At 54.1% G+C, this 95,640-nt stretch carries 93 protein-coding genes, 1 tRNA gene, 1 other RNA gene and 3 pseudogenes; 57 read left to right on the top strand and 41 right to left on the bottom strand.

Annotated elements, in window-relative coordinates:
- From E5C26_RS20160 to E5C26_RS20145, 4 genes are all read left to right on the top strand, one after another.
- Positions 1 to 665: hypothetical protein (locus tag E5C26_RS20160; protein ID WP_135317874.1), on the top strand; the 665-nt coding region annotated here is incomplete at its 5' end.
- Positions 655 to 909 (top strand): phosphopantetheine-binding protein, encoded by a 255-nt coding sequence (locus E5C26_RS20155; RefSeq protein WP_135317873.1) that lies wholly within the window; start codon positions 655 to 657, stop codon positions 907 to 909. The genes E5C26_RS20160 and E5C26_RS20155, both read left to right, overlap by 11 nt.
- A gap of 383 nt (positions 910 to 1,292) precedes the next feature.
- The gene (locus E5C26_RS20150; RefSeq protein WP_167796682.1) at positions 1,293 to 1,985 is read left to right on the top strand and encodes a response regulator transcription factor; all 693 of its coding nucleotides are present in this window, start codon (positions 1,293 to 1,295) and stop codon (positions 1,983 to 1,985) included.
- Between the two features lie 218 nt (positions 1,986 to 2,203).
- On the top strand, positions 2,204 to 2,944 hold the full coding sequence (locus E5C26_RS20145) for a carbonic anhydrase (RefSeq protein ID WP_135317871.1): 741 nt from the start codon (positions 2,204 to 2,206) through the stop codon (positions 2,942 to 2,944).
- Positions 2,945 to 3,101: 157 nt separating this feature from the next.
- On the opposite strand, the pseudogene E5C26_RS20140 reads toward E5C26_RS20145, so the two are convergent.
- Positions 3,102 to 3,272, bottom strand: a pseudogene (locus E5C26_RS20140) (IS110 family transposase); the annotation flags it as partial.
- A gap of 233 nt (positions 3,273 to 3,505) precedes the next feature.
- Positions 3,506 to 3,736: a DDE-type integrase/transposase/recombinase gene (locus tag E5C26_RS25000; protein ID WP_409513913.1), complete on the bottom strand. Its 231-nt coding sequence runs from the start codon at positions 3,734 to 3,736 to the stop codon at positions 3,506 to 3,508.
- Between the two features lie 537 nt (positions 3,737 to 4,273).
- Here E5C26_RS25000 and E5C26_RS24845 point away from each other — a divergent pair.
- From E5C26_RS24845 to E5C26_RS20105, 4 genes and pseudogenes are all read left to right on the top strand, one after another.
- Positions 4,274 to 4,618 carry a hypothetical protein gene (locus tag E5C26_RS24845; protein WP_240776127.1) on the top strand — a complete coding sequence of 115 codons (345 nt, stop codon included), beginning with the start codon at positions 4,274 to 4,276 and terminating at the stop codon, positions 4,616 to 4,618.
- 76 nt (positions 4,619 to 4,694) lie between these two features.
- The gene (locus E5C26_RS20120; protein WP_135317870.1) at positions 4,695 to 5,093 is read left to right on the top strand and encodes a type III secretion apparatus InvB; all 399 of its coding nucleotides are present in this window, start codon (positions 4,695 to 4,697) and stop codon (positions 5,091 to 5,093) included.
- 222 nt (positions 5,094 to 5,315) lie between these two features.
- Positions 5,316 to 6,560 carry a hypothetical protein gene (locus E5C26_RS20115; RefSeq protein ID WP_135317869.1) on the top strand — a complete coding sequence of 415 codons (1,245 nt, stop codon included), beginning with the start codon at positions 5,316 to 5,318 and terminating at the stop codon, positions 6,558 to 6,560.
- A 318-nt stretch (positions 6,561 to 6,878) separates the two neighbouring features.
- Positions 6,879 to 7,218 (top strand): annotated as a pseudogene (locus E5C26_RS20105) (transposase); the annotation flags it as partial.
- 174 nt (positions 7,219 to 7,392) lie between these two features.
- Here E5C26_RS20105 and E5C26_RS20100 read toward each other — a convergent pair.
- Positions 7,393 to 9,228, bottom strand: coding sequence for a patatin-like phospholipase family protein (locus E5C26_RS20100; RefSeq protein WP_135317868.1), 1,836 nt, complete (start codon positions 9,226 to 9,228; stop codon positions 7,393 to 7,395).
- A gap of 415 nt (positions 9,229 to 9,643) precedes the next feature.
- Here E5C26_RS20100 and E5C26_RS24840 point away from each other — a divergent pair.
- The 4 genes and pseudogenes from E5C26_RS24840 to fbaA form a co-directional block, all read left to right on the top strand.
- Positions 9,644 to 9,754 (top strand): annotated as a pseudogene (locus tag E5C26_RS24840) (LysR family transcriptional regulator); the annotation flags it as partial.
- Positions 9,755 to 10,080: 326 nt separating this feature from the next.
- Positions 10,081 to 11,097, top strand: a complete 1,017-nt coding sequence (gene epd / locus E5C26_RS20090; protein WP_135317867.1) for an erythrose-4-phosphate dehydrogenase — start codon at positions 10,081 to 10,083, stop codon at positions 11,095 to 11,097.
- A 78-nt stretch (positions 11,098 to 11,175) separates the two neighbouring features.
- The gene (pgk, locus tag E5C26_RS20085) at positions 11,176 to 12,336 is read left to right on the top strand and encodes a phosphoglycerate kinase (protein WP_135317866.1); all 1,161 of its coding nucleotides are present in this window, start codon (positions 11,176 to 11,178) and stop codon (positions 12,334 to 12,336) included.
- Positions 12,337 to 12,451: 115 nt separating this feature from the next.
- Positions 12,452 to 13,531, top strand: coding sequence for a class II fructose-bisphosphate aldolase (gene fbaA / locus E5C26_RS20080; protein WP_099065300.1), 1,080 nt, complete (start codon positions 12,452 to 12,454; stop codon positions 13,529 to 13,531).
- 56 nt (positions 13,532 to 13,587) lie between these two features.
- Here fbaA and E5C26_RS20075 read toward each other — a convergent pair whose 3' ends face one another.
- Entirely contained in the window at positions 13,588 to 14,256 is a 669-nt protein-coding gene (locus E5C26_RS20075) for a DUF1345 domain-containing protein (protein WP_135317865.1), read from the bottom strand.
- Between the two features lie 193 nt (positions 14,257 to 14,449).
- Here E5C26_RS20075 and mscS point away from each other — a divergent pair, with 193 nt between their 5' ends.
- The gene (gene mscS / locus E5C26_RS20070) at positions 14,450 to 15,316 is read left to right on the top strand and encodes a small-conductance mechanosensitive channel MscS (RefSeq protein ID WP_135317864.1); all 867 of its coding nucleotides are present in this window, start codon (positions 14,450 to 14,452) and stop codon (positions 15,314 to 15,316) included.
- 159 nt (positions 15,317 to 15,475) lie between these two features.
- Here the strand turns inward: mscS and E5C26_RS20065 are convergent, their stop codons facing one another.
- Positions 15,476 to 16,168 (bottom strand): B3/B4 domain-containing protein, encoded by a 693-nt coding sequence (locus E5C26_RS20065; RefSeq protein WP_135317863.1) that lies wholly within the window; start codon positions 16,166 to 16,168, stop codon positions 15,476 to 15,478.
- Positions 16,169 to 16,211: 43 nt separating this feature from the next.
- Between E5C26_RS20065 and E5C26_RS20060 the strand changes: the two genes are divergently transcribed.
- The gene (locus E5C26_RS20060; protein WP_135317862.1) at positions 16,212 to 16,814 is read left to right on the top strand and encodes a helix-turn-helix domain-containing protein; all 603 of its coding nucleotides are present in this window, start codon (positions 16,212 to 16,214) and stop codon (positions 16,812 to 16,814) included.
- Positions 16,815 to 16,846: 32 nt separating this feature from the next.
- On the opposite strand, the gene E5C26_RS20055 is transcribed toward E5C26_RS20060, so the two are convergent.
- Positions 16,847 to 17,545 carry an RluA family pseudouridine synthase gene (locus E5C26_RS20055; RefSeq protein ID WP_135317861.1) on the bottom strand — a complete coding sequence of 233 codons (699 nt, stop codon included), beginning with the start codon at positions 17,543 to 17,545 and terminating at the stop codon, positions 16,847 to 16,849.
- A gap of 318 nt (positions 17,546 to 17,863) precedes the next feature.
- Between E5C26_RS20055 and E5C26_RS20050 the strand changes: the two genes are divergently transcribed.
- Complete coding sequence (locus tag E5C26_RS20050; protein ID WP_135317860.1) at positions 17,864 to 18,484, top strand: LysE family translocator; 621 nt, start codon at positions 17,864 to 17,866, stop codon at positions 18,482 to 18,484.
- Between the two features lie 171 nt (positions 18,485 to 18,655).
- Here the strand turns inward: E5C26_RS20050 and araD are convergent, their stop codons facing one another.
- From araD to E5C26_RS19995, 11 genes are all read right to left on the bottom strand, one after another.
- Positions 18,656 to 19,357 carry an L-ribulose-5-phosphate 4-epimerase gene (araD, locus tag E5C26_RS20045; RefSeq protein ID WP_135317859.1) on the bottom strand — a complete coding sequence of 234 codons (702 nt, stop codon included), beginning with the start codon at positions 19,355 to 19,357 and terminating at the stop codon, positions 18,656 to 18,658.
- Positions 19,351 to 20,211: an L-ribulose-5-phosphate 3-epimerase gene (locus tag E5C26_RS20040; RefSeq protein WP_135317858.1), complete on the bottom strand. Its 861-nt coding sequence runs from the start codon at positions 20,209 to 20,211 to the stop codon at positions 19,351 to 19,353. The genes araD and E5C26_RS20040 overlap by 7 nt, the downstream gene beginning before the upstream one ends.
- A 1-nt stretch (position 20,212) precedes the next feature.
- Positions 20,213 to 20,869, bottom strand: a complete 657-nt coding sequence (gene ulaD, locus E5C26_RS20035) for a 3-keto-L-gulonate-6-phosphate decarboxylase UlaD (RefSeq protein ID WP_135317857.1) — start codon at positions 20,867 to 20,869, stop codon at positions 20,213 to 20,215.
- Positions 20,866 to 22,356 (bottom strand): FGGY-family carbohydrate kinase, encoded by a 1,491-nt coding sequence (locus tag E5C26_RS20030; RefSeq protein WP_135317856.1) that lies wholly within the window; start codon positions 22,354 to 22,356, stop codon positions 20,866 to 20,868. Before E5C26_RS20030 ends, ulaD begins: the two co-directional genes overlap by 4 nt.
- The gene (locus E5C26_RS20025; RefSeq protein ID WP_135317855.1) at positions 22,356 to 23,651 is read right to left on the bottom strand and encodes an MFS transporter; all 1,296 of its coding nucleotides are present in this window, start codon (positions 23,649 to 23,651) and stop codon (positions 22,356 to 22,358) included. Before E5C26_RS20025 ends, E5C26_RS20030 begins: the two co-directional genes overlap by 1 nt.
- Positions 23,652 to 23,760: 109 nt before the next feature.
- Positions 23,761 to 24,231 (bottom strand): YhcH/YjgK/YiaL family protein, encoded by a 471-nt coding sequence (locus E5C26_RS20020; protein ID WP_135317854.1) that lies wholly within the window; start codon positions 24,229 to 24,231, stop codon positions 23,761 to 23,763.
- A gap of 13 nt (positions 24,232 to 24,244) precedes the next feature.
- Positions 24,245 to 25,243, bottom strand: coding sequence for a 3-dehydro-L-gulonate 2-dehydrogenase (gene yiaK, locus E5C26_RS20015; RefSeq protein WP_135317853.1), 999 nt, complete (start codon positions 25,241 to 25,243; stop codon positions 24,245 to 24,247).
- A gap of 256 nt (positions 25,244 to 25,499) precedes the next feature.
- Positions 25,500 to 26,360, bottom strand: a complete 861-nt coding sequence (locus tag E5C26_RS20010) for an SMP-30/gluconolactonase/LRE family protein (RefSeq protein WP_135317852.1) — start codon at positions 26,358 to 26,360, stop codon at positions 25,500 to 25,502.
- 11 nt (positions 26,361 to 26,371) lie between these two features.
- Complete coding sequence (locus E5C26_RS20005) at positions 26,372 to 27,472, bottom strand: ABC transporter substrate-binding protein (RefSeq protein WP_135317851.1); 1,101 nt, start codon at positions 27,470 to 27,472, stop codon at positions 26,372 to 26,374.
- Between the two features lie 15 nt (positions 27,473 to 27,487).
- Positions 27,488 to 28,570, bottom strand: coding sequence for an ABC transporter permease (locus E5C26_RS20000; protein ID WP_135317850.1), 1,083 nt, complete (start codon positions 28,568 to 28,570; stop codon positions 27,488 to 27,490).
- On the bottom strand, positions 28,563 to 30,116 hold the full coding sequence (locus E5C26_RS19995) for a sugar ABC transporter ATP-binding protein (protein WP_135317849.1): 1,554 nt from the start codon (positions 30,114 to 30,116) through the stop codon (positions 28,563 to 28,565). The genes E5C26_RS20000 and E5C26_RS19995 overlap by 8 nt, the downstream gene beginning before the upstream one ends.
- Before the next feature lie 362 nt (positions 30,117 to 30,478).
- Here E5C26_RS19995 and E5C26_RS19990 point away from each other — a divergent pair, with 362 nt between their 5' ends.
- The 3 genes from E5C26_RS19990 (at position 30,479) to E5C26_RS19980 (ending at position 32,880) form a co-directional block, all read left to right on the top strand.
- A complete protein-coding gene (locus E5C26_RS19990; RefSeq protein WP_135317848.1) occupies positions 30,479 to 31,297 on the top strand; it encodes an IclR family transcriptional regulator in 819 nt (272 codons plus the stop codon).
- A gap of 123 nt (positions 31,298 to 31,420) precedes the next feature.
- Positions 31,421 to 32,038 carry an arginine exporter ArgO gene (gene argO / locus E5C26_RS19985; RefSeq protein WP_012146629.1) on the top strand — a complete coding sequence of 206 codons (618 nt, stop codon included), beginning with the start codon at positions 31,421 to 31,423 and terminating at the stop codon, positions 32,036 to 32,038.
- Between the two features lie 110 nt (positions 32,039 to 32,148).
- A complete protein-coding gene (locus E5C26_RS19980) occupies positions 32,149 to 32,880 on the top strand; it encodes an oxidative stress defense protein (RefSeq protein ID WP_012146628.1) in 732 nt (243 codons plus the stop codon).
- A 150-nt stretch (positions 32,881 to 33,030) separates the two neighbouring features.
- On the opposite strand, the gene E5C26_RS19975 is transcribed toward E5C26_RS19980, so the two are convergent.
- Positions 33,031 to 33,924, bottom strand: a complete 894-nt coding sequence (locus E5C26_RS19975) for a LysR family transcriptional regulator ArgP (protein ID WP_012146627.1) — start codon at positions 33,922 to 33,924, stop codon at positions 33,031 to 33,033.
- Positions 33,925 to 34,127: 203 nt separating this feature from the next.
- Between E5C26_RS19975 and rpiA the strand changes: the two genes are divergently transcribed.
- On the top strand, positions 34,128 to 34,784 hold the full coding sequence (gene rpiA, locus E5C26_RS19970; protein ID WP_135317847.1) for a ribose-5-phosphate isomerase RpiA: 657 nt from the start codon (positions 34,128 to 34,130) through the stop codon (positions 34,782 to 34,784).
- 302 nt (positions 34,785 to 35,086) lie between these two features.
- Positions 35,087 to 36,325, top strand: coding sequence for a phosphoglycerate dehydrogenase (gene serA, locus E5C26_RS19965; RefSeq protein WP_135317846.1), 1,239 nt, complete (start codon positions 35,087 to 35,089; stop codon positions 36,323 to 36,325).
- 49 nt (positions 36,326 to 36,374) lie between these two features.
- Here serA and E5C26_RS19960 read toward each other — a convergent pair whose 3' ends face one another.
- The 3 genes from E5C26_RS19960 to zapA all read right to left on the bottom strand — a co-directional run bounded on the left by E5C26_RS19960 (position 36,375) and on the right by zapA (position 37,564).
- On the bottom strand, positions 36,375 to 36,983 hold the full coding sequence (locus tag E5C26_RS19960; protein ID WP_135317845.1) for a 5-formyltetrahydrofolate cyclo-ligase: 609 nt from the start codon (positions 36,981 to 36,983) through the stop codon (positions 36,375 to 36,377).
- A 27-nt stretch (positions 36,984 to 37,010) separates the two neighbouring features.
- Positions 37,011 to 37,193: non-coding RNA, 6S RNA (ssrS, locus tag E5C26_RS19955), on the bottom strand.
- 41 nt (positions 37,194 to 37,234) lie between these two features.
- Complete coding sequence (gene zapA, locus E5C26_RS19950) at positions 37,235 to 37,564, bottom strand: cell division protein ZapA (protein ID WP_012146623.1); 330 nt, start codon at positions 37,562 to 37,564, stop codon at positions 37,235 to 37,237.
- Positions 37,565 to 37,885: 321 nt separating this feature from the next.
- Here zapA and E5C26_RS19945 point away from each other — a divergent pair, with 321 nt between their 5' ends.
- From E5C26_RS19945 to E5C26_RS19900, 9 genes are all read left to right on the top strand, one after another.
- Positions 37,886 to 38,464, top strand: a complete 579-nt coding sequence (locus tag E5C26_RS19945) for a YecA/YgfB family protein (protein WP_135317844.1) — start codon at positions 37,886 to 37,888, stop codon at positions 38,462 to 38,464.
- Between the two features lie 60 nt (positions 38,465 to 38,524).
- A complete protein-coding gene (gene pepP / locus E5C26_RS19940; protein WP_135317843.1) occupies positions 38,525 to 39,838 on the top strand; it encodes a Xaa-Pro aminopeptidase in 1,314 nt (437 codons plus the stop codon).
- A 4-nt stretch (positions 39,839 to 39,842) separates the two neighbouring features.
- Positions 39,843 to 41,021: a 2-octaprenyl-6-methoxyphenyl hydroxylase gene (gene ubiH / locus E5C26_RS19935; RefSeq protein WP_135317842.1), complete on the top strand. Its 1,179-nt coding sequence runs from the start codon at positions 39,843 to 39,845 to the stop codon at positions 41,019 to 41,021.
- Between the two features lie 83 nt (positions 41,022 to 41,104).
- Entirely contained in the window at positions 41,105 to 42,307 is a 1,203-nt protein-coding gene (gene ubiI / locus E5C26_RS19930; protein WP_135317841.1) for an FAD-dependent 2-octaprenylphenol hydroxylase, read from the top strand.
- Between the two features lie 544 nt (positions 42,308 to 42,851).
- On the top strand, positions 42,852 to 43,949 hold the full coding sequence (gcvT, locus tag E5C26_RS19920) for a glycine cleavage system aminomethyltransferase GcvT (RefSeq protein WP_135317839.1): 1,098 nt from the start codon (positions 42,852 to 42,854) through the stop codon (positions 43,947 to 43,949).
- A 45-nt stretch (positions 43,950 to 43,994) separates the two neighbouring features.
- Positions 43,995 to 44,381, top strand: coding sequence for a glycine cleavage system protein GcvH (gene gcvH / locus E5C26_RS19915; RefSeq protein WP_135317838.1), 387 nt, complete (start codon positions 43,995 to 43,997; stop codon positions 44,379 to 44,381).
- Between the two features lie 92 nt (positions 44,382 to 44,473).
- The gene (gcvP, locus tag E5C26_RS19910; protein ID WP_135317837.1) at positions 44,474 to 47,353 is read left to right on the top strand and encodes an aminomethyl-transferring glycine dehydrogenase; all 2,880 of its coding nucleotides are present in this window, start codon (positions 44,474 to 44,476) and stop codon (positions 47,351 to 47,353) included.
- 248 nt (positions 47,354 to 47,601) lie between these two features.
- Positions 47,602 to 50,874, top strand: coding sequence for an autotransporter outer membrane beta-barrel domain-containing protein (locus E5C26_RS19905; RefSeq protein WP_135317836.1), 3,273 nt, complete (start codon positions 47,602 to 47,604; stop codon positions 50,872 to 50,874).
- Positions 50,875 to 51,008: 134 nt separating this feature from the next.
- Positions 51,009 to 51,974: a quinone oxidoreductase family protein gene (locus E5C26_RS19900; protein ID WP_135317835.1), complete on the top strand. Its 966-nt coding sequence runs from the start codon at positions 51,009 to 51,011 to the stop codon at positions 51,972 to 51,974.
- 93 nt (positions 51,975 to 52,067) lie between these two features.
- Here the strand turns inward: E5C26_RS19900 and E5C26_RS19895 are convergent, their stop codons facing one another.
- Entirely contained in the window at positions 52,068 to 53,474 is a 1,407-nt protein-coding gene (locus tag E5C26_RS19895; protein WP_135317834.1) for a sensor histidine kinase, read from the bottom strand.
- Positions 53,471 to 54,139, bottom strand: coding sequence for a response regulator (locus E5C26_RS19890; protein WP_135317833.1), 669 nt, complete (start codon positions 54,137 to 54,139; stop codon positions 53,471 to 53,473). Before E5C26_RS19890 ends, E5C26_RS19895 begins: the two co-directional genes overlap by 4 nt.
- Before the next feature lie 188 nt (positions 54,140 to 54,327).
- Here E5C26_RS19890 and E5C26_RS19885 point away from each other — a divergent pair, with 188 nt between their 5' ends.
- The 4 genes from E5C26_RS19885 to E5C26_RS19870 all read left to right on the top strand — a co-directional run bounded on the left by E5C26_RS19885 (position 54,328) and on the right by E5C26_RS19870 (position 56,127).
- Positions 54,328 to 54,546: a hypothetical protein gene (locus E5C26_RS19885; protein ID WP_135317832.1), complete on the top strand. Its 219-nt coding sequence runs from the start codon at positions 54,328 to 54,330 to the stop codon at positions 54,544 to 54,546.
- Positions 54,547 to 54,679: 133 nt separating this feature from the next.
- The gene (locus tag E5C26_RS19880) at positions 54,680 to 55,426 is read left to right on the top strand and encodes an SDR family oxidoreductase (RefSeq protein WP_135317831.1); all 747 of its coding nucleotides are present in this window, start codon (positions 54,680 to 54,682) and stop codon (positions 55,424 to 55,426) included.
- Between the two features lie 97 nt (positions 55,427 to 55,523).
- Complete coding sequence (locus tag E5C26_RS19875) at positions 55,524 to 55,832, top strand: BrnT family toxin (RefSeq protein ID WP_135317884.1); 309 nt, start codon at positions 55,524 to 55,526, stop codon at positions 55,830 to 55,832.
- Positions 55,810 to 56,127: a BrnA antitoxin family protein gene (locus E5C26_RS19870; RefSeq protein ID WP_135317830.1), complete on the top strand. Its 318-nt coding sequence runs from the start codon at positions 55,810 to 55,812 to the stop codon at positions 56,125 to 56,127. Before E5C26_RS19875 ends, E5C26_RS19870 begins: the two co-directional genes overlap by 23 nt.
- 90 nt (positions 56,128 to 56,217) lie before the next feature.
- Here E5C26_RS19870 and E5C26_RS19865 read toward each other — a convergent pair whose 3' ends face one another.
- On the bottom strand, positions 56,218 to 56,895 hold the full coding sequence (locus tag E5C26_RS19865; protein WP_135317883.1) for a GntR family transcriptional regulator: 678 nt from the start codon (positions 56,893 to 56,895) through the stop codon (positions 56,218 to 56,220).
- A gap of 129 nt (positions 56,896 to 57,024) precedes the next feature.
- Between E5C26_RS19865 and E5C26_RS19860 the strand changes: the two genes are divergently transcribed.
- Genes E5C26_RS19860 through E5C26_RS19845 form a run of 4 tightly spaced genes read left to right on the top strand, consistent with a single transcriptional unit; the run spans position 57,025 to position 61,115 of the window.
- Positions 57,025 to 57,738 carry a DUF2848 domain-containing protein gene (locus E5C26_RS19860; protein WP_135317829.1) on the top strand — a complete coding sequence of 238 codons (714 nt, stop codon included), beginning with the start codon at positions 57,025 to 57,027 and terminating at the stop codon, positions 57,736 to 57,738.
- Positions 57,738 to 59,087, top strand: a complete 1,350-nt coding sequence (locus tag E5C26_RS19855) for an amidase (protein ID WP_135317828.1) — start codon at positions 57,738 to 57,740, stop codon at positions 59,085 to 59,087. Before E5C26_RS19860 ends, E5C26_RS19855 begins: the two co-directional genes overlap by 1 nt.
- 52 nt (positions 59,088 to 59,139) lie before the next feature.
- Positions 59,140 to 59,793: an antibiotic biosynthesis monooxygenase family protein gene (locus tag E5C26_RS19850; RefSeq protein ID WP_135317827.1), complete on the top strand. Its 654-nt coding sequence runs from the start codon at positions 59,140 to 59,142 to the stop codon at positions 59,791 to 59,793.
- Positions 59,790 to 61,115 carry an MFS transporter gene (locus E5C26_RS19845; RefSeq protein WP_135317826.1) on the top strand — a complete coding sequence of 442 codons (1,326 nt, stop codon included), beginning with the start codon at positions 59,790 to 59,792 and terminating at the stop codon, positions 61,113 to 61,115. The genes E5C26_RS19850 and E5C26_RS19845 overlap by 4 nt, the downstream gene beginning before the upstream one ends.
- A gap of 50 nt (positions 61,116 to 61,165) precedes the next feature.
- On the opposite strand, the gene E5C26_RS19840 is transcribed toward E5C26_RS19845, so the two are convergent.
- Positions 61,166 to 61,774 (bottom strand): HD domain-containing protein, encoded by a 609-nt coding sequence (locus E5C26_RS19840; protein WP_135317825.1) that lies wholly within the window; start codon positions 61,772 to 61,774, stop codon positions 61,166 to 61,168.
- A 183-nt stretch (positions 61,775 to 61,957) separates the two neighbouring features.
- Between E5C26_RS19840 and trhA the strand changes: the two genes are divergently transcribed.
- Both trhA and E5C26_RS19830 read left to right on the top strand, forming a co-directional pair.
- A complete protein-coding gene (gene trhA / locus E5C26_RS19835; protein WP_135317824.1) occupies positions 61,958 to 62,632 on the top strand; it encodes a PAQR family membrane homeostasis protein TrhA in 675 nt (224 codons plus the stop codon).
- 162 nt (positions 62,633 to 62,794) lie between these two features.
- Positions 62,795 to 63,292 (top strand): DUF2165 family protein, encoded by a 498-nt coding sequence (locus E5C26_RS19830; RefSeq protein WP_135317823.1) that lies wholly within the window; start codon positions 62,795 to 62,797, stop codon positions 63,290 to 63,292.
- 37 nt (positions 63,293 to 63,329) lie between these two features.
- Here E5C26_RS19830 and ygfZ read toward each other — a convergent pair whose 3' ends face one another.
- On the bottom strand, positions 63,330 to 64,322 hold the full coding sequence (gene ygfZ, locus E5C26_RS19825; protein ID WP_135317822.1) for a tRNA-modifying protein YgfZ: 993 nt from the start codon (positions 64,320 to 64,322) through the stop codon (positions 63,330 to 63,332).
- 322 nt (positions 64,323 to 64,644) lie between these two features.
- Between ygfZ and sdhE the strand changes: the two genes are divergently transcribed.
- From sdhE to creD, 5 genes are all read left to right on the top strand, one after another.
- Positions 64,645 to 64,911, top strand: a complete 267-nt coding sequence (gene sdhE / locus E5C26_RS19820; protein WP_037418284.1) for an FAD assembly factor SdhE — start codon at positions 64,645 to 64,647, stop codon at positions 64,909 to 64,911.
- A complete protein-coding gene (locus E5C26_RS19815) occupies positions 64,892 to 65,314 on the top strand; it encodes a protein YgfX (protein WP_135317821.1) in 423 nt (140 codons plus the stop codon). The genes sdhE and E5C26_RS19815 overlap by 20 nt, the downstream gene beginning before the upstream one ends.
- Positions 65,314 to 66,009, top strand: a complete 696-nt coding sequence (creB, locus tag E5C26_RS19810; protein WP_135317820.1) for a two-component system response regulator CreB — start codon at positions 65,314 to 65,316, stop codon at positions 66,007 to 66,009. The genes E5C26_RS19815 and creB overlap by 1 nt, the downstream gene beginning before the upstream one ends.
- Positions 66,006 to 67,424, top strand: a complete 1,419-nt coding sequence (gene creC, locus E5C26_RS19805; protein ID WP_135317819.1) for a two-component system sensor histidine kinase CreC — start codon at positions 66,006 to 66,008, stop codon at positions 67,422 to 67,424. The genes creB and creC overlap by 4 nt, the downstream gene beginning before the upstream one ends.
- An 81-nt stretch (positions 67,425 to 67,505) precedes the next feature.
- Entirely contained in the window at positions 67,506 to 68,870 is a 1,365-nt protein-coding gene (gene creD / locus E5C26_RS19800) for a cell envelope integrity protein CreD (protein ID WP_135317818.1), read from the top strand.
- Positions 68,871 to 68,906: 36 nt separating this feature from the next.
- Here the strand turns inward: creD and fldB are convergent, their stop codons facing one another.
- Positions 68,907 to 69,425 (bottom strand): flavodoxin FldB, encoded by a 519-nt coding sequence (gene fldB, locus E5C26_RS19795; protein WP_017893855.1) that lies wholly within the window; start codon positions 69,423 to 69,425, stop codon positions 68,907 to 68,909.
- A gap of 107 nt (positions 69,426 to 69,532) precedes the next feature.
- Between fldB and xerD the strand changes: the two genes are divergently transcribed.
- The 3 genes from xerD to recJ are packed head-to-tail and all read left to right on the top strand — an operon-like array spanning position 69,533 to position 72,916.
- On the top strand, positions 69,533 to 70,432 hold the full coding sequence (gene xerD, locus E5C26_RS19790; RefSeq protein WP_135317817.1) for a site-specific tyrosine recombinase XerD: 900 nt from the start codon (positions 69,533 to 69,535) through the stop codon (positions 70,430 to 70,432).
- A 27-nt stretch (positions 70,433 to 70,459) separates the two neighbouring features.
- On the top strand, positions 70,460 to 71,176 hold the full coding sequence (gene dsbC / locus E5C26_RS19785) for a bifunctional protein-disulfide isomerase/oxidoreductase DsbC (protein ID WP_135317816.1): 717 nt from the start codon (positions 70,460 to 70,462) through the stop codon (positions 71,174 to 71,176).
- Positions 71,177 to 71,182: 6 nt separating this feature from the next.
- Positions 71,183 to 72,916 (top strand): single-stranded-DNA-specific exonuclease RecJ, encoded by a 1,734-nt coding sequence (recJ, locus tag E5C26_RS19780; RefSeq protein WP_135317815.1) that lies wholly within the window; start codon positions 71,183 to 71,185, stop codon positions 72,914 to 72,916.
- A 45-nt stretch (positions 72,917 to 72,961) separates the two neighbouring features.
- Here the strand turns inward: recJ and E5C26_RS19775 are convergent, their stop codons facing one another.
- Both E5C26_RS19775 and E5C26_RS19770 read right to left on the bottom strand, forming a co-directional pair.
- Positions 72,962 to 73,309 carry a helix-turn-helix domain-containing protein gene (locus E5C26_RS19775; RefSeq protein ID WP_135317814.1) on the bottom strand — a complete coding sequence of 116 codons (348 nt, stop codon included), beginning with the start codon at positions 73,307 to 73,309 and terminating at the stop codon, positions 72,962 to 72,964.
- Positions 73,302 to 73,688, bottom strand: coding sequence for a type II toxin-antitoxin system RelE/ParE family toxin (locus E5C26_RS19770; RefSeq protein WP_135317882.1), 387 nt, complete (start codon positions 73,686 to 73,688; stop codon positions 73,302 to 73,304). Before E5C26_RS19770 ends, E5C26_RS19775 begins: the two co-directional genes overlap by 8 nt.
- Positions 73,689 to 73,943: 255 nt before the next feature.
- Here E5C26_RS19770 and prfB point away from each other — a divergent pair.
- From prfB to E5C26_RS19745, 5 genes are all read left to right on the top strand, one after another.
- Positions 73,944 to 75,042, top strand: a protein-coding gene (prfB, locus tag E5C26_RS19765; RefSeq protein WP_112363199.1) for a peptide chain release factor 2 whose coding sequence is annotated in 2 segments (ribosomal slippage) — positions 73,944 to 74,018 and positions 74,020 to 75,042 — 1,098 coding nt in all. Because the reading frame shifts where the segments join, the coding sequence is not laid out codon by codon here.
- A gap of 9 nt (positions 75,043 to 75,051) precedes the next feature.
- Positions 75,052 to 76,569: a lysine--tRNA ligase gene (gene lysS, locus E5C26_RS19760; protein WP_012146591.1), complete on the top strand. Its 1,518-nt coding sequence runs from the start codon at positions 75,052 to 75,054 to the stop codon at positions 76,567 to 76,569.
- A 168-nt stretch (positions 76,570 to 76,737) separates the two neighbouring features.
- A tRNA-Gly gene (locus E5C26_RS19755) sits at positions 76,738 to 76,811 on the top strand.
- A 365-nt stretch (positions 76,812 to 77,176) separates the two neighbouring features.
- Complete coding sequence (locus tag E5C26_RS19750) at positions 77,177 to 77,719, top strand: type IV secretion protein Rhs (RefSeq protein ID WP_135317813.1); 543 nt, start codon at positions 77,177 to 77,179, stop codon at positions 77,717 to 77,719.
- Positions 77,720 to 77,721: 2 nt separating this feature from the next.
- Complete coding sequence (locus tag E5C26_RS19745; protein WP_135317812.1) at positions 77,722 to 78,078, top strand: putative T6SS immunity periplasmic lipoprotein; 357 nt, start codon at positions 77,722 to 77,724, stop codon at positions 78,076 to 78,078.
- Between the two features lie 84 nt (positions 78,079 to 78,162).
- Here the strand turns inward: E5C26_RS19745 and E5C26_RS19740 are convergent, their stop codons facing one another.
- From E5C26_RS19740 to E5C26_RS19730, 3 genes are all read right to left on the bottom strand, one after another.
- Positions 78,163 to 79,404 (bottom strand): cysteine desulfurase-like protein, encoded by a 1,242-nt coding sequence (locus E5C26_RS19740; protein WP_135317811.1) that lies wholly within the window; start codon positions 79,402 to 79,404, stop codon positions 78,163 to 78,165.
- On the bottom strand, positions 79,401 to 80,015 hold the full coding sequence (locus E5C26_RS19735) for a 2OG-Fe dioxygenase family protein (protein WP_240776124.1): 615 nt from the start codon (positions 80,013 to 80,015) through the stop codon (positions 79,401 to 79,403). Before E5C26_RS19735 ends, E5C26_RS19740 begins: the two co-directional genes overlap by 4 nt.
- A gap of 178 nt (positions 80,016 to 80,193) precedes the next feature.
- Entirely contained in the window at positions 80,194 to 81,027 is an 834-nt protein-coding gene (locus tag E5C26_RS19730) for an oxidoreductase (RefSeq protein ID WP_135317810.1), read from the bottom strand.
- A 161-nt stretch (positions 81,028 to 81,188) separates the two neighbouring features.
- Between E5C26_RS19730 and E5C26_RS19725 the strand changes: the two genes are divergently transcribed.
- Complete coding sequence (locus tag E5C26_RS19725; RefSeq protein WP_135317809.1) at positions 81,189 to 82,130, top strand: AraC family transcriptional regulator; 942 nt, start codon at positions 81,189 to 81,191, stop codon at positions 82,128 to 82,130.
- A gap of 15 nt (positions 82,131 to 82,145) precedes the next feature.
- On the opposite strand, the gene E5C26_RS24915 is transcribed toward E5C26_RS19725, so the two are convergent.
- A complete protein-coding gene (locus E5C26_RS24915; protein WP_260516247.1) occupies positions 82,146 to 82,274 on the bottom strand; it encodes a hypothetical protein in 129 nt (42 codons plus the stop codon).
- 122 nt (positions 82,275 to 82,396) lie between these two features.
- Positions 82,397 to 82,813: a winged helix-turn-helix transcriptional regulator gene (locus E5C26_RS19720; RefSeq protein WP_135317808.1), complete on the bottom strand. Its 417-nt coding sequence runs from the start codon at positions 82,811 to 82,813 to the stop codon at positions 82,397 to 82,399.
- 87 nt (positions 82,814 to 82,900) lie between these two features.
- On the opposite strand from E5C26_RS19720, the gene E5C26_RS19715 reads away from it, so the two are divergent.
- Together E5C26_RS19715 and E5C26_RS19710 are read left to right on the top strand one after the other, a co-directional pair.
- A complete protein-coding gene (locus E5C26_RS19715; RefSeq protein WP_135317807.1) occupies positions 82,901 to 83,842 on the top strand; it encodes an aromatic alcohol reductase in 942 nt (313 codons plus the stop codon).
- A 254-nt stretch (positions 83,843 to 84,096) separates the two neighbouring features.
- Positions 84,097 to 85,437, top strand: coding sequence for an anaerobic C4-dicarboxylate transporter (locus tag E5C26_RS19710; RefSeq protein ID WP_135317806.1), 1,341 nt, complete (start codon positions 84,097 to 84,099; stop codon positions 85,435 to 85,437).
- A gap of 846 nt (positions 85,438 to 86,283) precedes the next feature.
- Here E5C26_RS19710 and cbpM read toward each other — a convergent pair.
- The 3 genes from cbpM to E5C26_RS19695 all read right to left on the bottom strand — a co-directional run bounded on the left by cbpM (position 86,284) and on the right by E5C26_RS19695 (position 88,236).
- The gene (gene cbpM / locus E5C26_RS19705; RefSeq protein WP_135317805.1) at positions 86,284 to 86,589 is read right to left on the bottom strand and encodes a chaperone modulator CbpM; all 306 of its coding nucleotides are present in this window, start codon (positions 86,587 to 86,589) and stop codon (positions 86,284 to 86,286) included.
- On the bottom strand, positions 86,582 to 87,511 hold the full coding sequence (gene cbpA, locus E5C26_RS19700) for a curved DNA-binding protein (protein WP_135317804.1): 930 nt from the start codon (positions 87,509 to 87,511) through the stop codon (positions 86,582 to 86,584). Before cbpA ends, cbpM begins: the two co-directional genes overlap by 8 nt.
- A 155-nt stretch (positions 87,512 to 87,666) precedes the next feature.
- Positions 87,667 to 88,236: an HdeD family acid-resistance protein gene (locus E5C26_RS19695; RefSeq protein WP_135317803.1), complete on the bottom strand. Its 570-nt coding sequence runs from the start codon at positions 88,234 to 88,236 to the stop codon at positions 87,667 to 87,669.
- Positions 88,237 to 88,448: 212 nt separating this feature from the next.
- Between E5C26_RS19695 and E5C26_RS19690 the strand changes: the two genes are divergently transcribed.
- The gene (locus tag E5C26_RS19690) at positions 88,449 to 90,215 is read left to right on the top strand and encodes an ABCB family ABC transporter ATP-binding protein/permease (protein ID WP_135317880.1); all 1,767 of its coding nucleotides are present in this window, start codon (positions 88,449 to 88,451) and stop codon (positions 90,213 to 90,215) included.
- 45 nt (positions 90,216 to 90,260) lie between these two features.
- On the opposite strand, the gene E5C26_RS19685 is transcribed toward E5C26_RS19690, so the two are convergent.
- Positions 90,261 to 90,650, bottom strand: coding sequence for a tautomerase family protein (locus tag E5C26_RS19685; RefSeq protein ID WP_135317802.1), 390 nt, complete (start codon positions 90,648 to 90,650; stop codon positions 90,261 to 90,263).
- A gap of 140 nt (positions 90,651 to 90,790) precedes the next feature.
- On the opposite strand from E5C26_RS19685, the gene E5C26_RS19680 reads away from it, so the two are divergent.
- The gene (locus E5C26_RS19680) at positions 90,791 to 91,741 is read left to right on the top strand and encodes a LysR family transcriptional regulator (protein ID WP_135317801.1); all 951 of its coding nucleotides are present in this window, start codon (positions 90,791 to 90,793) and stop codon (positions 91,739 to 91,741) included.
- 65 nt (positions 91,742 to 91,806) lie between these two features.
- Here E5C26_RS19680 and E5C26_RS19675 read toward each other — a convergent pair whose 3' ends face one another.
- The 3 genes from E5C26_RS19675 to E5C26_RS19665 form a co-directional block, all read right to left on the bottom strand.
- On the bottom strand, positions 91,807 to 92,727 hold the full coding sequence (locus tag E5C26_RS19675) for a TIGR03571 family LLM class oxidoreductase (protein WP_135317800.1): 921 nt from the start codon (positions 92,725 to 92,727) through the stop codon (positions 91,807 to 91,809).
- A gap of 131 nt (positions 92,728 to 92,858) precedes the next feature.
- A complete protein-coding gene (lldD, locus tag E5C26_RS19670) occupies positions 92,859 to 94,001 on the bottom strand; it encodes an FMN-dependent L-lactate dehydrogenase LldD (RefSeq protein WP_135317799.1) in 1,143 nt (380 codons plus the stop codon).
- A gap of 23 nt (positions 94,002 to 94,024) precedes the next feature.
- A complete protein-coding gene (locus E5C26_RS19665) occupies positions 94,025 to 95,605 on the bottom strand; it encodes an L-lactate permease (RefSeq protein WP_135317798.1) in 1,581 nt (526 codons plus the stop codon).
- Between the last annotated feature and the right edge of the window lie 35 nt (positions 95,606 to 95,640).

Raw genomic sequence — 95,640 nt, 5'->3', positions numbered from 1 at the left:
CGGTGGAGCGTTTTGAATCCAGGGACGACTCGGGGCCACGAAATTTAATTCGTTTCGATCATATGAAGTTTAAGGCCCCCTCAGTGGAGAGGTTTGTATCAGTAATTGCTGACTCTACGGTAATGAAGGTGGAGAATCCTTTAGGATATTATGCCGATCTAAAATTCCAGAATAAAAATATGCCTTTACTAACTGAGTCGTATCTGAAGGGCCTTCGCAATTTCCCAGGTGATAAGCCCGCAGAGCTACTGCTGTATGGCATTCGCCAGGCGTTGGCACCTGAACTTAATCAGCAAACAATGAATTATTATAGTGTTTTTAACAATTTTCGTGAAAGGCTTTTACCGAGCAATGAGAGTCGTCGAATGCAGGTATTGGCTGATGCCACCGCTGCGGAAAAGTATCCGGAATTATTGCAGGATATGAATATGCTGCGAGATGTTCTTGCCCGGCATCCTGGCCTGGAAACCAATCGTGGAAATATTCTCAGCTTCGTCAACAAACTGATTCGTGAGGCGAATCTTCTGCGGTCGGGTAAAACCAACCCACTGGTGGCGGCGATACTGGATGGTGTGTTAGGTATGGGGAGCTGGTATCAAAATCCATTTGTACGCCGCCCGATTGAAAGCCGTCTGAAAAACTCCGGAGTTGATAATGTCAAATAATCTTGAACAACATGTGAAAACAGTAATATCCAGTTGCCTAGTGGGGCGTGAACATGCTTTAGACAATGAGGCTCTGCTTGTGGATCAATTGTTTATCGATTCGCTTGAACTGGTGGATATCATCATTAGCCTCAACGATGTGTTTGGTATAGAGATTAGTGGAGATGAAATCATTGGTCTCAATACAGTAGGGGATCTTTGCCTGGCTGTGGAAAGGCAATTGGCTGCGAATGGCGTGATTTAACGATTCAGAAGCTGTTAATATTTCTGCGGTAACTGCATATGCATCCACAATAACTTAGGTTATATATAAAAATCCCGCATATTTTCGGCATGCGGGATTTTAGGTGCGACAAAAGTGAATTTAATGGTGGTTGTTTGTTGTTTTTAAATTAATGGTTATTTTTCTGATCTATAATGGAAGGTTTTTTATAACGGATAGTGCAATTATTTAGCCGATGCCAGAGTTTTTATATAAATAAAAAATTAATTATTTTTTAAAGAAAAGAGTGATGTTATGGATGCTAAATACAATACAGGATGCTTGTTGGTGATTTTGGGTTGTGGTTTTTTCTGGAGTATCGCCGCCTCTCTGGCCTTATACATATTCTAAGTAGGGGGTGTAATTTGGTAAATATTTTTCCTTATGAATATGTACTCATTCTGGAACGAAATGCGCTATTCGCTCATGCCATTGCCACTGTCGTGACCGAGAGTACTTGCCTGCCAGCGTCGGATATTCAACATGTGTCATCGATAATGCATTTACGTTCAAAGATAATGAGCAAAAAGTTTACCGGGAAAACAGTTCTCATTATTGCTGAGTTGGTGACGGACGTAGATGGGCTCCGTAATGGGTTTGAGTTGATTAAATTTTTGACAGCTCAGGAAAAAAATGGAAATCGACAGTATGGTGTCGTAGTTTACACCGGGCTTCGTGAGGCTATTTTGATAAAAGGATTAGTGGTATCTGGTCCAGATGCCATTGTTCTGCGTGATGAGCCTTTTGCTGAGTTCGAAAAAATCATAGCAGGTTTATGTCTTCCCGGTATGGATATTAAATTAAGCTCAGGAACAAGAAAAAAACTATCTGGAACTGAGGAAACGTTAACCGCAGCAGAACAGGCTTGGCTTATTGCTGAAATCGATAGTGGGGATCCGACTGCAGCAGCAATTAAATTACATTGTAGCAGAAAAACCGTTTCAACACATAGAATTTCTGTGGCTAAAAAATTAGGCTTGAGGAAACGAACAGATTTTTGCCATTGGTTGGGTGAGATTCAATGCTCGTTGGGGTATTTTAATGGGCGAATTGTATAGTGCGTGATTTTATTAATTCTTGGTTAAAATTCGTTGAGTGATCAATAAATATAATTCTTAGTGCGGTTAATTCGTAGTGCAGTTATTCGCCACGATTGGCGGTAGCTGTGGAGATATCAATCTATAAGCCCGTGTTGTTATTAATGAGGTTGGTGTCGACATAATCTATATATAAAATCGAGATAATATTTTTTCACTAACCTAGATTGAGGCATATTATGAAAAATAACCAACCGGCTCAACCTTCACGCCGGAAAATCTTGAAACAAACACTTGCTGTTTCTGCTCTTTCGGTCACCGGGCTGGCTGCCTTATTGGGACCTTCTATCTCTTTTGCAGCATCATTGAGCAAAGAAGAACGTGATGGTATGACACCGGATGCTGTGATTGAACATTTTAAACAGGGTAACTTGCGCTTCCGGGAAAATCGCCCGGCGAAGCATGATTACCTGGCGCAGAAGCGTAAAAGTATCGCGGGTCAATACCCTGCGGCGGTGATCCTTAGTTGCATCGACTCACGCGTGCCGGCGGAAATTGTGCTGGATGCGGGGATCGGTGAAACGTTTAATTCCCGTGTTGCAGGTAATATCAGTAATCGCGATATGCTGGGTAGCATGGAGTTCGCTTGCGCTCTTGCCGGCGCGAAAGTGGTGCTGGTTATGGGACACACTCGCTGTGGTGCAGTTCGTGGCGCTATTGATAATGCCGAACTGGGTAACCTGACGGGCCTGTTGGATGAAATTAAACCTGCGATTGAAAAAACTGAGTACAGCGGGGAACGTAAAGGCAGTAATTATGATTTTGTCGATGCTGTGGCGCGGAAAAATGTTGAGTTGACCATCGAAAATATCCGTAAAAACAGCCCTGTACTGAAACGACTAGAAGAACAGAAGAAAATTAAAATCGTTGGCAGCATGTATCACCTTGCTGGCGGTAAGATTGAGTTTTTTGAGGTATAACCGCAGCGGGCCGGATTTGAAAACGACTAATTAAGTAACCATTGAATTCTCATCTCTGATTCTATTGTGTGCTACGGGTGCACCCACAGCGCACAATTCGATGAGGAGCAGGTCAAGCCCTGAGCGTAACTGTGCATTCAACGCCAATTCGCTTTCACGCCCCAAATGAGGCCATCCATGCCAGTATCTGCCGGAAACCTTGTCGTGTTGTGGAGAAATACTGGGTCCCCAGGACTTTATTGTTCTGATCTACGACAGCGGCAACGTGCAGATCTTTATGTATATCCACGCCACCCACAACGGCGGCTTCGGTAACGTTATCAGCCATGACAGAACTCCTGTGAGGAAACAATGTTGAATCTCCAGACAGATGACCCGGACAGGACAGTAACGAGACAAGCCGTCAGGCCCTTCTTGAGTCACGTGCACCGATGAGGAGGTGCTTCGCATGAAGGCGCTTCGGGCAATCTACGAGTCTAGGGCAAGACATAAAAGGTCGAACGCTGTGTGAGTCAGGACGCGGGAAGCTCTTCACTGTATCAGCAATCACACCAATCTGGTTTAACGGCAAACAGAGTAATAATAAAAACTGACACCGGCATTATTACTATCGCGGTGGAACACGACTGGGCCTGTTGGCCGTCGTTTATTAACTGCCAGTCGTAGTGCCCGGATAGTCATAGCGCGGTCCGGTTTGTCTGAGAAGGCCCAGCTCACTATTTTTCTTGAACATAAGTCTATGACGATAGCCAGATATAGCCCCCTGCGCTGTTCGACGATAGGTGATATCACCTGATCACCAGGTATTTAATGCCTCTGGATTAAACTGTCGGTTCAACAGGTTATCTGCCACTAACGCCGGTTTCCCACCCCGTGGATAGTGATGACATCCGGGACACTTCGCAAGCAGCAACAGTGATTTCATTATCTGACGGACACGGTATCGGCCTACGTTAAAACCCTATTTATCTTTCAATAATATTTATTCCTGATTTTTCCATTTTAAAAACATAAAAATTACAGCCAGCAGCCTCGCTGCAATAATACTTTCAATTGAAAGTTGTTTTTTGAAAGTTTTTAATTACAGCCTGTTTTAAAATAATTGACTGCAATCTCTCCAGAAAGGATTATCCATGTTTGTATCTAGATCCGGCAGTACTCTAAACGCTATTTTCGGAATGAATGAGCAAGGTAAGCCGGAAGCAACATCCAAGAGTGACCTACAAGATGTAACCTTGTCCAACTATCAGAAACCGGTAGTCAATAACAGCAAGTTCTTCGAGGCGCGCACCAGCATGTTGCTCCTAGACCAGCTAGCCTGGATGGGCCATGTATTCGACCAGAATGCAAAATAATTTGCGCCACACACTGGACGGGCAGAGTGAAGCCGCCAACCACACTGTTCATTTTCAGGGGGGAAACAAACACTGGGCGCGGTACTTAAGGCAGCAGTCGAAGGAGTCTGACCAGATAAGCCAGCAGATGGACAGCATCCAGGGCTTCCAGTCCTATATGTTGCACACCCTGAGTACACCGTTGCAAGACCATCGCGATGGTTTTCTCAAGCAAGGACACGCAGAACTGTTGACCAAGATTCGCACCTTGAGCGCGTTCGGTACCACGGTGTGGCAGTGGATGAACCTGACGGAACACCTGGCCAAGCCGGAAGTGTAAGCTCATATCTTTTTGCGATGTATGAACAAGCCTGCAGAATCATTCACACCGTTAAAAATTAATCACTGGAAGTTACATGCAAACAAATATCGCCGAATTTCTTCATCGCACACTAAGTAGCATGGGGTATGAGGGGCAAAGATTTGAGTTTGATGCCAACTCGACTATTGAAATTACCCTCAAGAATATCCCTAGTTTATTTATATCCGTGATAAATGAGCGTATCTGGTTATGGAGCAGATTATCCTGGATGAACAGTAACACTCTGGTAGACAGAGGTAGTGAGCTATGGTTTGAATTACAGGAGGCGCTTCCCTCGGTCGTGACTGGACAGCCGGTATTAGGACGTGGTTGTGATGGCTATGAACTCAAGGCGCTGATGGATGAAAATTGTTTTCAGCAAGAAAAAGAACTGGAAAAGTTGCTGGAAAGTTTTTTTCTACTCTGTACGCGCTTGCAAGCACGTTGCAGCTGACGAGGGCTATAACCTATGGCTTCCCCCTGAAATTCGCCAGCGAGACGTTCGTATGATTTTCGATAATCGGTGTGAGTATGATTGACCGCGAGTAGCTATCCGCGCCGTCTCATCGAAGCAGGAAGCACCTAGAAAACACTCCGAACAGCGTAACGGGCCAGTATTTATTGCCCGTCAAACAATTTAATATTTCAACAAAAAATTTTAAACAGGTTCAATTTTATGTTAGAGCACGCCATTATTTCTTCGACATCACGTAACACCGTTATGTCATATTCATCTTCTTCTCAGACAACGATGGGGAGTGCAATACAAAGTACGGGCAACGTTATGACACAGCCTAACTCTTTCGACCACCAGGAATATAATTCACCCTCGCCAACCAGCAGCGATTCTGTATATGGAAACACTTCAACCTCCTCTTATTTACAACCATCCACTAATGCCTTCGCTTCAAGGGAATACCTAGTATCGATTACAGGGGGGGGGATTCAGAGTAAATCATCTAAGGAGGCACCTAACACTGGCCAGACTTCTACAGGAAAAACTGTTCAGGAAAACTCACTTACTAACGAGCAGCCTTCTGGAGCGCCTTTGCAACTATGCAGATCTAACATTCCGGGAACAAACCTTTATGAACCAAGATTAAGAACTGGGCAGGACAGACACATACCTGGTTCTCAGCAAATGCCTCCTGTATTAAATTTTGTAAATACTAGTTTGAGAGGAGAACCAGTAAATCTGATTAATGTTTTAACCGATAAAGAGCTGAGTCAAGCCCCTTTAATCATGGATCTTATCAATCCTGCCAAAGTGACAATGGATGCTGATACGAAGAAGACTCTGTGTAGTCCAAATGGGGGGATACTTACATTTAATGCTATCCGCGTTTCTAAAGCCGATAATGATGCTATATATGCGTTACGAATCCTCGATACTCAAACCTCTGATTATCAGAAAAGCGCAGGTGGGGTTAATGCTTATTGGGCTCCACAGGGGGGCTATGTTGATATCCCTGCCCATCCTCAAAAAGGTGAGCCTGAACTGGTATTAACACCAGCATTCAGTGGATGTTCATTTGTTGCTGATAAATTTAACGAAAAAGTTATCCGTGTCAGGCATGTACAGGGAGGCAAAGAAGACGCAGAATATAATAATCTCGATGTGTCAGAACACGGTCTAGGAATGATTGGTGCCATGGAGTATCACGATTACGGTTTTCACAAAAATGAAGAACAAACAGTGGTGGAGAACATCACTGGGTCAGCATTTATGAAATATGAGAATGGCAAATGGAAAATAAAGTTTCAAAGCCTTCCTAATGCCCCAAAGATACAATCTTTAAAGCAGGAGACTACTGGACTGTTTGAAAAAAAACAACAGTTAAAAATTCAAACTATTTATAATCCAAAAGAGAAAGTTGCGAACGTTGGTTCCATTGTATTTGATCCGGCTCCGTCGCATTAAGGTGACCATTAGGATTCATTAACTTTTGGCAATAGAGCCTGTAAATAAATGTGCGTTATTACCTGAGTTTGATGTGTTCAATTAAACATCAAAAGCAGGTTAAATTATGGACAAAAAGTTACGGGCTCTGGCTAATGAACTGACCAAAAATCTTAAAACTCCCGAAGATCTCAGCTACCTCGATCGCCTGCTGAAAAAATCAGTGTCGAGGGCGCACTCAATGCAGCAATGACCCACTACCTTGGTTACGATAAAAATCAGCCTAAACCGGAGCCAACTTCCGCAACGGCTATTCCGCAAAGACCGTTAGCGTAGGCAAAGCAGGCGCTGGAAGCCTTCGCTAGTGCCTGGGATAGCAGCTATCGATAGATAAGCCGAAGCTTGCGGGCGAACTGACCAATCTGGCTGTGTTCTCCCTTACCCAGCCGATATCCGCAAAGTCATTTACGCAACCAACGCTATCGGGTCGCTGAACAGGGTGATCCGACATGCGATAAAAAAACGTGAGGTGTTCCCGACGGACGACGTAGTGAAAACGATCGTGTGTCTGGCAATCCAGTTGGCCTCACAGAAATGGACGATGCCGCTGAAGAACTTGTGTATGGCAATGAGCCGCTTTATTATCGAGTTCGGTAGCCGCCTGGGCAGCCACTACTGAGAAAAGGTATTTACACAGAATGGTGTACAGGGGCGGATCAAGGTATGAACAGACTGTTTCTGCAGCCTGTTCACTATCGAAAAATAAATGATTGATGGTGCTTTAATATGTTAGTGCATCAAGTTTTACAGATTAAAAATTTTTACTTGACTTAGAGGGCTGAATACCGCGATGTTATTCATTTCTCTTAATGAAATCACTAATTAATTTTTCGACATCGCCCATATCACGCTCATCTACTGAACTGGCCAGGAAGATATAGCGTTGCGTTTCTTTGATTAAGTTGGAGTTTTTGTCATTGTATGCACTTTCAAGCATTGGATAGAGTTTTTCCCTTAGCTTTTTATTGTTTGAAATAACCATGTCTCTATAAGTTACGTGATCTTTAATGATATCTAAAATATTTCCGGAATTCGTGCTTTCCCGTACGGCTTTTTCGAGACTATCTCCGCCTTGATGAAGCACCATCAAGGCAATTGCCTCATGAGAGCCATTAATATCAGAAACGGGGTATTTTGATATAGCGCTAACAATACGCTCTTCCATCTGTGATAATACATTTCCATTGTCCGATGGGTTCAAAATGTTCAGTGCTTCTTTAATGTGAAGACTAATGTCTTTTCGTAGGTTAATGATGTTCTCAACGGTTACTGTTCCAAAAGCGTTGGATACCTCATTATCCTCAAGCATCTCCTTTGGTGCTCGTAACAAAAAGTCTTCATTATTTTTAAAATAGATATGGCTAGTTTGATTATTTCTGGCCACTAATACACTCATGGTATTTTGATAAGCATTGTTTTGCAGCCCTTCCCTTTCATGCGCACTCATGCCGAAGTTTAACGTACCTTTTAGCACCCCGGATAAATCTTTTTCATTGAACACCATGTCGATGTTTACGACAGCGTTGCTAGACATACTTTGCTCATATAACTCAGCGAGATAGGTTGGTGGAAATTCAGATCTTCCTCTTCCAGTCATTTGCTTGGAAAGAAAACGTTCAATTATTCCTGGCCCTCCGGAGACTAGCGGTTCTGGCTCACCAAAACGAATGATTAATGAACCTTGATCCTCATGGAAGGGGTTACCATATCCATATAGAGGGTCAGTAAACACATCCGGAATAGCGTTTAATGAATAACCGCCATCAGCAACTTTTTGTTTGTTTTTGTCAAGACGATCTGCTGTAATAGCTGAGGAAGTTGCTGAGATATTAGCGATACTGATGTCTGGGGAGTTGTCTTCATTATGCAGTATCAAACCATTGGCACCGGTGGTATTAATAGTGATTCTTTTTATCCCAGGTACATCATGGTCCTGAAGTATTGCCAAATCAAGAAAAGTGACTTCACCGGATTGAGTAGATATTTTATTACGGATATCACTCACTGAAGTAGATAACCCCCCAGTTTGTTTTGCATGCTCATTGATACGATTTAGTACGCTTTTCTTGGCTTGGTGGCTTAAAAAATCTTCAAGATTTCCGTAGGTACTAGAAATTCGGCCAAATGATAATGTATTAAATAACATGTTCAATACCCCGTCGTTTTCTTTTTCACCATTACCGAAAACAAGCGAAGGTTGCATCTGGCTTACCGTTTCTTTTATTTCTTCTGCTGTCATGCCTGTAGCTACGGCAAGTGCGGTAATAGAACCAGCTGAAGTGCCTTTCACACGATGTATACCATCTAATATTCCTTCTTGTTCCAATGCCTTAATTGTCCCTGGGTATGCATACCCTTTTGCGCCACCACCACTGAGTATTAGCTCTTTAATCTCTGGAGCCCTTCGATGTTCAAGACAAATACGACCTTGATCGTCTTGGTATAAGTGACTATCTCTCGGGCCACTTACAGCACCGAGTGTCTGAGATAGCGTGTGATTAAAATCAGGTATAATTAAATGTGCTGGTGTCTGTCGACAGTCTTTTGCTCCATCAATTGCATCATGGTTTTGTTCAACTGAAATGTTTTTCTGTGTTGTATAATTATTTTTTGTAAGGGTGATCTTCATTCTTATTTCCTTTTACATATGGTTTATAAGATGCGAGGCGAGTGTCGCTCTCCGTATTTACGATTTTTCGGTGGTGTAAGAAATGCCTGGCTTAGCAAGTTTATACCGTCAGTTCGTACTGTATTTCCGTACTGAAATATTAATTTCATAAGAGCGGTAAACCATTATTTCGGTGAGCTCGGCCTTGTGTTTTAAACATTAATTTACCCAGGCTAATTTCTTTCCGGGAATGTTTCTGGTAAGGCTATTTCCCTGTCTATTCCTCAATGCACGTATTGAATTTCTCTGTTCAGGAAATTAACCTGCCAGCCACCAATGCCTTGGTGGGGATTATTGTTGTAAATAAACCGCCATGCTTTTAAATTTCGCCCAAATTGGGCTGTTATGACAGGTTATTATCTAAGAGGAGTGAGATAAGGAGCGCGATCATCCTTTTTGCCTGTGGCGGTTGCAAGGGCCGCAGGGGGAAGAGGCGGTGAAAGTGACCGGCGGACTGTCATCCAACAACGGCGAAATGGTGCATCAATAAGGTTTGGGCATGAAAAAGTGTGCGCTAGATCATCTTATTCCCGCAAAGTGTCGTTCAGTCGTCAGGCAGGCTGTCGCATCTGTTCCTTTTGGCAAAACTTTGGTTTATGCTCAGCTGAAGCGTTTCAGTTGTGGTTGTTTTCAACAGAAACGTCGGCGTGAAGGTGATAAGCCCGCGCCGTGTTGAATGAATAATGCAATGCGACGATTCACAGCAGGTGGTGCGCTAAAGTACTCTATGCGGGTTATCCAGATGACCCAGTCAGCGCCCTCTCAATAACGGTGAACGCGTCCGGGGTGAGAAGGCCCTTTTTCAGGAGCAGCATGACAATTCGCATAGCGATAAACGGCTTTGGCCGCATAGGCCGCAGCGTTTTACGCGCACTGTATGAATCGGGACGTAGAGCGGAAATTTCCGTGGTGGCGATCAACGAATTGGCAAACGCCGAGGGGATGGCCCACCTGCTGAAATACGACTCCAGCCATGGCCGTTTTGCCTGGGATGTGCGCCAGGAATGCGACATGTTGACCGTCGGGGACGACACCATTCGCCTGTTGCATCAGCCGGCGGTGGAACAGCTTCCCTGGGGCGAGCTGGGCGTCGACGTGGTGCTGGACTGCAGCGGCGTGTACGGCAGCCGGGCAGATGGCGAGGCCCACCTGGTGGCAGGGGCGAAGAAAGTACTGTTCGCTCACCCAGGCGGCAACGATCTGGACGCTACCATCGTGTTTGGCGTCAACCATCAGACGCTGCTGGCGGAACACCGTATCGTTTCCAATGCGTCATGCACCACCAACTGCATTATTCCGGTGATCAAGCTGTTGGACGATGCCTACAGCATCGAGTCGGGCACCCTGACCACCATTCACTCTTCGATGAACGATCAGCCGGTGATAGACGCCTATCATCAGGATTTGCGGCGTACCCGCGCGGCGAGCCAGTCGATTATTCCGGTCGATACCAAGCTGGCCGCGGGCATCACCCGTATTTTTCCGCAGTTTTGCGATCGCTTCGAAGCGATTTCGGTACGCGTGCCAACTATCAACGTGACGGCCATCGATCTCAGCGTCAGCGTCAGTTCGGCGGTGAAAGTGGCAGAGGTCAACCAGCTGCTGCAAATGGCCGCACGGGGATCTTTTCGTGGTATAGTTGACTATACGGAACTACCATTAGTCTCGATCGATTTTAACCATGACCCGCATAGCGCTATCGTCGACGGTACGCAGACCCGGGTCAGCGGTCAGCACCTGATCAAGACCTTGGTCTGGTGTGATAATGAATGGGGCTTTGCCAACCGGATGTTGGATACAACACGGGCAATGGCCGCAAGCGGTTTCTAGTACGGCGGCATCGGCACTGGTCGATGCGCCGCTCAGGCAACTTTATAGTTTCTAGAGAATCAACCAAGAGGGTTCACCATGTCTGTAATTAACATGTCCGATCTGGATCTGGCCGGTAAACGCGTTCTGATCCGCTCTGATCTGAACGTTCCAGTGAAAGACGGTAAAGTGACTTCCGATGCACGTATCCGTGCCTCCCTGCCGACTATTGAAGCTGCGCTGAAACAAGGCGCCCGCGTGATGGTAACTTCCCACCTGGGTCGTCCTACCGAAGGCGAGTACAACGAAGAATTCTCCCTGCTGCCTGTGGTCAACTATCTGAAAGAACACCTTAAAAACCCGGTTCGTCTGGCTAAAGACTACCTGGAAGGTGTTGACGTTGCAGAAGGTGAACTGGTAGTGCTGGAAAACGTCCGTTTCAACAAGGGCGAGAAAAAAGACGACGAAACCCTGTCCAGGAAATATGCGGCGCTGTGCGACGTGTACGTAATGGACGCCTTTGGTACCGCGCACCGTGCGCAGGCTTCCACCCACGGCGTGGGCAAGTTTGCTCCTGTTGCCTGTGCGGGCCCGCTGCTGTCTGCAGAACTGGAAGCCCTGGGCAAAGCGCTGAAAAGCCCGGCTCGCCCAATGGTTGCCGTGGTTGGCGGTTCTAAAGTTTCGACCAAATTCGATGTGCTGAACTCGCTGGTGAAAATCGCCGATACGGTGATTGTGGGCGGCGGCATCGCCAACACCTTCGTAGCTATCGACAATAACGTTGGTAAGTCTCTGTACGAACCTGACTTCGTCGATGCAGCGAAAAAACTGCGTGACGAGTTTAAAATTCCGGTTCCTACCGATTCTCGCGTAGGGACGGAGTTCTCTGAAACTGCACCTGCCACCTTGAAAAAAGTCAGTGAAGTCAAAGATGATGAAGAGATCATGGACTTCGGTGACGAAACCGCGCTGGCTATGGCCAAGTTGTTGAAAGAAGCCAAAACCATTCTGTGGAATGGCCCGGTTGGCGTATTCGAATTCCCTAACTTCCGCAAAGGGACTGAAATTGTCGCACGCGCTATCGCGGACAGTGAGGCATTCTCTATCGCGGGTGGTGGTGATACGCTGGCGGCTATCGATCTGTTCGGTATTGAAGATAAAATCTCTTATATCTCTACCGGCGGTGGTGCCTTCCTGGAGTTCGTGGAAGGTAAAGCGTTACCGGCAGTAGTGATGCTGGAAGAGCGTGCCAAGCAGTAATTTAGACAGCGGGAGGCGAAAGTCGCCCGTTTATTTTATACCGCGCGGCATAGGCGGCGCGGCATGAAAAATCGATTTACATCCATCTACGGCCGACGAAACAGGACAAAGTAACATGTCTAAAATTTTTGATTTCGTAAAACCGGGTGTCATCACTGGTGATGACGTTCAGAAAGTATTCGCAGTAGCTAAAGAGAACAACTTTGCTCTGCCAGCAGTTAACTGTGTAGGTACCGACTCTATCAACGCCGTGCTGGAAACAGCCGCGAAGGTACGCGCTCCGGTTATCGTTCAGTTCTCCAACGGCGGTGCCGCGTTTATCGCCGGCAAAGGCGTGAAGACTGACGTTCCACAGGGTGCAGCAATTCTGGGCGCTATCTCCGGTGCACACCATGTTCACCAGATGGCTGAGCATTACGGCGTGCCGGTTATTCTGCACACCGACCACTGCGCGAAGAAACTGCTGCCATGGCTGGACGGCTTGCTGGACGCTGGCGAGAAGTATTTCGCTACTACCGGCAAACCTCTGTTCTCTTCCCACATGATCGACCTGTCTGAAGAGTCCCTGGAAGAAAACATCGAAATTTGCAGCAAATACCTGACTCGCATGGCGAAAATCGGTATGACCCTGGAAATCGAACTGGGCTGCACCGGCGGTGAAGAAGATGGCGTGGACAACAGCCATATGGACGCCTCCTCCCTGTACACTCAGCCAGAAGACGTGGCTTACGCATACGAAAAACTCAATGCGATCAGCCCACGCTTCACTATCGCGGCGTCCTTCGGTAACGTGCACGGCGTTTACAAGCCAGGCAACGTGAAACTGACTCCGACCATCCTGCGTGATTCTCAGGACTATGTTTCCAAGAAATATAACCTGCCGCACAACAGCCTGAACTTCGTGTTCCACGGTGGTTCTGGTTCTAGCGACGCAGAGATCAAAGAGTCCGTAGGTTACGGTGTGATCAAAATGAACATCGATACCGATACCCAATGGGCAACCTGGGACGGCATCCTGCAGTACTACAAAAAGAACGAAGGCTATCTGCAAGGCCAACTGGGTAACCCAGAAGGCGCTGACAAGCCGAACAAGAAATACTACGACCCACGCGTATGGTTGCGTTCAGCCCAGACCTCGATGATTACTCGTCTGGAACAGGCTTTCAAAGATCTGAACGCAGTAGACGTTCTGTAATCTCGGTTAGCTGTTAGCCCTACATGAAGGCTCCCCTCGGGGAGCCTTTTCTATTTCTAGCTCAGCAGGCCGGCACCGACGTTAATCGACAGCCCCAAAATCACCAGGTTGAAGACAAAGGAAATCACCGATTGCAGCAGGGCGACCTTGCGCACTTCGGCCGCACCGACCGCCACGTCGGCGGTTTGTGACGCTACAGCAATGGTGAACGAGAAATAGGCGAAGTCCCAATAGGTCGGTTCTTTGAGGTCGCCGGGAAACAGCAGCGGCAGCGGATCTTGCTGCGCACCCTGACGGTAAAATTGATGGGCGTAGTGCATGGTGAATGCGGTGGGCAGCAGCAGCCAGGACACCACCAGCGTGGCACCGGTCAGTGCCAGATGCAGTGTTTTCAGCGAGTCACTGACCTGCTTGGCGGTACTCAGCTCAAACAGAATCGACAGAATGCTCACCAGGCAGCCAAGGCTGACCAGGGCCAGCACTTTACTGGCACTTTCATCCTGTTCGCGGGCGAGCTGGCGGATATGCTTCGGCGTGCTGACCAACATCAGCCGCCAGAGCGACAGCAGATAGATCCAGGCCAACACATTCCAGCCGAGCATTAATCGTTGTAATTGATTGAGCCTGTCCGGCAGCAGTAAGTAGCACAGAATGCCCGCCGCGACGGAAAGCAGCAGCCTGGGGCGAACCCGCCAATAGTGTTGAATCGACGATGGGATGTGCATAACCAGCGAAGTTCCTTATCGTTAAAAAGGCGATAGCGCTATGTTCAGCATAGAGGAAGTTCGGCGATTTTTACCGCTTACGGTTGGCATGCTGCGGAAATGTTAGTTAACCTAGGGCGGTGGTTTCCGACTGACGCCAGAAGTCAGTTTTTTTGCGAGTTTATCCCCTTAGGGAAAAGTTAGGACGACACGAATGAAAGATCTGAATGTAGTAGACGGCATTAATGGTGCCGGTAACTGGCTGGTGCAGAACCAGGATTTATTGATTCAGTATGCGGTGAACATCGTCGCGGCGATTGTTATTTTCATCATTGGTTCGGTCATTGCCCGGGTAGTCAGCAATGCGGTAAACCGCGTGATGAAGCTGCGCGGCATTGATGCCACGGTAGCAGATTTCCTGTCGGCCATGGCGCGTTACGGCATTTTGGCCTTCACCTTTATCGCAGTGCTGGGGCGCGTTGGCGTACAGACCACTTCGGTGATCGCCGTGCTGGGTGCCGCTGGTTTGGCCGTCGGCCTGGCGCTGCAGGGCTCGCTGTCCAACTTCGCCGCAGGTGTGCTGCTGGTGGCCTTCCGTCCACTGCGTGCCGGTGAGTATGTCGATCTGGGCGGCGTAGCCGGTACCGTCGACCAGGTGCAGATTTTCTCCACCACGCTGCGCACCGCAGACAACAAAACCATCGTGGTACCGAACGGCAAAATCATCGCCGGTAACATCATCAACTATTCCCGCGAGCCGAACCGCCGTGTGGATATCGTGGTTGGCGTGGCTTATAACGCCGACATCGATGTGGTGAAAAAGGTACTGGGCGATGTGATCGCCGCCGACAAGCGCATCATGCACGCTAAAGGTGTGACTGTGCGTCTGAACGAGATGGCACCTTCTTCACTGAACTTCGTGACCCGCTCCTGGACCACCAATGCCGAGTACTGGAACGTGTACTTCGATCTGATGGAGAACTTCAAGCGCGCGCTGGATGCCAACAACATCGGTATTCCGTTCCCGCAGATGGATGTGCATCTGTATCGCAACGATACGACCACCGCAAAAGCGGAATAAATAATAGAGAAGGGGCCTTGGCCCCTTTTTTAATTGCTGGCCGAGGCGGTATTTGTCGCGTCTCGTGCCTAAAACCCACCGAACACTATGCCTGTTAATATAAAACTCAAGCAGTCTTTCCTGGAGAGAGACTGCCAGACTGGATGACCAAATTTATTATTAAGCGCCGGGCCCAATAAGTTTTTGCTGGATTTCCGCTCCCGGCATCATAGCCTGCAGTCCCTTAATCAGCATTTCTCCGGCTTCTTGCAAGGCTGTCAGGGGCATCTCGGGCAAGCTTTCCAGAATAAACCACATTTGTTGGCTTTCAACGCTCAGACGGGTTCTTGTCCCTTGCCGCCAGTTCCAGCGTCGGCATGTCACCCCAATATCATCTCGCCATACCACTTCACCAGGTTCAGGAGACTCGTGAGCCGGTTGGCCCTCTTTCACCGTATCAAACAGCTCACTGCCATCTGCGATGGTTAACTTTGGCGTTCCCACATAGGCGGCCAGATTTTCCCCTCCTACCGGGATGGCATACTGCAGACTGACGGCATTATAGAGATCTACCACCGGATCGATTCCGGGCATGTCGCCATCCCGCAGCACTCTTTTACGAAGTGCTTCTGCGGAACAAGGGGTCCGCTTGGGTTTTGCTCCAAAGTGTTTGAAAACTTCGGCCCAGCCAGCCAGATGGGGTTCTGCCCATTCAGGTGCGCCCGCAGAAACCATCTCACAGGCCTGTTTCAATGCAATTTCACCCACTTCAGGACGTATTACCGGAGCCGCTTTGACGAGAATGCTGATAGCCCGAAATCCCGGCGCGATATCGGCAATTTCGCTATCAATTGACGGAGTAACAGAAAACATTGGATAATTCCATAATGACTAATTTATTGCATGATATCGACCAGTGACCATTAAAGTCAATAAATCGACCGATCCGGGCGCGGACATTCATTCAGTCAGCGCAGCGGTATCAGGGCGAATCAAAGCCTTCCGGAAACAAAAAAAACTCTCATTGGATGAGCTTTCTCGACGTGCGAGTGTCAGCAAGGGCATGTTGGTAGAAATCGAAAAAGGTGCGGCTAACCCCAGCATCGCCATTCTGTGCAAGCTTGCTGCAGCCATGGGATTGTCCGTAGCCGATATCGTCGATGTGGCCAGCAAGCCCCCGGTCCATGTGATCCAACAGGAAGATATTCCGGTTCTCTGGGTCGGTGAAAAGGGGGGGAGTGCCCGGTTGTTGGCCGGCACCAGCGGGCCAGATATGGTCGAACTCTGGCGCTGGCATATGTATCCCGGAGAGCAATTCGCTTCACCCGGCCACCCTGCTGGTACATCTGAACTACTGCATGTGGAAAAAGGGACGCTCCAGCTTGCTGTCGACAAGACTACGTTGATGGTTCCTGCCGGTTGTTCGGCCATCGCCAGAACGGATTTTCCTCATCAATATGCCAATAATAGTCATGAAGAGCTCATCTTTACGATGACCGTTGCGGAGTTGCACCCTTAAACAGCAAATCTGCGTCATAACGCCTTTCTGTTTCAGAACGGGCTGGCGTTATGGGCTTTGATCGGTTCTTTGGTCATGGGATGAACAAAATGCAGTTCACTGGCGTGCAGCATCAGCCGCGGTATCCGTTCTGTGCCGGGCAACAGGAGACCGCCATACAGGTCACAGCCCAGAATAGGGTGGCCCAACTGCTGACAATGGATACGCAGTTGATGAGTACGCCCGGTTTCCGGGGTTAGCTGTACCCGTGTCAATGGCAGTGACGTTCCGTCTTCCAACTCATGATAAAAGCGCTCAACAACTCGGTAGCCGGAGCGCGCGGGCTTGCCGTGGATGGCGCAAATCGACATCAACGGGAACAACGCCGGGTCTTTGGCAATCGCGGCGTCGATCACCCCTTCATTGTCATCCAGATGCCCGCACAGCAGGGCGCTATACACCTTGGTCACTGCGCGCTGGCTGAACTGTTGGCAGAGGGCGGCATTGATAGCCTTATTGCGGGCAATCACCATCAACCCGGAAGTGCCGAAATCCAGGCGGTGGATCAGGGTACAGCCGGGGAAGAGCTGCACCAACCGATGATGCACCGAATCCAGATTTTGCGGATTTTTCCCCGAGAGGCTGAGCAGTCCGCTGGGCTTGTTGATCAGCACCAGACTCTCGTCCTGATAGAGGATCTCGATCTGGTCATGGCATGGCGGGGCAATAAAGGTATCGATAATCTTGGACATCAGACCAACCGGAGGGAGAGTGGATGCGGATGATAACGAATTTTAGACCGGCAGGCGAATGACGACCGCTTTTGTTGAGAGCCGCTTGGTGCCAGAAGTGGATACTGTTAACACCCCGTGGTGTTAACAAATAGACTGCGTAATCCTGGTGGTTCGAAAGTCGCAGGACTTTAATACAGCACCTGATATTCCCCTGATGAAATAAGAAAAATCGTGACCCGGAGAAATAAGCTTTATACGATGTGTCCGTAAACCGAAAGGGGCTGGAGTCCAAAATCCAGAATGAGCCCGTAATTTTAATGACCTGGAGATTTTGCTATGTCTGTCATGGACGCGCTTCTGGCGTTTAGTTTTGCCGCTGTGCTGTTGACCTTAACACCAGGCCTGGATACCGCCCTGGTATTAAGAACTGCCACCGTAGAAGGAAGAAACCAGGCCGTTCGCGCAGCGCTTGGTATCAGTGTCGGCTGTTTAATATGGGGCGTGGCGGTAGCCTTCGGGTTGGGGGCACTTGTCGCTGTTTCAGAACTTGCCTATGACATTCTAAAGTACTGCGGTGCGGCTTATCTGACCTGGCTAGGTTTAAATATGTTGCTGCGCCCAAGGAAACAGTTTGCAGTGGCGGATCCTTCTGAAAAATCGGCTTCAAACTGGTTCTTGAAAGGCGTTCTCGGCAATGCCCTGAATCCTAAAGTGGGTATTTTTTATGTTTCTTTTTTACCCCAGTTTATTCCACAGGGCCATTCGCCCATTATCTGGACTTTTGCGTTGGTGGGTATTCATATGGCGATCGGTATTACCTGGTCGATGATGCTGATTGGTGCAACGCGTCCGCTGGCATCCCTGCTGCAAAAAGAGAAAGTGATCCGCTGGCTGGATCGTACAACAGGTATGATTTTTCTGTTATTCGCCGCCCGGCTGGCGTTCAGTAAGCGCTAAATAACCCCAGCAGAGGAGAGATTAATTTGTCTCCTTCTGCATTTTTAAACGCAATATTTATCAACCCCAGATAGATTGTCACTGTGGTTATTCCTGCGAGTTTTTCACCAGACGCCCTAAGGCGTCTGGCTGCGACGGTTGATAATGGCGGGAACTCCCTGCCGACCCAATCTACTGGCCGTAATAAGCATTTTTGCCGTGCTTACGCAGGTAATGTTTATCCAGCAGCGCGGGCTGCATGCTGCCGATACCCGGCGTCAGTTGGCGCGAGAAAATCCCCATATAAGCAATTTCTTCCAGCACTACCGCGTTGTGCACTGCGCTGTGCGCGTCCTTGCCCCAGGCGAAGGGGCCGTGTGAGTTGACCAGCACCGCCGGAATGGCGTTCGGGCTGATACCGCGTCGGTGAAAGGTGTCGATGATCACCTTACCGGTCTCCAGTTCGTAATCCTGCGCAATCTCGTCCTCGGTCATCAACCGGGTGCAGGGAATGGCACCGTAGAAGTAGTCGGCGTGGGTGGTGCCCCAGGCGGGGATGTCCAGCCCGGCCTGCGCCCAGATGGTGGCGTGGCGCGAATGGGTGTGTACGATGCCGCCGATCTCGGCAAACTCACGGTACAGCGCCAGGTGGGTAGCGGTGTCCGAGGAGGGCTTTTTGCTGCCCTCAAGGGTTTGACCACTGGCGAGGCTGACCACCACCATGTCCTCGGCGGTCATGTGTTCATATTCCACGCCGGAAGGCTTGATCACCACCAGCCCGCGTTCGCGATCCACCGCGCTGACGTTGCCCCAGGTGAAGGTCACCAGATTGTGGCGCGGCAGGTCGAGGTTGGCTTCCAGTACCTGTTGTTTCAGTTGCGGCAGCGTTAGCATGTCATACCCCCTTGTTGCATTTTTTGTTCGATCCAGCGGCGTGCCTGTACGATTTCGGCCACCGGCTCTTCGGCTTTCTCGGTCCACATCTCGATCAGGAAAGCGCCGCGATAGTTAAGCTGTTTCAGCGTGCGGAATAGCGCGATGAAGTCGACGCAGCCTTCGCCAAAGGGCACGTCGCGGAACTGCCCTGGCGAGCTTTCGGTGACCGGATAGGTATCTTTCAGATGGATGGCGGCGATGCGGTCAATGCCCAGCGCCAGCTCCTGCGCCACGTCATTGCCCCAGGCGCTGAGATTGCCGACGTCCGGATAGACCGTGAACCACGGCGATGCCAGGCAGGCATCCCAGGCTTTCCACTTGCTGATTGAGTTCATAAACGCGGTGTCCATGATTTCCACCGCCAGCATTACCTGGGCGGCGGCGGCGCGTTTGACCGCCCACTGCATGCCTTCGGTAAAACGGGCCAGGGTGCTTTCGTCCTGCTGTTCGTAATAAACGTCATAACCGGCGAGCTGGATGGTGCGGATACCCACGTCCTTCGCCAGTTGAATCGCCTGTTCCATCACCTCGAAGGCGCGTTGGCGCAGTGCATCGTCATGGCTGCCGAACGGAAAGCGGCGGTGGCCGGACAGGCACATCGACGGGATGCTGATGCCGGTTTCCAGCATGGCGCTGACCAGCGACAGCCGCTGTTCTTTGCTCCAGCTCAGGCGTGCCAGCCGTTCGTCGCTTTCATCCACCGACATTTCGACAAAGTCAAAGCCGCAGGCCTTGGCCAATGCCAGGCGCTCGGGCCAGGTCAGGTGTTTCGGCAAGGCTTTTTCATAAATTCCCAATGGGTGCTGGCGCATATCAACTTCTCCAGATGTCATCAATGACGGTGCGGAACTGACCGGCGGCGGCCAGCGGATCGGCAGCCTCCGCCAGCGCCCGGCCGACGATAAAGGCGGTGACGGCGATGTCCTTAAACAGCGGCAAATCGGTCGGGGTGATGCCGCCGGTGACCGACAGCTCAATGCCCAGATCCGACAACGCCTTCATCAGATCCAAATCCTCTCGGCCCCAGGTTTGTCCGCTGGCCTGCGCGTCGCGGCCACGGTGATAGATGGCCTGGCGGATGCCAAGCTCGCGCCAGTGCCGGGCATCGTCCAGCGTCCAGCGGCCAAACAGCTCAATCTGGATCTCGCCCTGATGCTGTTGCGCCACTTCCAGTGCGCTGGCCATGGTGGCTAACGGCGCGGCGCAGATCACCGTCATCCAGTTGGCGCCGTGGCTGAAGGCCTGTTGCGCCAGCGTGCCACCGGCATCGGCCACTTTCAGGTCGGCCACCAGCGTATGTTGTGGGCAGCGTTCACGCAGTGCGCTCACGGCCTGAATACCGGCGCTGATGCATAAAATGGTGCCGGCCTCGATGATGTCGACGTGCGGCTGCAGGCGTTCTGCCGTTTGCAGGGCGGCGTCCAGCCGGGTGTGATCGAGCGCCAGTTGCAGGCGCGGTTTATTGCTCATAGGGCCTCCTTACCGGGTTGATTGAGCGTTTGCAGCGTGGCTACCAGCGCCTGATAACGGTGATATTTTTTACCGTAAGCCTCAGCGGCGGCATCGTCCGGCAGCACCCGTTCGATGCGCGGTGCCAGCGCTCGCTGGGCGGCGGTGAAATCGCTGAATACGCCGCTGCCGACCATTGCCGCCATGGCGGCACCCAGGCAGCCGGTTTCTTCCACCTGCGGCAGTTCCACCGGCAGGCCGCTGACGTCGGCGAACATTTGCATCCAGGGGGCGGATTTGGCCGGGCCGCCGGTGACGCGCAGCGCGGTGGCCTTGGGAAAGCGTTGTCGCATGCGGTTAAGGTGGGTCATATGGCAGAACACCACGCCTTCGTAAATTGCCTGTACCAGATGTTCGCGCTGATGGAAGGCCTGCATGCCGTGGAAGCTGGCGCTCAGGCCCAGCCCGGCGTTGGAGCCGTACAGGAAGGGAACAAACAGCAGGCTGCTGTCGGCCTTCGGCAGCGTTGCCACCCAGTCGTTGAGCTGGGCGTAATCCTGTAGCCCCCATTGACGGCAAAACCACTCAAGGTTGGCGGCAGAGGTTGGGCTGGCTTCGTGCACAATGTATTTACCGGCTTCGGCGTGGCGACCGTAGACAAACGGGTGGTCGAAACCTTCGGTGATTTCGTCGGTAATGCCGCTGGTCACCGACCAGGTGCCCATCACTGCGTTGAGCCTGGTTTCATCGTGTAACCCGGCGCACAGCGCGGTGGACACTACGTCGAACAGCCCGCCGACCACTGGCGTACCCGCCAATAGCCCGGTTGCCGTCGCAGCGGCAGCGTTGACCCGCCCGGCGATGTCGGCCGAACCGACAATCGGCGGCAGGGCCGGTATGATGTCGCCAATGCCCAGTAGCTGTGCCAGCGCCGGGTCATAGCGCCCCGCGGCCATCTGGTAAAGATTGGATTCGGAGATATTGGTTTCTTCACAGGCCAACTCGCCGGTCAGGCAGTAGCGCAGGTAATCGTGGGCCATCAGCACGCTGCCAATCTGGCGATAACGTTCCGGCTGATGTTGCCGAACCCAGCGCAGCAGCGACACCGGATGGCCGGTCCACAGCGTTTGCCGGGTCTGCGGATACAGCGCTTGCGGCACACCCTGTTTTTGCCATTCCTGCACCAGCGTCAGTGCCCGCTGGTCAGACGACAGCATGGCGTTGCCCAGTGGCTGCCCTTGCTGATCCAGCAGAAACGCGCCTTTACCCTGTGCCGAGATGCCGATGGCCTGAATATCTCCGGCGGCAATCTGGTTGCGGGTCAGCAGTTCACGGATCACCTCGGCAGCGGTGTGCCACAGCGCAGGCATATCCCGCTGCGCCCAACCGGGCTGGGGCGAAATAATCTCCAGGTTGCGCCGGGCAATACCCAGCTCTGTGCCCTGACGGTCATACAGCCCGGCCTTGATAAAGGTGCCGCCGCAGTCCAGCCCCAGCCAATAGTCCATTATTCGGCCCTCGCGCTTTGGTCGCATTTGTTCGGCAGCATCAGCGCCAGCACCGAGGCAATGGCCAGCGACACCGCCAGGCTGTAAACGCCGACGTCCTTGCTGAACAGGCTGATCAATACGCCGACCATATAGGGGCCGCAGAAGCCGCCCAGGTTGCCCAGCGCGTTGATCACACCACGTGCGCCACCGGCCACTTCGGCGTTGAACAGTTTGGGCGGAATGGTCCAGAACACCCCGGCGGCGGCCTGGATGAATACCCCGCAGCCGACCAGTGCGGCGTAGGACCACCAGATGTGATCTTTCAGCAGTACCGACAACGCCATGCAGATGGCGAAGCAGGCCAGCGGCAGCGCGACGAAGATTTTGCGTTTACCGGTACGATCGGAGAGTGAGGAAATCACCAGCATGCCGAAGATGGCACCGATGTAGGGCAGGATCGCCAACATCCCCACCTGTTCCATATTGCCGTTGGTCAGCCCCTTGAGGATGGTCGGCAGCCACAGGGTGTAGCCGTAAATCCCGGTCTGGTAGAAGAAGTTCACCAGGATCAGTTGCCACATGATCTTGTCGCCCAGTACCCGGCGCAGCGAGGCGTTGCGCACCGTTTTGCCTTTGATCAGCAGTTGTTCGTCATGCAGCGTTTTGATCAGGTAGTCTTTTTCCGCTGCTGAAATCCACCTGGCTTCCTGCGGGCGGTTGCTGATGGTGAAATACCACAGCACCATCACTACCAGCGACAGCGCGCCTTCCACCAGGAACAGCATGCGCCAGTCCCAGACGGTGATGATCCAGCCGGACAGCGGGGCGGTGAGAATACCGGCAATCGGCACGAACATGATGACGATGGCATTGGCGCGCCCGCGTTCCTTGTCCGGGAACCAGTTGCTGATCATGGTCAGCACCACCGGCAGCATGCCGCCCTCGGAGACACCCAGGGCAAAGCGCAGGAACAACAGCTGGTACTGGTTACTGACCAGCCCGGTCAGCACCGAAATAATCGCCCAGGCCAGCAGCGACCAGCCGATGAATTTCTTGCCGTTGCCGTACACCGCCAGCTTGCCGCCAGGTACCTGCAGGAACAGATAACCGATAAAGAAGATGCCACCGGCCAACCCGGCCATCGAGGCGGTAATACCCAGCTCGGCATCCATACCACCGGGCATGGCGAAGGCGATGTTCACCCGGTCCATATAGGAAATGATGCAGGTAATCAGGATCGGCGGCACGATCCGCAGCCAGCGTAATTTGGGGATCGCCTGGTTTTGAGTGACAGAAACAGAGGCAATATTCATATATACACCTGTAGGGTCAGATTTTATTGTTTTGGTGGTTTAAGGCGCAGGGGCGCCCACACCGACCCGTAGGCCGATGATTTTTTATCTTTAATTTCTTTGCTGTCGGTCAGGCGCTAAATAATGCCAGCGGTATTTTCACCACCACTTTGCGAATAGCGCAGGGCTGTTGATGAATACAGGCCGGGCGATGAACATCCTGCGGGAAAAATACCGCAAAATTACCGGGCTGTAGGGTTAACCAGGATTCATCCGCGACGTCCTGATAAAAAATAATGTCGCGCTGCGCCAGTAATTCCTGATGGATCGGGTTATCGCCACGATCCGCCGCCACGCCGATCAATTCGCTGCCGCTGACCAGAAACTGCACGTCAACATTTTGACGGTGCACTTCGGGCCGCAGATCGCTCGGCTGTTGGGTATGCAGATCCAGCACCTGTACCACGTAGCCGGTCGCAGGATCCTGATAACGTCCGGCGGGCAGGGTGCTGAAATCCGTGCTTTGCAAATAGGCGATGGCGTGAGCCACCGGTGCCGGATACTGCTCCGGCGAGGTATGGGCGATATGGCCGAAGATCATGGTTTCTCTCCTGTTACAGCGCCTGAATGCGCGCCCAGATGCGCTCATCCACCGGGATGCCGTCGCGCATGTTTTCTGCATGAATGCGCGGGAATTTGTGACCCGGCAGGCGGATAGCCACCTCCGGGTTATCGCGTTCGGCGCTGGTGATGTAGTCCATGATGCGCTGCAGTTTTGCATCGCGGGTGGGCCCGTCGATTAAGCGTTCGATCTCGATGGCGATAAACACCTGCGACACGCCGTACTCATCACTGTTGTCCTCGGTGACTTCCGCGACTGAAGATCCGCCGGAAAGCAGGGTGGCGATCATATCCAACACGACCGACAGCGCCGATCCTTTCCAGTAGCCCATCGGCAGAATGCGACGGTTCTCTTCAATGGTGGCCGGATCGCGCGTCAGTTGCCCGTCGTTGTCAAAGCCGCCGTCCACCGGCAGGGTTTTGCCCGCCAGCCGGTTCAGCTCCAGCGCGCCATAGGAGAACATCGACATCGACATATCCACCATGGTGATCGGGTTACCCGGCACTGCCACAATCAGCGGGTTGGTGCCGATACGGCACTCTTTGCCCCCCCAGGGCGGCATCACGGCCGCCGAGTTGGTCCAGCAAATACCGATATAGCCTTTCTCCGCCGCCTGCCAGCCGTAGCCGCCGCCGCGCATCCAGTGGTTGGCATTACGCAGTGCCACCAGTCCGATGCCGTGGCCGTCGGCTAACTGCATGGCGCGATCCATCATCTTGCGGGCGGTGAGGTTACCTATGCCCTGATGGGCGTCCCACTGCTCGATGGCACCCAGCGACAGCAGCTTGCTGGGCTCGGCGTCCGGTACGATATCGCCGGCGTCCAACTGCTGAATAAAACGCGGAAAACGGTTAACGCCGTGGGAGTAAACGCCGCTGGCGGAGGTGTCGGCGAACATACCGGCACAGTCATCGGCGGTGCCTTCCACCACGCCCCGTGCCAGGAGCACGCGTTTGAATTGCTGCTTTAGATCGGTGTAACTCACTCTCATGCTGATTCTCCGCTACGGCGCATTTGTTTATTTTGTGTTCTTTAAATTTCATTATACGGAATTGCATTTCAAATAAATGCTATACCTGCGGTTAAACGAAGTCAAAGCGACGGAGGAGAAAGTTATTTATATAAAACAGTGTGTTAAATTAATTTGATGAATTTGTGATCGACGACACGTTTTGGGGCGTTGACGTGCTTCAGGCGTGACAAAGCAGAGCGGAATAGGCCCGCTCTGCCAATATCATTTACCCCCGTTATCCGTGAGTATTCAGTACTCTACGGTATAACGAGCTGGTGGCGGTAATGTACAACTCATTGCCGTCCGGCCCCCCGAAGATGCAGTTAGAGACGCGTTCCGGCACCTCAATCTTACCCAGCAGTTTTCCCTGGCTGTTGAAGATCAGTACCCCGTCGGCACAGCTGCAAAAAATGTTACCTATCCCATCAACACAAAAGCCGTCCGGGAAACCGGGGGCCACGTCGGCGAAACGCCGACCGGCGTCCAGTTCACGCCCATTAACCTGATACACCCGCAATTCACTGCGTCCGAGGGTCGGGAAATCGACGATCGACATGTCCGCCACATATAACAGTGATTCATCCGGTGAAAACGCCAGGCCGTTTGGCCGCTGCAGGTCACTGGCGGCAATGTTCAGCGAGCCGTCACGCGGATCAAAACAGTAGAGGTAGCAGCCGATGATCTGGCTTTCCGATTTGTAACCCTCTTCATCACTGGTGATGCCATAGGGTGGGTCGGTAAACCAAATTGTGCCGTCGGAGCGAACCACCAGATCATTGGGGGAGTTGAAGCGCTTGCCGTCTACCCGATCGACCAGCATTCGCACCTCGCCGCTGCTTTCGGTGCGGCTGATACCGCGCCGCCCGTGCTCGCAACTGATCACCCGGCCTTCGACGTCGCGCGCATTGCCGTTGGCGTAGTGCGACGGGGAGCGCCAAAGGCTGAGCTTCCCCTGTCGCGACCAGTGGAACATGCGGTTGCCTTTCACATCGCTGAACACCACCGCGTCCTGCTGCGGCAGCCACACCGGCCCCTCGGCCCAGATGGCCGGTGAGCACAGGCGTTCAAGCGGGTGATCTGTCATCAGTGGGTTCATGCTGCCTCCGCTTACTTCACGCCCCAAATGGCTTTGTAGTGGCCCTGATAATCATTCTGCGGGTCATACAGGTTGCTACTGCCACCGTCGGCGGTGATATTGTCGCGGGTCACCAGGTGCGCCGGGGTGACATAGCCGGAAGGCGGCTGTTTGGCGAAGGCGCGGTTGAACTCATCCAGCAGTTGCCAGCCGTGCAGTTTGAGCGGTTCCGGCACCGTCGCCGACTGGCTGCCGCCGGAGCGGATGCGTTGGTAGGCGGAAATAGAGCCGTCACCGGCCGAGATGCTGTAGGGCGCATTGGTGCCGCCTTTGCCGGCAGTTTTCAGCGCCGGGGCCATAAAATCAAAATACAGATCGTTAATGGCCAGTGCGTACTGGAATTGGTCGCCGTATTTTTGCAGCAGGCTGAAAGTCATGGCCGGCATGCGGTTGGCGGTATCCGCCAGCGGGGTGTCGATAAACTCGACCACCTTGCAGCCACTGCATTTGCCGATTTCCTCTTTCATCACGTTGGCCTTGTCCAGCGCGATTTGATACAGCGAATCGGTAAAGATCAACACGCTGGCCTTGCCGCCGGACTGCACCACCGCATACTGGGCAGCGATGCGCGCCACTTCGTTGGAGTCGGAGGTGACATTGTAAAACACGTTGTATTTGGCGATCGGTCCCGGCTCAGGCACTGCATGCCAGGCGGTCAGCACAATGCCTTGCTGGATAGCTTTTTTCAGCGGGATCTTGGCCACGTTCGGGTTCCAGCCGCCGATCACGATGCCGTCCGGCTTCTGGGCAATCGCCTGGTTCAGCGACGCCAGCTGATCTTTCACCGAGCCGCCGCCGTCCAGGGTTTCCAATTTCCAGCCGGCCGCTTTCGCCGCTTCACTCAGCCCTTCCTGCACGCCCTGCACGCCGCCGTTTTTCATGTCCGAAGCGATAAAGATGATTTTTTTGTTGGCCAGTAACTTTGGCCCACTGGTTGGCCCGTCCCACTGGGTCACGCTGGCGGTGGCCTTGGTGACCGCCGCCGTGGCCTGGTCGAGATAGGCATCGGCCCAGGCGGATGAGGTATAGCTGGCCAGCAGCAGGGTAGTGGGCAATATCCAAAGACGTTTCATTCGGTGAACTCCTGGTTAAGGATTGATCGCTTTATGGTTATTTTTATCAGCCGGAGTGGCTGGGCTGCGTTGAACCGCTTTTTGATTGAGTAGCCGACGGCGTTGGGCATAGCCCGCCAGCGTGATTGACAGCAACAGCGTCGCGCCGTTAAACAAGGGTTCGACCCAGAATTCGCCGCCGAACTGCTGGATACCGGCGATGCCGATAGCCAGAATGGCGATGCCGACCACGGTGCCCCAAACGTTAACCCGGCCGGGACGAATGGTGGTGCTGCCGAGGAAGGCGCCCACCAGCGCGGGTAAGAGATAATCCATGCCAACGCTGGCCTGGCCAACGCCTTGCTCGGCGGCGATCAAAACCCCGCTAAAACCGGTCAGTACGCTGGAGGCGATAAAGGCACCGATAGTAAAGCGATTGACCGAAATGCCGTTCAGCCGCGCCGCCGCCGGGTTACCGCCCACGGCATACATGCAACGGCCCAGCGGCGTGTGTTCGGTGATCAACCACAGCACCACCGCGACGATCAACACGTAGAACGCCACGATCGGGATCCCGCCGATCTCGGTGTGATGCAGAGCGGTAAAGGCGTCCGGCAGATCGCCGACGATCTGTCGCCCGCCGGAGTGCCACAGCGCAATGGCATACAGCACGGTGCCGGATCCGAGGGTGGCGACGAAACTGTCGATATCCGCCAGCGCCACCAAAATGCCGTTCAACAGGCCATACAGCGCGGAGAGTGCCAGCACCGTCAGCACCGCCATCTGCCACGAAAAGCCGTATTCCACCTGCAAGGTAATGGCCAGGATATGCCACAGCACGATGCCGAAGCCGACGTTAAGGTCAATTTTGCCGACGATCATCGGGATGGTCGCCGCCAGCGCCAGCAGGGCGATCTTGGCTTTGCTGGAGAGGATCGCCTGCAGCGTCAGCATTGAGGCGAACGTGGGGGAGATCAGTGAAAACAGGATCACCAGCGCAATGCACAACAGCAGCAGGCCGTAGCGGGTAAGAACCTGCATCAGCCACGGGCCGGTGCCGTCCTGCGACAGGCTGACCCTTTGCTCCAGTGCCGTTGATTTAACAGATGTTTTAGACATGACCCACCTCAGATTCTAATCTGGTCTCGAGAATTTCCCCGGCGCTGGCGGAGGCCAGTTCCAATAAATTGGCGAATGACACCTGCTGATTTTTCAGCTCGCCGACCACTTTTCCCCGGTTAAACACCAGTGCGCGGTTGCAGATATGGGCGATCTCCTCAAAGTCGTTGGAGATAACCAATACCGCCACGCCTTCCTCCAGGGATTTATTCAACAGATGGTAGATTTCTGCCCGCGCACCGACGTCTACGCCGGCGGTGGGATCTTCCAGGATCAGCAGTGGGGCGCCCAGGTGCATCCAGCGTGCCATTACCACCTTTTGCTGGTTACCGCCGGACAGGGCGCTGATATCGATATTGACGTCCTTGGGCCGCACGTCGAACAACTGGACTTTCCACCAACTGGCACCGATCTCGGCCCGGCGGCTGTAGCGTGACAGCAGTTTGTGGCCGCTGGCCACGGGGTTGATAAACAGGTTTTCACGCACGCTCATCGACATCACCAGGCTTTCGCCGGTACGGTCGCCCGCGACCAGGGATACGCCGCAGGCCATGGCTTGCTGTGGGCTGCTGGCGCTATAGGCCTGGTCGCGAAAGCGGATTTCGCCCTCATCGGCGTGACGCAGGCCGAACAGCAACCGGCCAATCTCTTCCTGCCCGGCACCGCGCAGACCGGCCAGCGCCAGCATTTCCCCCGGTTGCAGAGTGAAGCTGACCGGGCCGATATCGCCGACCACCACGTTATTGAGCTGCAGCACGGGCGGCCGATTTTCGGGCAGGGGTTCACGCTGATCGTCCGCCATCGCTTCGCCGACGATCATCTGCACCAGATCGCGCAGCGAATAGTCGGCTGTATTGCCACCCGCGACGTAACGGCCGTCGCGCATGACGCACACCCGGTCGGCAATTTCGATCACTTCATCCAGCCGATGGGTGACGTAAATCATGCCGACCTTTTTGTCGCGCAGTCGGTTAATCACCGCGAACAGGTGGCGCACATCGTTGGCGGGCAGTGAAGCGGTGGGTTCATCGAGCACCAGCAGTTCGGCGTTGACCGCGACTGCCCGGGCTATCGCCAGCAGCGATTTTTCGGTACGTGACAGTTCGAAGACCCTAGCGTCGGGATCCAACGCTATGCCGACATCCTGCAGTGCCTGAACGGCGCGGTGGCGGATGGCACGCCAATCGATCAGGCCGAAACGGCGCGGGAAACCCATCACCAGCGCCATGTTTTCCGCTACTGTCATCCATTCGATTAACCCGAGATCCTGATGAATAAAGGCAATAGGCTGGCGGCTGTCACTTTTTATCGCCGCGGCGGAGGCTATGCTGGCCCCTTGAAACTGAATATCGCCACCGTCGCGTGGGTAAACCCCGGCCAGTACCTTAATCAGCGTCGATTTGCCCGCGCCATTTTCGCCCAGCAAGGCCAGCACCTCGCCTGGCATCACCTGCAGGCTGACGTCATTCACCGCGACGTTGCCACCAAAGCGTTTGACGATATGGCTGAGAGTGAGAATGGGTTGTTCCGCATTTTCTGGTGTCATGTGATGCGCCCCTGGTCCCTGCATCCGCGATCGGCGTGATGCTGATTGGTGGTTATATCGCCTTTAAATTTCAATATGCGAAATTCAATTTCAAAAATAATATGCCGATTGGCGATCTAAAGCAAAGCCGGAGGGGTTTTAATTATCTTTTTAAAACAATTGGTTATTTATATCTTTGCGGAATTGTGACGCATAACTCACTTCGGAAGTTAGCGGAATGTTGCGGGTTTTGAACCCGCTGACGACAATGAAACGGCGTTCCGTCTTCACCTGATGCGGGCCTTGGGGTAACATTCCCGGCAAAGGGTCCGTTTACCACGCCGTGGCGTTGGTTGGCGGCTCGACACTGGAGAAATTGCGCTATGAGCCTGAAAGCTGTCGACGAGAAAGATGACAAGAAAGACAAACCCCTGGGTAGCCAAAGCCTGTTCCGCGGTTTGCAACTGATAGAGATCCTGAGCAACTTCCCTAACGGCTGCCCACTGGCGCACCTGTCCGAGTTGGCCGGCATGAACAAAAGTACCGTCCATCGCCTGCTGCAAGGGCTACATACCAGCGGCTACGTCACACAGGCACCGTCGCCTGGCAGCTATCGCCTGACCACCAAGTTTATTTCTGTCGGTCAGAAGGCGCTTTCCTCGCTGAATATTATCCATGTCGCTGCACCGCACCTGGAACGACTCAATCTGGAAGTCGGGGAGACGGTCAACTTTTCCAGCCGCGAAGACGACCATGTCATTTTGATCTACAAGCTGGAGCCGACCACCGGCATGATGCGCACCCGCGCATATATCGGGCAGCATATGCCGCTGTATTGCTCGGCGATGGGCAAGATTTTTATGGCCTATGGCAACAGCGATTATCCCGATCGCTACTGGCAAACCCATCAGCATGAAATTCAGACGCTGACGCGTAATACCATCACTGAGCTGCCGAAGATGTATGAGGAACTGGCCGATATTCGCCAGCAGGGTATGGCGATGGATCGTGAAGAGAATGAGCTGGGGGTGTCCTGCGTGGCGGCGCCGGTATTTGATATTCAGCAGCGGGTGCCCTATGCGGTATCGGTATCCTTGCCGACCGCCAAGCTGCAACAGATCGGTGTCAAGGCCCTGATTAAGCCGGTGCTGGCGACCGCAAAGCGTATTTCTCAGGAGCTGGGATTTGTTACTCCGGCCTGATTATTAGTATTACTGATACTTGATTAGAATTATCAATTTCACCTAATAATTTTTTCCTCCTATGATGCGCGTATTGACCGATACGCGCCGCTGCCCGGCGCTTTTTTCTCCTTGAGGAATACCATGCTAGCTGTCTTTTTGCAGGGCTTCGCCCTGAGCGCCGCGATGATCCTGCCGCTTGGCCCACAAAACGTTTTTGTCATGAATCAGGGCATACGTCGCCAGTATCATCTGATGGTCGCTTCGCTGTGCGCGCTGAGCGATATCGTGCTGATCTGCGGCGGGATTTTCGGTGGTAGCGCCTTACTGAGCCGCTCGCCGCTGCTGCTGGCGCTGGTCACCTGGGGCGGGGTAGCTTTTCTGCTGTGGTATGGCTGGGGGGCATTTCGTACCGCCTTCAGTCGGCAACTGGCGCTGGCGACGGCCGAGGAACTGAAGCAAAGCCGCTGGCGGCTGGTGGTGACCATGCTGGCGGTGACCTGGCTGAACCCGCATGTCTATCTCGACACCTTTGTGGTGCTGGGAAGTTTGGGCGGTCAACTGACGCCGGACGTACGTTCCTGGTTTGCGCTGGGGGCAGTGAGCGCTTCCGTGGTTTGGTTCTTCGCCCTGGCGCTGTTGGCCTCCTGGCTGGCACCCTGGCTGAAAACCCAAATGGCGCAGCGCATCATTAATACCTTGGTTGGGGTGGTGATGTGGGGCATCGCCTTGCAGTTGGCCTGGCAAGGGGCAAGTTTATAAGAATTTGTCACTAATCCGAATTCAAAAACCCGTGCGATATGCTAGCTTTGATGCCAAGGAACTGGCCTTCAGGCCGGTAATCAGTTAGAGCCTGTCATCAAGGAGACACCGTGAAGCTTAAAGCATTGGCTATGGCCGCAATGATTGGATTAGGGACGTTACCTCTGGCGCTGCAGGCGGCAGAAGTGCCGGAAGGGCCGCACGTAGTGACCTCGGGCACCTCCAGCGTTGACGCGACGCCAGATATCGCCACCCTGGCGATCGAGGTCAGCGTTTCATCCAAAGACGCCGCCCAGGCGAAGAAGCAGGTTGATGAGCGCGTAGCGCAATATTTTGATTTCCTGCAGAAAAACAATATTGAGAAGAAAGACATCAGCGCCGCCAACCTGCGCACCCAGCCGGAATATGATTACCTGAAAACCGGTGAGTCGGTGCTGAAAGGCTACCGTGCGGTACGCCAGGTACAGGTGACGTTGCGTCAGTTGGACAAGTTGAACGAGCTGCTGGACGGGGCGTTGAAATCCGGTCTCAATGAGATCCGCTCCGTTGAGCTGGGCGTGGCAAAACCGGACGTCTACCGTGAGCAGGCACGTCAGAAAGCCATCGAGAACGCGACTCAGCAAGCCGCTTCCCTGGCGAAAGGCTTTAACGCCAAGCTGGGGCCGGTGTACAGTATTCGTTACCATGTCGCCAACTACCAGCCGATGCCGGTAGCGCGCATGTACAAATCGGCAGGTGCGGCAGCGGAAAGCGACGCGGCGCAAACCTACGAACAGCAAAGCATTCACTTTGACGATCAGGTGGATGTAGTGTTTGAGCTGCAGCGCAACGCGGCGCAATAATTCAGACTGGCTGACAAAGCCACGCAAGGGCTAAATCGGTAGGGGTCGAACATGTTCGACCCGATTTAACCCATTGATTCTGAACTAGGGCGCAGCTTGCAGCGCCCCTACCATGAAATAACAGATCACGATGTCCGCAACCTTTTCTATTTAATCCTGGCGCAGAACCTGGCGGCCGTGCTCCAGCAGGGCATCGGTCACTTTACGCATCATGCGGCTCTCCGGTGCGAAGCGGTGCCAGAACAGCATGCGGCGCTGGAACAGGCCCGGCGTCAGATCGATCAGTTCACCCGAAGCCAACTCTTTCTCAATTTGCAGATGCGGGATCATACAGCAGGTGGTGCCCTGACGCGCCAACTGCACGAAGGCTTCCGACGAGTTCACGATATGGCAGGGCACGCTGCCCGGCGACAGATCAAAGTTCTGCTGCAGGAAAGCCTGATGCATGTCGTCGAGATGATCGAACGCCACTGCAGGCGCTTTCAGCAGCGCAGAGCGCGTAACGCCATTTGGGAAGTAGCGCTCGGCAAAACCTTTCGAGGCGACAAACAGATAATCCAGCGCGCCCAGTTGATCCACCAGGCAGCTTGGCAGCGGCTGCGGCTGGATACTCACCGCACCCACCACTTCACCACGGCGCAAGCGTTCCTGAGTGCGGGTTTCGTCTTCTACCTGCAGATTCAGGCGGATAGGGGAGTCTGTCAGTACCGGTTTCAATGCCGGCAGCAGCCAGGTCGCCAGGCTGTCGGCGTTAACCGCCAGCGACAGCAGCAGCGGCGTATCAATGCCGGTATCGTTACCCAGCCACTCTTCTTCCAGTAATTCCACCTGGTGCAGCAGCGCCAGCAGCTTTTGGCCCTGTTCGGTCGGGCGTGGCGGCACGGTACGCACCAACAGCGGTTGGCCAAACAGGTTTTCCAACTGCTTGATGCGCTGGGATACTGCCGATTGTGTGATACAAAGTTTTTGCGCGGCGCGCTCAAAGCCACGCTCACGGATCACCGCGTCCAGCGCTTGTAGCGTTCGATAGTCTGGGCGTTTCATCGGAAAGATATCCCTTAAAGTAAATTGATACAGGCACTATGCCACATCTCTGGTGTATTACAGGTGGAAAATCACCGGGCCATCTTGCCGCACCGCGCCTAAAAATGCGGCCTGGCGTGAAGAAGTGTGATCCTGCCTAAGTGAAAATTAGCGATTTACCCTATAATACGCACACGTTTTCGTACAGAGGCAATGGACATATTATGACGCAGGATGAACTGAAAAAAGCGGTTGGCTGGGCAGCACTGGATTACGTTACCCCGGGCACCATCGTTGGGGTCGGTACTGGCTCGACCGCCGCCCACTTTATTGACGCGCTCGGCTCGATCAAGCACCAGATCGAAGGGGCGGTGTCCAGCTCTGACGCTTCCACCGCCAAGCTGAAAAGCCTCGGTATCCACGTTTTCGACAGCAATGAAGTGGATTCACTGGATATTTATGTCGACGGCGCGGATGAAATCAATCGCCATATGCAGATGATCAAAGGCGGCGGTGCGGCACTGACGCGTGAAAAAATCATCGCTGCTATCGCGCGCAAATTTATCTGTATTGTTGATTCCAGCAAACAGGTTGAAGTGTTGGGTAAATTCCCGCTGCCGGTAGAAGTGATCCCGATGGCGCGCTCTTACGTCGCGCGTGAGCTGGTAAAATTGGGCGGGCTGCCGGAGTATCGTCAGAATGTGCTGACCGATAACGGCAACGTGATCCTCGATGTGCATAACCTGAGCATCATGGACGCCATTGCGCTGGAAAACAAAATCAACGGCATCGCCGGTGTGGTGACCGTGGGTCTGTTCGCCAACCGGGGTGCCGATGTGGCGCTGGTGGGTACGCCAGACGGCGTGAAGGTTGTCGAGTAATGTAGTACCCCAGCAGGTATGCGGTCTTGGATCCCACCGGACCGCATAATTCACTGGTTAAAATATCTTTTATTAAAAGCGCCAAATTTGGTGACATATGTCACATTGCGAGCGATAGCTCCACGAAGCTTCTGCCTATTTCTTTCCCTATGGCATTTTCTGCCAGAAACCGCCAACAACGCTGAGCCTTGTACTGACGGGTGGGCAATCGTTTGTATTGCCGCCTGCGTTATTTTTGTTATGTTGGATGCGTGCTGTTTCACAACAGCCGCTTCTGAAGTCTGAACAATAGGGTCGGGTAAATGGCAAAAGTATCATTGGAGAAAGACAGGATTAAATTCCTGTTGGTGGAAGGGGTTCATCAGAGCACGGTAGATAATCTGCTGGCTGCCGGATATACCAACATTGAATATCACAAAGGTGCGTTAGACACCGAAGCGCTTAAGGCATCGATCCGCGATGCTCACTTCGTCGGTATCCGTTCGCGCACGAATCTGACCGAAGAAGTTTTCGCTGCCGCAGAAAAGCTGGTGGCGGTAGGCTGTTTCTGTATCGGTACTAACCAGGTTGATTTGAAGGCGGCGACCAAACGCGGCGTTCCGGTGTTTAACGCACCTTTCTCTAATACCCGATCCGTGGCTGAAATGGTGCTGGGCGAACTGCTGCTGATGTTGCGTGGCATTCCTTCCGCCAACGCCAAAGCGCACCGTGGCGAGTGGCAGAAACTGGCCGTCGGCTCGTTTGAAGCGCGCGGCAAGAAGCTGGGGATTATTGGCTACGGCCATATCGGCACCCAGTTGGGTATCCTGGCCGAAGGCCTGGGCATGAAAGTGTTCTTCTACGATATCGAGAACAAGCTGCCGTTGGGCAATGCCCAACAGGTGCGCCACCTGTCCGATCTGCTCAATATGAGCGACGTAGTGACGCTGCACGTGCCGGAAACCCTGTCGACCAAGAATATGATGGGCGCAGAAGAGCTGGCGTTGATGAAGCCAGGCTCGATTCTGATCAACGCCTCGCGCGGCACCGTGGTGGATATCCCCGAGTTGTGTAAGGTCCTGGCCAGCAAGCATTTGGCCGGTGCGGCGATCGACGTCTTCCCGGAAGAGCCTGCTACCAACAGCGAGCCGTTCAACTCTCCGTTATGCGAGTTTGACAACGTGATCCTGACCCCGCACATTGGCGGTTCTACTCAGGAAGCGCAGGAAAACATCGGTGATGAAGTGGCCGGCAAGCTGGCGAAATACTCCGATAACGGTTCTACTCTGTCAGCGGTAAACTTCCCTGAAGTATCACTGCCCGCGCATGGCCCTAACGCCAGCCGCCTGTTGCACATCCATGAAAACCGCCCTGGCGTACTGACGCAGATTAACCAAATCTTTGCTGAAGAAGGGGTGAACATCGCCGCGCAGTACCTGCAAACCGGGCCGGAAATCGGCTATGTGGTTATCGACATCGAAGCGGAAACCGAACGTGCCGATGCCGCTCTGCAACGCATGAAGGCGATTGACGGCACTATCCGTGCTCGCCTGCTGCTCTGATTGAACGTGCTGTAACTATAAAGAAAGGCCGGATTTATCCGGCCTTTTGCTATTTGGCTATCTGCCATGCCCAATTGTGCGATGGGGTAATGATTTCCGGCAGCGGGATATCCCAATGCTCCACCGGCAACTGTTCCACCTGCTGACAGTCATGCGCCAACCCGATCGGATAGGGCCCGGCATGGCGCCAGTTTTGCAGAGTGCGATCGTAAAAACCGCCGCCCATTCCCAAACGCTGCCCCGAGCTGTCAAACGCCACTAAGGGCGTCAGTACCACGTCGAGTGACCCGACCGGCAGGACGTTGCGCACATCGAGCTGTGGCTCAAGGATGTTGAAACGGTTGTTCACCAACGGCGTTTCCGGGGTGTAACGCAGGAACAGCAAATTGCCGGGGCTAAACGGATGCAACACCGGCAGATAAACCTGTTTGCCTTGCTGCCATAACCGTTCAATCAGCGGACGGGTATCCAACTCGCCATCAAACGACAAAAAGACCGCAACGTTTTGTGCCGCCAGGATGCGCGGATGCGCAGCGATCCGTTCGGCCGTTTGCAGGGCAAAATGATTTTGTTGTTCAGAGGTTAAAGCGCGTCGACGCTGACGGATTTGGTTACGGATGTTTTGCCGCTGCTGGGCATACTGGGCTTGAAAAGACATAGTCAGCACACTTACCGCTGAGGAAGGGGAATCTCCGAGATGCCGTCGCAGGCTGTAACCCTTGAACCCATGGTTCAAGGTGAACGTGCTGTCGCAATCTTAAGGCTTCTCGGCGGGCCGAGCATGCACACCGATCGCGGATCATCACATTCTGTTGGTACTAAATATCGGCTCAGGGGACTGGCCCGCTGGCGAACATCTCAGAGAAATTTTGTACTCATTGCCAAAACCTTGGATTTCAGCAATTTAAGTTATTCGAATTGTGCATCCTGACGTTCAGAGATGCGACCCTGTTCAAGCAAAGCCTGTTCAATGGTCTGTTGTAGCATACGAATGCGTTGTTCCATATTGGACGCATAATCACGGGTTTTCAACCGTTCTTGAGCAAGTTCGTGACAAACATTCAATGCCGCGATGAAAACGAGCTGCTCAGTATTTGTGACTCTAGTGCGAACTTTAAGATCTTGCAACCGTTCGTTAAGATCGACCGCTGCCATGTTCAACGCATCTTGTTGTTCTGGCGGGCAATTGACTCTTAAAGAGCGACCAAAAATTTGAATATCTACTGGTTGTGCAGACATGCCACCTTCCTGCCTAAATTTCGCGCCAGCCTCAACTAACCCCTACCGGGCCGTCTAAAGCGGGCGCCACTATATATACCTCGGTACCAAGATACAACCCCTTTTTCAGTACCTGGTTGTAATCTACTGCGACAGACATTACCAGTCAAAAAAGGGTTTCAAAATGCGTATTTAGCTTCATTTTGTTCCCTGCCGGCAGTGTGTGAGATCTGACACATCACGATTATAACTAGCCACTGAGGTGTCGTGCTTATCTGGTACAGCGACGGACCTTGGTGGTAGCATAACACGAACTTATCCTGCCAACGATGACGAATACGCATGTCTATACAGAATACATTTCCAAGTTACCAATCTTTGACCCTTGCCCTTAACCAGCAAGCGGTGGCGTTGACCGCAGCAGAAATGCACGGCCTGATCAGCGGTCTGTTGTGCGGTGGCAGCCGTGACGCCGGCTGGCAATCGCTGGTGTACGATCTGACTAACGAAGGCGTAGCCTTCCCGCTGGCATTGAGCCAACCTCTCCAGCAACTTCATGAAATCACGCGTGAAACGCTGGAAGACGACGATTTCATGTTCCAGTTGATGATGCCGGAAGGTGAGACGGTCAGCGTGTTTGATCGCGCCGACGCGTTGAGTGGTTGGGTGAACCATTTCCTGCTCGGGCTAGGTATGATGCAGCCGAAACTGGCTCAGGTAAAAGACGAAGTGGGTGAGGCGATCGACGATCTGCGCAACATCGCCCAACTCGGTTATGAAGAAGACGAAGACCAGGAAGAGCTTGAGCACTCTCTGGAGGAAGTGGTGGAGTATGTGCGGATGGCGGCCATTTTGTGCCACACCGAATTTACCCGCCGCAAGCCGACGGCGCCGGAAAATGCCAAACCGACCTTGCACTAAATACCCTATTTCACGTCCTTAAGGCCGTGAGCACAGGCAGATTGATTTCAGGAGAAGGTGATGACTCAGCAGGAATTCAACAGCCGCCGTCAGGCGCTGTTGGCGAAAATGGCTCCGGCCAGCGCGGCGATTATTTTCTCTGCGCCGGAAGCGACGCGCAGTGCCGATACTGAATATCCTTACCGACAAAACAGCGATTTTTGGTACCTGACCGGCTTCAACGAGCCGGAAGCGGTGCTGATTCTGGTTAAAAGTGACGCGACGCATAACCACAGCGTGCTGTTCAACCGGGTACGCGATCTGGCGGCGGAAACCTGGTTTGGCCGCCGTCTGGGTCAGGAAGCCGCGCCGGCGAAGCTGGGGGTGGACCGCGCTCTGCCGTTCAATGAAATCAACGACCAATTGCCCCTGCTGCTCAATGGCCTGGACGTGGTTTACCACGCGCAGGGCCAATACGCCTATGCCGATCAAATTATGTTCGATGCGCTGGACAAGCTACGTAAAGGCTTCCGCCAGAACCTTCAGGCACCGGCGACCCTGACCGACTGGCGTCCGTGGCTGCATGAAATGCGTCTGTTCAAGTCATCTGAAGAAATGGTCATTATGCGCCGCGCCGGTGAAATCAGCGCGCTGGCCCATACTCGCGCGATGGAGAAATGCCGTCCGGGCATGTTCGAATATCAGCTCGAGGCGGAAATTCATCACGAATTTACCCGTTTGGGTGCTCGCTATCCGTCTTACAACACCATCGTCGGTGGTGGAGACAACGCCTGCATCCTGCATTACACCGAGAACGAAAGCGAATTGCGCGATGGCGATCTGGTGTTGATCGACGCCGGTTGCGAGTACAAAGGCTATGCTGGCGACATTACCCGTACCTTCCCGGTCAACGGCAAATTCAGCCGACCGCAGCGCGCGGTGTATGACATTGTGCTGGCGTCACTGACGCGGGCGCTGGAGATGTTCAAACCGGGCATCAGCATCCGTGTGGTGAATGATGAAGTCGTGCGCATTATGATCACCGGGATGGTAGAGCTGGGGATCCTGAAAGGCGAAGTAGATCAGTTGATTGCCGAGCAGGCCCACCGTCCGTTCTATATGCATGGTCTGGGCCACTGGCTGGGGCTGGATGTGCACGATGTCGGGCATTATGGCACGCCGGATCGCGACCGTACGCTGGAACCGGGCATGGTGCTGACCGTCGAGCCGGGGCTGTACATTGCGCCGGATGCCGACGTGCCGGAGGAGTATCGCGGCATGGGCATTCGTATCGAAGATGACATCCTGATCACTGCGACCGGCATTGAGAACCTGACCGCCAGCGTAGTGAAAGACGCTGACGCCATCGAAGCACTGATGGCGGCGGCAAGGTAACAGCATGAGTGTAATCATCGTTGGCGGCGGTATGGCGGGCGCGACTTTGGCACTGGCCATTTCATCGCTCACTCAGGGACGATTGGCGGTTGATCTGGTCGAAGCGACCCGACCGGACGACCGCAGCCATCCGGGGTTTGATGCCCGCGCCATTGCCCTGGCGCAGGGCACTTGTCAGCAGTTGACGCGCATCGGCGTTTGGCCGGCGCTGCGTGACTGTGCGACGGCCATCACTCAGGTGCATGTTAGCGATCGCGGCCACGCCGGGTTCGTTAATTTGCACGCGCAGGATTATCAGGTTGATGCGTTGGGGCAGGTGATTGAGCTGCACGACGCCGGCCAACGGTTGTTTGCTCTGCTGGCCAAGGCGCCCGGCGTTACGTTGCACTGTCCGGCCCGAGTGGTCGATGTGGTGCGCACGGCAGAGCAGGCAGAAGTGCTGTTGGATAACGGCCGGCGTATCAGCGGGAAACTGCTGGTGGCGGCAGACGGCTCGCGTTCGGCGTTGGCACAGGCTTGCAATGTGCAATGGCAGCAAAATGACTATCCGCAGTTTGCGACCATCGCCAATGTCACCACCGCCGAACATCCGCAGGGGCGGGCATTTGAACGCTTCACCCGTTACGGGCCGCTGGCGTTGCTGCCGATGTCTGAAGGGCGCAGTTCACTGGTGTGGTGCCATGCGCGTGAAGATCGCCAGCAGGTTGACGGCTGGGACGATGAACGTTTTATCAGTGAGTTGCAGCAGGCGTTTGGTTGGCGTTTGGGACGTATTCTTCGCGCCGGTAAACGCCACAGTTATCCGCTCAGCCTGCTAACCGCCAATCAGCATGTCAGCCACCGGCTGGCGCTGGTGGGCAATGCCGCGCAAACGCTGCATCCGATTGCCGGGCAGGGGTTCAACCTCGGTCTGCGTGACGTGATGTCGTTGGCGGAAACTCTGGCCGAGGCGCAGCAGACCGGAGAAGATCCCGGTGGCTACGCGCTGTTAAGTCGTTATCAACAACGGCGGCAGCAAGATCAACAGGCGACCATCGGCGTGACCGACGGTTTGATCCGGCTGTTCGCCAATCGCTACGGCCCCCTGGTGGTCGGTCGCAATCTGGGTCTGATGGCGATGGCCCGATTACCGGCGGTGCGAGACGCCTTTGCCAAGCGCACTTTGGGCTGGGTCGATCGCTAAGCGGTGTATTAGCATGGGCGTAGCGTGCTGCGCCCAAAGCGCTGGGCAATGGCACAGCGAGTCATTTAAGGAAATTAAGCAGCATGCAATCATTTGACGTGGTTATCGCCGGCGGCGGTATGGTGGGGCTGGCTCTGGCCTGTGGTTTGCAGGGCAGCGGTCTGCGTGTTGCGGTGCTGGAACAGCAGCAACCGGACATGACGCCGCCGCAACCACAGCCGGAACTGCGCGTTTCCGCCATCAATGCCGCCAGCGAGCGTCTGCTGCAGCATATTGGCGTGTGGGACGAGATCCTCAACCTGCGCGCCAGCGCCTATAACGCCATGGAAGTGTGGGATCGCGACAGCTTCGGCAAAATAGCCTTCCGTGGTGACGAGTGCGGCTTCAGTCATCTCGGTCATATCATCGAAAACTCGGTGATCCAGCAGGCGTTGTGGAAACGGGCGGAAAGCCTGAGCGACGTTACGCTGATCACCCCGGCGGCCCTCAAGCAGGTAGCCTGGGGCGAAAACGACGCTTTTATCACTCTGGAAGACGGTCGCATGCTGACTGCCCGGTTGGTGATCGGGGCCGACGGTGCCCATTCCTGGCTGCGTCAGCATGCCGATATCCCGCTAACCTTCTGGGATTATCGCCACCATGCGCTGGTGGCCACTATCCGCACTGAAGAACCGCATTTGGCGACGGCGCGGCAGGTATTCCACGGCGATGGCATTCTGGCGTTTCTGCCGTTCAGCGATCCGCATTTAAGCTCGATCGTCTGGTCGGTGGCACCGGAGGAGGCGGAGCGGCTAAAACAACTGGAGCCGGAGCAGTTTAACCGCGAACTGGCGATGGCGTTTGACCTGCGCCTTGGTGCCTGTACGGTGGAAAGTGAGCGCCAGACCTTCCCACTGACCGGGCGTTACGCCCGTAGCTTTGCCGCGCACCGGCTGGCGCTGGTAGGCGATGCAGCACATACCGTGCATCCGCTGGCGGGTCAGGGGGTGAATCTGGGCTTTATGGACGCCGCCGAGTTGATCGCCGAATTGCGTCGTTTGCAGCGGCAGGGCAAGGACATTGGCCAACATCTGTATCTGCGTCGCTACGAGCGCCGTCGCAAGCACGGTGCGGCGGTGATGCTGGCCAGCATGCAAGGGTTCCGTGAACTGTTTGACGGCAACCACCCGGCGAAGAAATTGCTGCGAGATGTCGGGTTGCGGCTGGCCGATAGCCTGCCGGGCGTGAAGCCCAGATTGGTACGCCAGGCGATGGGTCTCAATGACCTGCCGGAATGGCTGGCCTGACCGCTGTCTGAGAGGGGGGTCAGGCCTCTCTGTCTTAATTCTCCCGCATTAACCTCGATCCCAAAGGCGCAGCCCTGCGCCTGATACCCATAGCTTTTTCTTATAAACCCCTTCATTTGAAATAATCTAATTTCAGGCCGGTTTTACCATTAGTTTTTCTAATTCCATGTTCGGTTATCAAAAGTCGAAATTCCGTATCCGGCCGTGGGTTTGTTATATAACTTCGGATTTTTGGTGCTTTAATTGTTGGTTTTGTGCCTTAAAGCGCATTTTTCCAGTCAAAAACTCTGCACACTAGCCCGGCATTTTACTGGCCCTGAGCGACGCCAAGCCTATTTTAACTTATGGTTAATAGGGTCGTTCGGTGATAACGTCAGGACAAAGGTATCGTTTGCGTCGCGGCGGTTAGCCGCAGTTTTTGCACGTTTCGGCGCAGCGTTTCTGTTGGGCAGTCAGTGCGCCACGCAATCCGGCCGCGAGCCATTATCTGATGTATTGCGTAGCAGCACCCTATCTTCAGCTTTTGAGTGAAATGAGGGAAAAGATGGCAAAGCAAACCCCACTGTACGACCAGCACGTGGCGTGCGGTGCGCGCATGGTAGATTTTCATGGCTGGATGATGCCGCTGCATTACGGCTCCCAGATCGATGAGCACCACGCCGTGCGTCAGGATGCCGGTATGTTCGACGTCTCCCATATGACCATTGTGGATCTGCGCGGTGCCCGCACCCGCGAGTTCCTGCGTTACCTGCTGGCGAACGACGTCGCCAAGCTCACTCAACCTGGCAAAGCGCTGTACACCGGCATGCTGAATGCGTCCGGCGGCGTGATTGACGACCTGATTGTTTACTTCCTTACCGAAGACTATTTCCGCCTGGTGGTGAACTCCGCCACGCGCGACAAAGACCTGGCCTGGATCGAAGAACACGCAGCCCCCTACGGCGTCGCCCTGACGGTGCGTGACGATCTGGCGTTGGTTGCGGTGCAGGGCCCACAGGCCAAAGAACGTGCCGCCACCTTATTTACCCCGGAGCAAAAAAACGCGGTTGAAGGCATGAAGCCATTCTTCGGCGTACAGGCCGGGGATCTGTTTATCGCCACCACCGGTTATACCGGCGAAGCGGGTTATGAAATCGCCCTGCCGAAAGAGCAGGTGGTTGATTTTTGGCAGAAACTGCTGGCGGCAGGCGTTAAGCCGGCCGGTCTGGGCGCGCGCGACACCCTGCGTCTGGAAGCGGGCATGAACCTGTACGGGCAAGAGATGGACGAAGGTATTTCGCCGCTGGCCGCCAACATGGGCTGGACCATTGCCTGGCTGCCGGAAGATCGCCAGTTCATCGGCCGCGAAGCGCTGGAAAAACAGCGTGAAGCGGGCACCGAACAACTGGTCGGCTTGATCATGACGGAAAAAGGCGTATTACGTAATGAGCTGCCGGTGCGTTTCACTGATGACGCTGGCCAGACGCATGAAGGGATTATCACCAGCGGTTCATTCTCACCGACCCTGGGTTTCAGCATTGCCCTGGCCCGTGTGCCCGCCGGTATCGGTGAGCTGGCCATCGTACAGATCCGCAACCGCGAAATGCCGGTCAAGGTGACCAAACCTGGATTCGTGCGTGCCGGTAAGCCACTGACCCATTAATTTTTTGTTTATTGATTCTTTATTTCTTCGAAGGAGTAGCTGGCGATGAGCAATGTGCCAACAGATTTGAAATACGCAACATCCCATGAGTGGGTGCGCGACGCAGGCAATGGCGAATACGTGGTAGGCATTACCGAGCACGCGCAGGAACTGCTGGGCGACATGGTGTTTGTCGATCTGCCTGACGTGGGCACCGCGGTTAATGCCGGCGAAGACTGCGCAGTAGCGGAATCGGTGAAAGCCGCTTCCGATATCTATGCGCCAATCAGCGGTGAAATCATCGCCGCCAACGATGCGCTGGAAAGCTCGCCGGAGCTGGTCAACAGCGATCCGTACGGTGAAGGCTGGCTGTTCCGCATCAAGGCTTCCGACAGTGCCGAACTCGGCAATCTGCTGGATGCCGGTGCGTATCAGGCTTCTATCGACGAGTAAGCGTTGCAACGCCCCGGGCCGATTGGCCGGGGCGTTTTAGTTATAGATCAAGCTATATCCCGTACCCCGTAAGCATTCAGGAATTTGTAGCAATGACTCAGACACTCAGCCAACTTGAACACAGCGAAGCGTTCATCGAACGCCACATCGGCTCTTCTGCGCAGCAACAGCAGCAGTTGCTGGAAGCGGTGGGCGCACGCTCACTCAGCGCGCTGATCCAACAGATTGTGCCGGCAGACATCCAACTGCCTGCGCCGCCGCCGGTGGGCGATGCGGCCACTGAACATCAGGCGCTGGCCGAACTGAAGGCGATTGCCTCGCAGAATCAGCGCTACAAATCCTATATCGGTATGGGCTACAGCGCGGTGCTGACGCCGCCGGTGATCCTGCGCAACATGCTGGAAAACCCGGGCTGGTACACCGCTTATACCCCTTATCAGCCGGAAGTGTCGCAGGGCCGCCTTGAGGCACTGTTGAACTTCCAGACCGTGACTCTCGATCTGACCGGCCTGGATCTGGCCTCCGCTTCATTGCTGGACGAAGCAACCGCGGCAGCCGAAGCGATGGCGTTGGCCAAACGCGCCAGCAAGCTGAAAGACGCCAACCGTTTCTTCGTGGCTGACGACGTACATCCGCAGACGCTGGACGTCGTACGTACCCGTGCCGCCACCTTCGGTTTTGAAGTCATTGTGGATAAAGCCGAGAAGGTGCTGGAACTGCAGGGCGTGTTTGGCGTGCTGCTGCAACAGGTTGGCACTACCGGTGAACTGCACGATTACAGCGCACTGCTGGCCGAGCTGAAAAACCGTAAAATCGGTACCAGCGTAGCCGCCGACATTATGGCACTGGTACTGCTGACTGCACCGGGCAAGCAGGGTGCCGACGTGGTATTCGGTTCCGCGCAGCGCTTTGGTGTGCCGATGGGCTACGGTGGCCCGCATGCCGCCTTCTTCGCCTGCCGTGACGAATTCAAACGTTCGATGCCGGGTCGCATCATCGGCGTTTCCCGCGATGCCGCCGGTAACACCGCGCTGCGCATGGCGATGCAAACCCGTGAGCAACATATCCGTCGCGAAAAAGCCAACTCTAATATCTGTACCTCGCAGGTACTGCTGGCCAACATCGCCAGCCTGTACGCGGTGTACCATGGGCCACAGGGCCTGCAGCGCATTGCCGGGCGCATCCATCGCCTGACCGACATTCTGGCCGCCGGGTTGCAACAGGCCGGGCTGCAATTGCGCCACAAAACCTGGTTCGACACCCTGACGGTAGAAGTGAAAGACAAGGCCGCCGTGTTGGATCGTGCGTTGAGCTTCGGCATTAACCTGCGTACCGACATTCACGGCGCAGTGGGCATCACGCTGGACGAAACTACCTCACGTGAAGACGTGCAAACGCTGTTTGCCTTGCTGGCAGGCGACGATCACGGTCTGGACATCGACGCACTCGACGCGGCGGTGAGCAAAAACAGCCAGTCGATCCCGGCGGGCATGCTGCGTCAGGATCCGATCCTGACCCACCCGGTATTCAACAGCTATCACAGCGAAACCGAGATGATGCGTTATATGCACCGTCTGGAGCGTAAAGATCTGGCGCTCAACCAGGCGATGATCCCGCTCGGTTCCTGCACCATGAAGCTGAACGCCGCAGCGGAAATGATCCCGATTACCTGGCCTGAATTCTCCGAACTGCACCCGTTCTGCCCGCCAGAGCAGGCAGCCGGTTATCAGCAGATGATCGGCCAGTTGTCACAGTGGCTGGTGCAATTGACCGGCTACGACGCGGTTTGCATGCAGCCGAACTCCGGCGCGCAGGGCGAATACGCCGGGCTGCTGGCGATCCGTCACTATCATGAAAGCCGTAACGAAGCAGGCCGTCATATCTGCCTGATCCCAAGTTCCGCGCACGGCACCAACCCGGCTTCTGCCCAGATGGCGGGTATGAGCGTGGTGGTGGTGGCTTGCGACAAGAATGGCAACATCGATCTGCATGATCTGCGCGTCAAGGCAGAGCAAGCGGGCGAAGAGCTGTCTTGTATCATGGTGACTTACCCGTCGACCCACGGCGTGTACGAAGAAACTATCCGGGAAGTGTGCCAAATCGTTCATCAGTTCGGCGGCCAGGTGTACCTCGACGGCGCCAACATGAATGCTCAGGTGGGCATCACTACCCCAGGCTATATCGGGGCGGACGTCTCGCACCTTAACCTGCATAAAACCTTCTGTATCCCGCATGGCGGTGGCGGTCCAGGCATGGGGCCTATCGGCGTCAAAGCGCATTTGGCACCGTTCGTTCCGGGCCACAGTGTGGTGCAAATTGACGGTGTGCTCACTCAGCAGGGCGCAGTTTCCGCTGCCCCGTTCGGCAGCGCCTCGATTCTGCCAATCAGCTGGATGTATATTCGCATGATGGGCGCTGAAGGGCTGAAGCAGGCGAGTCAGGTGGCAATTCTTAATGCCAACTACATTGCGACCCGTCTGAAAGACGCTTACCCGGTGCTGTATACCGGTCGCGATCACCGTGTGGCGCATGAATGTATTCTCGACATTCGTCCGCTGAAGGAAGAGACCGGCATCAGTGAGATGGATATTGCCAAGCGTCTGATCGACTACGGTTTCCATGCACCGACCATGTCGTTCCCGGTAGCGGGTACGCTGATGGTTGAGCCAACCGAATCGGAAAGTAAAGTGGAGTTGGATCGCTTTATCGACGCGATGCTGGCTATCCGTGGCGAGATTGATCGGGTGGCGAAAGGTGAATGGCCGCTGGAAGACAACCCACTGGTGAACGCGCCGCACATTCAGGCGGAACTGGTCAGCGACTGGCAGCATGCCTATAGCCGTGAACTGGCGGTGTTCCCTATCGCCGGTGTACGCGAGAACAAATACTGGCCGAGCGTGAAGCGTCTGGATGACGTTTACGGCGACCGTAACCTGTTCTGTTCCTGCGTACCGATGAGCGAATACGAGTAAGCCTTTCGGCAGTCAGATGTTTAAGAGGCAGCGCATTCAGCGCTGCTTTTTTTGTCTCTGAACCAATGGCTTTTCTTGCTTATATATTTGATATATTGCTAATTATCCTATTTTTTGTGCACCTCTCCGCAGTTTGTTTCCAATCAGGTTCAAGACGCTTTCCGGTATACATTCCGTTTAAACTCGCGTGGTTAAATTGACATCAGCAAAATATTTTGCAGGGAAGATTTACTCACAAGGAGTGTTCTATGAAAAGGTTGGCTATCGCAATCATTGCGGCTTTACCCTTCTGCTCCGCTCAGGCGGTTGAAAGTTATGAAGTGCGAAACAACAGCGGGCAAACGGTATTTAAACTGAACTTCTATAACCCCAGCGATGACGGTTATTTTACTGACGAAGGCGTCCCTCAGCGCTCATCCTGGGTATTGGACGAGGCGCAAAAGGCGCAGGTCATCAGCGCCGCACAGCGCTGGGCCAATATTATCAAACCCAAGCTGGGCCAATTGCCGGGGGTGATCAACGTCGGCACTTTTGACGATAAGAATGCCAGCGCGATGAGCCCAAACGTCAGTGACGACAGCTTTAGCCTGACCCAGCTTCAGGCCGTGTTGCAGGGGCAAGAGGCAGGCGAGTTGGACAGCGGTGCCCATGCCATCGTCAATATTGGCAAGCTGGATTTTACTCCTTCCCAGGCCTTACCAGCGCAGATCCCGACCGATCACCGTACCGATCTGGAAGTCACTATCTTTCATGAGATTGCTCATGCACTGGGGATCAGTAACGAGGCCGCGGTGGTCAACGGCGTAACGCAATTTGGCCCGACGCAGGGGAGCTGGACATCGCATCTGTTTGACGACAACGGTAACCCTGCTCAGCCGGGGCAGGCGATTATGTGCAAAGGCTGCGAGGGGCCGGATGACCCTTCCGCTTTTGACGTGCGCAAGGATCAAGGTTATTTCGCCGGCAGCCATGTCAAAGAGGTGCTGGAAGGTGCCATGCCAGGGGTTCCGGTGCGTATCCTGGATGTGCTTGGCGATTTGGATGACGATTACATGTCCCACATCGAGCTGGATCGCAGCCTGATGAGCCATCAAAACTACCGCAATTATACCTCAATGATGGAAGTCGAATTGGCGCTGCTGCAGGACATGGGGTATGACATCGATCGACGTAACTTCTTTGGCCGCTCGGTTTATGGCAATGACATGGATGTGGTTAACCAGCAAGGGTATTTCGCGCGTAACGCCGCAGGTACTGTATATCTCGATGGCGAAGCCAATACCGCCGCCCGGGGCGTCGGGTTACACATTTACGGCAGTAACAATCGGATAGAGCAACGTGGCGATCTGCTGGCCGATGGCGTGGCCGCCGCCGGTATTCGCATCGATGGCGCGGGCAATACGCTCAGCATCGCGCCGGGTACCCGGGTGCAGGCCAACGGTGATTACGGCACCGGTTTATTGGTGGCCTATGGCGATCGGCACAATATTATCCAACGCGGTAGCCTGGAGGCGACCGGCACCGAAGGGATCGCAGCACGTCTTGATTTTGGCAATAACCTGTTGGGCAACGATGCCGAATATCGCGGCTCCTATATCTGGCAGTGGGGGGGAATGGACCTGTCCAAATACCGGGCTGCGCCATTGGTGTCCAATTTCGATATCACCGGCTCGCTGAAGGGCAGCAAAGCCGCTATTTATCAGTCTGAAAATGCATTGGCCAGCGCAATCAACATAATGCGCGGTGCGGAAATTCAGGGCGATATTATTTCTGACTATGCCCAATGGGACGAAAATAATCAGGCGCGACTCACCCATTTAACCTTCGGCCTGCAGCCGGATGCGTTGGGGCAAGTGACCGCTGTGGCGGATAGCGGTTTTGATTTCACCTATAACGGCAATATTCGCGGTAAGGATAATTTGGCGCTGGTAGCCGAAGGCGGGAAAACGACGTTAAACGGTGAGCACCAGGTATATAGCGTGGATATTGAAACGGGGGCTCAGTTGGCGGGCAATAGCCGTTATGAGCTGTCGGATGCCGGGATGTTCACCAATAATGGCTTGCTGACCACCGGCTCACCTTATGGTCAGGTTGCGATCGTAGGAGATTATCTGCAGGGGCCACAGGGGCGTTTACAACTGATGTTCGACAATCTCGGGCGTGGTGATCAGGTGACAATCAGCGGGACATCCAGTCTGGGGGGGACCTTGACGCTGATGCCGGTAATGGGTTGGTATGCTTCCGACTGGAAGCTGAACAGCGCTTCTCTGCTGCAAATGAGGCAGGTCAGCGGTGAGTTCAGTCAAATCAGCGTGCAGACGCAGTCCCCGACGCTGAGCTTCAGTACAGCGCCGTTGGCGGCCGGGGAATATCAAATCAGTGCGACCCGTGGGGCATCTGCCTACAGCCAATATGCGCAGAACGCTAATGAACAAAATGTCGGGCTGGCGTTGGCCCGTGCGGCGGCGACAGCGGGTGATGATATGCGTCCGTTGCTGACAGCGTTGGACTTCTCAGCCCCTGATGGCAAACAGGTCAGCAATGCGTTGGCGCAGTTGGAGCCGTCGGCCTATAACAGCCTGATCCAGGCCTCATTTGATCGTGAGCGTCAGCTAACCCGTGCGTTGATGGCGCCGGAACGCAATCTGACATTGTCCCCGGTCGATGACGAGCAAGAGTGGGTAAGCTTTGCCCTGCCTTATGGAGGCGGTAGCTGGCAGCGCAATGCGGGCAATATCAACGGTTACAACGCATCGCGTTATGGCGTGTTGTTCGGCGCGGAGAAACGTAACGTACTGATGCCTGGGCTGACTACCGGTTTCCACGCGGCGGTTGGCGGGCAAACAGTCAATGCCAAAAGTGCCGATCGGGCGCGGACGCATAGCACGTCGTTTGATGTCGGTCTGCAGTTCAACTTCGCGCAGGATGCCATGGCCGGGCCGTTTGCCTATGGTCTGGGCCGCGTGGGGGCTGAGGATAATCATATGAAGCGTCAGTTTGATGTTGCCGGCGTGAGCGGAACCAGCAAGAGCGACTGGACGGCCTGGAACGGTTCATTAACCCTGGGAGGCGGCTATCATTTTGCATTGACCGAGTCGTTTAGCTTCGGCCCGGTGGCGGCGCTGGATTATACCGCCAGCAAGCATCGCACGATTAAAGAGTCTGGTTCTGGCACGGTGCCAATGCAGATTAAAGGCCGTTATGCCGATTCGTTGCAAAGCACGCTGGGCGTAGAGGCGTTGTATCAGGGGACTCCGGCCTTGTCAGCCACCCTGCGCCTTGGCTGGCAGCATGAGTTGCTGAGCAACAATGTCACCCAACGTGCGCAGTTGGCCGGTTATGACGCCGCTGCTTTTGATAGCAAAAGCACTTTGGCCGGGCGCGATGGGTTAGCGGCGCAGGCGGGCGTGCAATATCAACTGACTAAAGATGTTGCTTTCGGGGCCGGCCTTTCCAGCGAGTTATTCCGTCAGGGCAGCAATTCATTGGAGGGCAATCTGTCCGTGAGCTGGCGGTTCTGATTGCTTCAGCCAAGTACCGGTGAGTAAAGATCCATAACACATTCGGCAAAGCGTGTTATCAAGGGACACTGCATGATGCAATGTCCCTTTTTTATTGTCGCCGCATAGCAACCCAAACGGAATAAGGAGCAATGATGAGAGCTGCAATAGTCAACGCATTAGGTCAGGCACCGGTATTCGGCCATGTGGATGAGCCGCAGGCAAGAGAGGGGGAAACCCTGATAGAGGTGATTGTCGCCGGTATCAAACAGTTGGACCGTGGGATGGTGGCAGGAACGCATTACTCCAGCCCAAAGGTACTGCCGATCGTGCCCGGTACCGATGGCGTTGGTTATGCTCCTGACGGCCAGCGGGTTTATTTCGCCTCATTCCGGCAGCCGCACGGTGCACTGGCTGAACGCACGGTGGCTTCCTGGACGGTGCCAGTGCCGAAGGGCGTGGATGACGCTACCGCCGCTGCCTTGATCAACCCGGCGTTCGCCGCCTGGCTGCCGCTACATTGGCGTGCTGAGCTTCAGGCGGGCGAAACGGTGCTGATTATTGGTGCGACCGGCACCTCGGGTAAGTTGGCTGTGGCGGCGGCTCGTCAGGCGGGAGCCGGGCGAATTGTTGCTGCGGGCCGTCGTCAGAGTGTGCTGGATGCGTTGGACGTCGACGCTACGGTGGACCTCAGTCTGGAAGGGGATGCATTGGTGCAGGCTTTTGCTGCTGCCGCCGGGCCGAAAGGCTATCAGGTGATTGTCGATTACATCTGGGGTGCGGCAACCGAAGCGCTGCTGGCCACGCTGAACAACCACGACCTGTCTTCCTATGCCGGGGGGCGAGGCATTCGCCTGGTTAACGTCGGTTCTATGGCCGGGCCCGATATTCGTTTACCGGCAGCGGTGCTGCGCAGCAACCAACTGCAGATTCTGGGCAGTGGCACCGGTAATTTCCCACCGGTGGCTGAGATGCAGAGATATGCCAGGGATATCCTGGCGTTGGCGGCCACCGGGCAGATTTCGGTCGAGACTCAGGAGCATGGCTTATCCGAGATCGCTGAAGTGTGGGATCTGAACAAGAAAAGCGACGTGCGTTCGGTTGTCCGTATTGCCGGATAGCTATTTTCAGGTTATGGGCGAATAGGATTTTGCCCATTAACTATGATTATTAAATCAATATGATAGCGCGGTGCTAACACGGGCAATGTTGCCTTAACTCTCCGATGATGCCAGGTAATTCTCCGGCAGATCAATAACGAACCCGATACCGCGTTCATCAAGCCCTTCGGTTACCCGCAGTTGCGCACCGATTTTATCCGCCAGATTTTTGGCAATCGCCAGCCCCAGGCCGCTACCGATTTGCAGGGTACCGGGCACGCGATAAAAACGCTCGAATAACCGTTTATGGTATTCAGGATTAATACCGGGGCCATTGTCTCTTACAGTAATGTAGCAACCCAGTGGCGATAGCGAACGGATGTTGGCTTCGATTCGGCCACCCTCAGGCGCGTATTTGATGGCGTTTTCCAACAGGTTGGTAAAAATGGTAATCAGTGAGTGACGATCGGTATCAATCATCACATTTTCACTGCCATCCAGCGAGAGTTCGACGTTCTTCTCCAGTGCATAGGGCACGTGCTGGGCAATGCATTTGCCGATTTCCGCGTGGATATTCACCGTTTCAATTTTCAGCGGGAAATCTTCCGACTCTAGCTTGGCCAAATCAATCAGCTGGCGTGAAAGCGATGCGGCGCGATCCAGCCCTTGCTGCATGTCTTCAATGATTTCCTGGCGTTCGGTTTTATCCGCCACCTGGGTCAACAGATGCAACTGTGCCAGCACGGCGGCGATCGGGGTGCGCAGCTCATGCGCCGCATCGGCCATAAAGCGCTTTTCACGTTGATTGGCAGCATCGATACGCGCCATCAGTTTATTGATTTCCAAAACGATTGGCCGGATTTCTTGATATTGTTCGGCCGCATTGATCGGAGACAGCGTACCGGGCTTGCGGTCAGAGATCATTCTGGCAATTTGCCGCAGTGGCCGCAGGCTGAAATAGGCAGTGAACAGCAAAGTGACAATGATGGCTGCCAGAGTGACCAGCAGCGGGATCGCGGTGCTTTCTGCCGGATTGCCGAAAATAGTGGTGCGGTTGTCAAAGGATTCGCCGACGATCACCCTAAATTGCTGTTTATCGCTCCAGCTGCCGGCAATATGCCATTTCACATTGGCGTAGCTGATGGTGCCTGATAGCACTGATGGGGGCAGGAGCAGCGGTTTTTCCTGTGACGGTGAGGCGTAAAGCATTTGGTTGTTGCTATCGTAAACCACAAATAGCGGACGGTAGTCTATTTCGTCCTGCATGCCGTTTTTGATCGAGTCGATATACATGACCTCGATATCTTTAATCACCTCAAGATAACTGCGGTTGGTCACATCGGTCTTATCGAGAATATTGGCGATGCCGTGTGCGACAATGCGTTGCTGATTATCTAAATACTTTTCCGCGTCGGGGTAATATGAATATTTTACCCAACCCACTAATGCACCCCAGAGCAATAATATGGCTAAAACCTGAAAGATAATGGTGCGCATAAAAAAGGATTTAAAACTTATCATCCCAGAGTCTCTTTTTTTAATAAATAGCCGATGCCACGCACGGTGATAATTTTTTCCTTGCCAATCTTGCGCCGCAAGTTATGCATATGCACCTCCAGAGAATTACTTTCCACGCTGTCGCCATGGCCAAACAGACTCTGTTCCAGTGCAGTTTTACGCACCACGGTGCCGGCGCAGCGCATCAGCTCATGCAGTAGCCGATACTCCTTTTTCGATAACAGCAGCAGTTCGTCATCCAGCGTCACCTGGTGATTGATGGGGTCCAGATACAGATTTCCCAGGCTCCAGGTTTGGGAGGCAAACCCGGCCATGCGGCGGTTTACCGCCTTCACGCGTGATATCAACTCGGGCAAGGCGAAAGGTTTGGCCAGAAAGTCGTCCGCGCCGGAGTCCAGGCTATTGACCAGGTTTTCGATACGGTCGCGGGCGGTCAGAATAATGATCGGGATATTTTGTCCTGCGGCCCGCCACTCGACCAGTTTTTTTAATCCATCCCCGTCAGGCAGGGTCAGGTCCAACAGCATTAAATCGAAACTGCCCTGTGAGAGCCTGGTTTGCGCATCATGCACCAGCCGCACCCAGCATAGCTCAAAGCCCGCCAGCTCTAATGCACGGCACAGGGCCTTGCCCAATTGCAGATCGTCTTCCACTAACAATATGTTCACGGGGTATCCGGTTTATGTCACGGCGCTGGCGGCTATATAACTACAACCATCATGGGAAGACAACGGCGTCATCCTTTTAGCACCATCGTTCTTAAGCAAACCTTAATCTGGGATTAATTTGGCGTTAAGGGAACGTCGATATATTTCGCGTACGCTGACTCCTGCACAAATCATCAGGGTAGGGAAACATGCGTGTCGACAACTTTTCAACGGCGGTTACCTGTACAGGCGCAATTTTATTGTTGGCGTTGGTCACTATGCCTGCCCACGTAGGCGCGCAAGGGGGGAATCATCCCACTCGAATTTCCTCGCCCTTGCCGCATATTCAACATGTGGCATCCCTGAATTTTTATAAAAGTTTAAAACCACGAATTAAAAAACAACTGCGTCGTTTGGTGCAGTTATAAGGTTTATTTTAATAAGGGAAATAAGTGGAAAATACCTTTGGATATTCTGCAGCATGAATATCTATACTCTGTTGGATAAGGTGGCTGAGCGTCAGCTATCGCTTTTGACTTTCCAACCAGAGAAAGGAACAGTATGACTAAAGTTGCACTGGTCACCGGCGCAAGCCGGGGTATTGGCCGCGCCACGGCTCTACTGCTGGCCCGCCAGGGTTATGCGGTGGGCGTTAACTATCTGAAGGATGAAGTTGCGGCGCAACAGGTGGTCGCGGAGATAGCATCACTGGGCGGTCGGGCGCTGGCGCTGCGGGCTGATATTGGCGATGAGAGTCAGGTCGTGGCGATGTTTGGTGAACTGGACGCAACCCTCGGCCCAATCAGCGTGCTGGTCAACAACGCCGGCATCCTGTTTCAGCAGTCGAGCATTGAACAACTCACGGCAGAACGTATCAACAAGGTGCTGAGCACCAACGTCACCGGGTATTTCCTCTGTTGCCGCGAGGCGGTGAAACGCATGGCGCAGCGCCATGGTGGGCAGGGCGGGGCCATCGTCAACGTCTCTTCCGCCGCCGCCCGTCTGGGTGCGCCGGGGGAGTATGTTGACTACGCCGCATCCAAGGGAGCGATAGATACGTTGACCACCGGACTGGCGTTGGAAGTGGCAGCCCAGGGGATTCGCGTTAACTCGGTACGACCGGGGTTTATTTATACCGAGATGCATGCCAGCGGCGGTGAGCCGGGCCGTGTTGACCGGGTGAAAGGCAACCTGCCGATGCAGCGCGGCGGCACCCCGGAAGAAGTGGCAGAAGCTGTCGCATGGCTGCTCTCTGATGCCGCGTCATACGTCACCGGCAGCTTTATCGAGGCCGCCGGCGGCCGCTGACGGCTGGTTACTCCCCCTTTATGAACGTCTCCTTTTGACACCCAATATGATTGGGTGTACTTTTTGCTTAAATAACAACCAAATTGTAGTTACAAAAATGTATGTTTCTTTTGAATGGAATCAAAGAAAAAGCCAAAGTAACCTGACGAAACATCACATAAGCTTCGAACTGGCGCAGCATGTTTTTGCAGACCCAAACCAGCTAGCCGTGATTGAACGCATTGAAGAGGGTGAAGAACGCTGGCAAACCATTGGCATGGTTGGTGGTTGCCTGATATTGCTGGTGGCACACACTACGCATGAGGTTAATGTGGACGGCGACGATGTTGAGGTTATCCGTATCATTTCGGCCCGCAAAGCGGATGCACGAGAAAGGGGGATGTATGAAACGCAAAAATTCGGTTAGGAATGTGCAGCACAGCATACTTCCTCCCCTGACGGAGGAGCAAAAAGCGCAGATAGCCTCCTTGAGGGTTATGCCGGATGATGATATTGACTACGGTGACGCCCCTGCGCTTAGCGATGAGCAATGGGGAACGGCATTAAAGGGGCGATTCTACAAACCGGTGAAGGTATCAAAAACGGTCAGGATTGATGCTGACATTTTGGCATGGCTCCAGAGGCCGGGCAAGGGTTACCAGAAGCGTTTGAACGCGGTCCTGCGTGCCGCTATGTTGAAAGGCCAAGAGCTCGAAGAGTAAAATTATTTATCCACAGGTGCTTATCCTGCAATTTAAAACCCGGTAGCTTTAGAGGCGCCGGGTTTTTGTTTCGGAACTCTCAATACTCAATCAGCCCTCATGCAGCAGCGCACTGCGGAATGACAGGATGTGTGCTTCTGCCGCATTGGCGGCGGCATCGTCATCCTGCGCGGCCAGTGCAGCGATAATGGCTCGATGTTCTTCTATCACCTCCCGCATATGGCCCTCGCGTGACAAGGTGCTGGCCCAGAAACGCTGCGCTCTGGCGTGCAGCACGCTCAGGATGTCCGCCAGCATATTATTCCCGGCGATCTGCGCCAACTGCTGGTGGAACTGGTGGTCCAGCGTCATCATCTGCACCCGATCGCGGCGCTGGCAGGCGGCTTCGATTTGCTGATTGAGGGCGGTCAGTGCGGCAACCTGTGGTTCGGTGATGCGCTTGCTTGCCAGCCGCATACATAGCATTTCATTGGCCAGCCGGACTTCAATCAGTTCCAGTGCGTCATCCATCGACAGTGGTGAGACCATCACTCCTTTACGCGGGATCACCTGTAGCAACCCTTCATTGGCCAGCCGGTGGATCGCCTGATTGATTGGCGTTCTGCCCATCTCCAGCTCACTCATTACCTGCGCGGTGTTGAGATATTCACCAGGTTTATAGCTTAACGTCACCAGCGCCTGCTTAAAGCGCCGGTAGGCCAGTTCATTCAGTGACATTCCGGCTTCCTCTGCCGTCGGGAGTTCCTGGCTCTCTGCGTCAAGGCTCATCACGTTCTGCTCCTGCAAGAAGAAAGTTTTTAGACATAGTACACAAAAACATGGCATGGAAATCGCTTATTTGGCAACTAAAGATATAGTGAAATTTCACAGTATTTTAACCAAAGAGGCACAAACGCCATGAGACTGACCTTCACTTTACCTGAATCCAGCGGTGCCGGGGTGCTGGATGTTGAGGTTGACCATCTGGTGATCGCCGGCTGGACCGGCCGCGATCACCAGGCCATCCTGCACCATATTAGGGAATTGGCCGAGTTGGGCGTGCCCCAACCCAGTGCAGTTCCGCTGTTTTATCGGGTGGCCGTTAATCAGCTCAGTCAGAGCGATTGCATAGAAGTGATCGGCAATGCCAGCTCCGGCGAAGCGGAGCCGTTGATCTTTACTCATCAGGGGGAACTTTTTGTTTCGCTGGCCTCAGATCATACCGATCGTCAACTGGAGGCGCACAGTGTCGCGCTGTCCAAACAACTCTGCGTCAAACCGGTAGCTCGCGCCGCCTGGCCACTCCGGGAAGTGATTGCCCACTGGGATTCTTTGATCCTGCGATCCTGGATCAAAGAGAACGGTGAGTTCCGGCTTTATCAGCAGGGTCGTCTTGCCAGTCTGCGAACTCCCGGCGATCTGCTGGATCGTTATCTGAGTGGTCAGCAGGTACCGGAGGGCGGGTTGACGGTACCCCAGCCGCGAGATGGCCTGGCGATGGCCTGTGGCACGGTCGCGGCGATTGGCGGTATCCGACCTGCGGTCGAGTTTCGGATGGAACTGGTGGATGAAGTGCTGGGACGTACCATCAGCCACGGTTATCGCAGCATAGAACTGCCGGTGGTGGCGTGATGAAAAAGCCGACTTTAACCCAGATCGCTGCCGGATTGGCCAGCGGTGAATTCACAGCTGTGCAACTGACCACCGCCGCGCTGGCGCAAATTGCCGACCCGCAGGGTGAGGGCGCCCGCACTTTTACTCATGTTTATAGCGACTGGGCACAGCAGCAGGCATTGGCTTCCGATCGGCGGCGTGCGGCGGGAACCCCTTTGTCGGCGCTGGACGGTGTGCCGGTCTCGGTCAAAGACCTGTTTGATGTTGCCGGTGAAGCCACCGCTGCCGGTTCGCGAGTGTTGGTTGATGCGCCGGTAGCTAACACCCATGCCGCCGTGGTGGCGCAGTTGTTGCAGGCTGGCGCGGTGGTGATCGGCAAAACCAACATGACCGAATTTGCCTATTCAGGACTTGGGATCAATCCCCACTACGGCACACCCGCCAATCCGTGGGATCGCCCAGCAGATCGTATTCCCGGTGGTTCGTCTTCCGGTGCGGCGGTTGCGGTGGCCGACGGCATGTGCTTTGGCGCGATAGGCAGCGATACCGGCGGTTCGGTACGTATTCCGGCGGCCTTCTGCGGTCTGACCGGCTATAAACCCACCGCCCGACGCATCAGCAGCCGTGGTTTGCTGCCTTTGTCACCCTCACTGGATTCGATTGGTGTGATTGCTCATGACGTTGCCAGTTGCATCGCGCTGGATGCGGTGATTGCCGAACAGCCGCTGCACCCGCAGCAGAAAGCGCTGAGTCAGGCGCGCTTTGCCGTGCCACAAACGCTGGTGCTGGACGGCCTGGATGATGAAGTCACCGCTGCCTTTCATCTCAGCCTCCAGCGTCTGGTGCAGGCGGGGGCACAGATTGAATTTATTCCCTGTCATGAGTTCGCTGAGCTGGCTGCGATCAACGCCGGCGGTGGTTTCACCGCGCTGGAGTCCTGGTGCTGGCATCAGCCGCTGATCGCCGAACATGCCGAAGATTACGACCCTCGGGTGTTGTCGCGGATCCGTCGCGGTCAACTGCTGGATGAGCGGGATTTACAGCAACTGCGATTGCAGCGTGCCGATTGGCAACGGCGGGTGAGCGCGGCAGTAGAAGGATTTGACGCGTTGTTGATGCCAACCGTGCCCTTCGTTGCGCCGACCATTGCCGAACTGCAGAAGGATGAAGACGCCTATTTCCGTATCAACGGTGCCGCGTTGCGTAACCCTTCGGTGATCAACTTCCTCGATGGTTGCGCGCTTTCGCTGCCTTGCCAGCGGCCCGGTACGGCACCTGTGGGGCTGATGGTAGCCGGGCTACCGCTGCATGATGAGGCGCTGCTGGGTTGGGCGCTGGCGATCGAACGCTGCCTCGCCGAGGCGTGATTTTCCGGTGGGGAACGGCCCCGCCTTACTTTGAGCTAACAGGAGAGTACCCATGACCGGTTCCCCAAACGGAATGCTGTTTGTTGCAACAGATGTCACCGCGCAGGACGAGGCAGATTTCAATAAGTGGTACGACCGCGAGCACGTGGAAGAGCGAGTGCGAGTGCCTGGTTTCTTGTCGGGCACGCGTTATCAGGCACTACAGGGGGGACGTAAATACCTTGGGCTGTATAAAACCGAATCCCTGGCCAGTTTTACCTCGGCGGCCTATCGCGCCGCGTTTACCGAACAGACCCCTTGGTCGGTGGCGAGTCTCGATAAAATGCGCGATCCGATGCGTCGTGTCTGCGCGGTGGAGGCGGTGACCGGTCAGGGCTGCGGCAGCCATCTGGCTATCCTTACCCTCGAACCGGCGGAGCCGCATGTGCTGAAGGCCTGCATCAATCATTTGGGCCGCCTCCTGGCGGAACAGCCCGGTTTTGTGCGCAGTTGCCTGTTGTCGCCGGACGCGGATCTGAGTTCGCCACTGCCGAAAGAATCGCGGGAAAACCGCCGGTTACTGCCGATGATGCTGATCGAAAGCAGCAGTGCCGAAGCCGGCCAGCGGCTGAGTGAACTGGCCTGCCGCCAATTGAAAATCCCCGCCACCGATGCCCTGCATTATGCCCTTGGCTGGCAATTGACCACACAGGAGCTGCCATCATGAACACTTCAACTGCACAAACGCCGATTGCAGACGCATCCACTGCCGATGCTACCGCCCACCCGCCAAACACCGGCAAGCTGGCGGCGGCCAGCTCGATAGGCACCGCACTGGAATGGTATGACTTCACCGTCTACAACATCATGGCGGCGCTGATTTTCAACCACGTGTTTTTCCCCTCTTTCGATCCGCTGGTGGGCACCATTTTGGCGTTTTCCACCTATGCGGTGGGTTATGTATCGCGGCCGATTGGCGGGATCGTCTTTGGTCATCTCGGTGACGTGCTGGGGCGACGTTTTGTGTTGGTGACCACACTGGTGATCATGGGGGTGACTACCGCGTTGATGGGGCTGCTACCCGGTTATGCCAGTTGGGGGATTTGGAGCCCGCTGCTGCTGGTGACACTGCGCTTTATTCAGGGGATCGCCCTGGGGGGCGAATGGGCGGGGGCGGTGCTGCTGTCGATGGAACATGGCAAGCCTCACCAACGTGGGCGTAACGCCTCCTTTGCTCAGGTTGGCCCTTCCTGCGGAACGCTGATCGGCACCGGGCTGATCACGCTGGTAACGGTGGCGATGACGGCAGAGGACTTCCAGCAATGGGGCTGGCGTATTCCCTTCCTGCTTAGCCTGGTACTGGTGGTGTTTGGCCTGTGGCTACGTCGTGGCGTGGGGGAAACGCCTGCGTTTCTGAAACTGGAGGCATCGAAGGACGTTACCCATTCACCGATCCGTGAAGTTTTCACCCAGTATCGGCGTCCGCTGCTGATCGCCGGCGGTTCGCGTATTGGTTCCGACGTGCTGTATGCGCTGGTGGTGGTTTTTACCCTGACCTACGTCACCACGGTATTGAACCTGCCGCGCCCGCTGGCGTTGGCCGCCACCATGTTGGGGGCGATCGGTAACGCGATTACCGTGCCGATGTTCGGCGCCCTGTCCGATCGCTTTGGCCGTCGACCGGTGTATATCGGTGGGGCATTGGCGGCGATAGTTTGGGCATTTGTGTTCTTTATGCTGCTCGACAGCAGCCAGCCGGTGCTGATTTGTCTGGCGGTGGTGGTGGGGCTGTTAATCCATGCGGCGATGTATGGTCCACAGGCGGCCTTTATCACCGAACAGTTTCCAACCCGGGTACGCTATGCGGGGTCGTCGTTGGCTTATACGTTGGCAGGTATCATTGGTGGTGGTTTTGCGCCGCTGATCATTGCCTCATTGTTCAAGTCTTACGACAGCACGCTGGCGATCTCGGCCTATGTGGTGCTGGCACTGCTAATCACGCTGTGGGCAGTGATTGCCGCGAAGGAAACGGCACACAAGCCGTTATGAATGGCGTGCCGGGTGAAGGGATCACCCGGCTTGTCGCAACAGCAGTGGCGTTACTTCAGCCAGCCTTTGCGCTGCGCGTCCTGCAGGTGTTGCAGCAGGTGTTTCCACAGCTCCGGCTGAACATCGGCAATGGCGGCGTTGCGCGACAGTACCTGCTCGAGGCTGATACCGTTCTCGACCCAGCTTTGGCCTTCGTTATGCAGGTTCATCAGCATTGGCATGGTGCGATCCAGCACCAGCGCAAAGCGCGCATCGGCGCTCTCGCCATCTTCATATTCCTGCCATAAAGCGGTGAAATACTCCCGCTGAGTGTCCGGCAGCATACCGAACAACCGGCGTGCCGCCGCCACTTCTTTATCATGGACAGCTGCACGGGCGGCCAGGTCATAGACCAGCACATCACCGGCATCGATTTCAACGATGTCATGCAGCAGTGCCATCTGGATCACCCGCTGGATATCCACACCTTCACCGGCATAGGGGGCCAGACTCAGGGCGGCAATAGCAAAGTGCCAGCTGTGTTCGGCAGAGTTCTCCTGACGTTGGGTGCCCAGCACTTTGGTGCGGCGTTGCACGCTTTTCAACTTGTCGATTTCCATCAGGAACTGGATGACCTGGGTCATGGAGCCGAAATCTAACGCGGGTACAGCGGATGACATGGTGTAAACCTCATGGTAGATGGGTTGAAGCCGAACGATTGTAGACCAGCAGGCGGCAGATTTCGATGGTTACACGCGCACACAGTTTTATTTTAGCGTACACGTGTACACTGAAATTATTCTCAGTTAAGCTGCCTTGCGGTAATTTCGAACAATGTTGGCTGTTTTGAGGGGTTGTGTGTAATGGGAAAAACGGGCGTAGTGAAAGCCGGTACTGAAAAAATTGCCGACACGGCCTATCCGTGGGCGGAAGAAATTGCTAACAGCATCAGCCACGGTATAGGTTTGGTTTTCGGTATTGTCGGCCTGGTATTACTGCTGGTGCAGGCGGTGGATACGGGGGCTGACGTGACGGCGATTGCCAGCTACAGTCTCTATGGCGGCAGCATGATCCTGCTGTTCCTTGCCTCCACGCTGTACCATGCCATTCCCCACCAAAAAGCCAAGCATTGGCTGAAAAAATTTGACCACTGCGCCATTTACCTTTTGATTGCCGGTACCTACACGCCGTTTCTGTTGGTGGGGCTGAACTCACCGCTGGCCAAGGGGCTGATGGCGGTAATCTGGGGTTTGGCACTGCTGGGCGTGCTGTTCAAACTGGCGTTCGCCCACCGTTTTGAAGCGCTTTCGCTGGTGACCTATCTGACCATGGGCTGGCTGTCGCTGATCGTGATTTATCAGTTGGCGACTCGTCTGGCGCTGGGCGGTGTGACGCTGCTGGCGGTTGGTGGCGTGGTTTATACCCTGGGTGTGATCTTCTATGCATCGAAGCGCTTCCGCTTCGGCCACGCGATTTGGCATGGTTTCGTGCTCGGCGGCAGCCTGTGCCACTTTATGGCGATTTATCTGTACGTCTGATATCCCCCTGGCAGGCGTTAATATCATGTTGATTAAGCGTTTCTTTTCAGTTAGAAAAGAGGCGCTTGTTTCTTTCGGGTATCCAGCAAGCCCATTTCTTCATTCCTGAGCCCGCGAACTACACCTTCGGTGTTTACGTTAACTTTTTCAGGACTCATCAATATGATCGTTCGCTTATCCAAAGCGTTGCTGGTGTGCGCGATGGCGCTGTTCGCCACGCTGGTGGCATTTGGCAATATCACGGACTACGGCTCCAATTTCGCCTTTGTACGTCATGTCTTTATGATGGACACCATTTTTCCTGACGCCACCATCACTTACCGTTCAATACAGACTCCGTGGCTGCATCATGCCGGGTACATTGGCATCATTACGCTGGAAAGTCTGACCGCGTTGTTGTGTTGGATGGGGGGGCTGCGTCTGTTGTGCGGCCTGAAGCTGTTCGCAGTGGCCTTCAATAGAAAGAAAACGCTGGCAGTGGCCGGTTTGACGCTCGGTTTTCTGACCTGGCAGGTGGGTTTTATGTCGGTGGGCGGTGAGTGGTTCGGCATGTGGATGTCGAAACAATGGAACGGGGTGCCCGATGCTTTCCGCTTCTTTGTCACCCTCATTTTAGTGCTGATCTATCTGGTGCAGCGCGACGGCGAACTGGATGAGTAAGGGATCAGGCAGCAGGCGTGAGCCTGCTGCCTGGGGATTATTTTTCTTCCGCCAGTGAATATGGCAGCGGTTTGATGGCCAGTTGACTGGCGGCATCGTCGCGAACCCGCAGCTTGCTGTCGGCGTCCAGATCGTTATTCAGCACCACCTGTACCCACAGCGTGCCGTCGGCCAGTTTGGCGGCGCTCAGCACCGTACCGGTACGGCGCCAGTTCTCACCCAGTTGCAATTCCACGTCTTCAGCGGCCTGCGGCACGCGCCCGGCCTTGCCTTCCAGCCAGTACAACGCACGTTTGTTGGCCCCGCGGAACTTGGCGCGCGCCACCATTTCCTGGCCGGTGTAGCAGCCCTTGCTGAAGCTGATGCCATCCAGCGCCTGCAGGTTGGTGGCTTGTGGGATCAGTTGCCCGCTGTTGGCGGCGTCAATCACCGGGTAGCCGGCTTCGATATCCAGCGTCAGCCACTGCTGGCTGTCGTTCAGTTCGGCCTGCTCGTGCAGTTTGGCAACCAACTGTTCGGCAACGGCGGCGGTGGTGATCAGCAGAAAACGTTCTGCCGGTAGCGAGAAGTGCAACAGGGTCGTTTCACCGTCCTGCACCACCTGATGTTCAGCATCCGGCAGGTGATTGAAAACGCCCGCCAGTGCCGCACGTGCCTGAAAACCAGCCACGCCCAGTAACACTGCTTCGTTGTCGGCGGCAATGGTGAGTTTGGAGAATACCGCGTACTTCTTGATTTCAGCCAGTTGGCTGTCGAGCACGCTGCGGCGCTCCAGATAGGCAAAACCTTCACCGCGGTGGAATAAACGCAGATTGCTCCACATTTTACCCTTGGCGTCGCAGTGGCCGCACAACACGTGACTATCGGCCGGCAGCGCTTCGATATCGGCGGTCACCTGGCCCTGAAGGTATTTCACCGTATCCGGTCCGTTCAATGTCACCAGCGCCCAATCTTCCAGTGAGATCAGGGTCAGGGGCAGATGGGAAGACGCGGAAGGCTGACGGGGTGGAAATGGAATTTTATACGCCATAGTAAGAACCTGCTTAACGTTTAGCTTACCTGAAGGTGTGTTGACCCATGGTAAAAGAGGCGACGGGCTTTGCAAACTGTTATTCACGCTTGCCTTGTCGGCAGCGCTTTTTTTGACATTTAGCGCTTTATTACGCTTTACACCGAGAACGTCCTTCCCGGCGAGTATGTCAAATTGTTACTCTATAGGCTTGCGGCCAAGGGTAACCCTTGCAGACAGATCTTTGGCTGATGGAATTATATCGCGCCGGTGTTGCCATACAGTGTGTCAGTTGAACCCTGCGATGGCGTTGCCACGCTGAAAAGAGGTTAGTCATAACAACATGGATATTAATAATAAAGCACGTATCCACTGGGCTTGTCGCCGTGGTATGCGTGAGCTGGACATCTCCATCATGCCGTTCTTCGAATATGAATACGACCAGTTGAATGATACAGACAAGGCGCTGTTTATCCGTCTGCTGGAGTCTGACGATCCCGATCTCTTCAATTGGCTGATGAATCATGGCGCTCCGCAGGACAGCGAACTGCAGAGAATGGTGACACTGATCCAGACGCGAAATAAAGACCGTGGCCCAGTGGCGATGTGACGTCCGTATTTCCTGGCGCACCCAGTTACTTTCACTGCTGACCCATGGCGTATTGATCCTGCTGATCCTGATTTCACCCTGGCCGGAAGGCTATGGTCCGATCTGGCTGGTGTTACTGACGCTGGTGGTGTTTGAGTGTATTCGCAGCCAAAAGCGTATTGCGTCGCGGCAGGGCGAGTTGCGCCTGCTGGAGAACCAACGCCTGGGTTGGCATGGGCAGGAGTGGCAACTGGTAAAGCAGCCCTGGATGCCACGTTACGGCATTTTGTTGACGTTACAGCCGGTGGGGGGCAAAAAGCGCCGTCGGCTGTGGCTGGCTTCCGACGCCATGGCTAAAGCCGACTGGCGGCATTTGCGCCAACGGTTGCTGTATCCGTCCGCCAGTGATGACGAGGAACCCTGATGAAGCCGACGCTCTGGCTGGTGGAAGATGAACCCAGCATTGCCGATACGCTGATTTATACCCTGGAGAGCGAAGGCTTTCAGGTGCGCTGGTTCGATCGCGGTGAACCGGCATTACAGGCGTTGGCGCAAGGGGTACCTGCGCTGGCGATCCTCGATGTTGGTCTGCCGGATATCAATGGTTTTGAACTCTGCCGTCGGTTGTTATCACAGGCGGCAGATTTGCCTATTTTATTCCTCACCGCCCGTAGCGATGAGCTTGATCGCCTGATTGGGTTGGAAATCGGTGCCGACGATTACGTTGCCAAACCCTTTTCCCCGCGAGAAGTCAGCGCCCGGGTGCGCACTATCCTGCGCCGCCTGCAAAAACAGCAGCGCCTGCAGCAGCCGGCCCTGTATCACTTCGGCCCTTTTAGCCTGGATGAACAGGCCGCGGCCATCCATTACCATCAGCAGCCGCTGCTGCTGACCCGTTACGAATTTTTGCTGTTGAAAACCCTGTTGCTGGCACCTGGCCGGGTATTTTCACGCCAGCAACTGATGGAAAGCGTCTGGGCGCTGGCTGAAGAAAGCCTGGATCGCACCGTCGACACTCATATCAAAACGCTGCGTGCCAAGCTGCGCGCCATCGATCCCGCTGAACCCCCGATCCACACTCATCGCGGCCTCGGCTACAGCGTGAGTCGCCAGCCATGAGAATAGGCCTGCGTCTGCTGTTGGGATATTTCCTGATTGTGGCGGTGGCGGGCTATTTTGTACTGAGCATTTTCGTACAGGAAGTGAAACCCGGCGTGCGGCGCGCGACCGAAGGCACACTGGTGGATACCGCCAATCTGCTGGCGCAGATTGCGCGTCTGGACATGCAACGCGCCGACGCGGCGCACGGGCAACTGGCTCAAGCTTTTTCTCAACTCAATCAACGCCCCATTGGTGCCAATATTGGCGGTATCCGTAAGGATCGCAGCGAATATCACGTTTATCTTACCGATCAAAACGGCAAGGTCATTTTTGACTCCAGCGGCAAGGCGGTCGGCCAGGACTACTCACGCTGGAATGACGTTTATCTGACGCTGCTTGGTCAGTACGGCGCGCGCAGCACGCGCAGCGATCCGCAGGATGAAAACAGCTCGGTGATGTACGTTGCCGCGCCGGTAATGGAACAGGGGAAAATCATCGGCGTGCTCAGCGTCGGTAAACCCAACAGCACCATGACACCGGTGATCAAGCGCAGTGAGCGGCGCATTCTGTGGGCCGGTGCGCTGCTGTTGGGCATTGCCTTGCTGATCGGCCTGGGTTTTGTCTGGTGGATTAACCGCTCGATTGGGCGGCTGGTGCACTACGCTGACGGCGTGGCGCAGGGCGAAAGCCTGCCGTTGCCGAAAATGGGCGGCCACGAATTGACCCAGTTGGCGCAGGCGCTGGACAGCATGCGAGTGAAGCTGGAGGGCAAGGCCTACATTGAGCAGTATGTACATACCCTGACCCACGAACTGAAAAGCCCGCTGGCGGCTATCCGCGGTGCGGCGGAGCTGTTGCAGGAACAACCGCCGGCGGCTACGGCGCAGCGGTTTCTGACCAATATCGAACAACAGAGCGCACGTATTCAGCAACTGGTGGATAAATTGTTGGTGCAGGCACGGCTGGAGAGCCGGCCAGTCCTGGAACGGGTGCCAGTGGCGATGGCAATACTGGTGCGTCAGGCCGTGGCAGGCAAAGAGGCGCAGGCCGTGCGGCGCGGCGTTCTGCTACAGGTTGAGGGGGTGGAAGATATCACCCTGAGCGGCGATGGACTGCTGATTAGCCAGGCGCTGACCAACTTGCTGGACAACGCACTGGACTTCACCCCAGCAGGCGGCACCATCAAGGTGCGCGGTGAACGCCACGAAGGCCACTATCAGGTCACCGTCAGTGACGACGGCAGCGGCATTCCGGATTATGCACTGGATAAAGTGTTCGAGCGTTTCTATTCTCTGGCCCGATCGGATAAGCCGAAAAGCAGCGGTCTGGGGCTGAATTTTGTGCAGGAAGTGGCGCGCTTGCACCGTGGCAGTATCCAGTTGAGCAACCGTCAGCCGCACGGCGTGACCGCTATTTTTACCTTATCGCTCTGACTTCACCGTCCCTTCACATAACCACATCCTGCTTTCACTTGAGACTTTTATCGTGACTTCATTAACTACATGGAGCGCGCGATGATGAAATCGGTACTGTTTTGGAAAATAACCACTCTGCTGGGATTAATGATTTTAATGATCATCCCGGTAACGATGTTAATGAATGTGATTGATGAGCGTAGTGGCTACCGCCAGAGTGTGGTTGGGCAGGTCAGCGAAAGCACCAGCCGGGCGCAGCGCATTTTGGGGCCGTTGATTGTTATCCCTTATAGCGAGCGGGAAGAGAAGACGGATGACAAGGGGCAGAAGGTGGTGCAGATAGTTCGTCATCATCGTTATCTGCTGCCGGAAAGTTTGCAGGTCAGCGGCAAGCCGAACGTGGAGGTGCGCAAGCTGGGCATTTACCAGACTCAGATCTATCAGGGGCCGTTGCAGTTTAAGGTGAAGTTCGGTCAACCGGATTTGACGGATTTGCAGCGCAGTAACGTGACGATCGGTCAGCCTTTCCTGTTGGTCTCGTTGAGCGATTCGCGCGGCATCAAAAGCATCTCGCCGCTTATCGGTGCAGAGTCACAAACGGTGTTTGAGCCTGGCACCCAGGTGAATGTGCTACCGCAAGGGGTCCATGCGCCGCTGAAATTGGCCGCACTGCAAAAAACGGGGCTGGACGCCGACTTCACCCTGACGTTGGCGGGCACCAGCAGCCTGTCACTGGTCCCGCTCGGTCGCAGCAGTGAATTAACGTTGCAGAGCAATTGGCCACACCCGAATTTCCTCGGTAACTTTTTACCGGACGAACGCAAGGTGACGGAGAAAGGTTTCAGTGCACGCTGGCGCAGCACCTGGTTTGCCAACAACATCAACAGCGCCTTCCATTACGACGACGAAATCCTTGGCGAAGACAAGCTGCCCACCTTCAGCACCAGTTTGATTGAACCGGTCGATCACTATCAATTGACCGAACGCGCGGTGAAGTATGCAGTGCTGTTTATCGGCCTGACGTTTATGGCGTTCTTCCTGTTCGAAACCCTGACCGGTTTGCGTGTGCACCCGATTCAGTACCTGCTGGTTGGCGCGGCGCTGGTGTTGTTCTACCTGATATTACTGGCATTCTCCGAGCATTTTGGCTTTGGCACCGCTTATCTGCTGGCCAGCATCGCCTGTAGCGGACTGATCGCCTTTTATCTCAGTGCAGTACTGCGCGGCAGGCTGCGCGGGGCGCTATTCGCGGCCAGTCTGTTGATGTTGTATGGCGTGTTGTATCTGCTGCTGCAGTCGGAAGATAATGCCTTGGTGCTGGGGGCAGGGCTGCTGTTCGCTATTTTGGCGGGAATTATGCTGCTGACGCGTAAGTTGGACTGGTATCAGGTGGCCGATCCGGCGCGCATGAACGGCGAAACGCCAACCGGCGAAGGAGAGAAACGCTTCCGGTTGTGGAAGTAAGCCACAGATTGGGCGCGGTCACCGCGCCCATGGGCATTACAGCAGCGGTTCCATCTCCAGCAGGATCTGTTCGCACCACTGTTGCAGCCGTTCTTCACTCATGTCGTATTGGTTCACATCATCCAGCGCCAGGCCGACAAAGTGTTTGCCGTCGGCGCTTAGTGGTTTCGGGCTGGTGAATTCGAAGCCGTCGATCGGCCAGAAGCCAATAAACTGGACGCCAAGCGGGGCAATGTGATCGTGCAGCATGCCGAGTGCATCGAGGAACCATTCGCCGTAACCGAGTTGATCGCCCATGCCATACATGGCGACGATTTTCCCCTGGAGATCCAGCGTGGTCAGCTGTGGCCAAATCGCTTCCCAGTCTTCCTGAAGCTCACCGAAATCCCAGGTTGGCATGCCGAGGATCAGGATGGAGTACTCTTCCATCAGCTTGGGGGAAACGTCTTTCAGGTTGTGCAGGTCGACCAGGTCTTCACCTAAAATCTCACGGATTTTTTCTGCCGCCATCTCGGTGTAGCAGGTGCTGGAGCCGTAAAACAGACCAATCTTCATGTGTAAACCGTTTATATTGCCGTAGGTAGAATTGCAGCGAGTATACCCGATTTGTCCCGGCTTAAGGCATAATGCCTGTGGCATAAACGTAACAAAGAGAGGACCGCGTGCAACAGCAAGAGAGTGCGCTGATTGAGCAATTCCTGGATGCGCTGTGGCTCGAACGTAATCTGGCAGAAAATACGCTGGCCTCTTACCGATTGGATTTGCAGGCGCTGGGCGCCTGGCTGAATCAGAAAAATAGCTCGCTGTTACAGGCCCAGGCGCTGGATCTACAGGCGTTTCTCGCCGATCGGGTGGAGGGGGGCTATAAAGCGACCAGCTCCGCACGTTTGCTGAGCGCTATGCGCCGTCTGTTCCAATACCTGTATCGCGAAAATATGCGTACCGACGATCCCACTGCACTGCTGGCTTCGCCGAAGCTGCCGCAGCGCCTGCCGAAAGACTTGAGCGAAGCGCAGGTCGATGCGCTGCTGAAGGCGCCCTGTGTCGATCAGCCGCTGGAGCTGCGTGACAAGGCGATGCTGGAAGTGCTGTACGCTACCGGGCTGCGCGTCTCCGAACTGGTCGGGCTGACCATCAGCGATGTCAGCCTGCGTCAGGGCGTGGTGCGGGTGATAGGTAAAGGCAACAAGGAACGACTGGTGCCGCTGGGTGAAGAAGCGGTGTACTGGATAGAAAACTACCTGGAGCACGGCCGCCCGTGGATGGTCAACGGTCAGGCACTGGACGTGTTGTTCCCCAGCAACCGCAGCCAACAAATGACCCGACAGACATTCTGGCATCGTATCAAACACTATGCGATCCTAGCGGGCATTGACAGCGAGAGGCTGTCGCCGCACGTGTTGCGCCACGCGTTTGCCACCCATTTGCTGAACCATGGGGCCGATCTCCGTGTCGTACAGATGTTATTGGGGCATAGCGACCTCTCGACCACACAAATTTACACGCATGTAGCGACCGAAAGACTTAAACAGCTACATCAACAGCACCACCCGCGTGCCTGACACGCCGGGTTCAAAAGGATTGGAAGAATGAAGAAAGGTTTAATGCTGCTCTCTATGCTGGTGGCTTCAGTGACCGGCGCGGCCCATGCTGACGACGCGGCAATCCAAAAAGCACTGGGTAGCCTGGGCATTCAACAGGCGGACGTGCAGCCTTCACCGGTGAACGGCCTGAAAACCGTGCTGACCGATAACGGCGTGCTGTATGTGACCGAAGACGGCAAACACATTCTGCAAGGCCCGTTGTACGACGTCAGTGGCAAAGAGCCGGTTAACGTCACCAACCAACTGCTGACCGGCAAGCTGGAAGCGCTGAAAGATCAGATGATCGTCTACAAAGCGCCAAAGCAGAAACACGTGATCACCGTGTTTACCGACATCACCTGCGGTTATTGCCACAAGCTGCACCAGCAGATGAAAGAATATAACGATCTGGGTATTACCGTTCGTTATCTGGCGTTCCCGCGTCAGGGGCTGAATTCCCAGGCCGAGAAAGACATGCAGTCAATCTGGTGTACTGCCGACAAGGCCAAGGCCTTCGATACCGCGATGAAAGGCGACGCGGTTTCCCCGGCGACCTGTAAAACCGACATCAGCAAACACTATGCGCTCGGCGTGCAGTTCGGTATTCAGGGCACCCCGGCGATCATTCTGGAAAACGGCATGATGATCCCAGGGTATCAGGGGCCAAAAGAGATGGCCGCCATGCTGGACGCGCATCAGACCGCAACCAAAACCGGTGGTTAATCGCCGGTGAGCATCAAAACACAACTACGCCGCCGTGCGACGGCGGACGACAGCCATCTGCCAGCCAGCCTGCACCCGCTGTTGCGCCGTTTATATGCGCTGCGTGGCGTTCAGGCCGAGCAGGAATTGGAACGCAGCGTCAAAGGCATGCTGCCGTGGCAGCAGTTGGATGGCATTGACGCCGCCGTGGGCATTCTGCAACAGGCGCTGGCCGAACATCGCCGCATCATGGTGGTGGGCGACTTCGACGCCGATGGCGCCACCAGTACCGCGCTGACGGTGCTGGCGCTGCGCAGTATGGGCGGCAGTGCGGTCGACTATCTGGTACCGAATCGTTTTGAAGATGGCTACGGCCTGAGCCCCGAAGTGGTCGAGCAGGCGGCAACGCGCGGTGCGGAATTGATCCTGACGGTGGATAACGGCATCTCTTCCCATGCGGGCGTAGATGTGGCCCACGCCAAAGGCATGCAGGTGCTGGTGACCGACCACCACCTGCCGGGGGAAACCCTGCCGGCGGCAGAGGCGATCGTCAATCCGAACCTGCGTGGTTGTGAGTTCCCTTCCAAATCCCTGGCCGGTGTCGGCGTGGCTTTCTATCTGATGCTGGCGTTACGTGCCCGCCTGCGTGACAGCGGCTGGTTCGAACAACGTGCGCTGGCGATGCCGAATCTGGCAGAACTGCTGGATCTGGTCGCGCTCGGTACGGTAGCTGACGTAGTACCGCTCGATGCCAACAACCGCATTCTGGTGTATCAGGGCCTGAACCGCATCCGGGCCGGCAAATGTCGGCCGGGCATCAAGGCGCTGTTGGAAGTGGCTAATCGTGATGCTCGTCAGTTGGCAGCCAACGATCTCGGCTTTGCGCTGGGGCCACGGCTCAATGCTGCCGGACGACTGGATGATATGTCGATCGGCGTGGCATTGTTGTTAAGTGATGACATCGCGCAGGCGCGTATGTTGGCTAACGATCTTGATGCGCTCAATCTGACCCGGCGTGAGATTGAACAGGGCATGCAGGTTGAAGCCCTGCAGCTGTGCGACGAACTCGAGCGCAGCAGCACCGCCTTGCCATACGGGCTGGCGATGTATCATCCGGAGTGGCATCAGGGCGTGGTGGGGATTTTGGCTTCACGCATCAAGGAGCGCTTTCATCGCCCGGTGATCGCCTTTGCCCCGGCAGGTGAGGGCATTCTTAAAGGGTCCGGGCGTTCGATAGCCGGTCTGCACATGCGCGATGCGCTGGAGCGGTTGGATACGCTGAATCCGGGGTTGATGATGAAGTTCGGTGGCCATGCCATGGCAGCCGGGCTGTCGCTGGAAGAAGGTAAATTCGACGAGTTCCGCCAGCGCTTTGGCGATCTGGTGGGCGAATGGCTCGATCCGGCGATGCTGGAAGGGGTGATTTGGTCCGACGGCGAACTGGCGATGCAGGAGCTTTCGCTGGAAACAGCGGAGCTGTTGCGCGAAGGAGGCCCCTGGGGCCAGGCCTTCCCGGAACCGACCTTTGACGGCACCTTCCGTATCCTGCAGCAGCGGCTGGTGGGCGAGAAACACCTGAAACTGATGGTGGAACCGCTTGGCGGCGGCCCACTGCTGGACGGTATCGCTTTCAATGTCGACACCACCCTGTGGCCCGACAGCAGCGTGCGCGAAGTGGAACTGGCCTACAAGCTCGACGTCAACGAGTTCCGTGGCAACCGCAACGTGCAGTTACTGATCCAACACCTCTGGCCGCGTTGATTTGTGTTTGGTGACAGGTACTTGTGAGCCACAGGTACCTGTCTGCTACCGTTCCAGTGGCGAAATGATGACGCTGGCCACCCCTTTTTGTTCGATAATTTCCAGCATTCTTAGCGCAGAACCTTGAGGTTTAACGGCATTGCGTTCCCATTTTTGCACACTGGTAGTCGACATATTGATCACCGCAGCGAGGTCTGCCTGACTCAGTCCCAACCTTTCGCGCAGCATTTTGATGCGTTCGCCGTCCATAATCTTGGCCTGCTCGCTGCGGACATTTTTTTCTCTTTCTTGCACGCGAGCCTCAATATTGCGGACGGTTTCATCGGATACAGCGCCGATTGCGTTAAATCGCTGTGCCATTTTTTGTAGTCTGAGCAGACGGTTATCAGTCATTGCATTTTACCTCTCGCAAATAGCCGTTATCTATTGCCCGCTGAATAATCTCCGGCGACATGGCAAGAAAGTCACCGGCGAGCTCTCGGTAGGTTGCCAGTTCGTCATCACTAATTTCTTTGGTACCGGTTTGTTTCACCGTATTTTTAAGCCATCCATCAACAAAGTATTGATGATGACCTTTTTTAAATGCTACCACCGAACGCGCGCCACCGCGTTTACCTTGGTTGAGCGGGATACGTTTCTTGAACACGCCTCCGCCCAAATCACCGTCATGTCTGCCATGCATGATCTCTTGGGCTGCTACACATATCCGTTGGTCAAATATGCGGTTTTTTCTCATAAATTTGTCAAAATCATCGGTGACGAAAATATCCATATTGAATCCCTCTATCCCTGTTGAGTGGTCATTATGACTATAGTCTTTATGACTACCATGTTCAATATTTGAACAGTTTGAAGGGCTGCTTTTGCCCACCAATAGAATCCTGACCAGGCACGTTGTCCGGATGCTAAACGAGAACCCCACAAAAACTAACCAACCGGCTATAAACTGACGCCTGGATCCGCTAGAATTACCGGTTCCAATGGCATTTCGCCATCGACGACATCAACGTAAAAGAACGCAAAAAACATGTTTGAAATTAACCCGGTAAAAAACCGAATTCAGGACCTGTCCGTGCGGACTGCCGTTCTTAGGGGGTATCTTTGACTATGATGCCAAGAAAGAACGCCTAGAAGAAGTTAACGCAGAGCTGGAACAACCTGACGTTTGGAACGAACCCGAGCGCGCACAGGCGCTGGGTAAAGAGCGCGCGGCGCTCGAAGCCATCGTTGAAACCATCGATCAGCTGGAACAGGGGGGCGAAGACGTCTCTGGCCTGCTGGAATTGGCGATTGAAGCCGACGATGAAGAAACCTTTAACGAAGCCGTCGTTGAGCTTGATCAACTGTCTGCCAAGCTGGAACAATTAGAATTCCGTCGTATGTTCTCTGGTGAATACGACAGTGCTGATTGCTACCTGGATATCCAGGCGGGTTCCGGCGGCACCGAAGCACAGGACTGGGCCAGCATGTTGCTGCGCATGTACCTGCGCTGGGCCGAGGCCAAGGGCTTCAAGACCGAAGTCATTGAAGAGTCTGACGGCGACGTGGCAGGGTTGAAGTCCGCCACCATCAAGATCATCGGCGATTACGCGTTCGGCTGGTTGCGTACTGAAACCGGCGTACATCGCCTGGTGCGCAAGAGCCCGTTCGACTCCGGCGGCCGTCGTCATACCTCGTTCAGTTCGGTGTTTATCTACCCGGAAGTGGACGACGATATTGATATCGACATCAACCCGGCGGACCTGCGAATCGACGTTTACCGCGCCTCGGGGGCGGGTGGTCAGCACGTGAACAAAACTGAGTCGGCGGTACGTATTACCCACTTGCCGACCAACATCGTAGTGCAGTGTCAGAACGACCGTTCTCAGCATAAGAACAAGGATCAAGCGTTTAAACAGCTGCGAGCCAAGCTGTACGAGTTTGAGATGCAAAAGAAAAATGCTGATAAACAGATGATGGAAGACAACAAGTCCGATATCGGTTGGGGCAGCCAAATCCGCTCTTACGTGCTGGATGACGCCCGAATCAAGGATTTGCGCACTAACGTTGAAACGCGCAACACGCAGGCCGTATTAGATGGCGACCTGGATAAATTCATTGAGGCAAGTTTGAAAGCCGGGTTATAAGGAACAGAAATGTCTGAGCAACAACCACAAGGCGCCGAGCAGGCGCTGGATCTCAATAACGAGTTGCAGTCACGCCGTGAAAAACTGGCTGCGCTGCGCGAGAACGGCATTGCGTTCCCGAATGATTTCCGTCGCGACACCACGTCCGACAAGCTGCACGCTGCGTACGGCGATAAAGACAACGAAGAGCTGGAAGCACTGGGTGTAGAAGTCACCGTTGCCGGCCGTATGATGACCCGCCGTATCATGGGCAAGGCATCCTTTGTCACGCTGCAAGACGTTGGTGGCCGCATCCAGTTGTACGTCGCACGCGACGATCTGGCTGAAGGCGTTTACAACGAAGAATTCAAGAAGTGGGACCTGGGTGACATCCTTGGCGCACGCGGTAAGCTGTTCAAAACCAAGACCGGTGAACTGTCTATCCACTGCACCGAACTGCGCCTGCTGACCAAGGCACTGCGCCCGCTGCCGGACAAGTTCCACGGCCTGGCCGATCAGGAAACCCGCTATCGTCAGCGTTACCTTGATCTGATCGCCAACGACGAATCGCGCAAGACCTTCCAGGTGCGTTCTCAGATCATGGCGGCAATGCGTAACTTCATGGTGGAACGCGGCTTCATGGAAGTCGAAACCCCTATGATGCAGGTGATCCCGGGTGGGGCTTCCGCTCGTCCATTCGTGACTCACCACAATGCGCTGGACATCGATATGTACCTGCGTATTGCCCCAGAGCTGTACCTGAAGCGTCTGGTGGTAGGTGGCTTCGAGCGAGTGTTCGAAATCAACCGTAACTTCCGTAACGAAGGCGTTTCTCCGCGTCATAACCCAGAGTTCACCATGATGGAACTCTATATGGCTTACGCGGATTACAAAGATCTGATCGAACTGACCGAGTCGCTGTTCCGTACCCTGACCCAGAACGTGCTGGGCAATACTCAGGTGCAGTACGGTGATGAAGTGTTCGACTTCGGCAAGCCGTTCGTGAAGCTGACCATGACCGAGGCGATCAAGAAATACCGTCCGGAAACCGATCTGGCTGATCTGGCTGATATGGGCAAAGCGGTGGCTATCGCTGAATCCATCGGTATCAAGGTTGAGAAGAGCTGGGGTCTGGGCCGTGTAGTGACCGAGATCTTCGAAGAAGTGGCGGAGAGCCATCTGATTCAGCCGACCTTCATCACTGAATACCCGGCAGAAGTTTCGCCGCTGGCGCGCCGTAACGACGTTAACCCGGAAATCACTGACCGTTTCGAGTTCTTCATCGGCGGCCGTGAAATCGGTAACGGCTTCTCCGAGCTGAATGACGCAGAAGACCAGGCTCAGCGTTTTGCTGACCAGGCTAATGCGAAAGACGCAGGTGATGACGAAGCGATGTTCTACGACGAAGACTACGTTACCGCGCTGGAGCACGGCCTGCCACCAACCGCAGGCTTGGGCATCGGTATCGACCGTATGGTGATGCTGTTCACCAACAGCCACACCATTCGCGACGTGATCCTGTTCCCGGCAATGCGCCCACAGAAATAACTTCGCAGTAATGAATATCAACCGGCGCAGGCGACTGTGCCGGTTTTTTTTCGTCTGATGAGTGAGGATAGAGCCTATTATCGCTAACTGCTTAAAACACCAGCAGTTACGCGTTATCTCCGCTTGCCCGGCTAGGATAACCGGTTATAATGGCAGCCGCACACCGATGCGGGTGTAGTTCAATGGTAGAACGGCAGCTTCCCAAGCTGCATACGAGGGTTCGATTCCCTTCACCCGCTCCAGAACTCTCCCCTTGTTGCAAAACACCGCCAGTACCTGATTTAAATATTTTTCTCTATCAACAAATTACCTAAAATAAGTTTCCGGTGATCGTTCTACGATTGAACGATGAAGTTGCAGGGAATTAAACAGGCGTTCGTACCTGCATACGAAATGTAGGCTCTGCTAGCGGTTCGTCCTCGCTCCTTCGGGTACATGGTCATCCTGATGAGTATCACTGTCTGACACACCCTAATGAAGTCGCCTGACGGCTCCGCACGTTGTCTTACCACCAACGGGCAATAAGGCTTTATTGTCTAAAATCTGTTAGTTACACATTTTCTGTACCTTGGATAACCTGAAATAAATCAGACAAGGAGGGCAGTTTATGAGCGCACAGGCTGAGGAAGGAACATTACGCCGGATGACGTTGGGCGAGATTGCAATGGCTCGCAGGGGGTTTGGTGATTCGATAGTTTATAGCCGTGTCTGGATTCATTGCGACAGCTATTTACCATTCGGCCTACAGAAACAGAACTACGCGATGACTCCCAACGGGGAGTTATGGTACAGAAAGTCGATGTATAGAGAAGACTTTTCCGCAAACTCGGTTTTCGTCGAAGATAAATATGTTTTCATCCATGAACTGGGGCATGTGTGGCAACACCAACACGGGCAATGGGTGAGAATGCGGGGGGCTTTTAGCTGGGCTGCTGAATATACCTACAGACTGGATAAAAACAAGCTCACTGATTATTCTCTTGAACAGCAAGCCTCTATTTTGGCTGATTACTGGCTACTGCTGGTTTATGGGATCAGTAAGTGGTCTTACTATCAGAGACCTGGGCGAATGGGGATGTACAGGGGGGTAGATAAGTTGCAGGATGTCCCCTCGCTTTACCAGAAAATCGTAACAAGGAAGGGGCGTTAATCATGAAAAATAGAATGTTGCTGACTGTCGTATTTCTCTTAACGGGATGCCCTGGGCCTGGTGATCGAATGGTAGATCGAGAATCTACAACGGCATTTATCAAAGACAATCATGTTTGTGTGGTGTCGCCACTGGAGCCACAGGAACGGATCACTGCTATTCAAATCAACAGCGATAAAAGCGACTCTCTTCACAAGATTTTTGATGACAAGCCAGTTTATGTACCGAAGGGTGAGTGTCTTCCTGTGTTCGGATTTAAGTTTACATCTGGAGAGCGGTATACCTTCGCGTACGATGTTCAATCTGAGAAATCAGAGTCACATTTAGTCACTGCTGAATTTTCTTATCCCAAAGAATAAGGGGCATTGCGCCCCTGTCATGGAGTGACTCCGATTCCATAGACAATATCTGTCCTCACGACTCGGCGTTTCCACCAATAGACTTTACGCATGGATCAAGCGTTCGCTGGCGAGCACCTCAAACAGCATGTCAATTTCCTGCTGAGTATTGTAATGCATCATCCCGATGCGTAGCACGCCGCCGCTGTCCTGCAGGTTCAACCGCCGAATTAACCCCAGTGCATAGAAGTGTCCGCTGCCGGCGCAGATATTGTGCCGGCCAAGTCGACGGGCGATTTCCTCAGGTGCATGGCCGCTAAAGGTCAGGGCAAAGGTCGGTGTACGACGGTGAATGTCTGCCTGTGGGGTGCCGTAAAGCTGCACGCCGTCGAAGTTCTGCAGGCCTTGCAGGAAGTGCCTGCACAGGTTCTCTTCGTGGCGGTGATAGTCGGCAAAACTTTCCTGCAAACGCTGCCTTAAAGGAGCGCCTGCTGTCCCCCATTGCGCCAGGTAGTCAATCGCCGCCGTGACGCCAGCCAACCCTTCGAAACTTTGGGTGCCAGTCTCAAAACGGCCTGGGCCAATGTCGGTGGCCGGCTCGACTTTATAGGGTTGCAGCCGTTGCAGCCATTGCGGCGCGATATAGGCCATGCCGATATGCGGGCCAAAGAATTTATAGGCAGAGCACACCAGAAAGTCGCAACCCAGCGCCTGTACATCAATGAGGTTGTGCGGGGCATAATGCACGGCGTCGACGTAAACCTGTGCGCCGACCCGGTGGGCGGCTTCGGTAATGGTTTTGATATCGACAATGCTGCCGGTGACATTAGACGCATAGGTAACCGCGACCAGGCGAGTTTTGGCGGTGATTTTTTCGCACAGCCGGGCTGCATCCAAAGAACAATCCGACTGCTGCAGTGGGATTTGATGCACGGTGACTTGCTTGTCATTGGCCGCCTGTTGCCAGCTGGATACATTGGCGTAGTGATCCAGCTCGGTAACGATGATCTCGTCCCCGGCTTGCCAATCACGGCTAATGATACGGCTGAGGTGGAACGTCAGCGAGGTCATATTCATGCCAAAAACGATATTATCGGGCGAGGGTGCATTCAGGAAGGCGCGTACCGACTCCCTCGCATTGCTCATTACCTCGGTTGTCTTATGGCTGGAAAAATAATGTCCGCCCAGATTGGCGTTATATTTCCCCAGGTAGTAGGCCATTTTCTCCAGCACGCCTTGCGAAACCTGTGAACCGCCAGGCCCATCGAAAAAGATAACGGGTTTATCATCATAGCGTTGGGTCAGCGCACTAAACTGAGCCCGGGCGAGTTCGGGAGTAAATATCATGCTTTTTCTCCTCGAGCGGTCAGGACAAACAGGTCAAGATGCCCCTCTTGTTCCGGGACAATGGCGCTGATCGGCGTGGCGTTATGCCATAGCTTACTGTCCGCCAGCAAAACGGCTTCACCGTCCGCCAACACTTTTTTAAAGAACGGAGGCTGGTGATTATCGGCATATAACATGATCTCGCCGCCGACAATATTTTGCCGATGGATACCAATCATCGCGATATGGTCAAAACCATCCTGATGGATCCCTTCCGGCGCCACCTGCGTTTCATTATCAATAGCGACAACGCGCATCTGATGGATTTCTATTTCCGTTCCTTCAGGTAAATCATTGCTTTCAGCAAACAGATTGCACATTTCTTCCATAGCGGCGCTTTGCAATACGGCGTCGTCAATGGGTTCGAAATGGCGCACCACATTGCCCTGAAAGTGGTTGATTTCATCGGACTGAACGAAATTGCGCGGGCCAATCTCAACCACATGACCATCGAGATGTTTAACTACTGAATAGCGACGTAAGCGGTACTTGCCGTCGGCGTGCTGGGTATGGGGCAATCCAGAAAATGACGGCATTAATTGTTGGGTGGCCTGGTGGCTAAGTGCAGTCATACTTATTACGTTTTCGTGTTTATGTAACATAATCACCTCAAATATGAATCAAGACTGACTTTGTAGGGAGGTATTTCGATTGAATTGTAGTCGACACTATCGCCAGCGCAATTTTTGGTCGGTGTCGACTACCATCAAGCTATATGTTGCTGTAAACAAGAGTGAACGCAGGGCAGTATTAACCGTCGGTTGAGCGGCTGACGGCTTCCCAGGTATCGATATCGTTGTTCATCTGGTGCAGTTTTTCCCTCACATACATAAGGGCATCGCTGCCCAGCAGCAGCAATGCCGGAGGCTCAGGGGTATTGATGAGTTGCAGGATGGCTTTGGCTGCCTGAATCGGATTACCCGGTTGATTGCCGCTGTATTTTTCGCGTGTTTCGCGGATTGGCGCGAAGCTCTGATCGTAATCACTGATACTACGTGGTGAGCGCACCATCGAACGTCCTGCCCAGTCGGTTCGGAAAGCTCCGGGCTGAATGGCGGTGACCGCAATATTAAAGGGCTTTAGTTCTTTGGTCAGCGTTTCGGAAATACCCTGCAAGGCAAATTTGCTGCCGCAATAGTAGCTGATCCCCGGCAGGGTAATGAAGCCGCCCATGGAGGTCACATTGAGAATATGGCCGGCCCGGCGTGCTCGAAAATAAGGCAGGAAGGCTTTAATCACGGCTACCGCACCGAACACGTTGACCTCAAACTGGTGGATAGCATCAGTCAGCGGCGACTCTTCCATAGTCCCTTCGTGGCCATAACCGGCATTATTGACCAATACGTCGACCGCTCCCAGTTCCTGCTCTACGGCATCGACCAGCGGGGCAATCGCAGCGAAATGGGTGACATCGAGAATGCGGCCAAAGCTGCGGCCCGGTGCCAGGGCTTCGAATTCATCTTTGGCCTGCTGGTTACGTAGTGTTCCCACCACACGGTGGCCTGCTTTCAGTGCTTCTTCTGCCAGTGCGCGACCTAAACCGCTGCTGACCCCGGTGATGAAAAATAATTTTGAATGGTTCATGGCACTCTCCTCAGTAAGGTGGAGAAGCAGAATAGGGTGGACAGGATAAAATCCGTAGCCCGGATCCTCTCTGATGTTTGCCTATTCCTCTGAGTTGTCTGGACGGCTCTGACGCTGAGTGTCACACTTTGCTCACTTTCTGCCTCTTTTTGCAGGTGTATATGACCATTTCCCTCCCGACGATTAGCGGCCAGATGGCTGAGCTTTTGGATCGACTCACGCCGCGTGAAGGCTACAATCTTACGGCTCTGGCGGACGTGCGCTTTTTACGCTCCAACCGTCCGTTGATGCGCACGCCGGTTTTATATGAACCGGGGATCGTCATTGTAGTGCAGGGGCGAAAACGCGGATTTTTGGGGAACGATGTCTATTTGTATGATGCGCAGCATTATCTGATGGTCTCGGTTCCGGTGCCGTTCACCATGGAAACGGATGCCAGTGCTTCTGAGCCGATGCTGGCGATTTATCTGCGGCTGGATTTCAGTTTGGCGGCGGAGTTGATGTTGCAACTCGACGATCGCGGTCCGACGCTCAGCGAGCCTCCGCGAAGTATGGTCTCGAGCCCGATGGATGACGCTATCAGCCGTTCGGTTTTACGTTTTCTGCAGGTGATGGCTTCACCGCTGGATGCCGAGATATTGGGGCCGGCGATGATGCGGGAAATCTATTACCGCGTAATGACCGGGGCGCAGGGGCAGATGTTGCGAAATGCGCTGACCACCCAGGGGCAGTTTGGCAAAGTGGCGAAAGCACTGAGAAAATTGCACGCCGAATATGATTCGCATCTGGATGTGAATGCGCTGGCGAAAGAGGCGGGTATGAGCCTGCCAACATTCCACAGTCATTTCAAAACCGTGACCAATACCTCGCCGATGCAATATTTGAAGTCTACGCGACTGCACCAGGCCAGATTACTGATGTTGCGAAATAATCTTTCTGCTTCAGCAGCCTGTGTGCGGGTGGGGTATGAAAGCGTTTCTCAGTTTAGTCGTGAGTTTAAACGCTTGTTCGGGCTGACACCGCTTAATGAAGTTGAGCGTATGAGGAACAATTTTTCCTTGCCTGCGCCAGTGACCCCTTCAGATTTTATTTCTTCTCACTGACCCAGAGCCTGCGCTTCACGAAATGGCGACCAGAGTACCGACGATGGCGATCAGCAGGATCCAAAACCACTTAGAGGTTTTTTCCGGTTTCCATTCTTCGCCATATTCAACCCGATAATCAGGTTTAGGCTCCTTTTTACTCATCCTGTTCCCTGGCATTTATTATCCATAAATATGCCGGGAGTATTTTAAGATGAATCCTAATGCTATTGAATTTAAAAATGTTTTTTAGGTAAAAATCCTAATTACATCGCTGTGTTTTCACCTTAATCATCCATAGCCTCTGCCATAAATTTGCTACGGGAATCCCGGATCTCAGCCATGTTTGACAGGATCCATTCCCACATTGGCAGCATATTAACCAGCACGCCTTCGCCGATTGGGGTTAATTGATATTCAACGTGAGGATGCGGGTATTTTTGTTGGTAGTCGTGACGAGTAATCAATCCGTCGCGCTCCAAATGGCGCAGTGTCCTTGTCAGCATGCGTTGTGTTACACCGGACAGCGCCCGGCCCAGTTCCGCATGACGTAAAGGCCCATGGGTGCCCAAAGTATAGATGATACTCAGAGACCAACGGTTGCCGGTATGCGCCAGCACTTCACGTTTTAAGCTGTTATCTTCATCGCTGAGCGCACTGCATATTGCGGCAAATTTTGTTTTTTGTTCGTCGTTGAGTTTCATTTCATCCTCACAGTATCAACGGTGTGCCTGATTGCTCCCCTGCCGTCAGGCTGACAGGATATGTCGACTAATACAGCAGGAGAGAGTATGAGCATCTCAAATAGTCGTCAAATATCTAATATTCTGATTCTGGGGGCCGGCGAGCTTGGCATGGCCATGTTGAACGGATTTGTGAAGGAGAAAGAACGGCGGCCTGATGTCGAATTGACGGTACTGCTGCGGCCATTATCACTGGGCAATAGCTCGCAGGAAAACCTGTTGCGTCGAAGGCAGCTCGAAGCATGGGGGATTGATATCGTTACCGCCGATTTTAGCCTGCAATCGGAGCAAGAACTGGCAACGGTTTTTGCCAGGTATGATGCCGTCATTAACTGTAGTGGATTTGTCGGCGGTAAAGGAACGCAGCTTAAAATTACTCGTGCGGTTCTGTTAGCCGGAGTCGCCCGTTATTTCCCCTGGCAGTTTGGCGTTGATTACGATCGTATCGGCATGGGAAGCGGTCAACCGGTATGGGATGAACAGCTTGCCGTGCGGAGTCTGCTACGTGCGCAGCAGAGGACAAATTGGGTCATCGTATCGACCGGAATGTTCACCAGCTATCTTTTCGACCCCGGCTTTGGGGTGGTTGAGCGGGAGAACCACAGGGTTAATGCACCGGGTAGTGCTGACTATTCGGTCACCCTGACCACGCCCGAAGATATTGGCCAGCTGACGGCGAAGATTTTCTTCCAGCGGCCACCGATCGACAATGAAATTATTTATATCGCAGGGGACAGCATTACTTACCGTCAGCTGGCCGAACTGCTTGGTGAGCATGACCGATATCCTTATACGCTGGTGGTCGAAGATCATCAGGCTTTGCAGGATGCTGTGACTGCAAAGCCTGAAAGTCTCACCGCGGCCTACCGACTGGCGTTTGCCCGTGCCGATGGTGTCTCCTGGGATAAAGCGAAAACCTATAATGCTCGGCAGGGTATTGAGGTGACGGATGTTCGCGAATGGCTGAAACAACATCGTCCCGAGGTTTAATTAATCACTGCCGGCATTGTCGGCAGTCTTAAGGGAAATTTATAGCTATATTTATTTACCAAAATTGATGATAATTAATTTCTATTTATTTACAAAACAAAAACAACAATAACCTTATTTAAACAAGCTAAGTTTAACTTGTTTTTCCTGGCCTTTTTTTAACTAAAAAAACCATCTGTTTGTGACCGCTATCCCTCAATGAAAATGAAAAGAAGTTAATTATTAACCTTCTTAACAATAATAATGAGGTTAGCATGTTATTTACTATTCAACTTATTGTCATACTGATCTGTCTATTTTATGGAGCCAGAAAAGGTGGGATTGCACTGGGGCTGCTCGGCGGTATTGGATTAATCATCCTGGTTTTCGTTTTTCATTTACCCCCTGGAAAGCCGCCGGTGGATGTCATGCTGGTTATCATCGCCGTGGTGGCCGCATCCGCGACGCTGCAGGCATCAGGTGGGCTTGATGTGATGTTGCAGATTGCCGAGCGCATGCTGCGCCGCAATCCTAAATATGTCTCCATCGTCGCTCCTTTCGTGACCTGCATCCTGACTATCCTTTGTGGTACCGGCCACGTGGTATACACCATCTTGCCGATTATTTATGATGTGGCAATCAAGAATAACATTCGCCCGGAAAGGCCGATGGCGGCCAGTTCTATCGGGGCTCAGATGGGCATTATAGCCAGCCCGGTCTCCGTCGCTGTGGTGTCGCTGGTTGCTATGCTGGGTAATTTTACCTTCAATGGTAAACACCTCGAGTTTCTCGATTTGCTGGCCATTACTATTCCCTCGACCCTGTGCGGCATTCTTGCTATTGGTATCTTCAGTTGGTTCCGGGGTAAAGATCTGGATAAGGATGAAAAATTCCAGAGCTTCATTTCAGATCCAGAAAACTATAAGTACGTCTATGGCGACACGGCAACCTTATTGGATAAAAAGTTACCTACCAGTAACTGGGTGGCGATGTGGATTTTTCTGGCTACCATAGCTATTGTTGCGTTATTGGGGGCTTTTTCTGAACTGCGGCCATTAATTAATGGAAAACCACTTTCCATGGTATTGGTTATCCAGATGTTTATGCTGTGTGCAGGTGCGGTAATTATTATCGCGACCAAAACGAATCCGGCCAATATCTCAAAAAACGAGGTTTTCCGTTCCGGCATGATTGCCATAGTGGCGGTTTACGGCATTGCCTGGATGGCCGAAACCATGTTTGGCGCGCATCTGGAAGAGATAAAGTCCGTACTGGGAACTCTGGTTAAAGAGTATCCCTGGGCCTACGCTATCATTTTGCTGCTGGTTTCCAAGTTTGTTAACTCTCAGGCCGCTGCACTTGCAGCAATCGTTCCAGTGGCATTGGCTATCGGTGTTGACCCGGCCTATATCGTGGCTTCTGCCCCTGCCTGCTATGGCTACTATATATTACCTACCTACCCAAGCGATCTGGCAGCCATTCAGTTCGATCGCTCCGGGACTACCAACATCGGGCGGTTCGTCATCAACCACAGTTTCATCATGGTGGGTTTGATCGGGGTTTCCGTATCCTGCGTGATGGGTTGGGTTCTGGCCGCAGCCTACGGATTCTTATAACGGATTGTGGAGTGCATAAAAGATAAAAGCCCTGACAATGGTTGCCAGGGCTTTTAAGGTACTATCCACTTCAAATTTAACATTAATGAACTTACTGATTTCTTACTACTAAGCTTCTATCGTTAAATGTACAGGTTTATCACAGATAATATTGGGCGAACTAAAACCTCCCTATATTTACCAGTTTACGTTTATCATCAATCCTAATAGATATTCAAAGATTGATGGCTTAACCAGGTACATCTCCCCTCGCGATATAGACTCTTTGATGCGTGGCCTCACTTCTATTGCGATCTGTTGCACCAAACTGAAGGATCGCAAACAAAAAACAATTAGAACATGGCCTTACATCATCGCGTGTTGGTACACACCCTGCGATTGTAGATACTGACTACATGGCCTGAAAGCGTCATCAATAGAGAATGTTGCTTATCTCAATACTGATGCCCATACAAAAAATACTTCGTGGCCTTTATCGCAAAAATAACTGTAACAACTTACCTTTAATACTTTTACCATTATCAACAAGCTATTATTACGCTGTTGATGATTACTAATCTACGGGTTTTTTAAGGGGTGTCAATACTGTTTTTAATAACATGTTTTTAATGACATGTCTTTATTAACAGTATTCATAATAATCATCGACTAAGCGTCATCAAACGCTTATTTTCAGCCCCAAATCGTGAGCATCAGGGAATTTATCATGCTTAAAATTTGTTCAATTAGGGCAGGGGAAGACTTATTTTTTTATTAATTAAGGAAAACAAAATTATAGCGGGGCAATGGAGAAAGGCAGTACCTGCCATAGCCCGCCGCCGAAGCAACGGGCTGGTTTTGACGCTATCAGGGCTTGCCGATGAAGCGGGCCAGCCGTTGATGCAATTGGCTGTTTTCTTTACGCAAATGCTCAATCTCTTCCAGCAGCGTCAGCGTTACCGCAATACCGGGCCAATCCAGCGCCAGCTCGCGGTGCAACTGCTCTGCACGATGGAAGGTGATTAAAGCACGATCGTCAAAGATCCACTCTTCAGTCGCGAGATCGCGTGGTTGAATCACACCCAGCCCGACAATTTCCGTTAGCTCATCCTGTGAAACGCCGGTATGCAGGCAAAACTCGGTAATGGTGAAAGTTACTTTTACGTTAGCCATTTTGCTTACTCCACTCTTTGCGCGGATCGAAGGTCTGCTGGGCTTCTGCTAACTGTTGCCACAGCGCGGCGCTTTTTTCGTCCGGCTTCGGTGGCATCATGACCTTGATCACGGCATACAAATCCCCGGTTTCTTTTTTGCCGACCAGGCCTTTTCCCTTGATGCGCAAGCGCTGCCCGGTTTGGCTACCGGCAGGAATGGTCAACAGGATACTGTCTTTCAGAGTGGGTACCGGCACCTTGGCGCCGAGCGCTGCTTCCCACGGGGCGACGGGCAGCACGATCTCCAGATTGTGACCGACGATGTCGAACAGTGGATGCGGAGCAATGCGGATGATCAGATAGAGATCGCCGCTGGCGCCACCATCAGTTCCTGGTCCGCCCTGGCCTTTCAGACGAATGCGTTCACCATCGCCAACGCCGGCGGGGATTTTCACATTAAGGGTTTTAGGGATTTCCTGCTCCACCATGCCGAAAGCGTTATACACCGGCAGGCTATAGCGAATGGTGCGGGTTTGCTCGGTCTGGGTTTCTTCCAGGAAGATAGCCACTTCCATTTCAACATCCTGGCCGCGCATGCCCTGGCGTCGTTGACGATGTTGCTGAGCACGGGCATGTTCGCCGAACATGGAGGAGAAAATGTCGGAAAAATCTTCGGCGTTATGGGCACTGCCATGCTGCGTCTGGCGGCCAAAATTGGGATCGTTACGGTGCTCCCGCAGTTGATCATATTCGGCGCGGCGTTCATCGTCTTTAAGCACTTCATAGGCTTCGGCGACCAGTTTGAACTGTTCCTCGGCATTCGATTCGGTGCTGACGTCGGGGTGATACTTTCGTGCCAGTCGGCGATAGGCAGTTTTGATTGCCTTGAGATCGTCCGCTGGCTTAACCCCTAAAATGGCGTAGTAGTCCTTGAATTCCATAGCGTTATCATCTCACTTCAATCTTTCGTCAGGGGGATAGTTGAACCTGTATTGGGTGAAACTTTACTCTTAGTCGGGCCGTTTGTCGTTGACGTACCGATGCAATCAGGTGGTTTGGCAAGCTAAAAGCGGAGCCGAGTGGCTCCGCAGCGGTATCACGCCCGTTTCAGTAGGCGGGCAACCTGGAACAGGCTGAAAGAACTGAACAGCATTTCAATGCCGACAATGGTGGTGACCAATACTACCGACGTCGCGGGATCGGCGCTAAGCAGCAGCCAGGCAATCGCCAGATCCAAAACGCCAATCACCAGTTGCAACCAACTGCCTTTAACTTCACGCAGCTTATAGCCGGCAATCAGCCGGACAATCCCGCCCAGCGCAAACAGGGCGGCGAGATAAATCGCCATGGCGAAAATGCCCACCGCCGGGTGGGTGATAAAGACGTAGCCGATAATAAGGTAAGCCACCCCGAGCAGAATGCCGCCGATCATCGGCCAGGTATTTTGCAGTCGGTTGGCAACCATGGCGAAAATCAGACCAAATCCGCTCAGCAACAAGAAAATCCCCACGACCATACTGATTGCCGCGCCGGAGGCAAAGGGACTGAACAGGCAGAAAAGGCCGCCCAGTAACAGCAGTAGCGAGATGATTAACAGCGGGGTGCGTTGTTTCTTTAGGCTCTGTTCGTCGATGTTCAGCGAATGAAGATGATTCATATTAAGCATGATGTAACTCCCTTGTTGTGAATGTCCTGTACTGTTCACCCCTGAGTATAGTGGAACACGCCGCCTTGAGGATGATGTATGGTTGCGGTGTATTTCTTCCCGTACCAAAAAGAGCCGTCCAGGTGGATTAGGTAAGGTTTTTCATGGCATACGTGCCAGAATAGAGATAAAACCGATGCCGCTATGCTGAGCGAGATAATAGATATCCGATGATGGCTCCTTCCCGTTTGCTGAAATTCCTGCTGCCTTATCTTTGGCCTAAAGATAACCCCAAACTGCGTTATTACCTGGTTATCGCCTTTGCTTTCATGGTGATTTCCAAGGTCAGTATCACGCTGGTGCCGCTGGCGTACAAAGCGATGATCGACGCCCTGAGTGGTGAAACCGCCAAAATGCTGGCCATTCCGCTGGGGTTGATTCTGGCTTATGGCGTTGCCCGTATCGGCGGGGCGTTATTTGAAGAATTACGCAACGTGATGTTTGTGCATGTCAGCCAGAATGCGACCCGATTGCTGGGGCTGCGGGTTTTCAGGCAGTTGCACGCGTTGAGTCTGCGCTTTCACCTGGAGCGCCAAACCGGCGGGCTGTCGTTATCGATTGAACGCGGCACCCAGGCGGTGGCCACAGTGCTATCGCGGCTGCTGTTCTCCATTTTCCCGATCCTGTTCGAAATCACCCTGGTCGCGGTGATCATGTGGCATCTGTTAAGCGGCTGGTTTGCGCTGGCCATTTTGGCTACGGTCGGCTGTTATATCCTGTTTACCGTGATGGCGGTCAGTTGGCGTAGCCGCTTCCGGCGTGAGCTGAATCAGGCAAATGCCGATGCCAATACCAAATCTATCGACAGCCTGCTCAATTATGAAACGGTAAAATACTTCGGTAATGAAGACTTCGAGGCCGAGCGTTTCAATATGTCGCGTCGGTTGTATGAATATGCCGCCATCAAGAACCAGTTCAGTTTTACCGCTCTAAACCTTGGGCAAACGGCCATTATTTCCATCGGCCTGATCGTGATGATGGCGATGGCGGCGCAGGGCATTGTGCAAGGGCGCATGACGATTGGTGACTTTGTATTGGTGAATGCCTATCTGCTGCAACTCTATCAGCCGCTGAATTTCTTCGGCTTTATTTATGCCGAAGTCAGGCAGGCGCTGATCGATATGGAAAACATGTTCGATTTGTTGCAGGAAGAGCAGGAGATCGTCGACAGGCCGGATGCGAAGGCGCTGTACCTGACTGCCGGCGAGGTGAGTTTCGACTCGGTCAGCTTTGGTTATGATGCGCGTAGGCCGATCCTGAAAAACGTCAGCTTCACGATTCCGGCCGGAAACACGGTCGCGGTGGTCGGTGCCTCGGGGGCGGGCAAGTCCACGCTGTCCCGGCTGCTGTTTCGTTTCTATGACGTGAGTGGTGGCTCGGTCTCGATTGACGGCCAGGATATCCGCAGCCTGAAACAGGCCAGTCTGCGCGCGGCGATCGGCATCGTGCCGCAAGACACCGTGTTGTTTAACGATACGTTGGGCTACAACATTGGCTACGGTAAAACCGGCTCTAGCCAGGAAGAGATCGAGCGGGCCGCCAGGTTGGCGCATATCCATGAGTTTATCGTCAGCCTGCCCGACGGCTACCAGACCCGGGTGGGGGAGCGTGGGCTTAAGCTGTCCGGCGGCGAAAAGCAACGGGTGGCGATTGCCCGTACCATCCTGAAAAACCCGGCGATTTTGGTGTTTGACGAAGCGACTAGCGCACTGGATACCCAGACTGAACGCGAAATCCAGTCGCATTTGCGTGAAGTGAGCCGTGACCACACCACGCTGGTGATTGCGCACCGTTTATCGACGGTGGTGGATGCCGATGAAATTATCGTGCTGGAGGCCGGTGAAATCGTTGAGCGCGGGCGGCATGAAACCTTGCTGGCAGCCAATGGCCGCTATGCCGCGATGTGGCAAAACCAATATAACGACGAACAGCAGTCCTGAAGGCATGGAACCCCAGGCGGTAGATAACGCCTGGGGAATGGCCGGTTAAAGATCGCCAGTCAGGTACTGCGCCACGCCGTTAGCGAAACTCCAGTCACCTTTATCGTTAGTGGTGACTGACACCATCAGATCACTGCCTTCAATCCCACAACTCTCCTTCAGCTCACGGCTGAGATCGGCATAAAACCGCTGTTTCTGCTGCTCGGGCCGCGGGCTGGTAATCACCCGTACTACCACCAAATCGCGGGTGCGAGTCAGGTTCAGGCCGGTGTCTTCAACCACCATGTGGTGAGCTTTGTTTTCATGAACAATCTGGTACCTGTCGCGCGGCGGGACTTCAAAGGCGCTGAGCACCGCACGGTGGGCAGCATCGAGCAGGGTTTTCAGTTCGGCTTCGCTGCGGCCCTCAATGACTTCAAAGATAAGTAATGGCATTTTTATAATCCTGTCAGTGGGTTAATCTCGATATGAGGCAGCGAGTTATCTTCGCCCTGGAGAACCTATCTTAGCTAAGCGCTAACAGGGGAAGAAGCGCTATACTTGAACTCATTGTTTATAAAAATGAACAGTCGACGATGAAAAACCCCAATGTAGAAACCCTGTGGACCCATTTGCACTGGCTTACCGTGTTGGCCGAGCAGGGGAGTTTTACCCGTGCGGCGGAACGGCTGGATGTCAGCAAAGCGGCGATGAGTCAAAAAATCAAAGAGATTGAAACACTGGCCGGAGTGCCGTTGGTGCAGCGCACTACCCGCAGCGTCAGGCTGACCGAAGCCGGGCTGCGGTTGGTGGAAGAACTGCGCCAACCTTTCGCGCAGATAAAGCAGAGTTTTTCCGGCATTTGCGATTCGACCGGGCCGCTGCGTGGCTCGGTGCGGGTGACGGCCCCGGTGGCATTTGCCCGCCAGCAGTTGGTGCCGCGCATTACCGGTTTTTTGCGTGCCAACCCAGAGGTACGGGTACAGCTTGAGGTGTCCGATCGGCTGGTGTCGTTAACCAGCGAAGGGTTCGATTTGGCGATCCGCCACAGTGACCACCTGCCCGATACCCACGTTGCCTGGCGACTTTGCCCAACCGCCACCCTGGCGGTGGCGTCGGCGGACTATGTGCAGCGGCAAGGCATGCCGGTATCACCGGCTGACCTGCAACGGCATCAGTGTCTTTACTATCCCCGCAGCAGTGAACCCCCGAGCTGGAGCTTTGTCGCCAAACAGGCACCGCAGGGCCAGACAGAAAAGATCCGGGTACCGGTCAGCGGCTCGTTTGCCACCAATAACAGCGAATCGATACGTGATGCGGCAGCGGAAGGCTTGGGCATTGCCCTGTTGCCAGACTTTAGTGCGCAACAGGCATTGGCGGACGGCAGATTGATCGAGGTATTAACGGCCTGGCGACCGATAGATGCCTTTGCCGACAGCCTGTATGTGGTACGTCCTTATGCGCCCCAGGTCTCGCGGGTAGTGGCGGAATTCAGCCGTTATCTGCGCGGTGCCTTTGCCGAGGGCTTTTCGCCCACAGGGCGCTGAGATTAGAGTAACGCCGCGGTAAAACAGCCCCGGTGAAGAGGCTGTTGCAGGGTTAGAAAAAACCATTATTGCGGTTGATGAAACTCCGGCAGCACAAACTGGCCGATCTCACTGAGGGTTTCATCCAGTGGGCGCTGATTGCGGCGAAAGTGCAAACCAATGTGATTTACGCCGGCGGCCTGCATGGCGTTCAACTCCTGAATCAAGCCGTTACGTCCGGTTTTAATTCCAAAGTGGTGACGCCGGATCGGTGCGTTGGCGTCATCAGTCAGATCTAAGTGAATAAAACTGATATAGGGTTTTTCTCCAGCCACCTGTCGCCACAGCTTCACGCGGGAAATATGATCGGCAGGCGTGCCAGGGTACGACAACCAGCCATCCATATTAGCGCCCACCCATTGTGGCGATTGTTGCGCCAGACCGGCGACCAGTAGCGGTGGCGTTGGCCGCTCCGGCAGCAGTTTTTGTCCAGGCTGGAGCTGGCCGTCGACCGCCCCCTTCAGGATCTCTACGCCTTTCCTGAAAGTCTCGCCACGACTGGCATAATCTTCTCCAAACAGCGGATACTCTGTCGGGCGATCGCCACTGGCGATGCCGAGCAACAGGCGATCCTGGCTCAATACCTGCACCGTCGCCGCTGCCTTTCTTACCAACCAGGGCTGGCGCAACGGCAACACCACGGCGGCAGTGCCCAGCAGAATGTTTTGTGTCAGGCTGGAGAGATAGCCCAGGTAGGTGAAGATCTCAAATACCTGAGCGGCATCGCCAAAGCCAGGGTCATACAGCGGTACATCACGCACCCAGGCGGCGCGAAACCCCAGCTCATCGGCCTGTTTGATCAAAGCTGCGTGCTGGGACATATCCGGTACGCCGAACGGACGATGATCGCGTTGACGTTTCAGCTCACCGCCGGTGGACCAGTCATTATCCAGAGGGAGTTCAACCCCGATAGATAGCGGATCCTGCATAAGTTTGCTGATGCTCATCATTAACTCCATTAAGGGGATTTACCCCTATGATTGATGAGCCTAATTCTTGCATGCCGATTAATTGCAATAAATAACACCAATGGCAATTTATAATTGCTATTTCAGCATTAGTTATAAAGGGAATACGATTAACGCAACCCCTGAACCAGCGAGTCGGCGCTGATGTCCGCAATGGTTTTCGCGCCGATCAGCGTCATGGCAACGCGCATTTCTTTATCGATCAGCTCGAGCAGGTTGGCGACACCGGCCTGCCCGGCGGCGGCCAGCGCATAGGCAAAGGCGCGACCCAGCAGTACGCCGTCGGCACCCAGAGCAATCATGCGCACCACGTCCAGCCCATTGCGAATACCGGAGTCGGCCAGCAGAGTGATATCGCCCTTCACCGCCTCGGCAATCGCCGGCAACGCATGGGCAGTGGACAACACGCCATCCAACTGGCGGCCACCGTGATTGGAAACCACAATACCGTCAGCACCAAAACGCACCGCATCTTTGGCGTCTTCGGGATCCAAAATGCCTTTGATGATCATCGGGCCTTGCCAGAACTCGCGGATCCAGTCCAGATCCTTCCAGGAGATTGAGGGATCGAAGTTGGCACCCAGCCAGCCGATATAGTCTTCCAGACTGGTGGGTTTGCCGCGATAGGCCGAAACATTCCCCAGATCGTGCGGTTTGCCACACAACCCAACATCCCAGGCCCATTGCGGGTGGGTCACCGCCTGCAACATGCGGCGCATGGCGGCATTAGGGCCGCTCATACCGGAGTGGGCATCTCGGTAACGCGCGCCGGGTACCGGCATATCGACGGTAAATACCAGGGTTTTCACCCCGGCGGCTTTGGCGCGCTCCAGCGCATTACGCATAAAGCCCCGGTCTTTCAAAACGTACAGTTGGAACCACATCGGTCGGTCGATTGCCGGGGCCACTTCTTCTATCGGACATACCGAGACCGTCGACAGGGTAAAAGGAATGCCTTTCTGCGCGGCAGCTTTAGCCGCCTGCACCTCACCGCGGCGGGCGTACATACCGGTCAACCCGACCGGGCCGAGGATCACCGGCATTGCCAGTTTTTCACCGAACAGGCTGGTTTCCAGGCTGAGGTCGGACATATTGCGCAGTATGCGCTGGCGTAGCGCGATGCCCGCCAGGTCTTCCGTGTTGCGCCGCAGCGTGTGTTCCGCGTAGGCCCCGCCGTCAATATAGTGGAACAGAAAAGGCGGGAGCTTAGCCTGCGCTGCGGCCCGGTAATCGGTGGAAGCGGAGATAATCATATTTTTACCTTATTTCTTTACGCTCAGAGAATCATGATCTGCGCCATTACGGCGGCGATCCCCCCGTACACCAGCAAGGGCAATACGGTCTTTTTGATAATTTTGCCTTCGGCATTGCCGATCCCAAGGATTGAGCAGACGGCGATAATATTGTTCAGACAGACCATGTTGCCCATGGCTCCGCCAACGGACTGTAGTGCCAACGTCAGGTTAACGTTTAGCCCACTGCTTAGGGCGATCGAATGCTGAATGCCGCCGAATGTCAGATTGGAAACGGTATTGGAACCTGAAAAGAACGATCCCAGGGCACCGAGGAAAGATGAGAACAGCAACCAGCTTTCTCCGGTAAGTGAGGCCAGTGTCTTGCCAATAAGGATCACCGGAGCCTTGTCGCCGCCCAGCATCATCAGGTTGACCATCACCAGGGCACCAAACAGGGCGATAAAGGGTTTGGCTATGCGCCCACCGGTTTCTGCGAACATTTGTTTTACCTGCCTGCCGTTCAGTCGGAACAGGGGAATGCACAGCAATACCACCAATAAAAAAGGAATTAATGCAGGGACATACAGCGTTTTGTAGCTGGCGGCGGCAGAAGTGCCTAACACCTGCTGCAATTCAACGATCAGGGCATCGCTAATGCGTAACTCGCCCAGCCCACTGAGCTTGCCCTGCCATAAAGGCGTGCTGCTATTGAGTAGTGCCTTAATCCCCAATTGGTGAATACGTGTCACTATCAAAATAGCAATTAACAGCAGCGTGGGGGTCATGGCTTTGACCACTTGAATCAATGGCACGGGTTGGGCGACGAGCCGGCTTTCGCTGCGTGTCAGGCCAACCCCGAATCGCGCCAGGACAACCGACAGCATCAGGCCAATGGCACCACCCACCAGAGCCGGGAATTCATAGTTAACCTGCGCCAGCAACAGATAAGGCACCGTGCAACTTAAGACGCTGAGTAAAATAAAGGGCAGGTTTTGGCGAATGTCACGCCAGGAAACGATAAAGCGCAGCGCCAGTAGCGGGATAACAAATCCGGCGACAAAGTGGATCAACGCAGTCTGACGGCCAATTTCCAGTAAGTTGGCATCGGACAGGCCCAAATTGGCAAAGCCGAACCAGGTCGGGGTGCCGACGGCGCCGAATGAGACAGGAACCGAGTTCATGACCAGCGTCAACAGCGCTACACGCAGGGGGTTAAAGCCCAGCCCAACCAGAATGGGCGCGGCAATGGCTGCCGGGGTGCCAAACCCGCTGGCCCCTTCAATCATAAAGGCAAATGCCCAGCCGATGATCATTAACTGGGCGACAGGATTAGGACTGATATTCTCCAGCCAATGACGAACCACGTTTTCTGCACCGCTGATTTGCATCAGTTTATTGAGCAAGATTGCACCGGCAATGATGGTTATCGGGGTGAAAACCGATACCAGTGCGGTGATGATATTGGCGTGCAGCAGCAGTGGCAGACTATCGAACCAAAACATCTGCACCCCATACACGGCGGCGGCGGTTAAGGGCAGCGCGATATAAGAGGGGACACCGCGCTTTTTGGTCATCATCCAAATCAGCAGGACAATGGGCGCAATACTGAAAAACAGGGACATAGAAGCCTCAGCGTTATTATTGTTATTTGTAGAGA

The sequence above is a fragment of the Serratia proteamaculans genome (assembly GCF_004684015.1).
GTDB lineage: Bacteria > Pseudomonadota > Gammaproteobacteria > Enterobacterales > Enterobacteriaceae > Serratia > Serratia proteamaculans_F.
Note: the sequence above shows the minus strand (reverse complement) of the source record. Positions and strands in the feature narration are given on the sequence as shown.

What these genes read in the sequence shown, in the direction of transcription:
- E5C26_RS19715 (WP_135317807.1), top strand. Translation starts at nt 82,901, where the DNA reads ATGAGCATCTCAAATAGTCGTCAAATATCTAATATTCTGATTCTGGGG.
- E5C26_RS20000 (WP_135317850.1), bottom strand. Translation starts at nt 28,570, where the DNA reads ATGTCTAAAACATCTGTTAAATCAACGGCACTGGAGCAAAGGGTCAGC.
- E5C26_RS19905 (WP_135317836.1), top strand. Translation starts at nt 47,602, where the DNA reads ATGAAAAGGTTGGCTATCGCAATCATTGCGGCTTTACCCTTCTGCTCC.
- ubiI (WP_135317841.1), top strand. Translation starts at nt 41,105, where the DNA reads ATGCAATCATTTGACGTGGTTATCGCCGGCGGCGGTATGGTGGGGCTG.
- E5C26_RS19770 (WP_135317882.1), bottom strand. Translation starts at nt 73,688, where the DNA reads ATGGATATTTTCGTCACCGATGATTTTGACAAATTTATGAGAAAAAAC.
- E5C26_RS19885 (WP_135317832.1), top strand. Translation starts at nt 54,328, where the DNA reads ATGCGTGTCGACAACTTTTCAACGGCGGTTACCTGTACAGGCGCAATT.
- cbpM (WP_135317805.1), bottom strand. Translation starts at nt 86,589, where the DNA reads ATGGCTAACGTAAAAGTAACTTTCACCATTACCGAGTTTTGCCTGCAT.
- zapA (WP_012146623.1), bottom strand. Translation starts at nt 37,564, where the DNA reads ATGTCTGCACAACCAGTAGATATTCAAATTTTTGGTCGCTCTTTAAGA.
- E5C26_RS19680 (WP_135317801.1), top strand. Translation starts at nt 90,791, where the DNA reads ATGAAAAACCCCAATGTAGAAACCCTGTGGACCCATTTGCACTGGCTT.
- E5C26_RS19975 (WP_012146627.1), bottom strand. Translation starts at nt 33,924, where the DNA reads ATGAAACGCCCAGACTATCGAACGCTACAAGCGCTGGACGCGGTGATC.
- E5C26_RS19895 (WP_135317834.1), bottom strand. Translation starts at nt 53,474, where the DNA reads ATGATAAGTTTTAAATCCTTTTTTATGCGCACCATTATCTTTCAGGTT.
- cbpA (WP_135317804.1), bottom strand. Translation starts at nt 87,511, where the DNA reads ATGGAATTCAAGGACTACTACGCCATTTTAGGGGTTAAGCCAGCGGAC.
- gcvT (WP_135317839.1), top strand. Translation starts at nt 42,852, where the DNA reads ATGGCAAAGCAAACCCCACTGTACGACCAGCACGTGGCGTGCGGTGCG.
- E5C26_RS20010 (WP_135317852.1), bottom strand. Translation starts at nt 26,360, where the DNA reads ATGAACCCACTGATGACAGATCACCCGCTTGAACGCCTGTGCTCACCG.
- E5C26_RS19720 (WP_135317808.1), bottom strand. Translation starts at nt 82,813, where the DNA reads ATGAAACTCAACGACGAACAAAAAACAAAATTTGCCGCAATATGCAGT.
- E5C26_RS20030 (WP_135317856.1), bottom strand. Translation starts at nt 22,356, where the DNA reads ATGGACTATTGGCTGGGGCTGGACTGCGGCGGCACCTTTATCAAGGCC.
- E5C26_RS20155 (WP_135317873.1), top strand. Translation starts at nt 655, where the DNA reads ATGTCAAATAATCTTGAACAACATGTGAAAACAGTAATATCCAGTTGC.
- E5C26_RS19855 (WP_135317828.1), top strand. Translation starts at nt 57,738, where the DNA reads ATGAAAAAGCCGACTTTAACCCAGATCGCTGCCGGATTGGCCAGCGGT.
- rpiA (WP_135317847.1), top strand. Translation starts at nt 34,128, where the DNA reads ATGACGCAGGATGAACTGAAAAAAGCGGTTGGCTGGGCAGCACTGGAT.
- E5C26_RS20005 (WP_135317851.1), bottom strand. Translation starts at nt 27,472, where the DNA reads ATGAAACGTCTTTGGATATTGCCCACTACCCTGCTGCTGGCCAGCTAT.
- E5C26_RS19685 (WP_135317802.1), bottom strand. Translation starts at nt 90,650, where the DNA reads ATGCCATTACTTATCTTTGAAGTCATTGAGGGCCGCAGCGAAGCCGAA.
- E5C26_RS19960 (WP_135317845.1), bottom strand. Translation starts at nt 36,983, where the DNA reads ATGTCTTTTCAAGCCCAGTATGCCCAGCAGCGGCAAAACATCCGTAAC.
- E5C26_RS19690 (WP_135317880.1), top strand. Translation starts at nt 88,449, where the DNA reads ATGGCTCCTTCCCGTTTGCTGAAATTCCTGCTGCCTTATCTTTGGCCT.
- E5C26_RS19840 (WP_135317825.1), bottom strand. Translation starts at nt 61,774, where the DNA reads ATGTCATCCGCTGTACCCGCGTTAGATTTCGGCTCCATGACCCAGGTC.
- E5C26_RS19990 (WP_135317848.1), top strand. Translation starts at nt 30,479, where the DNA reads ATGAGCCTGAAAGCTGTCGACGAGAAAGATGACAAGAAAGACAAACCC.
- E5C26_RS19775 (WP_135317814.1), bottom strand. Translation starts at nt 73,309, where the DNA reads ATGACTGATAACCGTCTGCTCAGACTACAAAAAATGGCACAGCGATTT.
- E5C26_RS19830 (WP_135317823.1), top strand. Translation starts at nt 62,795, where the DNA reads ATGATCGTTCGCTTATCCAAAGCGTTGCTGGTGTGCGCGATGGCGCTG.
- gcvP (WP_135317837.1), top strand. Translation starts at nt 44,474, where the DNA reads ATGACTCAGACACTCAGCCAACTTGAACACAGCGAAGCGTTCATCGAA.
- E5C26_RS19695 (WP_135317803.1), bottom strand. Translation starts at nt 88,236, where the DNA reads ATGCTTAATATGAATCATCTTCATTCGCTGAACATCGACGAACAGAGC.
- E5C26_RS19725 (WP_135317809.1), top strand. Translation starts at nt 81,189, where the DNA reads ATGACCATTTCCCTCCCGACGATTAGCGGCCAGATGGCTGAGCTTTTG.
- E5C26_RS19880 (WP_135317831.1), top strand. Translation starts at nt 54,680, where the DNA reads ATGACTAAAGTTGCACTGGTCACCGGCGCAAGCCGGGGTATTGGCCGC.
- E5C26_RS24845 (WP_240776127.1), top strand. Translation starts at nt 4,274, where the DNA reads ATGTATTCGACCAGAATGCAAAATAATTTGCGCCACACACTGGACGGG.
- ubiH (WP_135317842.1), top strand. Translation starts at nt 39,843, where the DNA reads ATGAGTGTAATCATCGTTGGCGGCGGTATGGCGGGCGCGACTTTGGCA.
- E5C26_RS19860 (WP_135317829.1), top strand. Translation starts at nt 57,025, where the DNA reads ATGAGACTGACCTTCACTTTACCTGAATCCAGCGGTGCCGGGGTGCTG.
- E5C26_RS20055 (WP_135317861.1), bottom strand. Translation starts at nt 17,545, where the DNA reads ATGTCCAAGATTATCGATACCTTTATTGCCCCGCCATGCCATGACCAG.
- E5C26_RS24915 (WP_260516247.1), bottom strand. Translation starts at nt 82,274, where the DNA reads ATGAGTAAAAAGGAGCCTAAACCTGATTATCGGGTTGAATATGGCGAA.
- E5C26_RS20065 (WP_135317863.1), bottom strand. Translation starts at nt 16,168, where the DNA reads ATGTTTTCTGTTACTCCGTCAATTGATAGCGAAATTGCCGATATCGCG.
- pgk (WP_135317866.1), top strand. Translation starts at nt 11,176, where the DNA reads ATGTCTGTAATTAACATGTCCGATCTGGATCTGGCCGGTAAACGCGTT.
- epd (WP_135317867.1), top strand. Translation starts at nt 10,081, where the DNA reads ATGACAATTCGCATAGCGATAAACGGCTTTGGCCGCATAGGCCGCAGC.
- araD (WP_135317859.1), bottom strand. Translation starts at nt 19,357, where the DNA reads ATGCTAACGCTGCCGCAACTGAAACAACAGGTACTGGAAGCCAACCTC.
- fldB (WP_017893855.1), bottom strand. Translation starts at nt 69,425, where the DNA reads ATGAAGATTGGTCTGTTTTACGGCTCCAGCACCTGCTACACCGAGATG.
- E5C26_RS19710 (WP_135317806.1), top strand. Translation starts at nt 84,097, where the DNA reads ATGTTATTTACTATTCAACTTATTGTCATACTGATCTGTCTATTTTAT.
- serA (WP_135317846.1), top strand. Translation starts at nt 35,087, where the DNA reads ATGGCAAAAGTATCATTGGAGAAAGACAGGATTAAATTCCTGTTGGTG.
- E5C26_RS19745 (WP_135317812.1), top strand. Translation starts at nt 77,722, where the DNA reads ATGAAAAATAGAATGTTGCTGACTGTCGTATTTCTCTTAACGGGATGC.
- E5C26_RS19865 (WP_135317883.1), bottom strand. Translation starts at nt 56,895, where the DNA reads ATGAGCCTTGACGCAGAGAGCCAGGAACTCCCGACGGCAGAGGAAGCC.
- E5C26_RS20100 (WP_135317868.1), bottom strand. Translation starts at nt 9,228, where the DNA reads ATGAAGATCACCCTTACAAAAAATAATTATACAACACAGAAAAACATT.
- E5C26_RS19750 (WP_135317813.1), top strand. Translation starts at nt 77,177, where the DNA reads ATGAGCGCACAGGCTGAGGAAGGAACATTACGCCGGATGACGTTGGGC.
- gcvH (WP_135317838.1), top strand. Translation starts at nt 43,995, where the DNA reads ATGAGCAATGTGCCAACAGATTTGAAATACGCAACATCCCATGAGTGG.
- lysS (WP_012146591.1), top strand. Translation starts at nt 75,052, where the DNA reads ATGTCTGAGCAACAACCACAAGGCGCCGAGCAGGCGCTGGATCTCAAT.
- creD (WP_135317818.1), top strand. Translation starts at nt 67,506, where the DNA reads ATGATGAAATCGGTACTGTTTTGGAAAATAACCACTCTGCTGGGATTA.
- E5C26_RS19665 (WP_135317798.1), bottom strand. Translation starts at nt 95,605, where the DNA reads ATGTCCCTGTTTTTCAGTATTGCGCCCATTGTCCTGCTGATTTGGATG.
- E5C26_RS19740 (WP_135317811.1), bottom strand. Translation starts at nt 79,404, where the DNA reads ATGATATTTACTCCCGAACTCGCCCGGGCTCAGTTTAGTGCGCTGACC.
- E5C26_RS19870 (WP_135317830.1), top strand. Translation starts at nt 55,810, where the DNA reads ATGAAACGCAAAAATTCGGTTAGGAATGTGCAGCACAGCATACTTCCT.
- creB (WP_135317820.1), top strand. Translation starts at nt 65,314, where the DNA reads ATGAAGCCGACGCTCTGGCTGGTGGAAGATGAACCCAGCATTGCCGAT.
- E5C26_RS20050 (WP_135317860.1), top strand. Translation starts at nt 17,864, where the DNA reads ATGTCTGTCATGGACGCGCTTCTGGCGTTTAGTTTTGCCGCTGTGCTG.
- trhA (WP_135317824.1), top strand. Translation starts at nt 61,958, where the DNA reads ATGGGAAAAACGGGCGTAGTGAAAGCCGGTACTGAAAAAATTGCCGAC.
- E5C26_RS19850 (WP_135317827.1), top strand. Translation starts at nt 59,140, where the DNA reads ATGACCGGTTCCCCAAACGGAATGCTGTTTGTTGCAACAGATGTCACC.
- mscS (WP_135317864.1), top strand. Translation starts at nt 14,450, where the DNA reads ATGAAAGATCTGAATGTAGTAGACGGCATTAATGGTGCCGGTAACTGG.
- dsbC (WP_135317816.1), top strand. Translation starts at nt 70,460, where the DNA reads ATGAAGAAAGGTTTAATGCTGCTCTCTATGCTGGTGGCTTCAGTGACC.
- E5C26_RS19945 (WP_135317844.1), top strand. Translation starts at nt 37,886, where the DNA reads ATGTCTATACAGAATACATTTCCAAGTTACCAATCTTTGACCCTTGCC.
- E5C26_RS20115 (WP_135317869.1), top strand. Translation starts at nt 5,316, where the DNA reads ATGTTAGAGCACGCCATTATTTCTTCGACATCACGTAACACCGTTATG.
- creC (WP_135317819.1), top strand. Translation starts at nt 66,006, where the DNA reads ATGAGAATAGGCCTGCGTCTGCTGTTGGGATATTTCCTGATTGTGGCG.
- E5C26_RS19995 (WP_135317849.1), bottom strand. Translation starts at nt 30,116, where the DNA reads ATGACACCAGAAAATGCGGAACAACCCATTCTCACTCTCAGCCATATC.
- E5C26_RS20040 (WP_135317858.1), bottom strand. Translation starts at nt 20,211, where the DNA reads ATGCGCCAGCACCCATTGGGAATTTATGAAAAAGCCTTGCCGAAACAC.
- E5C26_RS19845 (WP_135317826.1), top strand. Translation starts at nt 59,790, where the DNA reads ATGAACACTTCAACTGCACAAACGCCGATTGCAGACGCATCCACTGCC.
- ulaD (WP_135317857.1), bottom strand. Translation starts at nt 20,869, where the DNA reads ATGAGCAATAAACCGCGCCTGCAACTGGCGCTCGATCACACCCGGCTG.
- E5C26_RS20025 (WP_135317855.1), bottom strand. Translation starts at nt 23,651, where the DNA reads ATGAATATTGCCTCTGTTTCTGTCACTCAAAACCAGGCGATCCCCAAA.
- E5C26_RS19900 (WP_135317835.1), top strand. Translation starts at nt 51,009, where the DNA reads ATGAGAGCTGCAATAGTCAACGCATTAGGTCAGGCACCGGTATTCGGC.
- E5C26_RS19735 (WP_240776124.1), bottom strand. Translation starts at nt 80,015, where the DNA reads ATGACTGCACTTAGCCACCAGGCCACCCAACAATTAATGCCGTCATTT.
- lldD (WP_135317799.1), bottom strand. Translation starts at nt 94,001, where the DNA reads ATGATTATCTCCGCTTCCACCGATTACCGGGCCGCAGCGCAGGCTAAG.
- E5C26_RS20020 (WP_135317854.1), bottom strand. Translation starts at nt 24,231, where the DNA reads ATGATCTTCGGCCATATCGCCCATACCTCGCCGGAGCAGTATCCGGCA.
- E5C26_RS20075 (WP_135317865.1), bottom strand. Translation starts at nt 14,256, where the DNA reads ATGCACATCCCATCGTCGATTCAACACTATTGGCGGGTTCGCCCCAGG.
- E5C26_RS20120 (WP_135317870.1), top strand. Translation starts at nt 4,695, where the DNA reads ATGCAAACAAATATCGCCGAATTTCTTCATCGCACACTAAGTAGCATG.
- fbaA (WP_099065300.1), top strand. Translation starts at nt 12,452, where the DNA reads ATGTCTAAAATTTTTGATTTCGTAAAACCGGGTGTCATCACTGGTGAT.
- yiaK (WP_135317853.1), bottom strand. Translation starts at nt 25,243, where the DNA reads ATGAGAGTGAGTTACACCGATCTAAAGCAGCAATTCAAACGCGTGCTC.
- sdhE (WP_037418284.1), top strand. Translation starts at nt 64,645, where the DNA reads ATGGATATTAATAATAAAGCACGTATCCACTGGGCTTGTCGCCGTGGT.
- E5C26_RS19675 (WP_135317800.1), bottom strand. Translation starts at nt 92,727, where the DNA reads ATGAGCATCAGCAAACTTATGCAGGATCCGCTATCTATCGGGGTTGAA.
- E5C26_RS19875 (WP_135317884.1), top strand. Translation starts at nt 55,524, where the DNA reads ATGTATGTTTCTTTTGAATGGAATCAAAGAAAAAGCCAAAGTAACCTG.
- pepP (WP_135317843.1), top strand. Translation starts at nt 38,525, where the DNA reads ATGACTCAGCAGGAATTCAACAGCCGCCGTCAGGCGCTGTTGGCGAAA.
- ygfZ (WP_135317822.1), bottom strand. Translation starts at nt 64,322, where the DNA reads ATGGCGTATAAAATTCCATTTCCACCCCGTCAGCCTTCCGCGTCTTCC.
- argO (WP_012146629.1), top strand. Translation starts at nt 31,421, where the DNA reads ATGCTAGCTGTCTTTTTGCAGGGCTTCGCCCTGAGCGCCGCGATGATC.
- E5C26_RS19730 (WP_135317810.1), bottom strand. Translation starts at nt 81,027, where the DNA reads ATGAACCATTCAAAATTATTTTTCATCACCGGGGTCAGCAGCGGTTTA.
- E5C26_RS20145 (WP_135317871.1), top strand. Translation starts at nt 2,204, where the DNA reads ATGAAAAATAACCAACCGGCTCAACCTTCACGCCGGAAAATCTTGAAA.